This window comes from Paenibacillus sp. GQ49, from assembly GCF_059759055.1.
The window spans coordinates 1-115,343 of record NZ_JCAXEL010000008.1; the positions used below are offsets into that span (position 1 = coordinate 1).

A 115,343-nucleotide genomic window follows, 5' to 3' on the forward strand; every position below is an offset into this window, starting at 1 on the left:
TCTGCACTCGGATCAAGGATTTCAATATACCTCGAAGCCTTTTAACCGTAAACTGGAACAGCTCGGCATGCTAGGCAGTCACTCTAGGCGTGGAAATTGCCTAGACAATGCCTGTATCGAGTCTTTTTTCTCTCACTTAAAGACGGAGAAAATATACTTGAATAAAGCGGCAAATAAAGCAGAGGTTGAACTACAAGTGAGCGAATACATATTGTTTTACAACCAAAACCGATTTCAGAAAAAACTAAACGACCGTTCTCCGGTAGAATACCGGGAAACGGCCGCAGCTTAAATTTTGTCTTTTTTGTACTGTCTACTTGACAGGGTTATGACCACTTAAATGCTGGCTTTATTCTTTATATGTGATAATGGAAGTATCACGTCATGTTGATGTTTGCCTCAACCAATCCCATTTTGAAATAGAAAGCTTTTCAACATAATAATTTTTAATTGCACAATAATAGTTTAATACATGATGAATTAGTATAGAATGTAACAAAATTAGTAGTTTTGAATGAACTTTTAACGTTCAAGCAGGTGTGGACCACCTAATTTCAGGACTCATTTAACTTGATAAAATTAATGCTAGGTGAAAGGCAACAACAATTACATAGTTGAATTGAATTCTACAAGTTAAAATGAATATTTTGTACGATTAAAAAGCTTGGATTGGATGTTTTGCTCAATAATGGGGAGGATTATCAATCATTATGTTCGTCAGGGTTACACGATTGATCAAGCTCAGGAAAAAGTTCAAAAGAATAGGCAATAGATCATAGAATAGGATGGCATTTTGAAGAGTGTAAATCAGAATAATAAAGTGAATTTAGATGAAGAATATTTATGACCAAATTTTCGAGGAGGTAATCAATTTATGCTAGAACATAAGGAGTTAGATATTAATCCAACCTTTCAAAAGCTAATACAGGATCATACTCAAACCGAGTTACCGCCAGATCGATCTCCGATAAATGTTATGTTGGTGGAACCCTTTACCTTGGGATGGGTAGCAGTCAATTTAGCCGAAGGAATTATTGCTGCTATGGGAGCTATGATTTTCAACTCATTGTTTAACAACAATGCCGATCTTGGTTCGTTGCAACGGGAAACGCTGATTAAGATAGGTCAAATTGTTCGCGAGGCTATTCAAGAAGATGCGATTCGCTCGTGTGTTGCAAGAATTGATGCAATATCAAATATAATGAGACAATACCTTAATGCACCTGATACAAGCTTAGATCGACTTCAAAATGCAACAGATCAGGCTGTTAATTTAGTTGCAGAGTGTAGATCCCTTGGCTTCAAGGCGATTCTTCCTCAAGTTACAGCTGTATGTTTACTAACTACTATTCTTGAAGAAAGACGTTCTCGATTTAATGAGCAAGGTGAAAATAAGAATATTGCGGATATATTGAGTTCCACGTTCGTATATTTATGGGAAAGTGATCAAGGTTTCGCTGCATATTCAACATGGTTCAATTCGCGATTCAGTGAGCTTGTTTTCCATCCGGAAATAGGATACTTCTTCTGGTTTGATAATGAGAAAGTAAATTGGAATCCAATTTTCGAGGAAGACAAAGCAATAAAATTAAGGAAGGAATATATTGATCGCGAATCGGCTGCTACCCACGAGAAATTATTCGGTCCTTCATGGGATATCGCTTTAAGCTTGATTCCTGTTCGAGATAAATATCAATCAGCATAAACTTTTTAAGTGTTAGCTATAACGGTGGATCTAGCTGCCGTATCCAGACGGTCTTGTAGAAAACATGATTTATGAAATCAACTCATTTAAATGGGTTGATTTTTTTGTCGAGAACTATGGCTTGAAAGATTTAAATGGTTCGGTAATGAGGGAGTTTTTTTGGTTTTTCTTTATTCCGAATGATGGAAATGATAAAATGTTAGGCAGAGGCGTTTTATGATGGTTTAGGGTAGACACATAGAGTATTCACATCGTTATGGAACAACTGCCTCGAAGAGAGTTCTCCTAATTCATAAAACAAACAAACGGTATAATTTGTTTACAGTAAGAGTAATAGTTTCTATATTGTTTATTTTATGGTTCCTTATTTAAAATTACCGATTTAATAAATATCTTCCGTATGTCCAAGAGTGTGCACGTAAGATCTGCTCACTTTTTTCTGGACTGAGCAGTTCAGATATGTTATATTTCTGAAACGGGAGGTGTTACTTATCGCCAGGACTAAAGAATTTGACAAAAATCAAGCGTTACACCAAGCAATGCTGTTGTTTTGGAAAAAAGGATACGAGGCTGCTAGCATACCGGATTTACTAGAAGTGATGGGCATTAGCCGATCCAGCCTTTATGATACGTTTTCCGACAAGCAAACCTTGTACAGAGATGCCCTGGAGCATTATAAAAAAGGGAGTTCCAATAAGCAGACCATTCTTGAACAAGCATCAAATGTTAGAGATGGAATTCTTCAATTTTTTGAGTATCATATTGCTTCAGCATACGATACCAGCCTACCGGGCGGATGTTTTGTAACGAACACAGCTACAACATTGGAGTCACCAGATGAACAGATAAATGTCTTGATACAGACTAGTTTTTCGGATTTGGAACAAGCATTTTGTGAGCTTTTGGAGAAGGGCCAACAATCGGGAGAGATAGATAAAACAACAGATATCAAAACATTGTCTTATTTATTGCTGAATTTACATCAAAGCATAAATATTATGGCCAAAACAGGTCAAAATCCAGAACGTGCAAAAGAGATGATTAGTTTTGTAATTGCAGGTATATAATTTTTTTTGACAATATCGGAATGATTGTTCCGTTATTATATTCCTCATATTTTGAAGGTTCCATTTGAAGAGTATCTGTAAGACCATATTTTTTTTGATAATTCTGGAACATTCATTCCGTTATTAAAACAATCTATCAACAATAAGGAGATGCAACCAATGAAGATATCGTTTATTGGACTTGGAAATATGGGGCTTCCAATGGCACAAAACCTGTTGAAAGAGGGGTATGAATTAGTCATCTTTAATCGGACCCCTGAAAAAGTTGAACCATTAATAAAACAGGGAGCACGCTATGTCCAAACACCACTAGAGGCAGCGAAAGAAAGTAATCTTGTAATTACCATGTTATCTGATGATGCTGCATTGAGAGAGATTGTTGAGGGAGCAAATGGTGTTCTGAACGGATTATCTGAAAATGGAATTCACGTATCTGCCAGTACGATCAGCGTAGATCTGGCTCGGAAATTATCCGCATTGCATGCGGAGAGACACCAACACTTTGTGTCTGCCACCGTAATGGGGCGCCCGGATGCCGCTAAAGCAGCTACATTGCGCATTATTTTAGCTGGTCCGGAACATGCAAGACAAAGAGTACTTCCCATGTTAACAGCACTAAGTCAAGAGATATTTGAGATTGGGGATCATGGCGAAGAAGGTAACATTGTCAAAATAGGCGTTAACTTTCTAATTGCTTCAATGCTGGAAGCTTTGTCGGAAGCGCAGCTCATGGTTGAAAAGCACGGCATTAAGCCGTCCCGATATATGGATGTTGTGAATGCTCTTTTTCAATCTCCGGTATATCAGAACTATGGAGCGATCATGACTGAACAGCGCTTTGAACCAGCCGGTTTTAAAATGAAGCTCGGGTTAAAGGATGTTGCATTAGCTATCGAGGCAGCCAAGTCAGTTCAAGCTCCACTACCTTTAGGTCAGCTTATTCATCAACACCTCTCTGAAGGAATTACCCATGGTTATGGTGAGTTGGATTGGACGGCTTTAATCCGTTGTCTTGAGCATTCCTCTTAAGGAAAGAAAATATAAGGAGAGATTAATTATGGAAATAGGTGTTACTTCATTCGTAGAAACAAAGCCTGATACTAAGACCAGAGTTGTGATGAGTCACGCTCAGCGATTGCGAGAAGTCGTTGAAGAAATCGTCCTTGCAGATCAGGTAGGACTTGATGTGTTTGGCATAGGTGAGCATCATCGTGATGATTATGCAGCATCTTCACCAGCAATGGTGTTGTCCGCTGCGGCGCCCCTCACAAAACGGATTCGATTGACAAGTGCTGTGACGGTCCTATCTTCAGCAGATCCTGTCCGTGTGTTTCAGGATTTTGCTACGCTTGACGGTCTCTCCAATGGACGTGCCGAGATTATAGCGGGTCGGGGTTCCTTCATTGAGTCCTTTCCACTGTTTGGTTATAACCTGCATGACTACGAGGATTTATTTAATGAAAACATTGAACTGCTTCTTAAATTACGGGAATCCGAGAAAGTAACATGGAGTGGAGGCCATCGACCAGCGATACATAATCTGGGGGTATACCCGCGTCCTGTTCAGAATTCTATACCTGTATGGATCGGTAGCGGAGGTACTCAGGAGTCTGCCATACGTGCTGGAATTCTAGGTCTGCCACTAGTTCTGGCAATTATCGGTGGAAATCCAACGAAATTTGCGCCACTTGTAGAACTGTATAAAAAGGCGGCAACTCATGCTGGTCATGATGTATCGCAGCTTCGGGTAGGTTCACATTCTATCGGATTTGTTGCAGAAGATACAGAAAAGGCCGCAGAACTCTTTTTCCCGTCCACTCAGTACGGCATGAATAAACTCGGCAAAGAGCGGGGGTGGGCATATTATGATCGTTCCAGCTATGATGCTGCCCGCAGCTCTAATGGTGCGTTGTATGTAGGGGATCCGGAAACAGTTGCTCAAAAAATTATTCATCTGCGCAAGCATGTAGGAATTACACGTTTCATGATGTATGTTCCCTTAAGCACGATGCCACATGAGTTGGTAATGCGGGCTATAGAATTGCTCGGTAAAGAGGTTGCACCGCGAGTACGAGAGGAAATTTCCAAGTGGGAAGCTGAAATGAGATAAGAATTAACTAATAAACATAAATGAACGAGTTCAATATTATATTTGGAGGAATTATCATGAGTATTGAGACACGTATATTACCAGAATTAAGAGAGGTATATTCACAATTTCCAGGGTTTGAATTGGAGAAAAATTTAGAGTGGAGCAGAAGCTTAGTATCGGCTGCATCGGTGAGGAAATCAGAGCATGTAAACACAACCAGCCGGAAAATTCCGAGGGATGGAGGCGAGATGCTGGTCAAAATATATGAGCCTGCCGGCCGAACGAATGATTTACTACCAGCCATGTTATGGATTCACGGGGGCGGATACGTGTTAGGACATCCAGATATGGACGACAAATTGTGCGAACTTTTTGTTCAGACAGCAGAATGTATTGTCGTATCAGTCGATTATAGGCTCGCTCCTGAGCATCCTTATCCTGCGGCGATTGAAGATTGTTATGCTGGATTGGTATGGATGACGGAAGAGTCAGCAATACTTGGCATTGATGTGAATCGGGTTGCAATTGCCGGTGCTAGCGGTGGTGGAGGGCTGACAGCAGCACTCGCGCTGATGGCTCGCGATAAAGGAGGTCCGTCTATTATTTTCCAAATGCCATTGTACCCGATGTTAGATAATCGTAACATCACGCCATCTAGTCATGAGATTACAGAAGAGGGTTCAATCTGGAACCGAACGGACAACGTGGCTGCTTGGAATATGTACCTTGGTGAGGAGAACGATGTCAGTGGAAGTTCTTCTTATGCAGTACCTTCGAGAGCAGAGAGCTTGGCCGGATTGCCGCCAGCCTATACTTGTGTAGGTCAGCTCGATCTATTCCGAGACGAAACGATGGAGTATGTGGCACGTCTTGCTCAAGCAGGTGTGGACGTAGAATTTCACCTATATCCGGGCTGCTTCCACCTTTTCGAAAGTCTTGCTCCAGAAACAGAAGTCAGTCAGCGCGCTGTTCAGGGTTATATGGATGCGATGGCACGAGCACTTCATCCCAACAGGGTTCTTTAAAGCTGCAGAGGGAAGCCGATCCGCAGTAAAATAAGGTCACGTTATAAATCAAACCAAATCGCCGCAGGTTTGCGGCGATTTGGTTTTCACCTAGATTTTAGCGTGCATTCTTGCTTCTTCAAGCCATTGTCGGAGAAAATATACGGTAAGCGTTATATGCAAAATTGTGGTATTGTGGTATTAGAAATAAGAGGAGAAACCATGCATGTTGTCGGGGGACAAGAACATATTCCCATTGAAGTCGCTATTTTAGCGGCTTTTTTATTTTATCGGTACAAGTTCGTGTCCCGAGCAAAGGACAAGAACTTGTACCGATTGCCGGAATGGACAAGAACATATTCCAATTTACGATTAGATATATATCTAAATATTATTATAAATGGAACTCATTTGGCGATATAAAGGCACATTAATATAAGACTTCGCCGTTTAAAAACTTTATTTGTATCAGGAAGCAGGTTTTTTCTACTTAAGGAAGAACTCGTTTCATGCTGAAAGATTAAGAACAAGGTACCGATGTCAATTGAAATATTTATCAGTTTCATCAAGCAAACGGGCTGAATAGCGTAAAAAAACAATGTCAGGATCGTATGAAATAACGGAGATCTTGACAAATTTACTTATTTAGATAAATGTAAATTTCGCTCGCATGTAGCTCTCTGGGGTCGGAAATAGGAGCGCCTTGATATCGCCACTGGGGATTGGTCGGGTTTGAATATTGAACATCTAGTCTCGGTCAGAAATAAAAACAGCGGGTAAGTGACATGTCGGAGCAAGGGAATGCGCCAGAGTTAAGGATTGAACTTTGGGATAAAGGGGATCTAGGTTTGCTTCGCCAATCAGGTTCACCAGAGATGACAGTGAACTTTGGAGGTCAAGACACTGAAGAAAGAAACCTAGCTTGTCATGAGCGCTACTATGAAATCCCCCAAAAAGGAACAGGGCGAGTGTTTAAGGTCCTCCTGCTCCCACATCTTGAAGTCGTTTGTAGTTTAGGCTATTGCAATCAGACTTGACTAGGAGAATCTGTTTATCAAGGTATGGTAGAATGTTTTGCTGGCATTGGGACTATCACACGATGTAATGACTGGAGGTTGACAGTCGGGGAGAATGTGTTCTTGACAAAAGTCAGTAACAAGAGCATCTGTTACAAGAACATGTATCCTTTCCTGTAATTGAGAGATCTTTTCACATTGGATCACGTATTCATTAAGCTAACGAAAACGAATTTATTATAATCAACCAAGAGGGTAGCCGATCAACATGATCGGCTGTGTTTCTCATTTATATTTTAAAGTTTATTAATCACAATCGATACTTTATAATTAACATGTTTGTTTAAATTTATCAAAAACTGGTCTAACATCTCATTAGACTGGAATCTACATTCCAAGAGGTAACAACCATCACCACTTATTTTGTAGTTGTTCAACACAAATTTTTCTTGTTCTTTTATAAGGGAAAGATAAGGCTGATGGGATGTGCTTTTTGTATAAATTGTAATCCAGGCATGTACCCAACAACCGAGTTCATTCTGATTTACTTGGATTGTATATCTTTCAATAACTCCTCTATCCTCTAGTTTTGCCACTCTAGCTGCTGCTGCTGGACCAGTCAAGTGAACCTTTCTGCCTAATTCCTTCATGGTAATTCGGCTGTTTATTGAAAGTTCATCTATGATAAGTTTATCAGTGGAATCTAACATCTATCGTATCCTTTCCAAAATGAAGTTTAATTGTTTGGAAAACTTAAGAGTCTCTGCTTTTAATGATTATTCATAATATAAACTAACTTCAAATTAAAGAAAAGAGTTCGAAACGTAACGTTACACGAATAATTATTGTCGAATGAGTAAATGGAAAATTCTACTAGAGAACAGGTGATCTAAAAGAGGTATGTGCTAACATTTCCGAAGTTTGATAATAACGAAATCATATACTTATATTTAGTTTGCCCACATCAATTGAAATTATCATTAATATGATTGTAGCCTTTACTACTTAATGAATGTATAAACCATTTTACCGGGGTAGCCGTTAGCATTGTTATATCTTCAATTAGAATTTTTGTCTGAATTTATCCAGCAAAATGAATTTCTTTAATAAATGAAGTGAACCGGCCAAAACGCTTTATTTAATCGGTGTATATGGACAGTGCGATTGGTATAAAATCAATCTTGTTAAAACAAAGACAAAGGAGAATCCATATATAATGAATGTTCAACAAATCCGAAATGCGACAATCACTGTACAATATGCAGGAAAAAAATTTCTTATTGATCCAATGCTCGCGGACAAGGGGGCGTATTCTCCCTTCCCAGCAGGGTTCAGAGAAGATGTAAGAAATCCTATAGTTGATTTGCCAATGTCAGTTGACGATATTATCTCGGATGTCGATGCAGTTATTTTAACTCACTTGCATCAAGATCATTATGATGATGTAGCAAAAAAAGTGCTTCCCAAGAGTATTAAAATTTTCGTTCAAGATGAAAAGGATGCAAAACAAGTTATCAATGATGGTTTCCAACAAGTAGAAGTAATCACTGAAAATACGATTTTTGAAGGGATCCAGCTAGTTAAAACACAAGGTGAACACGGAAGAGGAGAAGAATTACTAAAGGCTATGGGGGAGGTTTGTGGTATTGTCTTCATTCATCCCAACGAAAAGACATTATATGTTGCTGGAGACTCCGTTTGGTATGATGGTATCCAAAATGAAATTGATGCCCACACTCCTGACATTATTGTTGTAAACGCAGGAAACAATGTTTGGCAAAGTATGGGCTCGCTTATTATGGGTAAAGAAGATGTTTATGAGGTATTTAAGGCAGCTCCTAAGGCTAAAATTATAGCTGTCCACATGGAAGCAGTTAACCACTGGACTTTATCTAGAGAAGAACTAGAACGCTATGCAGATGAAAAGGGCTTTTCCTCTAGTTTATTAATTCCTGAAGATGGCGAGTCGTACACTTTTTAATAAAGAATATGATGTATAAGTCACTATCAAGATTTTAAACAAGTAATGAGACCCTTAAGGGTCTCATTTTATATATGATTACTCAAACAATTGCTTAGACCCGCAATATAGATTGTTACACCAAGAAGTTATAACCTAACTGAGTCAGGAGAACGGCTATGAACCAAACGAATCCTAAATTGTGGACGAAAAACTTTATTGCTCTTTCGTCAGTCAACTTTACTATGACATTAATTTTCTTCTTATTAAATGCAACAATCATCCTATATGCAATTAATGAATTTAATGCGTCTACCAGCCAAGCTGGGATCATTGCAGGTATTTTTATTATCGGTTCATTATTAGGGCGTTTATTTATAGGACGGCTTATACAAACCAAAAAGATTTTGATGACCTGGTTGCTTTTCTTTATTCTCACTACTTTACTTTATTTTACCCATTTAAATATTGGCTTTCTAATATTAAGTCGATTTCTGAACGGTATCACAGTAGGGGTAGTAACTACTGTAGTTAGTACAAGTGCAGTACTTAGTCTTCCTACTTCACGTAAAGGTGAAGGAATCAGTTATTTTGCAATTAGTACTGCTCTCGCTACGGGGATTGGCCCTTTAATTGGATTGAAAATGAGTCAAAACTCAAACTTTGATATGATTTTTTCTTTTTCTCTTTTGCTTGGGATTATTAATTTAATAATTGCAGTTTTAATAAAGTTTCCTACAAACAATATAACTGAGATAAAAAAAGAACAGAGAATGAAAATTTCTGCCTTTATTGAGCCTAAAGTGATACCAATAGCAACTTTAATGTTTATTATGGCTTTTTCTTTCTCTGGTATAGTTTCCTATTTGAATGTTTATGCTTCAGAAATTGGGTTATTAGACACAGCAAGTTTCTTCTTTATGGTCTATACAGTGTTTGTATTGATATCAAGACCTTTTACAGGACGAATAATGGACAAGAAAGGTGCAAACATTATCATCTATCCAGCTCTTCTTATATTCGGAGCAGGAATGCTTCTTTTAAGCTCAGTTACTACCGGTGTTTCACTCTTAATAGTTGGTGCATTAGTTGCTTTGGGATTTGGGAATATTTCATCAATATCTCAATCTATAGCAATCAGTTTAGCTGAACCGCACAGAGTTGGTTTAGCAACTGCGACTTTTTTTATATTTTATGATCTTGGAAACGGTTTTGGACCATCTATTATCGGGTTATTAATTCCACTTACAGGCTACAAAGGTCTATATGTAATATTAGGATTAATTATATTAGCATCAGTTCTTTTCTATCACCTTATGTATGGAAAGAATGAACGTAACAATAAAAAACAATTGATTAACTAAATACCTCCATTTACTTGCTTTAGCCGCGGATGTGGGGTGGCATCTGAACAAAATATAAATACGCAAAAGCAGTCAGATGGTACAACAAAAACCTTCGTTTCACCAGAACCTAACAGATACATTTTCAGATGCTATACAATCGAGAGCGATTATACATTCAATATAAAATATTATCTTTCTCTAATTTGATATAAAAATAGATCTTTTGAGGTGAAATCATGAAAAAATTTGATATATCTGTTCTATCAGTTGCTCCATTAAGACAAGGAGAAACAATGAAAGAAGGGATTGAATCCGCAGTATCTTTAGCTAAAGCTGTAGATAAAATGGGTTATAAACGGATTTGGTTTGCAGAACACCATAATCACGATGCTTACGCAAGTGCAGCCGTCGTTTCAATTGTACAACACATATTAGCAAATACTGAGGATATTCGTGTAGGTTCAGGTGGTATTATGTTGCCCAATCATTCCCCACTAGTCGTAGCTGAGCAATTTGGAACACTTGAAACATTGTACCCAAATCGAGTAGATCTAGCATTAGGGCGTGCACCAGGAACGGATCAAAAGACTGCTGAAGTAATTCGGCGTTCAAACCATAATGGTGTATTTTTCTTTGAACGAGAAGTAAAAGATATCTTGCAATATGTAGGAGATGAGAGCATCCAAGGGGAGGTTCGTGCTTATCCAGGTATGGGAACGAATGTACCAATTTTTGTGTTAGGCTCTTCAACAGGTTCAGCTAAAATCGCGGCTAGCCTTGGTTTACCTTATGCATTTGGTGCTCAATTTTCACCTCATGAGATGACCGAAGGGCTCGCTATTTATCGAGAAAACTTCCAACCGTCCGCTTATTTGCAGGAACCTTATGTGATGGCTTGTATAAATGTGATTGCAGCTGATTCAATGGAAGAGGCAACACTGATTTCTGCGAGTCATTTGCAAGTATATATCGATATTTATACAAATAATTTAAGTCAGCTTATTCCGCCGACTGAAAACTTCCTTCAATCTTTATCTCAAGCTGAATTGGAAATTCTCTATCATCGACTAGGGTATACACTCTTGGGTAATGCAGATACACTTCGTCGTGATTTAATTGAATTTCAGCAGACTTATCAGGTAGATGAAATCATTGTGATATCTAATATTTATCAATCCAAAAAGGAAATTCATTCTTATGAAATTTTAAAACGCGTTGTGGATGAGTTATTTGATCAGAAGCTACATGAAGAAAGTTAATTTAGTCATCTGTAAAATAACAATAATTCAAGAAAGAAGCAGGATTCATTAAGACCTGCTTCTTTCTTGAATCATCATGCATCGTAATATCTAATCACTGAAAGCTGTTCAAGTATTTAAACTGAAGGTTACTGTATAAATTAACTGATAACGCTTTAATCCCCAATATATTACTGTGTTATATATTATATAGTTCATTTGTGTCTTTATAAAAGAGAGATAAAATTGATGGTTTGTTTCTTTTGTGAATATTGTAATAAAAGCGTGTGTATAGCAGCTTAATTTAGCTTGATTCACGACGTCCGATAAGAGGTATTACTGCTCGTTAGAGGTATTGATCACTCAGGGCGCTGTGAAATATTAATGTGGGGGTATAGCACTATTCTGTTCAGTTCGATAATGTCCTCAGCAGGTAACATCTGCAAATTCATAGATAGGGTTGATTGGCGTCAAGCCATTCGACTTGCACGGTATACTCATTTCTCAATTAGAAAGTAAATAAAAGCTCATGTTTATTTAGGATTTATTAAGTCGGATCATTAGCATGTATAAAAAATAAAAAAAACTCTGTATTAACCGCTGAGCGGTGGGAGCAGAGTTTCGCATTTATTTAATGTTTGTTTACTTCTCCCAACTTTGTAGAATCTGGAGTGCGGCTCCAGTCACCACGCCTTCCTCTTTAAGAATCCCCGGGGTAAAAATCGGGTTGTATTTAGGATAATGGTATATATTTTTTCGGGCAACCTGTATTGCCGTATGATATACTATCGGGTCAGCATTAATAAGTGCTCCACCCATAATGACATATTCGGGATGAACAGTATTGATCAAATTGGCAAGCCCAACTCCCAGATAGGAAGCTGTTTCAATGAACAGCTCTCTTACCAGAGCATCTTCCTGTTTCAACGCATTAACAAGAGAAGGGAAATTAACACATTCAGGTGGGATGATCGAAAGCGAGCTTTCGCGTCCTATTTTAAGTTGAGACTGTACACGCTCTTCAAGTGAAGGAACAGATACATATGCCTCTAAAGATCCGTAATTCCCCTTATCACTGAGTCTACGTCCTCCTGTTTGAATGATCATTTGGCCGATCGCTCCTTCAGTGTCAGCAGCACCACGCAAAATCTGACCTCCAGACATAATCGACGATCGTATGTTCACTCCGGCATGGACATACAGCATATGCTCACAAGCTTCATTTCGGAGCGCCCAATGTTCTGCAAGCAAGGCGGTGTTTGCGCCGTTATCGAGCTTTGTAGGGATATTAAGTTCCTTTTCCAGCAACTTGCATATAGGAACATTACTCCAAGAATCGGAAGGGAAATATTCTGGCTCTAATATAATACCCTTTTTAGGATCCAAAGGGCCTACTGCACCGATCCCCATCCCCAGAATTTGTTCATGAGCTATATGGTGATGATGTAGCATTTTATTTGACTCGTTCACCACCAGTTCCACTAAGCGCTCTGGCGTGAGGCTATGGTCCATCTCCCAACGAACAACAGATAATTGGTTGAGATGTAGATCAAATAGGCCAAGTGAGGAACTGATGCGTGAGATTTCCAAACCCATAAGGTAGCGATAATGTGGGTTTGTTTGAAAGAGAATGGGTTTACGCCCTCCAGTTGATGTACCAAGTCCGGAGACAAGTATAAGCTTTTGAGCTAGCATGTCTTCGAGCATACGGGTCATGCTACTACTCGTGATAGAGAAATATTCTAGCAAATCTGCTTTGGAGACTGTTCCAAGAAAAGCGATTCGATCATAAATTTGCTTCTTAATTGAAAAATGGGAATGATTCAACATTATATTCTACTCCATTTCCAAGTGAATAAGTCGGGATATGTTTAGTATAGCTGATGGAAGACTGATTTTCCAGCTAATGTTATAGGAATAATAAAGTTTATACTATAATGAATTTAACTGAATTATTTAACTCGGATTTTTTTGGATTTTATAATATAAAGCGATCTGAATATTACAATTTACGGTTTTGAAGCATTTACTTTATTCCAAAATGAAATTAACATGTTATAATATTAGATATCAAATATGTAAGAATTTTATGAAACGGAGGTACCATATGAGTGTAAAACAAAAGGAATACATTAAAATGCTTACACAACTGTTTGTTGTTTTTTTTAAGTTGGGCCCCTCAACTTTCGGGGGAGGATATGCAATGATTACAGCAATTGAGCGGGAAATTGTGGATAAGAAAGCATGGCTAAAACCTAATGAGGTAGGGGATATGGTATCCGTTTCTGCATCCGCACCTGGGGGCGTAGTTGTAAACTCAGCTGCTTTCGTCGGATATAGGCTTGCAGGAATACTGGGTGCAATTATCTCCGTCATTGCTATAACACTACCGACCTTTTTAATTGTGCTAAGTCTCAGTATCTTAGGCATGATGTTTCAAGATGTTTCCAAGGTGAATGCAGCTCTAAAAGGAGTTCATGCTGCAGTTGTAGCATTAATCATTGTGGCCGCATTCAAAGTGGGCAAGACATCCATAATGGATTCATCCACATTGTTTATTGCGGGTCTAAGCACCCTTCTACTGCTTTTCACATCGCTTCACTCTTTATACCTGATTCTTGGAGGTCCAATTGTGGGCGTGACTATTATTTCAATTAAACGTGCTCTTGGTCTTTCGGCCCCAACAGAGAAGGAAGAAGAAAGTCATCCGCCAGAACTAAATTATCCTGAATATTACATCTGAAGGTGTTGATCGCATGTTGTGGGAATTGTTTCTCTTATTTTTGAAAATTGGATCTCTTTCATTTGGTGGTGGGTATGCAGTAATAACTCTCATTCAACGCGAAGTGACTGAAAAAGGATGGATTAAGCCAGAACAGTTTCAAGATATTGTTGCATTAGCTGGGATGGCCCCAGGTTCCATTGCTACGAATACTGCAACTCTAATCGGTTACTCTCAAATGGGCATCTTAGGTGGGATCATATCTACTATTGGGATAATTTTGCCCTCTCTCGTTATAGTCATCCTTTTTGCAGCTTTTTTTCTCCGCGTACAAAGCAATCATTGGGTCCGATCTTCGTTTTATGGACTGCGTCCAATCATTACAGGACTTATCATTTATGCTGCGATCCACTTTGGAATTGGAGGGCATAAGGAACCATTGTTTAGCTGGTCAACCTTCGGAATGCTTGTCATTTGTGTCAGCAGTCTCATCGCGGTAACTAAATACAAGATCCATCCATTCGCAGTAATCTTGTTATCAGCAGTAGGCGGTATTGTTATATATTGATAGATATTCCGGGCTGAACAGATATGTAATAAAGCACTCATGAAGAACAAACGGACCCTTTCTACGATGATAAAGATAAGGAGTATTAAGAACCGTATATTGGGTCAAAGATCGACTAGAAATATACGCTTAACGTATGCTCAATGAAACCGCTTGTATTTTGATTATCGCCCGGTTATAATACAATAAACAAAAGAATAACCGGACATGTCACTGGTAAAGCAGGCAGGATCCATAAAGATTAGATAACACTTTGAAGTGCTATCTAATTTTTAGAGGATACCTGTCTTTTTTGTTTTTGTTTATTGTATGGCCGAACAATAAACGCACATATCCACCGAGGGGGAACGAGAATGAATTATGAAAAAACGGCAAAAGATATTCTGAATTATGTAGGTGGGAAACAGAATGTAGCTCATTTAGGGCATTGTGCAACACGATTACGATTTACTCTGAAGGATGATCGTCAAGCGGATGTTGAAGCGATCAAGAAAGTGCCAGGCGTACTTGATGTCGTTAACAAAGGTCAATTTCAAGTTGTCGTAGGTAATACTGTCGTTGAAGTTTATGATGAACTGATGAAAGTTGGAGGTTTTGGAGGCCAGAAAGAAAACGAGGCTGAAACCAAGTCTAACGATTTCAAACAAGAGAAGAAAAAAATCGGATCAATGATTCTTGATTTTTTTGTTAGTGTATTCCAACCTTTGATTCCAGCCATGGCCGGAGCAGGGATTCTAAAATCGATGCTGTTATTGTTATCCGTCATTGGGTTGATCGATTCAAAAGGTTCAACGTATATCGTCCTAACTTCCATTAGCGGTGCTGTCTTTTATTTCTTGCCTATTTTGGTGGCGCTTACTACGGCTGCAAAACTAAAAGTGAATCACGTGGTTGCAGCAGCAGCAATGAGTGTTCTATTGTTCCCTGACATGATTGCAAATTTAGGGAGTGGAGCTAGTTTTCTCTCTATCCCGCTAACTAACGTGAATTATGCTTCGCAAGTTTTTCCATCGATCTTAGGTGTTATATTCTATGCATTTATGGAAATATTTTTCTTTAAAGTGTCACCTAAACCGATTCGTGTCTTTTTTGTGCCAATGATGTCCTTGCTTTTAACGGTACCTGTGACACTAGCTGTTTTAGGGCCAATCGGATTCCATTTGGGATCGTATTTGACAGCCGCAATACTCTTTTTATTTGCTAATTTCGGCTGGCTTGCCGTGGGTATTTTAGCTGCAATCCTCCCGTTTATGATCGCAACCGGTATGCATAAAGCACTAACGCCATACGGTATTTCCGCATTAGCTGCCTCAGGAAAGGAACTTCTCCTGCTGCCTGCATTATTCGCGCATAATATGGCTGAAAGCGCGGCGAGCTTTGCCGTGGCGATTCGCACCAAAGATACGAGACTCAGAGGGGTCGCTGTGTCAGCTGCTATTTCCGCTATGTTCGGTATTACTGAGCCAGCCCTTTACGGAGTTACGCTGCAACGAAAACGTGTACTCATAAGTATTGTTATCTCCAGTTTGATTGGCGGATTGAGTCTTGGATTTCTTGGAGTGGCAAGTAGTACGTTAGTAAGTCCTAGCTTAGCGAGCATCACAATGTTTATTGATCAAAACAATAAGATGAATTTTGTATATGCAATCTTGGGAATGGTTATTTCTTATGTCATCTCTTTTGTGCTCACGTTATTTTTGTGGAACGAGGATACTCAGCCATCAGCTGAATCGACTATAGCGGAGAACAAAGAAACAACGAAGAACACGGTAGTTAAAAGCAATGAAGTAGTTGCCATTAAACAGCCCGTTCAAGGAGAAATTATTCCTCTTACTGAAGTGAAGGATGATGTATTCTCAACCAAATCAATGGGAGAAGGCATAGCTGTCATTCCTTCGAAAGGCGAACTGTATGCCCCAACGGACGGGATCATTAAAATGGTATTCCGTACTCAACATGCTGTCGCGATGGAAACAGCCAATGGAAGCGAGTTGCTCTTCCACATTGGCATTGACACAGTGAAATTAAAAGGAAAGTTTTTTGATTCCCAGGTCAAAATCGGAGACCAGGTAAAAGCAGGAGATATACTCGTCAAGTTTGACATCGAAGGAATCATTGAAGCGGGGTATGATCCCGTATTGATAACTGTCGTTACAAGCAGAGAGGGCTACGATGTCCAATGTGCAGAGGGTAAACGTAAAGATAATGATCCTTTAATGTTTATAACTACTATATAAATGGAGGAGAAATTCATAATGAATCAAGGGTTTCCTAATAATTTCTTATGGGGCGGCGCAACAGCCGCCAACCAGTGTGAAGGAGCATTTTTAAAAGATGGTAAAGGGTTAAGTACGGCAGACGTAATGACTTCAGGGGATCTCGATTCTCCCAGAAAAATTACTGAAAGCATTATTGAAGGCGAATACTATCCGAGTCATGTAGGTATTGATCACTACAATCGGTTTAAGGAAGATCTTGCTTTGTTTGCAGAGATGGGATTTAAGTGTTATCGCCTGTCCATTAATTGGACACGTATTTTCCCTAATGGAGACGAAGAAATTCCAATTGAGGCAGGATTAGAATATTATGATCAAATATTCGACACATGCAGAGAATACGGGATTGAGCCATTGGTTACAATATCCCATTTTGAAACCCCCCTTGGATTGTTGGAATATGGTTCATGGGAAAACCGCAAGGTAGTTGACTTTTATTTAAACTACTGTCAAGTTATTTTTAATCGCTATAAAGGCAAGGTAAAGTACTGGATTACATTTAATGAGATTAATGTTATGTCAACTAAGGCCTGGATGGCTGGGGGGATTAATTCGGATAATGAGCAGACAAGAATGATTGCAGCCTATCATCAGTTTCTAGCTAGCGCTAAGGCTGTTCAGCTTGCGCATGCAATTGATCCGGAAAATAAAGTCGGAATGATGTATGCCGGACACTTTTCGTATCCCAACAGTTGCGATCCCGAAGATATGCAAGCTAATGCTGATTTCATGCAGAAAATGTTGTTTTATTGCGACGTACAATGTCGAGGTTATTATCCGGCATACAAGTTAAAGGAATTTGAACGTCAGGGGATTGTTTTACCTATTCGGGAAGATGATTTGGAACAATTATTGAAAGGGAAAGTTGATTTTCTGTCGTATAGTTATTACTTAACACATGTTGTCGGGAAGGAAACCAGCACAGAATTTAAAGGATTAAATGGCGTGAAAACAGGATACAAAAACCCTTATCTGCCAACAACAGAATGGGGATGGAGCATCAATCCGATGGGACTTCGATATTCGTTAAATCTACTATATGACCGCTATCAAATTCCGCTGATGATCGTGGAGAACGGAATGGGCGCGGTCGATAAGGTCGAGGAAGACCGGAGTATCCATGATTCGTATCGAATCGATTATTTGCGCCAACACATAGAGCAGATGAGAAAGGCCATTGAGATCGACGGTATTCCTGTAATGGGGTATACCATGTGGTCACCGATCGATATTATCTCGGCGAGCACGGGTGAAATGAAGAAAAGATACGGCCTAATCTACGTAGACGTGGATGATTATGGAAATGGGACATTTCAACGAATAAGGAAAGACTCGTTCTTTTGGTATCAGCAAGTAATTCAGTCGAATGGTAGCGATCTCGATTAATGATGTTGTTCGTAATCGCCTTGTTCTTTGTGTAGATTGCTATCTAAATCGTTTAAATTCCCTTTAGATTAGTGAAATGGAAGAGGTGATCAAATGAAGAAGATAAAAAAAGTATTGAATTCAAATGTGGTTTTAGCAGAGGATCAGCAAAAAAATGAATTTATCCTTCTAGGCAAAGGCATTGGATACGGAAGGAAAATGGGAACTGCGATTGAAGAGCATCAAGCCGATCAAATTTTCATTCCCGTCGAAAACATTAAAGTTAAAGAATTTCTTGGTCTTCTGGACACCATTTCTCCAGTGTTTGTGGAACTAACACAAAAGATCGTAACGTATGCGGAGAAAGAGCTTTCGGTTACCCTTAACGCGAGTGTTTATTTTATGCTGATGGACCATTTGAGTTTTGCGGTGGAAAGGCACAAGAAAAACATCAATATAACAAATCGGGTATATTGGGAAATCAAAACTTATTATCCCAAAGAATATAAAGTGGGCGTGTTTGCTCTTCAGCTGATGAATCAAACTCTACAAACGGATCTACCTGTTGAGGAAGCAGCTAATATTGCTTTTCATTTAATTAATGCTCAAGGGGAGCACAGTGACTCTTCCGACGGAATGAAATTTGCCAAGATGATCGGAAGCATCGTTAACCTGGCTAAGTATACGTTTAATATTGAGATGGACGATGATAATGTTCATTACAGTCGGTTTATCACCCATATCAAATTTTTTGTGGAACGATTTTATTCAGGTCAGATGTTGAATGATGAGAGCCACGTTCTATTCGAGCATATCGCTAGCTTGCATCCTGAGGCCATGTCAGGGGCATTTAAGATCCGAGAATATATTGAGCAAGTTTACGGAAAAGCTGTGCCAAACGAAGAGTTGGCATACCTCGCAGTACATCTGCATAGGTTAATTAACTACAATCAGCTCGGGTGACTGAATTTTCAAAATGAGTAACCACTAAATCGTACTGCCGATTTAGTGGTTTTTCGTATGTTTTTCTGGGAGAACCCAAAAACTCCATCGGATTCCATATGGCTTTCAGAATTGTGGCAAGCCAGTGCGAACCGGCAAAAGCAAGGCTACCTGTACTCACACCTTCTAGATAGAAACGACCAAGTGAGAGAAAAAGTCCAATTAAACTCCAGATCATTTCATAAAAAATGTGGGGTGATAATATTGTGATAGTCATGTTGATTGTCGTTCAACTAAAGTATATTTCAGAGGGATTAACTCTTTGGTAGTGGTATCAAGCATGTTTTGAATAATCGTGAAAGCATTCTCTGCTTGCTGATCAACTGGATAATGAATTGTCGTCAAATCGAATAAATGAGCCACCTCGGTATTATCAAATCCGATGATCCCAACGTCCCCTGGAACCGAAAATTTAGACCTCCGTAGTTCAGCAATAAATCCGGCTGCAACCTCATCATTAGCACAAAAAATAGCATCAGGTCTGTTTGTTTGTGCAATCCACCATTTTGCAAGTTCTTCTCCGTCTCGCACATAAATCATATCCTGAAAATTCGGGAAGTCCACCGTCAATTTATATTTGGTAATAAAGTCAGCGTATGCTCTCATGCGCTCTTTTGTGTTAAGTCCGTTAGATATGGGATATACACTAAGGATCTCTCTGTATCCTTTGAGGTATAAGTGTTCGAGTCCAATCCCATATGCTTCGTATTGATCCATAAACACAGAGGGGATATTAGTGTTTTCAAGCCGCTGCCATGTGACGATCGGGCCATATTTGGTATAGGATTCGATAACCTTCCACTCATTGCTTCGGAGCACGCATACTATAGCGTCCAGTTGTTTCCGTTTCAGCATTTCGAGTGCCACCAGTTCTTTCTCTACCTGACCATTCGTAATGAACAGAGTGATGTTGAATCCGTGTTTCTCGGCAGAATGGGTAAAGGCCTGTATGAATCTGATAAGTAGCGGATTGAAAGCGACTGCAACAATTCCAATCAAACAGGTAGCGCCCTTTTTTAGAGATATTGCATTACCGTTAGGTACATAATCCAGTTGTTCCATGATTTCAATTACTTTCTTTCTGGTAGATTCGCTTACGTACGGATGCCTATTAATAACACGTGAAATGGTTGCAGTGGATACACCCGCCAAACGGGCAATCTCGCTGATATTTGCCATGTAGTCCACCTCTTTGTTGTAATCTCGCCATCTCAATGAGCTTATAAATAAATCGTGGTATTGATGCTTGACATGTAATGCATTACACAATTTACAGTACAACTATGATTCAAAACCCTTACATCAGGAGGAAAAGATATGAAAAAAGGATTAAAGATTGTAACCATCGGCGGTGGTTCCAGCTATACACCGGAACTCATGGAAGGTTTTATCAAACGCCATCATGAACTTCCTGTCAAAGAATTATGGCTTGTGGACATCGAGGCGGGGAAGGAAAAACTCGAGGTCGTTGGTGCCATGGCTAAGCGTATGGTAAAAGCCGCAGGAATCGACTGTGAAGTTCATTTATCGCTAGATCGCCGGGAAGCATTAAAGGATGCTGACTTTGTAACTACACAGCTTAGAGTAGGGCAGATGGATGCCCGGATCAAGGACGAAACTATTCCCAATAAATATGGAATGATTGGACAAGAAACAAATGGGGCAGGAGGCATGTTTAAAGCTTTTCGAACCATTCCGGTCATTTTAGATATTGTCAATGAAATGAAAGAACTCTGTCCGGATGCATGGCTCATTAACTTCACCAATCCTGCAGGCATGGTGACGGAAGCGGTTCTCCGTTACGGAAAGTGGGACAAAGTGATCGGACTATGCAATGTTCCTATTATGTCCACCAAAATTGAATCAGCCGTATTGGAAAAACAGGAGGAAGAATTGTTCTTCAAATTTGCGGGCATTAACCATCTGCACTGGCACAAGATTTACGATAAGTCAGGAGAAGATCTTACCCTTGAAGCAATCGATAAAATGTACGGACCGGAAGCCAAAGCGGATAAAATGGTTGAGAATATCAAAAATATGCGATTTTTGCACGAACAGGTTCTCCAACTGGAAATGCTTCCTTGTCCATACCACCGTTACTACTACATGACGGATGCCATGATCCAGGAAGAGCTGGAAGAAGTAAACACAGTAGGTAGTCGCGGTCAAGTCGTTAAACAGTTGGAAGAAAGCCTTTTTGAACTTTACAGGAATCCGACGCTGGATTACAAACCGAAAGAGCTGGAAAAAAGAGGTGGTGCGCATTATAGTGATGCTGCATGTGAGATCATCAATTCCATTTATAACGATAAAGGGACTCGAATGGTTGTAAGCACTCGGAACAACGGGGCAATCAGTGATCTGCCAAGTGAGAGTGCGATTGAAATTACAAGCATGATTACTTCTCACGGTGCAGAACCTTTACATTTTGGCTCATTCCCTTCCGCACAACGAGGATTGTTACAAGTAATGAAAGCAATGGAAGAACTCACTATAGAAGCCGCTGTGACAGGCGATTATGCTACGGCATTACAAGCATTTACCATGAATCCGCTTGTTCAAAGTGGCGACACAGCAAAGGCCTTGCTGGATGAGTTGCTTGAAGCCCACCGAGCTTATTTACCACAGTTTCATCAATAAAGTAAGAATGGTTAACAAGATCACGAATATTCATCAGCATTAGTCACCTGATTACACAGAATATCCCTGAATTCAACGGGGTGGATTAATTCGTACCGAATTCAAGGATATTCTGAGTAATTGCTTACATAAAAAGTAAATCCAATCGTATACGTTTGCTCTTATTGCAATAGCATGTCGAATAACAGAGTCACATCTTGGGACGAGCTTACAGATATTATTTTTGTTTCTGAGGATCCAGCTTTCTTTTTTACAACTTCCGTCATTTCGTTCACGGTAACTACCACATCCGCTTTTTGTATAGCTTGAAAAAGCTCCTCGTCTGGTGATGAAATATCAATCGATTGAATGTCTGCCGATGAACGACGCTGGATTTCCTCCAGATAAAACAGGCAGGCCATTGTTTTGCATTCAATGAAAAGGTAATGCTTCTTCTTCTCGTGTTTGGCTCCAAATAATTGTGTATATGCAAATCCTGACAACATGACATTTTCTATATTGAAACCTTGTTCAAATGCGTCTTTTACGGTCTTCTCCACGAATGAAAAATAAGGATTTTGCTGCTTGAATTCCTTTATCCGGTCTTCATTAGCTATTTGAGTTCCTCGTCCTTTTTGCATGATCAGCAGTCCTTCTTCTTTGAGCTGTGAATATATCCACTGTATCGTGTTTCTATTAACAGAGAGCTGCTCCGCTAATTCATTCGTTGAAGGCAAAGCATCATCCGCTCTCAGAAAGTCTTTACTGATCAGCCATTTAATTTGTTCTTTAATTTGCACATTAATAGGCAGTGGAGATTGGGGATCTGTTTTGAAGGGCAAACGAGAATGTTCCATAATAACCATCCAACTTTCTGGGTTAACTAGTGTTCTAGATAAGCTCAATATTAAAACAATCGTTCACAAAAATCAATGAAGGGAATAAACAATAGGAATAATGGTTTTATATGAGAACAGATCATCTTGACAAATATAAATCATTCGAATAACATTATCCTAGTTAACCAATTAACTATGTAACTAGACATCAAGAAATGATTATTCTACTAAGGAGTGATTTTGTTGAACTGGAAAGAGATATCGACACTGGACCAATGGAAAGAAGTATTGGAACAGTCGGATCAACGCGGAAAGATAATACTTAAGCATAGCACTACATGCCCAGTGAGTGCGAATGCACTAGGGGAATACGAACAGTACATCAAAGAGAGCCACACTGAAGACATTGATTTTTATCTTGTTAAGGTCTTTGAATCGCGTCATGTGTCTAATCAAATTACTCACGATCTTGATGTTAAACATGAATCTCCTCAAATTATCTATGTTAATAACAAAGAGAAATTTTGGACTACCTCTCATTGGTCGATTACAAAAGAACACATAGCCGCTGTTTTGAACTAATAACTACTACTTTATAAACCTAAAATGAAGGATGGTATACAATGAATTATTCACACTTTGCCAAACAATTAGATATCACTCGCGGAAATTTATACAAAGTATTGGAATCGGTATCCGAAACTAGCGCCGACAAACAACCCGTCGGATTCAGTAACACTATACGTTGGAATGTTGGGCACATTCTTACAGTAGCTGAAATGTTTATTTTCAACAATCTCCAAACTTCTGGCCTACCTAAGGAATATACCAGCTTGTTCGCTCCCGGTACCAAACCCTCTGACTGGACAGGTGAGCTCATTCCGTTGTCAACATTACTTGCGCAGTTGCAGGATCAGGTTGTACGCATCAAACAACACGTAGAGATTTATTCTGATGAAACCCTGCCAGAACCATTGAAATTGGGACCTGTTCTCCAATTGAATAGCATGGGGGAAGTGTGTAACTTAGCCCTGTATCACGAAGCGATGCATACGGGATTCATCCATGCCTTAAAGCGCATCGTCTAAGGGAAACTGACTGGATAATAAAAGGAGCGGATCGACATGGCCGATATGAAATCTAATTTGAACACTGCATGGTATAAAGACACTAAAGGTAGCGGTAGGCTGAAGGCAGATTATCTTAAAACGAATATCGCGATTCCCGAGTCTTCGGGAGGGAGTGGGGAAGGAGCCAATCCTAAAGAATTATTGGTTTCCTCTGCCACTACTTGTTACATTATGACACTCGTGTATATGTTGGAACAGAAGCAACTGTCAGTTACTGGAATAGTGATGAACACAGAGGCTGTAAATTCCAAAGAAGAAGGATTTCGAATTGTCCATCTTCCTCAAGTTATTTTGTCCGCGAATTCCACTGAAGAGCAGATTCAGTCTGTGCGCAAAATCATGATTAGTGCGGAGCAGGCGTGTGAAGTAGGAAATCTGCTCAAAAAAGCAGGCGTTCAGATTGAAGTCGAAGGCAAAGTAGAGATTGAATCTGATACAGATGTAGTAAGTCAATACATTGAGGAAAACCAACTAAACTGGGATTGACGTTCATTCATAATGCAGGATCGTCAGTGAGGATACAGACATGAAAGAAATGATGGAATTAACTTCGCTGGATATGGTGGAACGGTTTGTTGATGAACATGAATTAAGTTTTTTATATGTATCTCAAACGAATTGCAGTGTTTGTCATGCATTGCTCCCTAAGATCAGAACACTATTAGAAGAATATCCTTTGATTCAATTGGGGCATATCAACATTCACGATGTAGAGAGCATAGCAGAGAAATATATGATTTTCACAGCTCCGATCATGTTGCTGATCATAGAACAGAAGGAATATGTTAGAGCAGATCGATTTGTTCGCTTTAACGAATTGAAGCATAAACTTGATCAGATATATGAACTGTACACCCAGTCCATGTAAACCCAATGAATCTGAACTCTTGGGAACGACAGCGGGCAAAAGTCACACTTAATCAAGCTGGCACCTATCAAATTTGGAGCCAGCTTGATTCATTTCCCTTGATTACTTGTGCCGGCTGTGCACTCGAATAGGAGATACGCCTTGGAGTCTATTACAATTGGTTCTTTCAATATTAGCCTGGAACTGTTGATCAGAAGTGCTTCCGTACTTGCAGGGTATTTAGTCTTAAAATGGCGTCTGCATGTACTGCGAAACATTGAAGGAACTTCGATCGATCATCTCATGAACAACATTTTGATTGCAGGTCTCTTGATTTGGAAATTCAGCCCGCTGATTTTGGACTTTCAGCTAGTCATTCACGATCCGTTGTCCCTGATCTACTTTAACGGAGGAACAAACGGCCTCTGGATTGCTACCTTGTATGGCTGCATCGTGTTGATGATTCATACGTGGAGAAAGAAACTTTCTTTCTTTATGTTCCCTGACCTCTTGCTGACGTTCTACCTGGCTTCATCAGCCTTGTATAGCCTGTTATATTTTATCCTTCTCCAAGGAGGAGTTCGATCTTTAGCGTTAGGCTTGCTCGGCCTGGTTATGGTCATCGCTCAATTCAAATCCAGCAACAAACGAATGTTTTCTTTTCTAGGATTGGTAGTAACCGTCTTATGGTACAGCATGGGCAGAACAGTGATCGCCTTTGTGAACGGAGACAATGAGATTGTTGTTTACGGGATTGCGGCTGAACAGCTGTTTTTTCTTAGTGCAGCAGGCATCTCTTTTTTGACTAAAATCATGCTGGAGAGGCGAACCGAACACGATTGATTTTTATTCTATGGGGGAATCAAATCCGTGAAGGAGTGACGATTTGGAACAAGTGACGCTTTTAGTAGCATTTACAGCAGGTGCGCTTTCGTTTTTCTCCCCTTGTGTCTTCCCGCTTGTACCTGCTTATGTTTCACATATCTCGGATACAATGGTTGAAGCAGGAAGGATTGCGGCGAATCGGAAACAATTATTCCTCCGATCGATCGGTTTTATCCTTGGTTTTGGCGTTATTTTCGTATTGATGGGAGCTTCCGCTAGTGCCATCGGAAGTTTCATTTCTATGCGCAGGGAATTAATCGAGAAGTTCGGCGGTATTTTAATTATCGTATTCGGATTGCAGATGATGGGTTTGCTGAAACTCAAGTTATTGATGAATTCCAAGCCATTGCAAAACGAAAAAAAATATGGTGGCTGGTTCGGTTCCTTTTTTCTCGGACTGGCCTTTGGTGCAGGTTGGACGCCGTGTGTAGGACTCGCATTATCCTCCATATTAATCTTGGCTGGTTCTTCTGAATCTCTATATCAAGGGATTGGTTTCTTAGCGGCTTATTCATTAGGCTTAGGTATTCCTTTTTTGCTTATTTCACTTTTAGTTACATTTTCGCTATCAATCGTTAAGCTCATTAATCGGGCCCTTCCTCTGTTGAGCATATTCAATGGAGCCATCATGGTGGCTTTGGGCGTTATGCTGTATACCGGGAGTTTCCAACGATTAAGTGCAATGCTTGCCAAGTACTCATTTTTCAGTTTCTAATGGAGGACTACTGCTCGTGAAAAATATTCGTAATATGCTCGTTGGCGTTTTTCTGACAGGCTTGGTTGTATGGGGAGTCTACGATCATCTGCGCGAACAAAATGAATTGAAGTTTCATGATAACGCGAACGGCATCAACGGCATAGAAACAGGCATCCAGGTGGGCAAAATTGCACCAAATTTTGAGCTGGCATCCCTGGATAACGAAGAAATGTCGCTGACTGAATTGAAGGGAAAACGGGTTTTGCTGAATTTCTGGGCCACTTGGTGCCCGCCGTGTCGTGCCGAAATGCCACATATCGAGAAATTTCATGAAGAGTATAAAGATCAGAACGTTGTCGTCATAGGGATCAATTTGAGTTATACGGAAGATTCGATAGAGGATGTGTCAACATTCCTTCGAAAATATAATGTAACCTTCCCTATTTTGAAAGATGAGAAGGCACGGGTAGCTGATTTATTTGCGATCCACTCGTACCCGACCACCTATATGATTGATTCCAGTGGGGTTATTCGCCAAAAATTTCAAGGTGCAATTACGTACGATACGATGAAAACAGCGATGGATTCCATGAATTGAAACGCTTTTGGTAAGAAGGATGTCTGGCCTTGTCACGTAGCTTGGGAGAAAGTTCAAGCAAGTTTCAGGTCTTGCAATTTTGTGGAGGAAGGGATAGTACGATGACATTGATTTATATCTTATTGGGGCTGACGGGTATATGGGGACTGACTCAACTATGGCCTCTGCGTTCCCTTACTTATATTAATATCGAGGACTTGGACCTCACTCAAGAACGTTGGGGAAAGGTGAAAATCCTGGATGTCAGAGACGCGAGCGAGTATTGGACTGGTCATATTCCGGGCACAATAAATATCTCGGTTGGCAGACTGCCTGTATTGTGGAGCAAACATATTGAGCCGCATGATGAAGTATTCATCTTTTCCCGCAGTTGGATTCAGCGAAAAAAAGCTGCCAGAATTCTGGCACGTCGGGGCTTTCGGCAGTTGTATGCTGTTAGAGGTTGTTTTCTTTCAACTAATAAGGGAAACGTGGCATCTCCGTGTCCATGTATGCAATGAAGCGTTTCATTAATGGCTGTGCAACAGATTTAAGGCAAAAACAAGCAGTTGAACAAATTAAAATGGTTATTGCTAAATCTTTCGGCCGCGGCTATAATGAGAATGCGAGTTAAGGATAGTGATTGTTTAATTACAAGCTAGACCTGCTTGCACATCGTGAATTTGCGCTATATTTAGCGTTTATTTCGAGATGTGCGGGTGGGTCTTTTTATTTGTATTAAGGGGGAAATGAGATGATTATTCTTAAGATCCTTAACAATAATGTGGCGGTTACACAAGATAAATTGGGCCAGGAAGTCATTGTGATGGGCAAAGGAATTGCTTACCAAAAGAGAATAGGCGATGCTCTTGACGAGCAAAGCATTGATAAAATTTACTCCCTTTCTACCAAGGAGGCATTTATCAAATTCCAGGAACTTCTGACGGAAATCCCTTTAGATTACTTCGATGTTGCGGATAGAATCATAAATTTCGCAAAAATGACGTTAGGCAAAAAACTGAATGATAGTATATATATATCGCTCAGCGACCATATTTTCTCAACCGTAAGCCGTTTTAGTGACGGAATCTCCCTCAAAAATGCTTTACTTTGGGATATTAAACGGTTTTACGCGGATGAGTATAAAGTTGGTTTGAAGGCGCTTCAATTCATCAAGGAGTCTTTTGATATTCAGTTTCCGGAAGATGAGGCTGGTTTCCTTGCTTTGCACATCGTCAATGCGGAGGATCGCCAAGAAAGTCAGGATATCTACAGAGTGACCAAAATCATTCAGGAAATTAGCGACATTGTCAGGTATTATTTTCAAATTGAATTCGATGAGCAATCCGTAGCATTCTATCGATTTATTACGCATCTGAAATTTTTTGCTCAAAGATTAATCAGTGGAAATTTACATGAGAATGAAAGCGATCAGGATCTTCTGGATGTGATAAAAGAGAAACATCCGAATGCGTTTCGTTGTGTCGGGAAAATCGAAACCTACATCAAAAACAACTACAATTACAGCCTTACGGGTGAAGAAAAGCTGTATTTGACGGTCCACATTCAACGTGTGGTGTATAAGACACGATCATAACGTAACTATGAAAGGAGGTGAGGGTTTAAAAGCAAGCCAGGATGGTGACATTAAGTTGGCCAAACCCTTCACTATGCTGTTTCAGCTAGAATATGGAGGAGAACATAATGGGAAAATATCAGCAGTTAGCGGAAGAGATTGTGAATCAATTAGGGGGATCAGATAACATCGGTGACCTCACTCATTGCGTTACAAGGTTAAGATTTCATCTGAAGGACGATTCCATACCCAATGATGAAGTTATGAAAAAGCTGGACGGGGTAGTAACTGTCTTACGTTCAGGTGGGCAATATCAAGTCGTTATTGGAAATCATGTTTCTGAAGTTTATTCGGAGGTTAGCTCACTGGTTAAACTGAATCCAGACAATACGAGTTCTTCAACCGAAAAAGATGTTAAAAAGAAAAAGCCGCTGGACGCTTTCATTGATGTAATATCAAACTTGTTTCAACCTATTCTCGGCATTCTATTAGCTGCAGGGATGCTGAAAGGCTTCAATACGTTGTTGAGCACACTAAATCTTTATACAACGGATAGCGGGGCATATATGATCATTAATACCATGGGGGATGCTATGTTCATGTTCCTCCCTGTATTTTTGGGATATACATCTGCTAACAAGTTTAAAGTACAACCCTTTATCGGCATACTCATTGGATTAGCTATGTGTTACCCCGCTATTCAGTTGGATGCCTTGGCAGGATCCAGAGAGCCACTTTACACGCTATTCAGCGGATCTGCCTTCAGTTCTCCAGTTTATCTGGATGTGTTCGGCGTTCCATTGATCAGTATGAACTACACATCCACTGTTCTCCCAATCATCATCGTAGTTTACTTTGCTTCTAAAGTTCAACGTACGCTGGATAAAATTGTTCCGAGTGCGGTTAAATTTTTCATGGTACCGATGGTCACGGTGCTGATTTCCTTATCCTTGGGCTTCTTATTGATCGGACCTGTTGCGAGTTATGCGTCTGAATTGATTGCTCAAGGCATACTGGTGGCACGAGACGCAAGTCCATTATTTGCAGGATTCCTTTTGGGGCTCTCCTGGCAAGTACTTGTCGTGTTCGGACTGCATTGGGGACTCATCCCTTTATATATTAACAACATTACGAGCATGGGTTACGACACCATCATGGCTTCCGTCTTTGCAACATCATTTGCCCAGTTGGCCATTGTGCTTGCAATTATCGTGAAAACCAAGGATAAAAAGCTTAAGGCTCTTGGCTTCCCTTCGGCCATTTCTGCATTGTTTGGCATCACTGAACCTGTCGTTTACGGTATTATCCTGCCGCGCAAGAAGCTGTTTATTATGAGCTGTATCGTTTCGGGTGTTGCCGGTGGATTTTATGGACTGTACAACCTTAGAGAGTTTACTTTTGGTGGATTTGGTATATTTGAGTTTTTGACGATGTTCGACCCTAATGAACCAGGCACGTCTAATATTATGATTGCCATCATTGGTGTAGTGTTTGCCATGGTTGTCTCGTTTGCATTAACACTCGTCATGTTTAAGGATGATAAGACGGAAGCTGACTCTGCTACATTGTCTGTAGATCCACCTCAATCGATGTCTAAGACTGGAAAAAAACATACGATGCTCAGTCCGATGAACGGGGAGATCATTCCGATTAAAGATGTGCAGGATGGGGCTTTCTCGCAAGAACTACTTGGCCGAGGGATTGGAATTCGTCCTTCTACAGGCGAGCTGTTTGCCCCCTTTGCCGGAAGGATCGTTACGCTATTCCCGACCAAACATGCCGTTGGAATAATTTCGGATGAAGGAATGGAAGTATTGATTCACATTGGTTTTAACACTGTTCGGTTGAAAGGAAAACACTTTGAAAGCTTCGTTCAAGAAGGGGACATTGTGCAACAGGGACAGAAACTGGTCGAATTTAACATTGCTGAGATCGAGAAAGAAGGATACTCCTTAGAAACGCCAATGATTGTTACAAACACGGAGAATTATCTGGAAATCGTCGAGACCAAAGAAAATAAAGTGAACGCAGGCGATGTGCTGCTTACAGGCTTGTTGTAAGAGAATAATTATATATTTTATAAATAGAGGGAGACGATAAATTTGGGATTTAAAGATGGGTTCTTATGGGGAGGAGCAACCTCGGCCAACCAATCAGAGGGAGCTTACAATGCGGACGGCAGAGGACTAGCAAACGTTGATTTGAGCCCGACTGGCGACGTGCGAGAAAGTGTGCTTATGGGAAAAACTAAAATGTTTGACTTTGACGAAAATTATTACTATCCTGCCAAAGAAGCAATCGATATGTATCACCATTTTAAAGAAGATATTGCCTTGTTTGCCGAAATGGGTTTCAAGGTATATCGCTTGTCGATTGCGTGGAGTCGTATTTTTCCCAAGGGGGATGAGACAGAGCCTAATGAGGCTGGGCTTCAATTCTACGAAGACTTGTTCAAAGAGTGCCAAAAGTATAATATTGAACCCCTCGTCACCATTACTCACTTTGATGTTCCAATGCATTTGGTCAAGGAGTATGGTTCATGGCGGAACAGAAAAATGGTTCATTTCTATGAAAGACTGTGTACCGTAATATTCAATCGTTACAAAGGTCTGGTTAAATATTGGATTACTTTCAATGAAATTAACATGGTTCTGGAAGCTCCATTTTTAGCAGCGGGGCTGTTCATTGAAGAACACGAAGATGCAGAAGCTGTAAAGTTCACAGCCAGTCACCATGAACTGGTAGCCAGTGCGTTGGCCGCCAAAATTGCCCATGAAGTTGATCCGGAAAATATGGTAGGTTGTATGCTTGCCGCCAATGCTCCGTATCCTAGAACATGCCACCCACAGGATATATGGAAAGCGAAGCAGGTTGAGAACCAAAGCTACTTCTTCATTGACGTTCAGGTGAGAGGTGAGTATCCTGCGTATACACTCAAAGATCTTGAGCGCAAAAATATAGTTCTCCCATTCGAAAAAGGGGATCAGGAATTACTTAAACAGCACACCGTTGATTTTATCGGATTCTCGTACTATTCTTCCAGTGTGGTTAGCGCGGATCCTACACAAACGGATACGATTGGAGGCAATTTGTTCCCCAGCTTGCCTAACCCCTACTTGAAAGCTAGTGACTGGGGCTGGCAAATTGATCCACTCGGTTTGCGGATTACGATGAACAACATTTATGATCGATATCAAAAACCTTTATTCATCGTAGAAAATGGGCTCGGTGCTGCAGATATAGCGAATGAGAACGGATATGTTGAAGATGACTATCGAATTGCTTATCTAAGCGAGCATATTCAGGCGATGAGAGATGCTGTCGACTACGACGGCGTTGATTTGCTTGGGTATACTGTCTGGGGACCGATTGATATTGTGAGTGCCAGTACCGGCGAAATGAAAAAAAGATATGGATTCATTTATGTTGACCGGGACGATGATGGTCAAGGAACATTAAAACGCTCCAAGAAAAAATCATTCGAATGGTACAAGAAGGTTATTGAGTCCAATGGTCAGAATCTGGATGCCTAATTCATAATAAGGTCAACATAAACAAAGGTCACTCCCACTTTGCTTGACAGAGTGGAAGTGACCTTATGTTTTCTAATTTTATTATTTTACAATAAAATAATTTTGCAACTGGTTGCGAAGTTTTTCACCTTCAACTTTGATCTGAACTATTGTGCTCTGTAATATCGTGTTTATTTCTTATTGCGATGTGAAATCTTCAGTCGATTTCACATCGCAATACATGCCATTAAGTGCGCCGACAAAGGCATAATGGACCTGTTCAGCTGGTACGACCTTATTTTGATAGGATAGCTCTCTCGTTGCACATGCATCTTCAATAAGTGTTGTTTCATAGCCGAGATCCACTGCAGCTCTAACGGTTGCATCAATACACATATGTGTCATCATCCCTACAACCACTACTTTGGTTATTTCTTTCTCTTTAAGTTTGCTTTGTAATTCGGTATTCAAAAAGCTGTTAGGGGAGTGCTTTATAATAATACTTTCATTTTCTAATGGTAGAACAGCCTCATGTATTTTTACACCTTCCGAATCTGGAAGAAAGAAACCAATCGCTGGGTCACTTGCGATATGTTGAACATGGAAAATATTATCCTTGTGGTTTTTTCTGAACCAATCAAGCACTTTTGCAGCATTAGAAGCTGCTTTTTCAGGATTGCTTAATTCCATCTTCCCATTCGGGAAATAGTCATTTTGAATATCTACAATAATTAGAGCTGTGCTCATTATTCTCCACCTCGTATAAAATATTTTGTTACACTATAATCATAAATCGAATTGTAATTTTATTCGATAAGTTAACGAAACACTTTTGTCCTAAAAAAATTCATGGTGAAAGGAATTTATTATGGAACTTGATCATATTGATTTTCAGATCCTTCGGATACTATCTGAAAATGCACGTATCCAATGGAAAGAATTAGGTGAACAGATTCATATGACAGGGCAAGCAGTAGGAAATCGTATAAAAAAACTTGAGGAAAGTGGTGTTATAAAAGGTTATTCTGCAATAGTTGATGAAACGAAAATGGGACTAACCTTTACAGCTTTTATCATTTTCTATATGAAAACAGCTAACCATCATTCGTTTATAAGATTAATGGACGATCGAAGGGAGGTATTAGAGGTTCACCGCGTATCGGGAGAAGGCTGTTACCATTTAAAAATTAAAACTAGCTCTCAAGAGCAATTGAATCGTTTTCTGGACGATATTCTTGAGTATGGGAATTATACTTTACATCTATCTATACAAGAAATAAAAAAACAGAATTCTATAACTACTACATGACTAAACGTATTTAATTTTCTATAAGTAACAACTAAAAAGGTATAATTCCTCGTTCAATGTGTTTTATACCTTTTCTCAGAATAAAGCGCTGCGTGATGAATGTGAATTTAAGAGAGCACATTGACATAAAAACCGTTATATCGTAATATTACGTTATAACGGTTTAGGAGGGATACTTTTGACCACACCCGCTTTTGATATGAATACTTTAAAACAGTTCGACGAACCCGCTAATCTGCTGAAAGCTTTATCTCACCCGATTCGTTTATGTATTGTGCGTGGACTGATGCAAAAAAAGAAATGTAATGTTTCATATATGCAGGAGTGTCTGGATCTTCCCCAATCAACCGTATCACAGCACTTGCAGAAGCTTCGCAGTGCCGGTATTGTCGCTACAGAACGGAATGGTCTTGAAGTGAATTATGTGCTTGCCGATCAACGGGTCGAACAGATTATAATTACTTTGTTTGGAAAGGAAGACTGTGAATCATGAGCAAAAAAATACTGATTGTTGGCGGTGTAGCTGGGGGTGCATCTGCGGCTGCACGGCTGCGCCGTCTGGATGAACATGCCGAAATTATTATCTTTGAGAAAGGCCCCTATATATCGTTTGCCAATTGTGGTTTACCTTATTATATTGGTGGCTCGATTGATGAGCGAGAGCGTCTGCTGGTACAAACACCAAAAGGGATGGCAGATCGCTTTCGTATTGATGTGCGTACAAAAAGCGAGGTCATGGCTATTGATCCGCAAAAACGTACGGTTCGAGTGCAGAGCCAAGAGCGTGGCCATTATGAAGAAAGCTATGATGAGTTAATTTTGTCACCAGGTGCAAAACCAATGGTTCCCGATATACCGGGTAAGGACAATCCACTGATTTACACCGTACGTAGCATTCCTGATATTGATCGTATCAAAGAACAAATAAATTCATCTAACAACCGATCATCAATCGTTATAGGTGGTGGATTTATTGGTGTTGAAATGGCAGAAAACTTAAAGGAAGCTGGATTGGAAGTAACGTTAATCGAGGGTAATGGACAGCTACTCACCCCATTTGATCCTGAATTAGCAGCAGCTTTGGCCCAGGAAATGGAGCTGAATGGTGTTAACATGCTGTTCTCCCAGCGTGTTCAGGGATTTCATTCCCTTGAGCAGGGCATTGGAGTAGAGCTTGCTGATGGTCATGTTCTGACAGCTGACCTGGTTATTCTTGCGATAGGGGTAACCCCGGATACATCTTTTCTGAAAAGTAGCGGCGTTTCTCTGGGCACACGTGGACATATCATTGTAAATGAAGCTCTAGAAAGCAGCGTGCCACATATTTATGCAGTTGGCGATGCCATCGAAGTAACTGAGACCATTCATGGTACGAAGACAGCTATTCCACTTGCCGGACCTGCCAATAAACAGGGAAGAATTGTTGCTGATCGAATTGCCGGACTTAGTTCCACATACAAAGGAACACAAGGTACGTCCATTATCAAAGTATTTGGAATGACAGGAGCAACTACGGGGAGCAATGAAAAAACACTAAAGCGTCTTGGTGTTGATTATAGAACCGTAATCGTGCATCCTGCCTCTCATGCATCGTATTATCCAGGTTCCAGCACGATTACTCTTAAGTTGCTTTTCACACCGGAAGGTAAGATTCTAGGTGCACAAGCAGTCGGTTATGACGGAGTGGATAAACGGATTGATGATATTGCTGTAGCCATACATTTTGGCGGTCATATCCGAGATTTAACCGAGCTTGAACTGAGTTACGCCCCACCTTATTCTTCTGCAAAAGATCCAGTGAATATGGCTGGGTACGCAGCAGAGAATATTACAGCTGGACGTGTTCAAACGTTCACCTATGATCAGCTGTCTGAGCGCAAGCCAGACCAGTCTATACTACTGGATGTTCGCAGTGCTCTGGAGCATCGTAATGGGAATATTCCGGGTTCAATAAATATTTCAGTGGATGAGCTTCGTCAGCGGTTAGATGAACTAGACTCATCCAAAGATATCTGGGTATACTGTCAGGTTGGTTTACGTGGATATACGGCTTCGCAAATCCTGCGTCAGCATGGATTTAGCGTGAAAAACTTGAGTGGAGGCTATAAAACATATCGCCAAGCCCAGTTTAAGCCGGCTCCATTTTCTCCTGCAAAACCAGATCATCATGAGCCTGGGCTAGGCGTGAAGGAATCAGGGCCAATTCCCACTGCTTCGACTGAGCCACAGCGTATCGATAATGAGTTGAATGTATGCGGTTTAAGTTGTCCGGGTCCGCTGATACAAGTGAAGCAGAAAATGGATCAACTATCGAATGGAGAGACCTTGCGGGTTAAAGCTTCCGATCCAGGATTCTATGAAGATGTGAAAGCATGGGCAACCATGTCTGGGTCCGCACTCTTACATCTGGAACGAATCAAAGGCGGAATTATTGAGGCTGTCATTGCCAAGAATTCAGTAAAACCCATTTCCGATTCGCCTAGCCACCATGATCCCGCTAGCACGATGGTTGTCTTTAGCGGCGATCTAGATAAAGCCATTGCCTCTCTTATTATTGCAAATGGAGCTGCAGCAAGTGGACGTAAAGTAACGATGTTTTTCACATTTTGGGGATTGAATGTTATTCGGAAGCATCAGACGCAGCCTGTATCCAAAACCATGATTGGCCGGATGTTTGATATGATGCTGCCACGTGGAAGCAAAAAGCTTGGCATGTCCAAAATGAATATGCTTGGTGTTGGTCCAAAAATTATCCGTGGCCTGATGAAAAATAATAACGTTCCGTCTTTAGAAGAGTTGATAGAGTCCGTCATTGCACAAGGGGCTGAGTTGGTAGCCTGCCAAATGTCCATGGATTTAATGGGCATTCAGCGTGAAGAATTAATAGATCAAGTTACAATTGGTGGGGTCGGTTACTATCTGGGAGAAGCATCCCAAGCTAATCATAACCTGTTTATTTAAGTCAATTCCTACTTTCAAAGAACACCAAATGACATTGTCTTAGAGAAGTTAGAGGGTAAGCGTAGAGACATGCTTTCCTTAATCGCATTATCTGTATTACCTGAAAAAAGGCCGAAAAGTGCTTTCTGTCATGCACAGAGAGCTGCTTTTCGGCCTTTTTGGCCAATAAGAACAAATACACAAGAGAAGAGCGATATATCGCGTACAGTTTTGTAGCAGATCCTACTTTATTCTTTCATTTATGTATCTAGGACTTGTTGTAAACCGGTTATCAGGTATGTTCATGATTTGTTTACATTTGAACGATATTACATGTTTCTGATAGCCCTACAGAGCCATTCAGTTAATGGACAGATGCAGTTATGATTTTCAGTAAACCTGTGACATCAAGTTCTGTGGTTCATGCAATGGAGGGGAAGCAAGTGGCCAATATTCACAAAAAAATTTTATTGATAGACCATGAAACTAGAATTCGAGTGCTGATGAGAAGGTATTTGGAAAAAGAGGGTTTCATTGTAGACGAAGCCTCCAGTGGAGGCCAAGCCATTCAGAAATGTTATTTAAACAATGGAAATTACGATCTGATGTTGCTTGATTTATCGTTGCCCGATATGAATGGGATTGAGATCTGCAAATATATGAAGCACAACTATCATGAGATTCCGATCATCATGTTGTCTGAGTATTCCGAAGAAAAGGATCGAATCGAAGGTTTCAAGGCAGGAGCCGACGATTATGTTTCCAAACCGTTCAGCCCCAGAGAAGTTGTCCTGCGTATTCAAAGTATTGTGGCTCGCACACAAGGAATCAGCTTGCATGATTTTAAAAGCACATCAAGCAACGAGGTCCTTATTGACGAGATTCTGATCCAACCTTCTGCTCGGCGTGTTTTGGTTCAAGATAATGAAGTACATCTGACGCCAAAAGAATACGAATTACTCTATTTTCTCGCTACACATCAGGAAAGAGCGTTTTCCCGAGAAGAATTGCTTATCCAAGTATGGAAGTCATCTCACAAAGAAATTTATGATCAACGTACTATCGATACTCACATCAAACGATTGCGCGAAAAGCTTTTTGCCCAATATTCAAAAGGAAATGAGTTCATTCAGACTTTATGGGGATACGGATATAGGTTCCGGAGTCCGGAGTGATCGCCATCTTAAATTGGATTACAGATTGTGAGGAGTAACCTATGTCTTATAAACAAATCAAATGGATGATTCTGTTCATTCCAACTTTCACTGTTGCCATCTGGGAATATGTCAGACATCAATTCCTTTTACCCTATATCTCAATGGACTTAGGCAATTGGTTAACTCCGGTTCTAGTGTATGTCGTCAGTATCACACTATTAACCCAACTATTTCGCATTTTAGAAAAAATACAGAAGGAATTGGAAACGGAACGCTCCGAAAAAGCTGCGCTTGAAGCACGCGAACAACTGGCACGAGAGCTTCATGATGGGATTGCTCAATCCCTTTTTTTGCTGTCAGTCAAGGCCGAAAAGTTAGAAAAGGGAAGTAACGAGAAACAGCAGGAACAGAACATTTTGTCCATCCGCAAAACGATTCATGAAGTGAACCGTTATGTAAGGCAAGCGATCACCAATCTTCGTCTCGATCGGGATGTAAGTCAATCCTCCACGCCAATATCATCAACACTTGTGGAACAAGTTCATGTCATGGCCAAGGACGTACGTACGCAAATCAATATTCATTGGGAATTAAAAGATCACCAGCTAGATGAAAAAGAAAAGGTTGAACTGCTAGCCTGTATTCGAGAAGCGCTCATCAACATGAACAAGTATGCTTCTGCCACAGCAGGATCAATTACAGCGATAGGAATGAGCCATAGCTGGAAGGTTACAGTTAAGGATAACGGAAAAGGGTTCGATGGCGATCCGTTTGCCAAAAAAGGAAAATTCGGTCTACGTATTATGAAAGAACGCTGCAATGAGATGGGATGGATCATGAACATGTATCGAGAGGACAGAGAGACGATCGTTGAGATTCACAAGGGGGCTCTAACATGACATTAACCACCACAACAAGAGTCTTGGTTGTTGATGATCATGCACATGCAAGGGAAGCTATCCGTGAGATTTTGGAAATGGATAACCACTTTAACGTTATCGGTATCGTCTCTAACGGTCAAGAAGCAATCGACTTCATGGAAAAGTGGCTTCCAGACCTTATTTTAATGGATATTCAAATGCCAGTCTTGGATGGACTGGAGGCAACTCGCAGAATCAAGCTTACGTTTCCTTATGTGAAAATTGTCATGATAACTGTGTCGGACGATATGCTTCATTTGCTGGAAGCTCTAAAACGCGGAGCCCAAGGTTATCTGCTTAAAAATCTGGAGCCCTCGACATGGCTAGAGTACTTACATTCAATTATTAACGAGGAAGCTCCCTTGTCAAGGGACGTGGCTTATCAAATTCTAAAGGAAGTCAACGTGATCGAACACAAGGAACCCATTGTTAAACTGACAACCAGGGAGCTGGAGATTTTATACGGAGTGGCAGCTGGATGGACGAATAAAGAGATTGCAGGTAGATGTGATATCTCTGAATACACGGTTAAGAATCATCTGAAAAACATATTACAAAAGTTGCAGTTACAAAATCGCGTTCAACTTACACGTTACGCATTGGAACAGGGGCTTGTATCGGAGGCCAAACGACATCCGGAATAAAACGGTAAGAATTTCATGTACGGCTAACGTACAGATAAGGAGAGGCAAAATTTATGCACAATATTGATAGCAGCTCCACGTCAGGGCAACCAACAAATGCAAACGATGCTGGACATCGCCAAACTACGCTTCAGATTACAGGTATGACTTGTGCAGCATGCTCAACCAGGATCGAGAAAGCACTAACCCGCTTGAACGGTGTTAGACAGGCGAATGTAAATTTAACTACAGAGGAAGCAACGGTAGCATATGACCCCGCTTTAGTAGATATTCAGTCCCTTCGCAATAAAATAGATAACTTAGGCTTCGGAACTGCTTCGACTTCCGTTGACCTAAATATTTCAGGTATGACTTGTGCAGCCTGCTCAGCACGCATCGAAAAAGGCCTCAGTCGTCTCCCGGGGGTGACGCGTGTGAATGTAAACTTGGCTCTGGAGTCAGGGCATGTAGAATTTGTAGCTGGAACACTGAAAGGTTCCGACCTCATTTATAAAATCAGGCAACTGGGTTTTGAAGCACGTATAAAAGCTACAGAGGCAGAAGCTCTATCCATGAGGGAACAGGAGATTCAACGCAAAAAATGGAAGTGGATCTTGTCAGCCGTCCTGTCTTTTCCCTTATTATGGGCCATGGTGTCACATTTCTCGTTCACATCTTGGATATGGGTTCCTGATGTATTTATGAATCCACTGTTCCAATGGCTGCTTGCAACGCCCATACAGTTCTATTTAGGATCACAATTTTATAAAGGTGCATATATAGCTTTGAAAAATCGAAGTGCCAATATGGATGTGCTCGTCGCACTTGGGACAAGTTCAGCTTACTTGTATAGTTTATATTTAACATCGCTAACTAGTACCGGTGGTACATCTGGTCATAATCATGGAGGAGGCGTCCCGGTGACAGAGGTTGTAAACACGGCCACTCAAGGACCTGTTAATTTGTATTTCGAAACCAGCGCCGTGTTGATTACATTGATATTGCTCGGTAAGTGGCTGGAGGCTCTGGCTAAAGGAAGATCTGCGCAATCTATTAAAAGCTTGATGCAACTGGCTCCGAGAAGTGCTCGGGTTCTCCGAAACGGTGAGGAGACAGAGCTTCTTCCCGAATATGTACTCGTTAATGATCTAGTCATCGTGAAGCCTGGCGAAAAGATTCCTGTGGATGGGATTGTTGAGGAGGGGGCTTCCTCCGTAGACGAGTCGATGTTAACCGGAGAAAGTCTGCCTGTGGATAAGAAGTTTGGCGATCGTGTAACCGGTGCGACCTTGAACAAAAATGGACGTCTTGTTATTCGCGCAACTCAGGTCGGTGCTGATAGTGCGTTATCCCGGATCATCCATATCGTGGAACAAGCACAAGGATCGAAAGCTCCGATCCAACGCGTAGCTGATTCAATTTCAGGGATTTTCGTACCTGTGGTCGTAGGCATAGCTGTGGTAACCTTTATATTGTCATTGATCTTCGAAAACTCAGAAGGATTCAGCGCTGCTCTAGAGAGAGCAATTGCAGTTTTGGTGATTGCCTGCCCATGCGCACTGGGCTTAGCTACACCAACATCCATAATGGCTGGTTCGGGGCGTGCTGCCGAATATGGTATTTTGTTCAAAGGTGGGGAGCATCTGGAGACTGCGCAACACATTCAGACGGTTATTCTCGATAAAACGGGCACTGTTACTCACGGAAAACCAGTTATGACCGATGTAATGTCTGCACCGGCTTGGTCAACCAACGAACTGTTGAAGCGGGTTGGGATTGCTGAGTCTAGCTCTGAACATCCTCTCGCCCAAGCGATTATAGAGGGGATCAGAGACAAAGATATAAAAATCATGTTCACGCCAGAACAGTTTGAGAATATTCCGGGATCTGGCGTACGTGCACGTGGTTACAACCAGGATATTCTCGTTGGAACACGCCGACTACTAGCCGATGCTATGGTGCAGATTCCTACAGAAGCATTGGCCTATATGTCTGAATTGGAGGGTCAGGGAAAAACAGTAATGCTCGTGGCAGTAAACAATGAATGGGCTGGAATGGTTGCTGTTGCGGATACCGTAAAGGAAACATCTGCACAAGCGGTTAGCCGGCTTCAAGCGATGGGAATCGAAGTGGTGTTAATGACTGGTGACAACGTACACACAGCTCGTGCTGTTGCAAGCCAAGTCGGGATCACCACAGTCATTGCAGGCATTCAACCGGAGGAAAAAGCTGCTGAAGTAGAGAGATTACAGCACATGGGGCAGATTGTAGCCATGGTAGGTGATGGGATTAACGATGCGCCCGCTTTAGCGGTGTCTAATATCGGCATGGCCATCGGAACAGGCACTGACGTTGCCGTAGAGGCTGCGGATGTTACACTCATGCGCGGAGATCTCAACAGTGTTGCAGATGCTATTGAATTAAGTAAAAGAACGATGCGAAATATTAAACAGAATCTTTTTTGGGCGCTCGCATACAACGTAGTAGGTATTCCTATTGCTGCCATTGGTCTTCTGGCTCCTTGGCTGGCTGGTGCAGCGATGGCATTCAGTAGTGTGTCAGTTGTACTTAATTCATTACGTCTTCAAAAAATGAAACTTTAATTACGTTAATAACCTGGTGAGTCATTCCGTTTTGTAGCTCCAAAGACTGATTCAGAGAGAGACAACATAAAGTGTAGGGTGGCTGATAAAATAATCTCTCAAGGAATGTACTATAGCACATTCCCTGAGAGATTAAAGTATTATTGCAACGAATTCTAGAGCGATGTTACTGGATCTATTCTTAAGAACCAAAAATTGTTTTTACATGCGGTTGTTGCAACCAATCCTTCAGCGAGGTCAGTTGGAGATCAGGGACAACCACGCGATCTTTCACGTCATAATAGTTCAGGGAATCAATATTAGCTCCAATCCAACGATAGAAGCCTCCAATACCAGCTGCTTGGTCCGCCCCCATTACTGGAGAGAGAGCTGTTTCAAAATCATCATAGTTCAGGAAATTGAAGGTTATATCTTGTCCCAACGCTTGCGTAAAGCGCTCGCCGAGTTCTGCACCAGTAAGTGCTTCCGGACCTGGAGCTAACAGCACTTGTCCTGCCAGCTCAGGATGGGTTAGCGCATAATAATGATATTGCGCTGCGTCTTCGGAGCTGATCCATGGGATCGGTTTATCTGCTGGTACAGGGTAGAAGAGCATTCCATTATTGATCAGACCCGGAATCAAGAAGTTTTCCATATAGAGTGTGGGTTTTACCAAAATAGTTGGAATACCGCTTTGTTGTACGTACTCGATCAATTCTCGTTTTACATCCAACGTTTTGGTGTCGGTTGGCTGTTCTGGTAAAAATCCATTCGAATTCACAACGATCAATTTAACGTGCGCTTGTCGCGCAGCTTCAACGGCATTTGTAATTTGCTGCTTCATTAATGCTGTGTCATACTCAATTGGCATATTCAAGAAGACTTTACTAACACCGCTGTTAACATCTTTCAACGTTTCTGGTGCAGACAGATCACCTACAAATGCCTCTATACCTTGCTCTTTTAAAGCCGTTACGTTTTTGTCATGACGTGTAATGGTGCGAACAGCTACCCCTTTGGAGGTTAACAATCTTGCTACGGCTCCACCTTGTACCCCTGACGCTCCATAGACTAATATCGTTTCCATATATACAACAGCTCCTTATAGTTACATTCATTTGTTCAGTATCGAACTAAATGTTATATTTATAATAACTAACTCACAAACTTTATGTAAGTACGCACATTCGGGATATCAGGTATCTCTTGTGATACTTTTGGAGGTAAACTTATGGAGATCGAACCACTGGAAAATTGCAGTACTTGTCCGGTTGAATTTGCAGTCAATGCAATCGGCGGCAAGTGGAAAATTCTGATTTTGTACCATTTATTGAATAAAGATATTATACGGTTTAACGAACTACAAAAATCGCTCTCCACGGTGACACATCGCACACTTACGCGTCAATTGCGTGAGCTTGAAGAAGGTGGGCTAGTGAACCGCGTTGCTTATGCTGAAATGCCTCCTCGTGTCGAATACTCACTAACAGATAAAGGACATAGTCTCACACCGATTTTGTTACAATTGCAAAACTGGGGTCTACAGCATATGTAAGCACCTTGAACACAAGATAACACCATTAAATTCGCTGTAATAGCGACTTTTCCTATTATAAGGAGCCGGTATTATTTATACTCATATCTGAATTAAACTGATATCTAAAAGATGCCCCCCAATGATCAAATACATCATTGGGGGGCATCTTTTATTCAAATCATGTATAAAGAGAGCTTTTTTCAGGTATAAGAACCAGGTTCACAAATTGTTTGAAATTATACCATTTTGTCTCCCTCGAATAGCTCAACTGAGCCATTCATCTATTATAAATCTAAGGATAAGCTTATTTAAATGTGAGAAAGAAGGCTTCCTCGTAGATGAAGCGGCTAGTAGCAGACAAGCCATCATAATTAAAGTGTGAACTAGGGATAAATACGGCTTTAAGAAAAAAGATCTAAAAAGGGGAGAAAACTGATGAAGGATCGATTTAAATTTACAGTCTTTATTTTAATCATGCTGGTAATTGTAAGTGGTTGTCAAAATACTTCACAACAACAAGAGAGCAACAGAGAGGAAGTTACTATTAATCAACCATCTGAACCTTATCTAACTTTTAAAGACTTTGACGGGGAAACCGTTACACTCCAGGATAAACCTCAAAATATTGTGATCTTGAATGAGCAAGTTCTTTACTCCTTCTATCAAGTTGGAGGGAAAGCAGTCGGTGTTCCGACTCCCTTTAACATTGAACCGCCTAAAGAAGCGATAAAAGTACCGAAAGTAGGTTTTATGCACGAAGTTAATATGGAAAAGGTATTAGAGTTAAAGCCTGATTTGGTGATTGGCCAGCGCTTTGACCATGGTAAATTCAGAGAAACTTTCAAAGAAGCTAATATCCCTTTAGCAAATCTTAACACCCAATCTATTGAAGACATAAAACAGAATACGATTTTGATGGGGAAAATTACAGGTAATGAACCAAAAGCGGAAGAGCTTGTAAATAAGATGAACTCAGAGATCAATCAAGTTATCGAGCAGATTCCAGATGAACAAGAAATGCATACTTATGCCATACTAACCGTTATGGGAGACACTGCATATGTTGAACAGAGTTCAACAATAGCAATAGATATTGCAGATCAGTTGAAACTGCGTAATGCAACAGTATCCATAGATGGCGAAGCTTTTGCCGGATATATCCCGTTTAGTATGGAAGAGATGGTGATGATCAATCCGGATTATCTCTTTATTCTTTCCCACACAACGAATGATGAAGCTAAAGAAATGATCGAAAACAACTTCAAATCAAATCCAGCCTGGAGCTCACTTTCAGCCATTTCAAATGACCAAATGTATTTTCTTCCAAAAGATAAATTTGTAATGGCTCCTGGTGTTGATGTTGCCGAATCCTATAAATATATGGCAGACTTGATCACTCCAAGTCAAACGAATTAGATATTTATGATTGAGAATAATCAGTTAAAAAACAGGATGAGCTGGAAACTCTTCATTATTGGACTTTTTATGATCTTCGCTATACTTAGCGTCATAATCAGTTTAGCTTTTGGAGCTGTTTCTGTAGATGTACGGTCCATTTTAAGTGTTTTACTTGGCAACACAGATTCGGACTACTACACGATTATATGGAATATTAGACTGCCACGTACACTTGTAGCCGTTTTTGTAGGCATTAATTTAGCTCTTTCCGGTGCATTATTACAAGGGGTTATGCGTAACCCTATGGCTGATCCCCATATTATCGGTGTTTCCTCCGGTGCAGGTTTATTTGGGACAACCATGCTACTGGTCTTCCCTGCCTTCTCACATTTGTTAGTACCTGTTGCATTTGTAGGAGCATTGACATCAGCCTTATTGATCTATTTGCTCGCTTGGGACAAGGGCGTATCTCCTATGAGGATTATTCTTGCTGGAGTTGCAGCTTCTGCTTTTTTAAATTCTGGAGTCTCAGCACTGTATACATTTTATAGTGACCGCATACAAGGAGCGGTTTCCTTTATGGTAGGAAGTCTATCCGCAAAAAGCTGGGGGCATGTGGAGACGATCATTCCTTACAGCATTATTGGATTAATATTGGCATTGTTAAGCGCCCAACGTATGAATGTACTGTTACTCGGCGATCCAGAATCAAGATCACTGGGACTAAACACGGAGGGTTATCGTTTATGGTTTATTGCTATAAGCGCGCTCCTTGCTGCCAGTGCTATAAGTATTGTGGGTCTACTCGGGTTTGTTGGCTTAATTGTTCCTCATGCTGCAAGGATTCTTGTGGGGAATGATTATCGGATATTGCTGCCTGCTTCAGCGCTGCTGGGAGTGACCGTTCTGTGTTTATCGGATACCATTGGCCGTGTTGCCTTCGCACCAATTGAGCTGCCAGTGGGTATTATTATGGGTGTGATAGGCGCTCCATTTTTCTTATATTTGTTACGAAAGAAGAGAACGATATGACACTAGAGACAAAGAATGTTCATATTGGATATCATGAAAACGAGGTAATTTCGGCTCTAAACCTTCGGTTTGAAGCAGGAAAGATCCACAGTATTCTTGGACCCAATGGCTGTGGTAAAAGTACACTTTTAAAGGCGCTGGGAAAGCAAATTCTGACTACGGATGGAAAGATTTTATTTAAGAATAGTGATATCAATACATGGAGCAGAAAAGCTTTTGCCAGAGAATTAGCTTTTTTAATGCAAGTACATGAGAGTAATCCCGAAGTTACTGTTAGACAGCTCATTGAGTATGGCCGTTTCCCTCACAAAAGGAAATTTGAACGATTAAATCAAGAAGATCAAGTCATTGTTGATCAAGCCATCTCACTTACACATTTAGTGGATTTATCAGAAAGAACAGTAGATACCTTATCTGGAGGAGAGCGCCAGAGAGCATGGATCGCAATGGCACTAGCTCAACAGCCTGCTATTTTGTTATTAGATGAACCTACCTCTTACCTGGATATTCATCACCAGCTTGAGATTATTGAACTAATTAAACGCTTAAATATCGAACAGGGCATCACAATCATCTTGGTGCTACATGATATTAATCAGGCAGCCATGATCTCTGATCAAATCATTGTGCTTCAAGCTGGAGAACTTTATGACCATGGTGCTCCTCAAAATGTTATTACACCAAAAATGTTACGTGATGTTTTTAAAGTTGATGCTGAAATAGATATTTCTTCTGATAATGAATCGATCTCTGTCTATAACTTTCAACTATTCAACGAATAAATAAACACAAAACAATCTCTGAATAAAAATCAGAGATTGTTTTGTGTTTATCATTGTATTTTAATTCGCGATAGGTTTTAAAGTGCATATACGTCTGGAGCAACGGCAACCATCACAGGATGTTCACGTTTTGGGCAGCTATATAGCTCGAATGAGCCTTTGCTCAGGAATATGTTTTATATACGATAAGATAGGATTTATGCCTCATATCTGGAATATAAAAAGATGGGGATTTACATAGAAAAAATCGATTGTTATCATCTGGATTGCGGCCTTACTTAGCTTGACTGCTGCTTGTGGCACAGACGCGCAGCAGGAGCAGGTTTCATCCAGCCCGGCTGCGGGGGACAAGCAGCAGAATGAGACAAATACAGGGGATTCGGAACAAGCTGCCAGCCCCTATCTCACTTTTCAAGATCTGAATGGTTCCACAGTCACCTTGGAGAAAAAACCTGAACGCATCGTTATTCTGAACAACGAACTAACTGAATTGTTCTATCAGGTTGGCGGCGAAGCCATTGGAATAGCAACATCAGCTGGTGTTGCTATTCCTGCTGAAGCAGCAGATGTGAAGCAACTTGGCCTGATTAACAGCATCAATCTGGAGGAAGTCCTCCAATTAAAACCTGATCTGGTCATCGGTCAACCGCTCTTTCACAAGGATCTGTCCGATACTTTCGCTGATGCTGGCATCCCATTCGCCATTTTGACGGTGAAGTCCATTGAGGACATTCGCAGTAATGCCAAGTTGTTCGGACAGATCATCGGCAAAGAACAGGAGGCTGAAATTGCGATTACAGACATGGATGCGAAACTTGACGCTCTCACAACAGATTTATCAGCGAACAAGCCGTCTTATGCAATCATAACCCTGATGATGAACACTGCGTCTATGCAAAAATCGACCAGTATCGCGCTGGATATTGCGGAGACGCTACACATGAAGAACATTGCTGAAAATCTTCCTTCTGGCAAAATGCCAAGTTCAGTACCCTTCAGTATGGAAAAGCTGGTTGAACTGAACCCAGACTACCTCTTCTTCGTGGTTCATGGGACGGATGAGGATGGGCAACGCATGATCGAAACCCAATTGGAGAGCAATCCAGCCTGGAGTTCGTTGCAAGCGGTGAAATCGGACCGCCTCCATGTTTTGCCGCCTTCCATGTTTGTTACAAATCCCGGCTTGAAAGTGTCAGAATCAGTAAAGTAAATGAAGCAACTGGTGTATTCGCCAGATCCAGCGAAAAAATAAAAATATGTACTGATGAGAGTCCGTAACCGCTATATTAGCGCTGCGGACTTTTTAACTTGTGTAATATCACAATGTATCTCTATTTGAGAAGATGTATTGACACAGAGCAGCATGCTGGATATTTATGTATTAATATGTTAGAAAGCATTGCAATCTGCTTTGATCTCACAAATTAGACACAAAACGACTATCACTATAGCTAGATTGAGCTATATGGAAAAAATATCTTTTTATGTACACTATGAATAGCATAATGATAGCGCTTTATTTGCAACTCTGTTTATACTCCAATGAATAGGGATTGATGATGTTTCTAATCCAGAACGGAGGAAATACATTGAAAAGTAAATATGCCTTCTTACTTTCCTTGAGATCACTTGAATACGAGATTAAGCAATTAAATGCCTATGCCAAGGAACATGAAGAGTGTTTCGATCTTTTACAACTGAAGCTGGATTCGCTTTGTCAATTTATGACGTTGGAGGAGAACGACAGACAGTGGCTTGCGTGGGGAAGTCAGGAGGAAATCCAGTTATATGGCACGCAACTTCGCGAAACATCTGTGCAAGCGTTATGTGAAATGGAAAAGTATCAATCTGCTCTTGCGATTGAGAATCGTTTGAATGTGAGTGAGTATATCGAAATACTCTCCACATCCGTCCGAAGCGAGCTTCGGGATTTCCAGCTTGATCAACGCTCCAAAGTTCTTTTTATTGGTTCAGGTGCATTTCCTCTCTCCGCATTGACCATTGCTCATGAAACGGGTGCAGAAATTGTATGTCTGGATATCGATCCAGAGGCTGTTGAAAAGGGGAGAAAAGTAGCCGATACCTGGGGACTTGCCGACAGAATTGTTTTCTCTGGAAAACCGATCGAGGAGTTGTCTTTTGTGAGTGAAGCAACACATATCGTCATTGCCTCTCTAGTTCGCAACAAACTGGATATCTTGAATGATCTCAAAGGAAGAATTCAACCCGACACCCGAATCTTGATGCGCTATGGTAATGGACTGAAATCACTTTTTAATTACCCGGTTGAAGAGGAATTGTCTGACGATTGGCAAAAAACTTCGATTTCTGCAGGGAAAGGCTTCTATGAAACAATGATTATTGAACCGAAGCACAGTGTCATACAGGGAAGGTGAGGAGATTGGACAAGATGCAAGAAACATCGGCTCTAGGCAATGTATTGATTGTTGGTGGAGGCCCGGCGGGTATTCATGTTGCCGTGGATCTGTCCAAAGGTTGGTCTCATCGGATCGGTGTGGCGAACCGGAAGGGAATACACGCAGAGCGACTTCTAACGGAGCTTGAAGAGCACGAATTCCACGTATCCACAGAGGTTCTGGTCGGACGTGCCAGACATCTTTCGGCAACTGCCCGCCTGGACAGGTTTTATGCAGGATTCGACACGATAGAAGATGATTGGCAAACCATTGTTTTGTGTGTTCCCTGTCACAGCTACGTTGATGTCATCCGTGAATTAAAGCTGGATTACAGGCTTGAGGTTAAACGAATCATTCTCATCTCTCCGGGCATAGGCTCGAACATGCTTGTTCAAGAAAGTCTCGATGCAGTTAGAGATCGCATAGAAGTGATCAGCTTCTCGACATACTATGCAGCTACTAAATTTGACCCGGCTGCTGCTACTCTCCTGAAATCTATCGTCAAAGGCTTGAAGAGAAAAATTCACATGGGTTCCAGTCGAGCAAATAGTCGTACGCTGTTCCACCTTCAAGACTTTTTCGCCAGTTTAGGCATTGAAGCTGAACAGACCCCGCATCCAATTGGAGCCGAAAGCAGAAGCATTACGACCTATGTGCATCCACCGTTTTTTATGGATTCATTTTCGTTAAATGAAATCTTCAGCCATACTCGTTCCACCAAATATATGTATAAACTATACCCGGAAGGACCCGTTACACCTGGCACCATCCACAGTATGGTCCGGCTGTGGAAGGAAATTTCCTGCGTGCTTGTGAAGTTTGGAGCGGAACCGATGAACCTGCTGAAATTTATGAATGATGACAACTATCCTGTCCAGGAGCAGTCACTCTCCAGATCAGATATCGAGGGATTCGTTCAGTTTGATGAACTTCATCAGGAGTACTTACTGTATATCAGGTACGCCGCGCTCCTCATTGATCCCTTCTCCAGCCCGGGCAAACAGGGTCAATATCGTTCATTTGCAGCTGTACCTTACCAGCAGGTAAGCCTGGATCATGAAGGGAAATGGGTTATTCCGCGTATTCCTTATGAAGATTACAGAAAATTAAAACTGTTATACCATATTGGACAAACTTTGCAAATTCCAATGCCTCAAGCCAGAACGCTCATGCAGAACTTTGAGCATCAATTAGGGGCATTTATGAAACAACAAGGAGCAGATGCATTTCGTTCTGAACTCGTCCAGGACAACACCTTGGAGGAAGCGAAAATTATTATCCGTAAAATGCACACGCAGTATTTAAAGGGTAGAGAGGATGTTTTCAAATCATGAGTTTAGGAATTCGATCACAGCGTAGTAAAATCTTCTTTGGATTTATCTTGATATTATGTGCGGTCACCTTTCTGTCTGGATGTAGTCAGGCTAGTCGTTCCTCCGGTTCATCTAGCGAGGAAAATACGCCTGCTACATCCGTCTCTAAAGACATTACAATCATACATAGTCTTCCCAATGATACGCTGGATCCGCACAATACGTGGATTACGTTGCGTGCTGGTGTAACGGAAACATTATTGCGACTGGATGAAAATATGAAGATTTCTCCGTGGCTCGCAAGTGACTGGGAAACCAAGGATGATCGCACATGGGTCTTCTCGATTCGGGAAGGCATACAATTTCAGGATGGAACACCACTGGATGCTCAAGCGGTAAAAGCATCGTTTGAGCGTGGCATTGCCGACAGTAAAGCACTTGCCGCCGCTCTTAAAATCGCTTCAATGGAGGCGAACGGACAGCAACTTCAAATTACGACAACCGAGCCTTACCCGGCATTTCCTACAGAACTGGTGCATCCGACCACCAGTATTATCAGTGTAGCTGCCGAGAATCAAATGGGCAAAGAGGCATTCAACAATGCCCCGGTAGGAACCGGTCCGTTCAAGGTTACCAGCTTCACACCGGGCAGCGAAATTCATCTGGTGCGTAACGACGATTACTGGGATGGCAAGGCCAAGTTAAATGAGGTTACATTCAAATTTAATGCTGATGCCAATGTCAGAACGCTCGCTTTTCAGTCCAAACAAGCGGACATTGTATTTCATTTGTCTCCAGAGATGCTGACATCTATCGAAGCTGACAACGAGCTCAGCGTTAGCTCGGTTACGAGCTTGAGAACACATTATTTTACCTACAATCCTGCAAGTTCAAGCGTCAGCGATCACCGTGTTCGAGAAGCCCTGGACAAACTGATTGACCGGGATTCGATTGTACAGGATATTATGCTTGGTCATGCTTCACCAGCCAATGGTCCATTTAATGCTTCACTTCCTTTTGGCAATAGAGAAGGGTATCAGAAACTGGACGAAGCAGGTGCACTCCGGCTATTGGAAAGCGCAGGGTACACCAAAGGCTCAGATGGGAAATTTCAAAAAGATGGAAAACCGTTGACATTAAAACTGATTGCTTTTACCGGCGTGAATCCCGAGCTGCCGCTGATACCGCAGGTAGTTCAGTCAGAAGCAGCCAAAGCGGGTATTACGATTGAAATTGTTTCTGTAGAATATCCTGAAGTATACATCGCAGATCATACCGATTGGGATATGTCTACATCGAGTTATTTGACTTCCCCAAGAGGAGACGGAGGCTCATTTCTGAATTCCGCATATGTTCCGGGTGGCTCTTACAACCCTGCCAATATTCAAGTCGATGGATTGGAGCCCATTCTGAAGGAACTGAATGAGACAGGTGATACAGAGAAACGAAACGAGATTACTCAGCAGGCAGTGACAGTGATCAACAAGGCTTTGCCTCATTCCTATATTATCAATCCCAACATTCTGGTGGGGATCAATCAGCGGGTAACCGATTGGAAACCTGGAGCAGAGGAGTTCTATATCGTAACGCATACACTGGATGTGAAGTGACATGGTTCGGCAATCCTTTTCACGAATCATTCAGCTGATCCTTGTACTTTTAATGCTGAGCCTGGCAACCTTCCTGCTGATGAAGCTGGCTCCAGGTGATCCCGTACTTACGATATTGAAGGCCAACGAGGGAGCTGTCTCCCAATCGGATCAGGACCAGGTGCAAGAACAGCTTGGATTGAATTTACCACTTGTGCAGCAGTATGGTCTCTGGCTTCAGGGCGTGATTCAGCTCGACCTGGGAAAGTCATTTGTTAATAACCGGGCTGTGTGGGACCTGATGATGGATCGACTTCCCGCCACAGTATCGCTGACTTCAGGTGCGATTGTCGTGTTATTGCTTATATCCGTCCCGCTGGCTATATTGGGTGCAAAATATAAAGGGAAATGGCCGGATCATCTCAGTCGACTATTCGCATTGATCGGAGCTTCCATCCCCAGCTTCTGGCTAGGCTTATTGTTAATCTACGCCTTTGCCTTCAAGCTAAACTGGCTACCTACGATGGGCAGTGGCAACGTCAGGCATCTCATTCTTCCATCGATTACACTGGGGTTTGTCATGGCCCCCGAGTACATCCGCTTGCTTCGGTCGGGACTGCTGGATGCGTTATCGCAGGAATATGTGCGCGCCGCTCGTGCAAGAGGCATAGCGGAGTGGAGGGTCATCGCCAGACATGCACTTCGTGCCGCTCTTCTGCCAGTCATTACGATTTTCGGAATGAGTCTGGGTGCACTGCTGGCAGGTTCAGTCGTGACTGAAACTCTTTTTGCCTGGCCGGGTCTGGGAAGTATGGTCATGGAAGCGATCACTCAACGGAACTATCCGGTTATTCAGGGATATGTTCTGCTGACAGGCGTATTCATTGTGACAGCCAATGTGCTTGTGGATCTTAGTTATAGTCTGCTCGATCCCCGAATTCGCTCGGGAAGGGGGAGAAACGTGTGAAATGGACATCACTTGAGAATCTTGTGGAATTTCATAGAGGCCAAAGTCTTCGATTGAGTCCGCTACTGTGGCTCGGTGCGGGCATCATTCTGTTTTTCCTCCTTATCGCTCTCATTGGACCCTGGATATTGCCTAACGATCCTCTGCTGGTTCGTATGTCCGATCGTTTACTTCCACCCAGTGCCGAATTTCCGCTAGGTACTGACCATCTGGGCAGATGCATTTTGTCCCGCATTATAGATGGGACCCGAACAACGATGAGCACATCCTTTCTAGTGTTGACTACAGTCATCCTTATAGGTGTTCCCATAGGCATGTTATCCGGATTTTGGGGTGGTAAGCTGGATACGTTACTTATGAGAACCGTCGATGGCATTGGTGCAGTTCCTGAATTTCTATTGGCTGTTGCTGTTGCCGGTTTTCTTGGTCCAGGTCTGCTTCATGTCATGCTGGCTGTGGCGTGTGTGAAATGGATTACGTATGCAAGATTGGTGCGGAGTATTGTGCTGCTGGAAAAGGAAAAAGATTATGTCAAAGCTGCTGTTGTGGCTGGTAGCGGGATGTGGATCATTCTTTATCGTCATTTGGCAAGACAGGTTGCGTCGCCGCTCGCGGTCATGGCTGCACTCGATGTAGGCCGTTTCATTCTGCTGATATCGACGCTTTCATTTCTCGGTCTGGGTGTGCAGGCTCCTGCTCCGGAGTGGGGGGCGATGCTGAATGAAGGACGCTCGTACTTCCAGGCGGCCCCACAACTGATGATTTACCCTGGGTTATGCATTCTGATGGTTGTATTCAGCTCTAATCTGATCAGCGACGGCATTCGGGACCATCTGGACATACGTAATCGTTAAAGTGTTTTAATGTGGATGGGAGGGAAAAGCATTGAGGAAATTAACGGAAAGGCAACCCATCCTGGATGTAAATCATTTGTCGATCAGTGCCGTCCATCAGGGTCACAGCCACAGAATTACGGAAGATATTTCATTTAATATTCATATCGGGGAAACACTGGCGATTGTCGGAGAAAGTGGAAGTGGAAAAAGTGTTACAGCCAGTGCGATCGCCGGCCTTCTGACCAAACCACTCGCCATTACCCATGGGCAGATTGTTTTCCAAGGGATAAACTTGTTAGAGTCACGGGCAGGGTACGTGAAATCGCTGCGGGGTAAAGAAATTGGTTACGTGTTTCAGGACTATCGCGGTAGCTTCACACCGTTCATGAAGGTCGGCCATCAGTTGATGGAAGTCATCCGTACACATACCCGGGCTACACGAGCGGAAGCGAAAGAAATGGCGCTAGACTGGCTACACCGTGTAAAGCTTCCTGCCGAACGATCCTTTCGGAGCTATCCGTTTCAGTTGAGCGGAGGACAATTGCAGCGGATTGCACTTGCAGCCGCTTTGATGCTGAAGCCAGCTCTGCTGGTTGCAGATGAACCGATTACAGCGCTTGATGTCGTCACTGGACAAGCCATTATGGACTTGATGCAGGAGCTTCAGCATGAAGTCGGTTGCGCAATTTTGCTGATCTCCCATGATTTGAGACAGGTCGTTAAGCGTTCACACCGAATCGCGGTCATGCAAAGAGGCCATATTGTGGAAATAGGAAGCCGGGAACAGATTAAGCATGCCCCACACCATCCCTATACGCAAGCGCTGCTCAAGGCTTGTCCGATAATCTCTCGCAAGCAGCATACGAGTCCACAAGAAACACAAGTTTGGGGGTAACAGAAGATGGAGCCTTTACTGCTGGTTAAAAATCTGGTTAGAACCTATGGACGAGGTAGGGATGCGGTCCGAGCAGTTCATCAGGTTTCGTTCACCATACAAAAAGGGGAGTGTCTGGGGCTAGTTGGCGAGAGCGGCAGTGGCAAAAGCTCGCTGGCGCGACTGCTGCTGGCCTTGGAAAAACCTGATCATGGAGAAATACGACTGCTGGGAGCCTCACTTGTAGAGGCGAAAAAGAATACGCTCCGAAAGATGAGGCAACACATTCAGGTTGTATTTCAGGATAGTAATGCCTCCCTGAATGATCGGTTGCCTGTCTGGCGTTCTGTACTGGAGCCTTTGGACAATTTTCCAGAGGTTAAACCTCCCTTTCTGGTGGATGTCAGGGAGAACAGACGTGCAACATCGGCAAGGCTGCTGGAGATGGTGGGACTGGGACCGGAACATCTGGATCGTTACCCCCATGAACTGAGTGGAGGACAACGCCAGCGGGTAGCCATTGCAAGAGGCATCAGCCTCAAGCCAGAGCTGCTCATCTGTGATGAGCCCACTTCCAGCCTGGATGTTACCGTGCAAGCGAATATTCTCAAGCTGTTAAAACAATTACAGACCAATCTGGAGATGTCATTCTTGTTCATCTCCCATGATATTGCAGCCGTTCATCAGATGAGCAATCGAATCCTCGTCATGAAGGATGGGGCAATCGTTGATGAGTTTGCAAGCGAGCAAATCAGCGAGCCAGAGAGACATGATTATACAAAATGTCTGCTTTCAGCGGTATATGACCTGGAGCAATAGTTTTTTCTTTACACAAGTTATGATGAAAGAGGTTCTAATGAAAAACGGTGTATGGTTAGCGTTGTTCTCCTCATTGGTATTCAGTGTGATGAACGTTCTTGTGAAAGAGATCAGTGCGACGATTCCACCGGCAGAGATCGCTTTCTTTCGCGGACTGATTGGAACTATTCTGATCCTCGTATTGATGCGTTACGGACAGATTTCTTTTTCCCAAACAGGAATTCCAATGCTGGCATTAAGAGGTGTACTCGGCGGGTTGTACATGCTTGCCTATTTTTTTACCTTGTCCAAGATTCCATTAACTGACGCGAGCATACTTGCACAGATGTCACCCGTCTTTGTCATTGTGCTCTCAGTTATTTTCCTGAAAGAGCGACTTTCCCGCAGAACTATAGCGATACTGCCCTTGATTTTCCTGGGTGCAATACTTCTGATCAAGCCCCATGAGTATGCCAGTTATTCTGCCTATGCTCTGGTTGGGATATTAAGCGCTGTCTTTTCGGCAGCAGCCGGGATCTCCATTCGCTACTTGAGCAAGACTCATCCATCCTATGAAATTGTATTTTATTTTGTGGCTACCTCAGCGCTGGTCGCATTGCCCTTTATGTCACAGCAATTTGTCGTACCAGACCCGATGCAATCGGTGTACCTTCTAGCCATTGGTGTGGTTTCACTGCTTGGACAAGTGTTCCTGACCCGGGCATTCACACATGAAAGTGCTATCGTGGTTCAGGTCGTCAGCTATTTCGGTCTGGTATTGAACGGAATATTCGGCTTTATATTCTGGCAGGAAATTCCGGATATGCTTACCGTGCTTGGCGGTGTGATCATTGTTACGGGGTGTATCGCCCTATCAAGTCGAAGAGGGGCGAACAAGACACGATAGATGTTTGGCCTACGTATTTCAAATGAAGGAGGTTATGATCTTGAACAAACAAACGCTGTATGATGTATGGTGGCACCACCCTGGAGAAGGAGATCAGGGGATGGAAGATGATCATATCCCACACTGGGAGAGAATACTTGGTTTTATACCGGAAGAGCGTCTGGAGCAATGCAGTGTTCTTGATTTCGGCTGCAACCAGGGAGGATTCCTGAGGCTTCTACACTCTCACCGGCCTTTCAAGGAAGGTGTTGGAACAGATCTGGCACGTCAATCCATTGAAATTGCCAATCAGCGCATGGGAGATCTGCCGCTGGAGTTCTATGCTACTGGGCAGCCTGAGCAGTTTGTGCATCGGTTTGATTTAGCTTTTAGTCTGGCCGTGTTGTATTTGATTCCCGATCTGAATAAACATGCGTTGCAGATCAGAACCTGTCTCAAGCCAGGTGGCATTTATTATGCTACCTTTGCCGACTACGGTAGCAACCCCAGTTTGCCCGAGATCAGGGATCGCATTAACGGCAATGCAGCCATTCCTATGCAGGATCACACACTGGATACCATATCCGAAGCGTTCATGCTGGCAGGATTTCAGGTGAGCGTGCGTCGCATGCTGCCAACAGGATTCGTCGATCTGTCTCATGGTAAGAAGTGGTATAAACGAGTGGCAGATCAATTGCAGTTTGCCTATGAACAATCCTATATATTCCGGTTTGTTGCTCCAAAGGCTAGCATAAATGGTCTCTAGGGGTAGATTATAGAAAGGGTATGACTATTGTTGTATCCTCCTGGCTCAAGTGATTGATTTCAATGGCTTGAGCTTTTTTTGTCACAAATTTTAGCTTTAATAGCTCATTGGGGCTATTACGAATATTAATACCCATCAAGTACGATATAATACGTATTGTTTTTTCAATCAGATGCTTTTATCGATGGAGGTTAGACAACGTTGCAGACACAGAGAAAAATAACGATGATTTTGGTTTTATGCACAGTGCTTTTCGTTTCGGCCTGTTCCAGTACGCCGAAGGATGCAACAACGCAACCTGCAGCGACGAAAGACAAGGAAGTTACGTTTTTGTTCAACTTTGCAAGCCAGACGATTGATCCACATCAAGATTATACCCCTTTGAGAGCTGGAGTGACTGAAACCTTGGTTAAGTTGGGTGAGGATCTGCAGATCGAGCCCTGGCTGGCTGAGAAGTGGGACACGACAGACGGACAGCATTGGACATTTGAGATTAAGAAGAATGTAACCTTCCAGGATGGACGGGCCCTGGATGCCGAAGCTGTAAAACAATCTCTTGAACGGGCGATCAAGGTGAATCCGGGTGTAGAACAGGTTTTGAACATTAAGGAAATGAGTGCATCCGGTCAAACACTGAATATTACGACTGAGCAACCCTTCCCGCAGTTTCCATCCGAGCTTGTTCACCCGAACGCATCCATTCTGGATGTCAATGCGGCTGACCCGGACAAAACACCTGTTGGAACTGGACCTTTCAAAGTTACGTCCTTCACAGCGGGAAGCTCACTCAAGGTGGAGCGCTACGATGAGTATTGGGGCGGAGCTGCCAAGCTGAGTCGTGCCTCATTCAACTTTAATGAGGATGCGAGTGCGCGCCTTTCGGCTCTGATGTCGGGAGATGCGGATATTGTATATCGCCCGCCAACTGAAAGTCTGGAAACGATGAAAAGTGACTCCACTCTTCATTTGGAATCGGTCACAAGCTTGCGCACACACGAGCTTATTTTTAATACAAACCAACCCGAATTCAAGGACAAATATATGAGAAAAGCCTTTGATGCTCTTGTCAATCGTGAAGAATTGAAGGACGTGATTATGGGTGGACAGGCTACGCTCGCAACAGGACCATTCATGCCTGGTTTCTCCTTTATTCCTTCCTATGAAGTCAAAACGACAGGTACCGAAGCAGCACTGGCATGGTTTGAAAAGGCTGGTTATCAGGTGGAACAGGGTAAAGTAAGCAAGAACGGCAAGCCGCTTAGCCTGAAGCTTGTAACGTATACATCACGGGCGGAATTCCCGCTGTTTGCTCAGGTACTGCAAGCACAAGCGAAGGAAATCGGTATCCAGATTACAATTGAGTTTGTGGATAATTATGAAGACTATCTGCTCACCAAAGATGACTGGGACCTGGGCACATACAGTCCATTAATTGCACCACGCGGAGATGCCAGTTACTTCCTCAATGTAGCTTTCAAACCCGACGGGACGCTGAATTTCGGCAAAATTAATGATTTGCAGCTGAACAAATGGATTGACCAGTTGGATCAGATGGTGGATACCGATAAACGAAATGAATTAATTGAAAAAATCCTGATGCATATTGATGAAGAAACTTATTACTCCTACCTGGTTCATCCCAATACGCTCGTTGTGTATAAAGATCGGGTGAAAAATTGGGTAACCAGCAAAAGTGAGTATTACATGCTGACCAATCAACTGGATGTGGAATAGACATGAACAAGCTCCTGAAACGAAGTATAGAGTTCATTCTCTTTATTTTGCTTCTGTCCTTCATTAGCTTTGTGTTCGTAAAATTAGCTCCCGGTGATGCGGTAAGGGAAATACTGCGCTCGGATGATGTGGCCGTGACCTCTTCCCAAATGGAGAAACAGCGTGAGGCTTTGGGGTTAAATGATCCTGTGCTCGTGCAATACGGGCAGTGGCTCGGACGTCTTGTCCGACTCGATTTGGGAACTTCATATATGACCAATCGTCCGGTAACGGAGGAATTACTGGACAAATTGCCGGCAACCTTGCTGTTGACGTGCACTTCACTGCTTGTGCTGATCGTCATCGCCATTCCGCTCGGCACACTGTCCGCCTTATATCCCCATCGCGTCATCGACCGGTTCAGTCGTCTTCTGGCTGTACTGGGCACCTCAGTCCCTAGCTTCTGGCTGGGGCTTCTTTTAATAGAAGGCTTCTCAGTGAGAACACATCTGTTTCCCTCTATGGGGACGGGGAGCATTGCGCATCTGGTGCTTCCATCCCTTACACTGGGATTAACCATGGCCGCCGTATACGTGCGTCTCATTCGTTCAAGTTTGCTGGAAAGTCTGGGTCAGGATTTTGTTCGGGGTGCACGATCCAGAGGAATAGGTGGCTCGAGTGTGCTCCTTAGACATGCCTTCAGGCATGCACTCACTCCCGTTGTCACCATGTTTGGTGTAAGCATCGGAAGCTTGCTTGGGGGAACGGTCGTGATTGAAGTGCTGTTCGCCTATCCCGGTATGGGCAAATTCATTGTTGATGCCATTCAGAGTCGTGATTATCCGGTTATTCAGGGCTATATGGTACTGATGGGCCTGATCGTTACAATCATCCACATGCTCGTCGACCTTCTGAATGACGTTCTGAACCCCGAGATCCGGTTGAAGGGGGAACGATAATCATGCTTAAAACCAAGTTTAGACTTACCCCTCCGGTGCAAAAACCAAAAATGAGCGTTCACATCATCATTTTGGTACTCGTTGTTTTGACCTTGATCTGTGCTCCTTATGTGGTTCCACATGATCCCTATGCGGTCAACTTGGCGATACGACTTCTGCCCCCAGGTATAGATCATCTGCTGGGGACCGATGATCTTGGTCGAGATCTATTATCCCGTATGCTGCTCGGGGGAAGGAATACGGTAGGAACCAGTTTAAGTGTTCTCTTCGGTTCACTCGCCATCGGTATTCCCGCAGGATTAATGGCCGGGTATGCAGGCGGGTGGCTGGATCGAATCTATAAACGAATATCGGATGCTTTTCTTGCATTTCCGGATTTTATTATTGCCATTGTGCTTAGTGGGCTGATGGGACCAGGTATCTTCAATCTGATGATTGCCATCGTTTCGGTCAAATGGATTACGTATTCCCGCATCGTTCGAAATAGCGTGATCGCGAAGAAACATCAGGAGTATATTACCATCGCCCGCCTGAGTGGATTACGTCCTCATCAGATTTTGTGGAAGCATTTACTACCCCATGCGTTGTCTCATGTGATTGTGATCGCTTCGCTGGATATGGGTAAAGTCATTCTCATGATTGCCTCGCTCTCCTATATCGGATTGGGGGCACAGCCTCCTGCACCAGAATGGGGGGCCATGCTGAACGAGGGACGGGCATATTTTCATAGCTCACCTTACCTTATGATTGTCCCTGGACTCGCGATTATGCTCGTCGTGCTCTGGTCCAACATGCTGGGAGATCGGGTGCGCGATAGGCTGGATATCAAACGAAGCAGGGAGTGAGAAGCTGATGAGTTTACTCGAATTAAAAGGACTCCGACTTATCGCCGGAGAGAAGATCCTTATTCACGATATGCATTTGTCCGTAAAGGCTGGCGACTGGCTGACTGTCATTGGGGAAAGTGGCAGCGGAAAAACACTTACAGGTTTGTCTATCGGTCGTTTACTTCCAAACGGGGTGCGCCATGCGGCTGGACAAATCACATTTAACGACCAGTCTTTATCGGAGTTATCCGAGAAACAGATGAATGGGCTGCGTGGCAAAGAAATCGCGTATGTATTTCAAGACTATACAGGTGTATTTAGCCCGTTTCTTACGATAGGCAAACAACTGGATGAGACGCTTAGGGTTCATTATACATGGGGGCCCAAGGAACGAAAAGAACGGATCGAGCAAGCTCTGAATGACGTTTCCTTACCTGCCAAACGGGTTGTTGTCAGCTATCCGTTCCAGCTAAGTGGTGGACAATTGCAGCGGGTATCCATCGCGATGGCGATGTTGCTTGAACCGAAACTGTTGATTGCGGATGAACCCACGTCTGCGCTGGACTGGGTTACGGGGGCAGAAATACTCGATCTGCTCATTCGATTTCGAGAGAAGACAGACTGTTCCATTTTGTTCATCACACATGACCTGAAGCTGGCTAGACGCTGCGCGGATCAGATTGTCATTATGCGGGAAGGTCGAATCTTGGAATCCGGCAAGGCTGAGGACGTGCTAACACAAACCACACATCCGTACACCCAAAAGCTTTTGGCAGCTGAATCCATACTGTCTTATGCTGAACCTGGCGTCGTTCCGGAACGAGGTGAATTATCATGAGTGAAGAAGCTGTGTTTACCGTTCAAAACCTGATCAAGACCTATGCTGGACAGACAAGGACGATCGACGGAATTTCTTTCAGTCTCCACCCGGGAGAATGTGTGGGGCTGATCGGAGAAAGCGGGAGCGGAAAGAGTACACTGGCACGTTGTATTTTATTGATGGAGAAGATGGATTCCGGGCAAATGTGGTTTCAGGGAAGAGAGATGTTAAAACCTCGAACTACTCTCGCCTATCGAACCCTTGAGGGTCAAGTTCAGGCCGTTTTTCAAAATCCTGCATCGAGTCTCAATCCAAGACTACGGATCATTGATTCCGTGATGGAACCGCTGGACACCTTAAAGAATCGAACACCTGTAATCGTCCAGGATTGCAGACAGGACAGGCTGAAGTGTGCCGAACGGCTACTGGATCTGGTGGAGCTGCCAGCGCATCTCTTGCATCAGTATCCCCATGAGCTCAGTGGAGGTCAGAAGCAGCGCGTCGCTATTGCCAGAGCGATAAGCAGTGACCCATCCCTGATCATCATGGATGAACCCACATCAAGTCTGGATATGATTACACAAGCTCAGATCATCGAGATGCTTATGATACTGCAAAAAAACATCGGATTTGCCTGTTTATTTATTTCACATGATCTGGCTACAATCCAGCGTATATCCGATCGAATTATGGTGATACAAAAGGGACGAATGATAGACCATTTTGCCAAGGAGGATTTATTTTCATCCGAGAGGCATGCATATACACAGCAATTGGTTCACAAATATTCGAAGCGAGGGAGAAAATTATAAAATCCGGCTAATGATAGCCGGATTTATTTTTGACCATATCAGGTAAGGAAATACATTTACCACTTCAACAATTTGTTAGCTTTTTTCTCCATTCAAGATCATGCCTTTTTTTGCTAACCGTACGGCAACCCTACAACAGTTATGAATTACTTCAAGACTCTACCGACATATTACTCTGAATGCAGGAGCGATGTTTACTATAAAGTTATGTAACACGTACTTCTAAAATAAAACACGTTTCTAGAGTTATTCAATCATCATATATTAGACGAAAAGTTGAATCTAAGAGAAGAATAAAATTAGTTAAAAAACCTTCACATACATCTATGAATTAAAGTTCAGAATGACAGTGACGGAAAAATTACTTTTTAAAAATACGGAAACTGACGATTTTGAACGAACAATTATACTACGCATAACTCAAGTTCTGTGTAATTTCACTGATGAAGCAACAATAGGGAGTTTATAAGTATTGATGAAAGATGTTGAGAAATCAAATCATTATCTCATTATTTTTTTATTCGAAAACAATTCTGAACTCATTTATAGTTCGACAAAAGAAGTGTTTTCTAGACAAAGGAATACAGTATACGAGGTTGAATATAAAATATTGTGGTTAAAATACAAATTTCGGAGGATTAAGCACTTGTATTCACCAGTCAATAAGATAAAAAACGAAATGGGCAGGAATAGATTTTTTGTATTTAGTAGGAGGCTTCATAGAGAGGTTAGACTATACAATTCACTTCAATATGATCATTGGGTTCTCACGGAATCCGATGTTACAGTAATGAGTTACTGTGAAAGACCGTTGAAAATAAAAGTATCTATTGCAGGTAAAGTTGTCGAAACAGTTTTTGATATGTGGGTTAAATCAGAAAGTGAAGAAAAGTTTGTGTTTATACGTTATTCCTATGAAATAGATCCGGATAGCAAACGTTCTAGCGAACAAGCGATTTATGAAATGTATGCACAAAAAATATGGTGCGCAGAGAATAATAAGACACATTGTGTCCTGACGGAAGAAAATATACGACACAATCCCACTATTATTGCAAATAAAAAAACGTTGATTCCTTTTTTCACTCCACTTTCTGAAATAAAACCAGAAGTGTATGAGCTGATTTATAGATCAGCTTTAAACGGCCCTATGACAATTCGTGATTTAGAAAAATCTGTTCAATCTAAATATCATCCTGTCATAATTAGGAATTCTATATTTGCATTAATCCTCCATGAGATACTTACTTTTAATCAAGAACAGGACTTACTTTGTGGATTGACGGAGGTGCAGTTGAATGTCGAGAAGACGTATCTTAGATAGTATAAATATTGATCCGAAACATAAAGACATCTCAAATTGGCCAATTGTTAATATCATGCAACTTCAACCTGAAGATAGAGAGATATTCAAAAAACGAGAAGCTGCAGTGAACCTATATATGCTTCACGAAGAAGTAACTTTAGAAAAAATCACAGAACAAACAGGCGTAAGTAAAAAAGAATTAATTATTTTCATAAAGAAGTGTTTAGAATTTGATCCAATAACTGAAGCTATCTGGGGATTTAGAGCATTAATCCCTCATAAGAGAACCAAAAAGTATGATAGAAGTGCAACCACAACTTTTTTCCCACAACAGGAACAGCCCAAATTAAGTGGGGCATTCAATCAACTCCTTGAACAATATCCAGAAATTAGAGAGAAGATCACTTCAGCATATTTAAGACGAAAAGGAAAAAATTCTACAATGCCCACAATCTCGACTGATGGGATCCATAGATTATTCCTAAGTTTGTGCAAAAAGAATGGTATAGGAATACATGACTATCCGTTTAATACAAATGATAAAGGATATCGATCATTATACCGTTTCTTTAAAAAAATTGAGAATAATCATTTTTCAGAAGGTGCAAAGCGTTACGGAAAAGAAGCAGCCAGGCAATCACGGATGGGAACATTGCCAAAACATGAATTGATATTACAAAAGCCTTTTCAACGCGTTCAGTTTGATGGGCATAAGATTGATGCGATGTTTACTATCACATTTAAAACCCCTGAAGGAGACTTATTTACAGAAGTTGTGGAGCGGGTATGGCTTCTTGTAATAGTTGATGTAGCAACTCGAGCAATATTAGGTCATCACCTCTGTGTAAATAAAGAATATAACAAAGACGATGTTTTGCATTGTATTCGCAATACAGTAACCCCTTATGAAAAAAGAAAATTTTCGATACCTGGTATCGATTATGATCCTAAAGGTGGTATACCTTCGGCTGAAATTCCAGAAACGGCATGGGCTCTTTGGGATGAATTCAGCTATGACAACGGTAAAGCAAATTTATCAAATATCGTAACCGATCGTCTTTATGAAGTAGTTCGTTGTACTCTAAATCCTGGGCCGGTCGAGGCTCCAGAAGTAAGAGGCATTATTGAACGATTATTCCGTTCCCTTGAAGTGCTTGGATACCATAAATTAGTGAGTACCACTGGAAGCAATCCTTCTGATCCTCTTCGTAAAAATCCAGAACAACAAGCAAAAAAGTTTGATATTTCTTTATCAGAACTAGAGGAGCTAACTCATATTCTAGTATCTGATTATAATGGTATTCCCCATAGTGGAATTAGAAACTTTTCTCCTCTTCAATTGATGAAACAACGAATTGAAAGAGGGATGGAACCAAGAGTACTTGAACCAGAAAAAAGAAAAGACGCCATTTTTTTTATGATCCAAACTAAAAGAAGAGTGAGTGGGAACATAGAAAAAGGAAAACGACCATTCATAAATTATGAAGGGGTTCGATATCAAAGCGATATTCTTAGTAATAGTCCTCACCTGATCGGCACGGAATTAACAATTGTGGTAAACGTTGATGATATACGAACAGTAAAAGTATTTTTGAGTGATGGTAGTGAGTTTGGATACCTTACTGCATATGGCATTTGGGGGATAACACCTCATTCATTACGAACAAGGAAGGCTATAAATAAATTAAAGAATGAAAGGAAAATATTCTTTACTACTTATCAAGATCCATTTCAAATCTACTATGAGTATAAAGCATCTAAAGCTAAGACTGGAAAGAGAGAACGAAATCATATCGCACAATTACAAAGGGAACTAAACAAAGCCGAAGCAGCATCTACAAATAACCATGAAAAAGAAGAAGAGCAATTCTTTGCTCCAGATGTCCAGTCAACAGGGGATGTAAACAGTTTATTTATTGAAGAAGACGATGACGATGATAGAATTTTTCGAACTTACAACTTTTGAAAGGAAGATTTCTGATGAATATCGATGTTTCAGATATAAACAGGCCATATGTACCCCCAAAGACTCATCCCATCGAAACTGGAATTTACTTCATAGGCACTAAAGAAGTGAGAAGAATGTACAAAAATATTAAGCAATGGATTGAAAACCGAGCACCAGGCGGAATAGCCTATGGCAGACCTAGATTAGGAAAGACTTGGGCCATCGACTACTTAACAAAGGAACTACCAATAGATTTTGGTGAGAAGCTTCCTATTCTAAAATTTAAATGTGAGCAAAATTCAAGAATTAATGAAACCACTTTCTATGAAGAATTATTGGTACAGTTTGGACACGGAATCCCTTTCTCAGGAAGAAAAACTATGAAAGCTGAAAGATTAAAAAAATATCTTCAAGAGATAGTCGAGAGTTCAGGAAGTAAAAGGTTAATTCTATTTATTGATGATGCCCAGCGTCTTGTTCCAGTTCAATACAATATTTTAATGGATATTTATAATTATTTGAAAGAATTCGGAATTAGCATGACAGTTATCTTAGTTGGCCAAGAAGAATTAAAGCATGTTAGATCAGGTTTTATTGCTTCAAAAATGGGACAAATTGTTGGTCGCTTTATGGTTCATGAATACAAATTCTCAGGCGTAAGAACAAAAGATGAGCTGCAAACCTGTTTAGTCGGTTATGACTCTTTATCTGAATACCCTACAAATAGTGGTTGGTCCTACACAAGATTCTTCTTTCCAGATGCATATGAGCAAGGATTTCGTTTAGAATCATCCACAGAGGAGCTATTTTCTACTATATCCAATATTAGAAAAGAAAAAGGAATTACTAAACCTTTAGAGATACCGATGCAATATTTAACACTTACTATAGAATATGCTTTTAAAAAATACGGTGTCTTAGGTAAAAATGTTGACCATTTGACGTCTAGCCATTGGTTAGACTCATTAGGTAAGTCGGGTTATATCGAAAATGAGCTGTACAACGACTTAATTTAGATATATCAGTTCGATTTGAAAAGGTGGTTAAAGATGATTCCTGAACTAAAGGTTTACTTATCAAAGCCAGATGGTTCAATTACTTGGAATACAGATTGGATATCTGAGTTTGAATCTCCCTGGTCTATTTTTCAAAAAATTCAATTCACTAATTTACTTAATAAACGAGACTATTTTCATTTGTTTGGGACTTCAGAGACAATCAAAAAAAAGACTATTGTTGGTGCAAGAAATCATAATTTGTATTCAATGCCCAGTTTTGATGATAATAGATTTATAAACATTTTAGGATTCTCATTAAAAAAATATAATTCTGATGTAATTAAAAACATATCTGGATTTTTGAATGATGGCGGAATGAGAGAAATGCGGGAAATTTCCTCAGGAAATTGGTATTGGAGAAAGTCTTTAACTTTTTGTTGTGAATGCCTAATTGACGGTTACCATAGTATATTGCATCAATTTGGTCTTTTTCAACAATGTCCTTTTCACCAGAAACCATTGTATGATCAATGTCCCAATTGTTCAGCCAAATATCCTTATGAACTATTTAAAGATCAAACTTATTTTGAATCAACATTAACGTGTATGTGTAGTCATCAATACAAAAAATTCAACAGGGGCGTACCCCTTAATACACATTGGAAGGCGTACAGAAATAACGATTTGTCAGATAAACTTGCTATACAATGGCTAAGTCTAAATCAGCTGCAGAAAAGTAACCTGAGCTCAGTATATCTATACCCTCACACCTCAATTAATGAGACACCTCAATTATTAAAGTTTTATTTAAATTATATTGAGAGGGATACAACTCCCGATCAATATTGCGTGGAGACCTCAGATCATCTTAAAAGCATAAATAACATTCCGTACTTAAAAGGGAAATACATTAGAAAAAGAAACAGAGAATTCGAAAACATTAACACAGCAAAAAATCATATCACTTTTTTTTCAAATCATCAAAACATTGTTATGAGCGAATTTCAAATTATAAGAAATTCAATGTTTAGTTCAATTGCGAAACATTTAAGAAGAACTATTTTAAAAAAGCATAAAAGTTGTATTAAACGTTATACCTCCGTTATAAAAACAAAGGAAGGAATGGATATTCCTATCTGCCCTTATGCATCTGCATATGTTAAGTGGAAACAAAAGATAATGAAGATTGTACATTTTTATGATGTAGACGCAATCCCTTATAGCCGGACCAGTTTTTGTTCAGAGAATGTTTCATTTTTAGGTTATTTAGACGAAGACCCAATATTCGACATTATGAATTCTTATTTAGCTAAATTTCCTACAAAAAAAAGCAATTACTCATATATCAGTTGGTTAATTTCACACACCTATAGTTATTTATTTTTACATCTTTTCAAATTGTATCTCACCGATTCAGTTGATAAGATAATTGAGAATAAAGATTTAACTCTGAAGGAAACAATATTGGCCTTTTCTTTTCCAGGTAAGCTCTCCGATAAAGTCCAGAAGTTCTGGGACCAAAACAACCTTAATCATTTTTTTTCTGAAAATGAATTGATATGTCCTTATCCTACAATAAGATCAAAGAGAAGAACATCCAACGAAGAATCATTTCATCCTATGCAACTTGCGTTAAATAGAGATAGAAGCCACATTTAGGATTAGTTCTCTAATTCCATAATTTCAATTAACTCCGAAGCTAATGTTTTTGAACTAGAGATACCTTTTAAATATTTGAAAGGCCCACTAACAGACCAGTCAATCTTTTTCAGGCGCTTTGCTGACTTGATAAACTTTTGATGGTCTATTTGTGTTGAGTTTTCTTTCTTACAGTTAGACAACGCCTTGGATGCAGCCATTGCTAACGCATCCAAACATACAATATGAGTAAGTTTATATTCTTTATAGTTCATCCATTCATGAGGATATTCTTGACGCATTATATTGAAAAATCCAAGTACAAGATCCACCTTTTCATGTTTTGATAAATTTGTAGTCTCAGTATCTCTGAAAAAGTACTTTAACATGCGATAAAGATTCTGCAGAGTAATATGTCTTCCCTTATTACGTTTACCCGTGATGCTACCAATGTGATAGAAAGGACTATCTTTTAATATTAATAATTCAGTAGCTTGCCAACTTAATTCATCTGATTCTCTTTTCAGAAATTTGCTTAAAGAGGTTCCAATCCCTTTGGCTTTTGTATTAATAATATCAAAGAGTTGAATTTCTTCATCGTCATCTAAAAAATGAAATGCCATGAAAGGAATATTAAGTTCTGATTGAGTTTCTTCGATATAACGTTTAATCCCTCCTAGTCGATGCTGTCCATCCATTAATGATGCTTTACTCTTGCAAAATAACCTACCGAACATTGGTCTAGTAGAATCATAAGCTGTAAACTCCCACATACCAGCTGCATTCAATAAAATTGGTGTGAATAATGCGTTTTCGCCTCTGGAAAGATATAATGCAAATTCATCAACACGCTTTGGATCTACTGGCCGTTGATATCCTTTTCCGGAGGGGTCGTTAAATGGCTTAACATAAGTTAGATTCATAGCAATGGAGGTCGGAAACGAGCTTTGATAAGTAATTTTCCCTCTCATTTTTGTTTGTACTACATTTTCTATAACTATTTGATGAGGTAATTGTCTCATGAAGTACACTCCTATAAAAATTTTATTTTTTCTATGTAAAATATATATCTTAAATTATATAATTACTAATGGTAATATATAGTTTAAGTATATTTATTTCATACATAAGTACACCTACTCTTAAGTGAGAGGTGATTGTACTTATGATAAATATTAATGTATATGTAGGCGCACGAATAAAATCTTTAAGGAAATCAAAAGGATTAACCCAAGCTAATTTAGGAGAACAAGTAGATCTCCCACAGCCTTATATTGGTGGGATTGAGAAAGGGGAGAGGAACATATCATTAGATACCTTGCAAAAACTACTCGAAGCTTTAAATATTACACCAGCAGAGTTATTCAACTCGTATGAAAATAAGCTACAAAATAAAGAGACCTTAGAAATTCTTGATAGAATAAATGAATCCCTATCTAATAGAAGTACTGAAGAAATTAAAATAGTGGAAAGCTTTGTTCAAGATATTCTTAAAACAATCGATAATTTGAGAAATTTAAGATAATTCAATCTATTTTATTGAAAATTGGTGCTATTCTTCTAATTAATTTAAAATTAGTGATGGTGAGTGAAAGATGAAGAATAAATTACTTATATTTTATACGGAAAAAGTAAGAGCACGTAAATTAATCTACAGTAAAATGAACTTCTTATTCTGGTCTTATTTGATTTCGTACACTTTAGCTCTTCCGTTGATTATTATTGCGTTATGTATTTGGGTTTGGACAGAAAAGTCAGCCTATGGACCTGTACTGTCAGCAATAGCCCTTGTTGTCTTTCTAATTTTTATACATAGGCGTTTCAATAGTAAGGCTCGTATCATTCTAAATAGAGAATTTTCAATAAAAACTGAAAAAGGTAAGTGGTTAGATGGCTTTCATGAAGTTCAAATTCATATGATAACAGAATATCTGATTGAGCATGATCTATATTCAAAATGGAAAATTGAGAACCTCATGGAAGCGTATAAAGCTGATAATACTAAAGAAAAGATGCCACCACTAGTTGCGCCCAGCATATTGATAGCAGTTCTTGCGCCAAACTTAAATTATTTTCTGAAACATTTTTACGAAGCGACCAACTTTCAGACGAATGAAGGGCAATTTCTTATATTTTCTACAGTGCTACTATTTTCAATTTTTTTTGTTGTAGTTATAACGTTTTGGAAATACATATTTGAAGAATTTTCTGAAATTCTATTGTATAAAAGAATAAATTATCGTAATAATCTTAATTCTATTTTGTACGATATTTTAATTGGAATAGAGAGTTGAAAAATTAAGAAATAAGTTAGTTTTATTAATATGAGTATTACTTAAGAGGTTCTTAATAGTAGTTCTGTAAATCTCCTATTAACTTAGGCATGGCCAGCTTGAAGAATATGATTTTGTATGTATTGATTATAGAAAGGATGATTTTATGGATGATTTGTCTATGGCTTTTTACGATATGAAGTATAAAGAAATTATACGTGAAAAAACTGAAAATGAATTTGAAGATTTCTTTTCTAAGGTGATGCAGATGAAATATAAGGATAATTTTATGCCTTGTCGTCCCTGGGGACAGGATGGAGACAAGAAAAATGATGGCTACTTAATTAGTGAACGACATTTATTTGCTGTTAATGGTCCACAAAGTCTTAACCAAAATAGAATGTTAACTAAGATAAATAATGATTTTACCGGGGCTCTTGATTACTGGGAAAAATATTTTGATAAGTGGTCTTTTGTACATAATCAAAATTCATTACCTCCTAAAATCAACAAAGAGTTGTTGAAATTATCTACTCAGTATACTTCTGTTACACTTACGTTTTGGGGACCAAGTGAAATAAGAGGAATTATTTTTTCATTAGAAGAACCCATTATTAGAGATATTCTAGGTCCAGTTCCATCCAAAAAAAATTATACTACTTTAAAATTTGAAGATATACAACCTGTTATTAAGTCTATTTCAAGAAGATCAAACCCCGGAAATGAGGATTTGAAACCTGTCCCAGAGAATAAACTTTTAATTAATGGGCTAAGTGATCCAATTATTGGGCTTATCAAGGCCGGTTTGTTAAGAGCCCCTTTAGTAAGAGACTATTTAAATCTTCAGACAGATTTAAATTTAGGAGATCAAATTTCTGAAACTTTGCGAAAATACTATGAGGATTTAAGAGATAACTCGGAGTTAGAACCTGATGATATATATAGTGCATTAGCTAAGTTTATAACCGATCCTCATAAGACTGATAATCAAGTATATATGGCTGCTGTTCATACGATTCTTGCGTATTTTTTCGAACAATGTACAATTTTTGAAAGTGTGAGTGCATAAAATGTACAATGAATGTTACATCCATCTGGAAGAATTTATAATACAAAAAAACTTATCTATAAAAGATTTGACATTAGTAAAAAAGGAGGGAAGTAGAATAGTGTTAACACCAACTAAAAATTTGCATGAGGATAAATCAATTATAAAAATTGGTGCAAGAATACTTTCTATATTAAATTCTCCTCATACAGTTAGCTCAGCCTGGAGATCTTATGTTCAGATCCAAGAGCATGAAACAAACGGTAAGATTAGAATTCAGTTTGATAACTTCATTTTAGCGATAGATTTTTTATACATTATTGGTGCAATCGAATATGGGGATGACTTAATGTGGAGGTCAAAGAATGATAAAAAAGATATATAGCACATTAAGCACGTTTAATACAATAGAACTTCATGAAGGTTTAAATATTTTATTAGCTGATATTACTCAAAAATCTACTGTAAAAGATACTCGAAATGGGCTGGGTAAAACTACTTTTATAGAAATTATTCATTTCTTGTATGGAAGTAGTTGCACTAATAAAAGTGTTTTTAAGATGGAACAGTTTAAAGATGAATTTTTCATCATGGATCTAGAATTGAATAACAATTTATATATTGTAAAGAGAAGAGGTTCTGAGTCTAATTTCGTATATGTAGAGTGTGAAGAAGTTAGTGATCTCAAGAAAAAATATGGGATGTCAGGCATTTCGAATATTAAAATAAAAGTAACTGAATGGAATGAATTTTTAGGAGAATTTTTATTCAATTTAAATTCCAGAGATGAGTTAATAAAATCAAATTTAAAATTCAGATCTTTGTTTCCATACTTCTCTAGACTTAGTAAAGATGGTGGATATTTAGACTCAACAAAATATTTTAAAACACAAAACGTACATCTGACTCAAATTGCACTATCATTTCTATTAGGTTTAGACACAAAATTAGCAATAAGCTATAAGCATCTTGAGGAAAAGAAAAAAGAAATTACAGACCTCAAGAAAGCAATTGAAACAGACTCTTATAACAAAATCATGAATGATGGTATAAATTTAGACACCGAAATTACAATTTTAACTGCTAAAATATCCAAGTCTAAGAATGATCTTGAGAATTTCTTGGTGCATCCTCAGTACAGAGAAATTGAAATTGAAGCTAATAACTACGCTCAAAAAATATCAGAACTTAGCAATCAAAATTTCATGGATAGACAAATTATATCAGAATTAATGATTGCTTCTAAAAGTGAAAGGAATATCGAAGATTTTAATTTGTTTGAATTATACAATGAGGTTGAAATTAAATTGCCTGATATTGTTATAAAAACTTATGATGAATCCAAATTGTTTCATGAGCAATTAGTTAAGAATCGGAAAAAATATTTACAGGAGGAATTAGAGCAGTATAATGAAATTGTGATAAAAAGAAGTCAATTGATAAACGAGCTCTCTCTGGAACAGTCTAAGAAAATGACAATTTTAAATACTCATGGTGCTCTAGATCAATACTCCTTGTTACAATCTGAAATGAATGAGCTTGTAAGTAAATTAGACATGTACCAAAAGCAACAGCATTTTTTAAATATGATGCGTGAGGAAGCTGCAAAACTAAAAATAGAAGAGCAGAGATTAATCATTGAAATTAATAAATCATTAGAAGGGCATTCACGTACAAAACAGCACGCTATCTTGCTTGTTGAGGAAGTCTCTAACTGTTTATATAACTCTGTAGCTCAGTTACATATAGGACAGACAAAAAATGGCCGATATGATATTGAGATGGTATCGAGAAATCAAAATAGTACTGGAATTAATAGTATGTTAATTTTCTGTTTTGACATGATGTTAATTCAAATGTCAAAATTTTTAGACAGAAAAATGGATATGTTGATTCATGACAGCTCGCTTTTTGATCCCGTTGATGAAAGACAAATAGCGGAAGCTTTGAGATTTGGAAAAGATAAGTCAATTGTAGCAGGTTTCCAGTATATTGTAACTTTGAATTCTGATGATTTACCTGATAGCGTGAGAAAAGAAGTAGCAAGCTCCATTTTACCTGTGCTTTTAACTGATGCAGACGAATCAGGATGTTTATTTGGAGTTTACTATTAAGCTTGCTATCAGTTAGGTATAGTAGTGAAGTCTGTATCTAATTTTATGATGTCCCATAATCATATGCGAAGCGAGCTCTATTAAAAGACAAGATCATAAATCCATTGAAAGTCGCTAAATTAGCGGCTTTTTCGTATTCTCAGATTAGCCAGTAACTATAATAGGTTCTGTGTCTTCGCAAATGTTTCTTAATAATCAAGTTATTGATCAACTTATGCATATTCTAAAGGTAAACCAGTCACCTGAATTAAGTAAGAAGGAGGTTCAATGATATGAACTCATATATTCTCGATAACTCCTTACTTGAGGAGTTTAAGCAAGCCTTAAGCGATCATGATGATTTTCTGATTAATACATACAGCAACTACAATGGAAAGAATCTTTGGAGCTTAATTTGCTCTGCGAAGGACTGGCTCTCCGTAAGCGTGAACGGCTTGCCGTACATCGATTTGACACATGCTCATGATGATTTTCGTTCATTGAACGTTTTACAGCTGATTATGACATATGATATTGTTCTTCAATCCATCGAGCAACTCCTTCGTGTTTTCGAAATGGAATACACTCTAAAGAATGACAGTTCGGTATTTAATGCGGCTATTCCTGACGATGCGTATTTTGCGCAGATCCGGGCATGTTTTGGAGCACATCCAGTAGATTTAAGAATCGCTGATGGAACGAAGACTACGAATAAGTACTTCGCTTCTTGGTCTAGCGATATTAGCAATTCTGGGGATAACGGAGACTATTCGGTTTTTCTCTACAGCAACAATCCTAATGTGGTTCAACCTATTAGCTTTTCAATGAGCTTTGCCAATATTCATGAGTTTATAGTTAAACGATACTCCCTCTTGACGAGCATGATAAGCGTAATTAAGAAAAAAAATGGTATCTTTATCGAGGATCAGCGTCTGCAGGAAATAGGGCACAGTTCCGATGTTGTCGAGCAGCTCCAAATTCTTATAAGGGAGAACAGTATTCGAATTGGTGAGGGTGAAGGGTATCATTATGACATCCAGACGTTGATCGAGCTTTTCACTGCTCCGCAGGAGTTCCCCGAGCGGGAACGGCAAGAAGCAGACCAATATCTGAATTCGCTGCATTTATTGGTCAACGAGCTTTACGATGCGCTACAGAGCATGACATTCAGTGAAAATGCTGTGACTCAAGGACACCTAATACATTCAAGGTCCCCTAAGTTCAAAGGGCTAAATTACGATCTGGAGAAAGTTTTCGAGTATTTGAACAACCCGTATTTCAGGGCTGATCGGGTCGACTATCACTTGAGACGACTTATTAGTGAGGGGCTTCTACCGTCTTATGTTAGTCGACAGACGGACAAGCTTGACTTGCATCTTCTGCTTTTAGCTAGGCTCACTGTCAATGAAAAAAAACATTAGCATTTTTTTGCTTCCCTGATTCTAGTTTTGTCATTTTCGTCTGAAAATTTGCCGCTTACAAGAGGAATACGAAGGGCAGGGATAGAACTACTTTGATAGGGAACAGAGCCATAAGAGCTACATATGGATTTATATTTGTTCGACTGACTGGATGAGAGGTGACATGATGACCGTTGAAATTGCAGGAGTTCGAGGTTATGAGTACCAGTATCTCGTTTCTGCTTATGTGGCGCTGAAGCTACTGGATCAAGAAAACGTTGACATCTATATCGAATGTGCGGATGGTGAAGATTCGCGGGTTACTTTTCAGGCTGCGGGCGAGCCTTATATTTTGGACGTGCAAGTGAAGAATCGCTCCGCTCAAATTGATTTAGCGGAGTTTTCGAGTTGGATTAGCCATTTTGACAAGCATAGCGGGGAAATGAACTTGCTGGAGAAATTAAATCAAGATGCCAATCGTTTTGTATTATTTATAACGAATGCCCGCTGCCAGGACGACGTGAGCCTCTTTGTAGATTTCAATGAGGTTTATTTGCCGTTAACGGCTGGGATAGGCAACGACTTATTGGATCGGGTCAAAACAAATGTGTTGGCTCACTACACTGATACAACTTCTACTGGGCAGGGACGTCGGCGTTTTTTGCAGCAGTTTTTTAGAGATAACTCAAAAAATCAGCTTAGGACGATTTTGAAAAAAAACCACGTCTGGGAGTCTATGGACTGGGATACTGTTTATGAACGGCTAGCGCGGTTGCTCAATAGAAAATACGCCGTTCCGCAAAGCGAAACAGATGACGTCATTAGCAAGCTGGATGAGCTAGTTCGGCAAGGACGCGATTCCGGGCAATCCATCACGGAGGATGTTGTTAGACTGCTTACTGCTCACAACGGCAATCGAATATTCCCCTATGATGAGAAACTCGTGTCGCGGGCTGAAATGCCCCTCTGCAGCGAAGCTTTGGAAGCTTCCCATGTGCTGCTATTGACAGGGGTATCCTTCTGTGGCAAAACGTATTTGGCGAAGGAGATTGCCCAACGTTATCAAGAATCTGGCTTTAGAGTGAAAATAACAAGTGAGCTAGATGGGGACAGCGGTGCGCTCGCTTTTTTGCGGCATGTGAGCCATGAGGAGAGGCTGCTTGTACTGGAAGACCCGTTTGGCTCGATGACGGCTCATCCACAAAGGGCCGAGCTTATTGCAAAAGTGGAACGGCTGCTGGATGCCTGCGGCCCACATCGCAAACTGATCGTGACAACCCGCAGCGATATTTTGCTTCATGCTTTGCGTCGCGACACGATTGCGGAATGCCGCATGAAGGCACATGTATGGCATGATTTGACGGCTAATGAAGCTGCAACCGGAGAGAAAATTTGGAGTCGCTATTATGGTGAGTCGGATCCATCTAAGACATTGTTTAAGCGGCTGCAGGACTGGCTGGAGCGTAATGAACGTACGAGCGTCTTGCAACCGGGACAAATCGTGCACCTCTATTATGCGCAGCCTGATCTGAGTGTGCTGGAGCAATGGGAGGAGTCGGCAATCGTTAATGAAGCACGGATCGACTCTAATCGCTTGGCACGGCAAATTGACGAGCAGGGACAGTACAGCAAGCGTGTGTTTATGGCGCTTGGTTTAAGCTGCAGCACCTATCGAGCGGCCAAGCTCGACGATTTGGCGTTTCTGTTAAGTGAATCGACGGAGGAGCCAGCGCTTAAATCCCAGTATGACGAGCCGGTTGCTTATCATATCGGTGGCAAAGTAGCGGAGACCCCGCCATATCCAGCCTACCAGGCAGCGTATGAGATTACGAACGACGATAGGGCAGCGCTTCGAGATTTACGCGACCGCGGCTATATCAAAGTTGATTCGTTTTATAAAACGATTGTGTTTACCCATCCGATTTACTACCACGCAAGCAAAATCTTATTCCAAACGAATCTGGAAGACGTTTTTGCCGACAAGGATAGCAACTTCCGCTTGTTAGGTCGAAGTTTGGCTTCACCATCTAAAGACGGGAACCTATGCGCGCTTATGATAGCAGAGTGGCAGTATGCCGAGACACAAGATGCCACGCTTAAACAGCGAATCAAGGTATTACTGCTAAGAAGTCTACATTCGTTGTTTCCGTCTGTGAAGGATCGGGTCATTATGTATTTCAATAGTCGGCTGAATGAGCTGGACGATCAGGAGCAGAAGGCGTTTGTACGTGCTGTAAAAGTTCAAAACTCGATGAACGACGATGATATTTTATGGCATAAGGGCGAGCCGTATTTTAATACAGCAACGGAGCGTCGGTCCAGTTTCGACTGGCTGGACTGGGATGAGGACAGACATGCAGCAAGTCTGCAAAAATTGGCGGCAAGCGAGCCAATTACTGCTGAAGAAATACGGGATATGCTAGCAGTTCGCGTTGCAGACAAAATGGAGCCCGCGGATCTGCTGCACGTTATTCGGCTGGCACTAGCTTATGATGAAAGCTTTATTCGAGCGAAAGCGGTGAAACTGCTGTTCCAACAGTTCGCTTATACGTTCGAGGATATTGCAGGCTACTTGGAGCCGCAAGAGCATCCGGACTATATTTATAAGCTGTTTCGCGGCGCTTTGTCCAGTTGGAGCAGCTATACACCACAAGCGAAGTCTGCGATTTTAGATTATGTTCGGAAATCGCTGTCGATTATGTCCGTTGCGCTGCGCTCTAAACGTTTTTTGGAATATTTCGAGGATCAGTATGCGCGGGATGGCCTAGATTGGGATAAACTCACAAACGAGGAGGCTCGAGAGCTATGGCTTGTTTGGTACGATGTGTTTATTGCGCTACTAAACCATTTTCCGTCCCAATATATGCGGATGAATGAAGCTCATATGGTGAAAGTAGCGAGAGAATCGCTCGCTCATGTTGATGATTTGGAGCGGATTGTCCAATTGGCAAGCTCTTGGCATCGTTGGCTGCATCATTATAGCGAGCATCATTTACCGGAGGATTATGGAATGAATGTTGCGGATTATTTACTGAAAGGAACAGGACAGGCTGCTGACGTTAGAGCAGAACTGTTTCAAGAACTGCTGTCGGTCCGGCAAACTAGTCTGCTCACGGTTACGATCGGCACATTGGTAGACCATTGGCCCTCGCTGTCAATTGGCGAACGGGCTGAGCTAATAGCGGTATTGCAAGCCAAGCGAGAGGATGTCCGGTGGCTGCGTGGAGTTGCGCTGAACCGCCGCATTGTTCCTGATGAAGTGCAAATTGCGATTGTGGGCGAGGTCTTATTTGGACAAGAGATTGGTGCTGTAGTGGATCGGCTGATGGAGGAAGGACTGCTAGAATGCTGCCTCAACGTCCATTGCGGTTACCCGCAGCCGTTATGGTGGAATGGCTATCATCATAACGAAAAGGTATGGAATCGTGTTATTGTGGAGGTTTTGGGGCGACCAACGGAGGGGCGATGCTTCGATATTGCATTGCGGGAGTTTATAGATGCGCTTTACTATCATGATACGGAACGATTTCCAGACGGTATGGCCGTGTATACGAGACTGGTCGCTAATCCCGCTCAACGAAAGGAGTTGTTTCGTCAGTTGCTGACCGTTACAGCAACAAACAACCAAAGTAATAAACAAATGTGGGATTTGCTGCTTGCCCATAGCTCTGAGGAGGAACGGCAGCAATTTTTTACGATCATCGCAGAAAATATTGAAGCTGTGCAATACTATTGTAATGATGAAGACGGTTTGTTGGAGCTATTTGAGTGGGAGGATGTAAGAGGCCAGTTGTATCCAAGACTGGGCATCGACCATAAGGTTGTAACTTTTTGCTTCCGGAATATGGTTTATACTGAGCAGCAAGTAACTGCTTCACTTACCAGTGAGAAGCATGGGGAATTTAAAGCATTTATTAGCTCAATATATGAGCATACTCCGCCAAGAATGACGTTAACAAACTGGATTGTTAGTAACACACTGCGCAAATTGCGTATTTCCGATGCCAAAATTGATCGACTGATTGAAGCTAGTCGATGTCAGCTTATCGATTTAGGCTCCGAGCAATCGCAATCGTTTGACGATCATTACGAGTTGGAGCATTGGGTGCAGTGATTCGTTAAGACAAGAAAAATAGAGATACGCCTGCATTTTACGAACTGCATAAATCTAGTGAAAAAGATCGATCTATGAAGTTTAACAGCGAGGATGCAGCTACTCATGAAGGAAATGCTATAAATCATTATTTAGCATACGTATGATAGTTTACTTGTTACTACAAATATAAGCACCCATTTCGGTGCTTTTTCATTTGCTCTCTTACGTAAAGAAGAGAGCAAATTTAGCCCGTTTCAGTAAGTGAAGTAGACTTAGCCTTACATGTCGAGGGACAAAAACATAGCCCTATTGCCGATTAGGTGTGTGCCTGTTCCCATAGGCTCAGCAAAGTCAAAATTTTATACATGAAAATCTTCACAATTTTAATCTATATAATATACTTAAATTAAATTCACAATAAAAACTTTGTTTTGAGGAGGGTGTATAATTCATAGTTCATTTTCTTTATCTTCTTGCCATTAGCATCAGTTTAAATATTTGTTGATTTTTTGCATTAGTTTTTCTTAATCCACTTCTTTATAAATTTTTTCCAGACAATTTGGCCAGTTTCCGTGTTGTAAATATAAATAAACATTATCATCAGGAAGGGATTTGGATTCTTCTCTAAGTATGGGAGTCAAGATTGCTGAGCATTATCACATGCTGAAATAAGTTTTTGTTATGACTGGTGAAGAGTTATTAGGATTTTCATAGTTTACCAATATCGGTCACTAAGTTTGGGGCCATTTCATATCAATTAAGTTAGGGTATTTAAGTATGTTTTTTTGGAATAATGGTGGTGAAGAGAAAGGTGATAAGATGGTGGCTAAAGGATCGATACAAGAAATGAAAGATTTGGCTATAAAGAGAGAAGGGTTATGTTTATCCATTGAATATACCAATAGTAATACGAAACTTAAGTGGAGATGTAATTGTGGTTATGTATGGGAAGCGACCCCGAATAATATTAAAAGAGGAAAATGGTGTCCATCGTGTGCTCATACCAAGAATGCCAACTCTAAAAGGAAAACAATTCAAGACATGCAAGTTATGGCAGAACGAAATCATGGTAGATGTATATCCAGCGAATACTCAAATATGAATTCAAAGCTAGTATGGGAATGTTCTAAAGGGCATCAGTGGGAAGCATATCCCAGTAATATATACTCGGGAAAATGGTGCCCCACATGTGCGGGTAGAAATAAGAGTTTAGTCGATATGCAGGCTTTTGCAAAGGAGCGTAACGGTAAATGCCTATCTACTCAATTTTTTACAATGACTAGAAAGCTAAAATGGCAATGCAAAGAAGGTCATGTATGGGAAGCAACTCCAAATAGTGTTTTAAACATAAAATCTTGGTGTCCCGTTTGTGCTGGAAACAATAAAAAATCAATTAAAGATATGAAACAATTAGCAGGTAGGAGAGGAGGAAAACTTCTTTCTAAAAAGTACATTAATGTTGATTATCCACTTTTATGGAAATGCACTAAAGGGCACGATTTTATATCTACACCTTATTCAATTGAAAAGGGCAGTTGGTGTCCAAAATGCAATAATAATTCAGTATTCTTTAATGAAGAGAAGTGCAGATTTATTTTGGAGTCACTGACACAAAAAAAGTTTCTTAAAACGAGGAGAGAATTTGGAAACGGTTATGAACTTGATGGATACAATGAGGAGCTTAGATTGGCTTTTGAGTACCACGGAATACAACACTATTCATATACCCCTTATTTTCACAATCAAAGCGAGGAACTTTTTCTTGAACAACAGTTAAGAGATCTAAAAAAGGAAAAGCTTTGTAAGGAGAAGGCTATACATCTTATAGTGATTCCATATAATGTTGAAAGTGATACGGATAAAGTAGAGTTTCTTCAGAAGAAATTATGGGAATTAGGATATGATGCTTTGGATACTGACTTAGATTGGAGCAGTTTTTATAAAGGGTTTAACCCATTAGATGAGTTACATACTCTAGCTGGTTTGAAAAATGGGATTTGTCTTTCGAATGAGTACAATGGGAGTGATGAGAAATTAAGTTGGGAATGTTCAGAAGGACATGTGTGGGAGGCCTCTCCATATTACATAAGAAAAGGCTCATGGTGTCCCCAGTGCTTAGGTCGAGGGAGAACTATCGAAGATATGAAAATATGCGCACAAAAAAAGGGAGGGGAATGCTTATCAGACTCATATACAAATAACAGTACAAAGTTAACATGGAAGTGTGAAAGTGGTCATGTATGGGATGCAACACCTTTAAGTATTTCAAATGGAGCATGGTGTCCTAGATGTTCTGGTAGATTGATTACCATTAAAGATATGCATTTATTGGCCGAAAGTAAGAATGGTAAGTGCCTGTCCACCCAATATAGTAATAATACAACACCATTATTATGGGAATGTCATATGGGACACCAGTGGGTAGCAGCTACTAGAAGTATTCAGCAAGGTTCGTGGTGTCCATCATGTAATTCAAAAACAATAAATGACATGAAACAAATTGCAGCAAAATATGGTGGGGAATGTCTTTCTGAAATATATAGTGGGATTGACATGAAATTACTTTGGAAATGTGATCATGGACATCAATGGGAGTCGTCTCCTAATTATGTCCAAAGAGGAAGATGGTGTCCTCAGTGTAAGAAAGACCAAAAACAACGTAAAACCATTAACAAACTAGAAGTGTTAAAAGAATTAGCTCAACAAAGAGAAGGTAGATGCCTATCTCGAATTTATTATAATGTTGACACTAAACTTAGGTGGGAATGTAAGGTGGGCCACCAATGGGAGTCTACACCCTATAGTGTGAAAAACGGAAGTTGGTGCCCTACATGCGCTTCGAAAAATTCTGGTATGTATAGAAAAAATAATATTAGAGATATGAAGAGGCTAGCGGAGAAAAATGATGGAATATGTATATCCGATACCTACGTAAACAGTCAAACAAAATTACGTTGGAAATGTAAAGAAGGTCATGAATGGTTCGCCAATCCTAATAACATTCAGCAAGGATCTTGGTGCCCGACATGTAGAAGAAACGAAATTTCAATTAGGCAGAGAAAGTCCATAGAGGATATGATTGAACTCGCTAGAAAAAGAAATGGAGAATGTTTATCTACGGAATATATTAATGCACACACCAAGCTAATGTGGAAATGTGTTCATGGGCACGAGTGGGAAGCTAAGCCAAATAATATACAACAAGGCAAATGGTGTCCTAGGTGTGTTAATTTATACCCAATATCTTATGAAGATGACTATCTCAATATTAAAGGTGAGGATTATGATTAAGCATTTTTCGTTTGCGTATTTCGAGTCATACTGGTTGGCAGGAGCCACAATCGCGGAATTCTATGAAAATAGTAATTTGCTTTTACCCGAATTTTGGAGAGATTCAAGACATCAAATAGAACCTAGGATATTTAAGCCACATAAATGGACTATTATGCATGAATGGATATTTTATGTATTCAACTTTCATCACTGGTATGCGGATAGACACTTTGATCAAAGAGATATTTTTAGTTTAGAGTCAACGATCGTGGAGGATGCGGGGGTTCTATTATCAGAACATCCAGACTTTGAATTGTTGAATGAATGTAATTTCTGTGGTGAATGTGCAGAATGCTCTAAATATCTAGAAATTAATGAAGAGATTAGATATGCTTGGGATGATTCTGTGCTCGCTCTTGTACACACAGTCTTTCATCTGTTTATGAATAACAAAAAATTCTTAAGGGATTTCAATGAACACATATCAGAATGTATCGAATCAGACAGTGATATATTGATAGAAAATCCTGAACATTTTGTTAATGGGAAAATTCGTAGAGTTTCTTGGCCTAAATGGCTCGAGAGAGCTATAATTTATCGTGATAAGGGTGTGTGCTCCATTTGTAGAAAAGACGTTTCAGGGACACTTAATCTAGAAAATAAGTACGCAATAGATCACATTGTACCAATTTCAAATTATGGAAATAATGATCCTACAAATTTACAATTACTGTGCTGGATTTGCAACGGAATAAAAAGTAATAAAACTACTGAAACAAATAATATAGATATTCCCTTATGGTATGTTGAATCTGATATGTTAATTTAGCACACACATTAATTGGAACGGCAATTTCAGCATTGTGATGCAAGTGGCGAGGGTAAGGATTTCGTATTAATCTGGGGTCAGTATTGTGTTAAAAGGGTCGTGCGATCTATTATATCTGCAAAAATCCTAATCATCTAACTTTTCCCTCGCTCAAGATTTCTAATTCGTGCATCATGTTCTGTATCGATCCTGAGCTTATCCGTATTATCGAACAGGTATCCAATAGAGGATGTCATATACATCCGATCATGAAGAAGACGAGATGAATATAGGAAAATAAGGAATATAGGAGGGGATTGGTTTGAGTACATTTGGAGCTAGTGATAGAGTAACTTTCATAAGATGCTTTGCGCTTACGAATTGGTATGAAGAGAATTCAAACAAACCGAAACAAAAAGACATTGAAGAAGCAGAAGAGGCTATGAAATTTATCGGTAGTAAAATTGGAAAAACTTATCAGCTTCATGAGGAATTAGACATAGCAAGACTTGGAGGAGATACGCCTAAGAAACCTGAAGCAAGATTTAAGTTGGATAACAGAAAGAAGAAAAAGAAAGCTGTCATAGAAATTAAACAATTCCCGTTCGAATCAAATAAGGATGAAGCTTCTTTATTATTTACACGTCCTAAGCTATTTAAGTGGTTTCTGGATTTCCACCACATACATGCTGATGAAGATCACCGTATCATCTTCCATCTAAAGATAAAACAAATCTCCTTCGATCCAACCAAAGCACTTCGAGACTTAGAGTTCGCTAATCCATTCGAGGGTATCTTTACTGAATACCTAGAACTTAAGACTGTTAAATGGCATCGTTCTGAGGAGTATCACTTAACTGCAGACAGGGTGTTATATTTCGATGATCTAAAAGATCAATTTATTGTTCTAGAGGAATCAAATAATCCTGTTGATATCAATGCAGCTATCAAAGATAGTTTTGATTACGATAAGTATGTCGACCTACTCTATAATACGTGGATCAAAAAAAAATGGGACAAGAAATTTAATCAATATAAAAAGGATTCAAAATTCCTTTATTTAAAGATTATGATGAGCCCAATAATCGAAGCATCCTTCTATCATGAAGCGTTTTTGCTCAAGAAGTTTATCAAAGTGCTTTTGAACAAATACAGAAATTCCACAAGTATAAGCCAACTAGAAGGAATTTTGTTCTACGCTGCAGGGACTTATCAGTTCCTCGAATTCACAAAGAAAGGAACAACTTTGCACATTTAATTTGGTCTTTCCATCTAAATTCTAAGAAGACCACGTGACTATTATGATTTGGTATGGGAAATAAAGAATATACGTCATTTTTGCATAAGTGGGTTCAATTACTGATACGCGAATATAGCAATGAAGCTTCCCGTTCATACATGGCCAACATCTTTTGGTGCTATTCACAACTTTTTTGAGGAGTATTTGGTGGTAGTGAATGTTCATTCGTATATATCATCAGTAACTCTTACAACTTCTTGATAGACAAATCTCCTAGTTTTCTCACTGTTCAGTATACCTGAGATCTGTTTGAAATAAAGAATATTTAGAGTTAATCAAAACGGAACCATTCTGGATCGGCTAAACTTCGTGCGCATAACATGCAAAACAGACCTCATTTTAAGGGGGCTGTTTGCATTTCTATTGATCAAGAGTGGCTAAGCGGGAAAATACTTAAAAAGTAGTCTTTAGTGCGCAAAATATAATAGTATTACATATCCCTCAATAGAGTATTAGCTGGGATAGTGGAACACTTGAAAGACGATTTCTTCGCTTTCCGCTACTCTTTCAAACATTTCCATGAAGTAGGCTAATGGGATCCCATTTCTAATTAATTTGGATCTCCTGAATCAATGAGACTGAACATTGTACCCTCTATGGTGTCGTCACTTTGAATTCCACAAATAAATAATAACAGCATGCATTAACCAGGGGTGCGATTCATCAGGCGCAAGTCTTACCCATTAGAGACCATAATCCTTCAGAAGCTGGATCCAACCTGCTAAGGAGTAGTTCTGTGCTGGAGGTTCTGAGACGATTGAGAAAGATTTCGCTAGCTACGGAATGTCATTCGGATGGATGAGTTCGTCCCTGTCAAATTTAGTTCGATATACCCGCTTGATAATATAGTACTACAAGGGACTAGCGAGGTTTACCGCCAACGATTGCTACGAGAGCTGTCCAATGCTTATAATACAGGCGTGGTACTGCAATTCGACAGCGTAACGGATGGCTACGACGCCGAGGAAACTCCTTGCGAGCTGTACGGACCGATCAGTCGATCGCGAGCTCCCCGCCGGCATTGCTTTGTCGAACGCCAGGGTGTCGATAGGGATGCATCAGAAGAGGAATGATATCCAATATCCGGGCGTGATGAGCAAGGCCAAGGAACCGACCCAGCGAACAGCGCTTATCAAAGGTTCATGAAGCTGAATGCCGGTTATTTGCCGACCTATTTTGTATTTTTTCAAAGCTATGTCATGATGGCTTCCTTGCTAGCTGAACGCTGGATGAATTCGGCTGCTATAAAAGTCGAGATGGAGGAGAACAGCTATCGATTTCGCTTTGCCGAATCGAGGTGAGAAGCGGGAATTGAACAAGCCTGTACTCGTCATCCGATGGATGGAGCTTACACCCGCATCTTGCGGATCAAATCAGCCCATGATTGAAATTGAGAATTGTGATACGGAAGTGGTAAAAGACACGTCTGAATATGAATTTCGTTTTCGTAAAAAAGGAAGCTCCGATACCTTACAATAGATGAAGCGAGGAATAACGGGACTAGAATGTTAACGCTGCGGGGATTAAACATCGTCAAGTTTCAGAGCGCCTGTTCCTACGCCTATGTGACCCGTAATGAAGAATTGGATGGCCCATGGCCGAGCTGTTCATCTATCGTACGGGGGGGAGAGGATGGCATCTCAAAATGTTCCATTTGATTCGTCATCAGTTCATCGACCTGTTCGAGATCAACCGGAACAAATGGGAGCTGCAAAGACATTAGAGCTTGTTCCTATCCAGCCTATTTTTATAAATGGGTGGTTATCAGCCAGTACTCCATAGCAGAATATCTTCAAACAGTTGGCATATTAAACCATATAAAATGAGAGTAAACACGAGGAATATAGATGAAAATAGAGACATTTATCCATATATTGCGACCAACTTCCTGGTTCCATACTTTGAACGAAAAACATAATTTAAAAAAAGAATTTCATCTAATTCTATAAAATAAAAGTATTCAAATACTCTATCTTGCAAATTAGAGATAAGATTTTTTATTTGATCTAAAAGGGATGTAGAGAATTCCGCGGTATAATATAATTACGTAAAATAATAATTTGACGAATAATTACTTAAAAGTTATATTCATTTGGGGGTGGTTGTTTTGGATAAACAAGCTAAATTACACCTTATGGGTCGAATTGACGATAAATTGAGTGAATTACCTTGGTATGTTACTGAATTTATTGACAGTAAGAAGCGTAAGCTCTCTGCCTCAACACTTCTTAATTACTGCCACGATTATATAATCTTTTTTGATTGGCTGATTACAGAGAACTTTACCACAGTTCAAAAAAGAACAGAAATTGAATTATCCACGTTAGAAACATTAACGATACGTGAAACAGAAAGCTTTTTGTCTTTTTTGGAGTATCAACTTGGGAATAATAAGCTAACAATAAACCGTAAGCTTTCTTCTCTTAAGTCCTTATTTGATTACTTACAGAATAAAGCCGAAACAATTGATTTAAAGCCTTATATACAACGAAATGTTATGGCTAAAATGGACTTAAATGCAGTAAAAGAAAGTCAGGAAACGATCGCGAATCGTATGGAAGGAAAAATACTGAGAGAAAATGATTTTGAAGCTTTCAGAGTGTTTGTAGCATACGATTTTGGCGAATTAAACAAAACAAACAAACGTATCATTCATTTCCATCAGTTTAATCGTGAACGAGATACGGCAATAATTTCATTAATCTTAGGATCAGGACTTAGATTATCAGAAGTTTCCGGAATCAATCTTGAGGATTTAGATCTGACGAAATCATCAGTAAGAGTAGTCCGAAAAGGGGGAAAAGAGCAATATGTTTACTTTAGCAGCCAAGCATCCCTAGATATTGAGAATTACCTGCAGATAAGGGAAACAAGATATACCCCAGAAAAAAATGAAAGATTTTTGTTTATTGCAGCACCTGTAGGACGCAAAGGTAAAAATAGACGTTTAACACAACGTTCTATAGAAAAACTTGTTGAGAAATATGCAACAGCCTTTGGAAAGCCGGCTTTGACGGTTCATTCTTTGAGGCATTCATTTGCCACACGTTATCATATTGAGAATAATGATGTCCCAAAATTAAAGAATCAACTAGGACATTCTTCAATACAAACTACAATGATTTATACTCACTTAACAGATGATCAAATGAGAAACGCTGTAAATAACATGGATAAATAATCCGGAGGGAGTGACATAAAGTTGCCTACCAGACTGGAAAATTGACACAAAGTTACCCACCAGACTGGAGAATGACACATAAAGTTGCCTACTAGGCTGGAGAATGACATAAAGTTGCCTACCAGACTGGAGAATGACATCATAAAGTTGCCTACCAGGTGCCAAATTTGCTCCGTTAATTAAAGACAAAGGACATAAATGCATGAAAGTAGGGTACTTTGTGTCAATTTGGTAGGGAACTTTGTGTCAATGTACAAACGAGAAATGTGTTCGAGGGACAAGAATCAATGAACAATCCATACATATGTACAAAATACGAGTTTTGTGAAACAGTACTAATGATTTTAAAAGCTGCACAGTGATTTTACCCCTGTACAGCTACGAATTAATCCCAGACTACTTCTGTTCCTGCTACAAAGTCATGAATTGCACGTCGATCCTCACGCATACCGACCATAAAAGCACTCACAATAACTCCGATACCCAAAGTTAATACGTACACAAGTCCAGCTACAACAACTCGCATCAGCATCGTACCAATTTTTGGCGGTTCGTGTGTATCGTATTGGCGGATTCGAATTCCACATATGCGTTTTCCGATGGTTCGACCATACCAGTAAACTGGTAATAAAATTGAGTATAACGCACTAAGCAGTTTGGCAATCGGCTCATCCGCATCAAAGTTACCCGTAAGCACACCTGCAATAATTACTAATGGAATTGAAATAATAAGACTATCCAACACACTTGCTGCTAATCTAATCCAAAAACCTGCTTTATACAAAATGCTTTCCTCCAAGCTACAATTTTAAACTAAATGGCTAATTTCTTTCATGAACTCCCTTCATTAAAATATCTAACTTTATGTACACAACTCAAATAGTATAACAGAAAATTTTACCTTTTTACGATAAAACTCCTATTTCATTTTACTTGCACCCTTTGTGAATTTCATAACAAACTATCGAATTAACTTAATCTCTGTTCATGTTCACTACTTACTCTTACAGCTTCGGAGTCTCCAATGAAAACACCATAATAATTATGTAAACCAAGAAAGCTACTCAACATTTGTTAAGTAGCCTTCTGTTCGTTCTGCATCTGCCCTCTTCGCCAAATCTTATTCTCCACAATGGCGTAGACTAAACCGGCGATGGCAAATATCCATATCGATGTCATTTGGTTCAGATAGTATCCTTTCACGAAATATGGACTGTACATGAGATCAAAAACCCACAGCCCGCCCCATCCAAACCCAATCATATAGATGAAAGTTCTCACCATAGGAAAGTATACATATTTCCGCAGCAGCCATGAGATCGGACTTAAAATAACAACATAAAAAGCGACTAAATAGTGACCGAATCCCAGTATAAGCGAAAGAATATATATTACTCCCCCTGCATTGCGTAAGCCGTAATACTCTGTCGTTGTAATATGGTACCCTTCAACCCTTTCAAGAACGAGATATGCAGTCAAGCTTATCCCTATAAATATAACTCCTAATACCATGTACCGTTGAACCGCGTTCACCAACATCAGATTACCCCAATGTCTAAACGCAGCCAGAACCGCTCAAGTTATATGATTTCGAACAAATTACACAATTACACATAAGCGTTATTAGGTTCTGTTAAAAGTTAAAGTTAATCTATCATGAATTGCTCTAATCCAACGACTACTTCTGACCTTCCAGAATCATCGTACCCAAACGGTCCATAAGATCCATTCTCCCCATCGCTGTGTATGAATAATTGTAATTATCGACATTAGAGATTTTGTAAATCTTTTCATTCTTCACTGCGTTCATGTTATTCCACACCTTGCTATCGACCATCTTGTTCTCACTATTTTCCATCAATAGCAGACGATCCGGATTAACGGTAACTAGTGCCTCTAAAGCGATCTCTTTGCCTCCCCAGCCCTCTGGATCAGGGATACCCTCTGTGCGCTTCAGGCCCCATTCACTGTATAACATCTCAGCTGCCCCTTTATTGGAATAGATGACCAGGTTGTTTGGATATGTCTCAATTACGGCAAAGGATTCACCATGTACAGTCGCCTCCAGCTTTTGTTTCCACTCTGCAGATTTCGCATCATACTTGGCCAGATATTCATCTTTCTTGCTTTCCTCTCCAAACGTATCTGCCAGGAATGTCAGGCGTTCTCTCCAATCATAGTAGGAGTATGGCAATGCAATTGTTGGTGCAATTTTAGATAAAGTTTCATATTGATCCGTGTTAAAATCCTTTCCCAGAATAATCAGGTCCGGATTAGCACTCGCTATTGCTTCAATACTGAACGGTGAACCATACCAGCCCAGATTAACAGTATCTGCACTCAGCTGATCCTTAATGGTTGGTGTGATTTCCTCCGGGTTACCGTAATCCGCACTCATCGTGGCCACAGGTGTTTTCCCAATGATCAACAGTTCTTCTGTAGAGCCGGAGAGATCAACAATGCGCTCTGGATTCAAAGGGATCATAATCTCTTCTCCATTTGGGTTGGTAATCAATTTGGTCGTTGCTTGTGCAGTCCCCTCTGAGGAGCTGGCCACTTCACTGGTGGTCTGGGTCGTTCCACAGGCCGCCAAGGTGAGCATACAGCATAGTGCAATCCATACAGGAATTCGTTTAAACATCGTTGTCATTCTCCTTTTATGTCAGTTCATTAGCCACATTAGGCTTATTTGCTTCAGTTACTTTATCTATCTCATTGAGCTCATTATCCGTTTACTTTTACCTGCCAGCCTTCTGCATCCTGTTGTAATTGCCACAACCGAGCGTAGATACCTGAGTGATCTAACAAATGCGCATGAGTTCCTTGCTCTACGAGCTGACCTTGGTCCAATACAAGGATCTGATCGGCATTCTGAATGGTCTTTAATCGGTGTGCAATCAAAATAACCGTTTTATCCGCGACCAATTCATTAATCGCTTGCTGCACCGCGGCTTCGTTCTCCGGATCAAGTGAAGCGGTGGCTTCGTCGAGCAAGACGATCGATGCATTTTTCAACAAAGCACGTGCAATGGAGATCCGTTGCTTCTCCCCACCAGATAACGTCGATCCACCCTCGCCAACGAGCGTATCGTACCCTTGAGGCAGACCGGAGATAAATTCATGACAACAAGCTCTGCGTGCTGCCTTTTCAATCTCGTACTGCATAGCGTCTTTCTTCCCTACACGAATGTTGTTGCCGATTGTATCCTGGAACAGATACACGTCCTGGAAGACCACAGAGATATCCTGCAACAGCTTCTCGGGGTCCATCTGATCAACGGGTCTGCCACCAATGCGAATGGTTCCTTGCTGTACATCCCAGAAGCGGGCAATGAGACGTGTGACTGTACTCTTACCACTACCCGATGGGCCAACCAGCGCAGTAATGGTATGCGGTTCAACCGTAAAGGACAAGTCTTTCAAGACCGGCTGCCGCTCATCATATCCAAAGGTCACCTGGTCGAACGAAATGGCCTGATTAGGCTGTATATCTCCCTTTCCTGCCATCGGTGCTTCCTGCTGCACATCCATAATGCGCCTTGCACTATATGCGGAGTACCGCATCTCCCCATAACTCATCAGTACAACCGTCAAAGGTTCAAATATCTTCGTACCTACCAGCAAAAATAACAGAAATACCGGTAACGATAACTCACCGCCTGCAAGCAAATAACTGCCCACCAGAATCATCCACGTCATCCCCGATCGTGCAAGCAACATCGCGCCCATGATCATCGGTCCCATAATGCCTTCCAACCGAATGGAAGCTAATTTCAATTCGTCAAAAGAACGACGCAGCCGTTCAAAACGTTTGCCCCCCATATTGTGAGCCTTAATCTCACGAATACCGCTCAGATACTCCTGTAGCCGACTGGCGGCTTCGTTTTTGGCTCGAACATGGTTCTCACTCAGTCGTGCCTGAATGGAATCCGTAAGCCATAACAGAGCCACACCTAAGGGAACCGCAACAAACATGGCTACGGCCATTCTCCAATCCACCAATAGAAGTCCGCCAAAAGCGAGCACCGGAAGCACAATCGCGCTGATCAGCTGTGACAGATTGTGAGAGATCGTATGCTCGACCTGACCATAATCACTCAGGATTAGATTTGTCAGATCCCCAGGATCACGTTTTCCGAAAAATCCTAACGACAGATGGCGAATATGTTCCGCCAACTTCAACCTTCCTGAGGCCGCGAGGCTGTATGCTGCCCGATAGGTCTTATCATAGAGCGAAGCATACGCCGCATACTCCACCAGAAGCCAGGCAAACAGGATGCAGCATACAATCCACATTCGGTTGATATCCAGTCCTTTGTCCGGTTCAGCGAAAGACTTATAGATCGTATTGAATATATCCACAAGCAGCGCCGCAGGAACAATCTTTGCAATCCCGTCCAGAATCGCTGCAATTACCGAAGGAAGCAGACTACGCGGGTTACCGCCAGATATATTGTATAAATAATTCTTCATCGTCCTGTACCTCCAAGCTTCCAGGAAGCCGCACTGATATGGGCCTGCCACATGTGCTCATATACTCCGCCTAATGCACGCAATTGATCATGTGTCCCACGCTCGGCAATCGTTCCCTTGCGGATCACGAGTATTTGTTCGGCTGCACGAATCGTTGTTAGACGATGAGCAATAATCAGTACCGTTTTGCCTTGAACCAATTGGGCCAGACCTTGCTGGATCTTGTGTTCATTCTCTGCATCCGCGTAGGCCGTCGCTTCATCCAGGACCAGAATAGGAGCATTTTTGAGCAATGCTCGTGCAATCGCAATTCGCTGTGCTTCACCGCCGGATAGATACGTACCGCCTTCTCCGATTTTGGTGTCATATCCGGCATCCAGTTTCTCAATGAATTCATGACAGCAAGCAGTTTGAGCCGCAGCTATAACGTCCTGTTGTGAAGCTGATGTATTGCCCATCCGAATATTTTCTTCAATCGTATCGTAGAACAGATGTACATCCTGGAATACAAAGGACACGGTATCCATCAGTTTCTCCGTTCCCATCTCCTGAATCGGAATCCCGCCAATCGTAATCTCACCTTCCTGCACATCCCAAAAACGAAGTAATAGATTCGCAATGGTTGACTTCCCCCCACCAGAAGGTCCTACAAGTGCGGTCATCTCTCCTGCGTTGGCTACAAAATCAACCTGATCAAGTACAGGTTTATATGCTTCGCTCTCCTTACGTTCATAAGCAAAAGATACCTGACGAAAGGCAACCTCATATGTATCCGGAACTTTGGGCAACTCAGGTTCTTGTACAACCGGCTCGGCAAACACCGATTCTATCCGTTTCTGTCCTTCCACAATCTCTCGCATCCCACTACCCAGATACAATAACTTCAATAACGGAGCAGATAGACTCGGGGTAATGATCAGAAACAGAATAAACGTGATCGCAAACGACTGATTGCCCGCATTCCCACTCGACAGCAGAATACCCACCGGAACGATGAAGGTAAATAACGAGATCATGATTACAAAAAACAGCCCGTAGGATGTTTTACACAAATCTGTTATTTTCAATGAAATATCCCGATACCGCGTCACCGCCTGTTTAAACGTCAGAAACGAATCGGCTGTAATCCCAAATACTTTCACTGCCGGCATACCTCTCACGTATTCAACACCCGTCGCATTCATCTCTTCGATGGCAAGTTGAAAATCACGATAAGCCTGGCGGCCTTTTTCGCTGCGGAAGAGGCGACCTTGGAGCCAGAACCCGATTCCGATGGGAACCAAAAGCGTCAGCGCCATGCGATAATCAAGCCAGAACAGATATCCCAAGAGCATTAGTGGAATAACGATCGCACTTACCAGGTCCGGCAACTGATGGGCGATAAACTTCTCAATTTTCTCCACACTGACTTCGATGATCTTCTTGAGCTCACCGGTTGCCGTCCGGGTGTGATACCCCATGGGTACTTTGGCAACATGCTCAGCAAGTCTCACTCTGAGCTGGTACAAAATGTTGAACGCAGCGATGTGTGAGCACATCCCCCCGATATAGAGCGCAATAAGCCCTGCAATGAGGGCTACGAATGCGACGATCCCCCAATAGATCAACAGATCTTTGTCCATGGCAGAGGGTTGCCCCGCATGCGTTAGCAGTTCCTCAACGATCTTATACACTCCGACAAAAGGAACAATCTGCAACAGACTCGACAGGGTCGAGAAGATACTTGCTGTAATCAGCAGACCTTTACGCTCCTTTGTTACTTGCATTAGTCCGGACACTTCAGATGTGTTGTTCATCTCACCCCTCCTGATATTAATAATCATTCTCAATATAGCTCAGTGCTATATACGCACATTAATATCTCATAGAGCCCTGAATGATCACTACCTCTTCACGGAGTAATAATACCTCATCACGGATTATTGTTGTCTCACAGCTTCTTATAAGCCCTATTGGACATATGACCTCGTCGCTTAACTTGAGAATGACTGGTGAAGTATTTACATTCTTGCCAAGCAAAAAAATTGTTGTTGGAAAAAGTTTTCGTTTTTGCTTGTATAGATAAATGTGACTCATTTGAGCTGTAACCCTCGTAATATTTTCCATTTAGTATGGATAAATATGTGAAGGAGTTACTTACATCATTAAACTTCCGCCTATTGAATTCAACTGTTAGTATGTTATATTATATTTTAAAATGTTATAACATACAAAAGGAGTGATGCAATGCAATCGCCAGTATTAACTATTGGAGAACGGTTAAAAGAAATACGAGCAACTAGAAATCTTACACTTGAAGATGTTTCTAAACTTACTGATGTAAGTAAGCCTATGCTTGGACAAATTGAAAGAGGACAGTCTTCACCAACGATTACAACTCTTTGGAAAATCGCATTGGGCTTAAAAGTTCCTTTATCTTTATTATTGGAAGAGCTAGAAGATGAGTGCAGTGTGGTTGATACACGGTCCAAAGACGCTATCATTGAAAACGATGGAAAAATGAGAGCATTTCCTGTTTTTCCTTTTGACCCTACCCGTAACGTTGAAATATTTTATATCGAATTTGATCCTGGATGCCACCATCCATCTGAAAGGCACCTTGATGGTGTGGAAGAATATGTTTTTGTGGTACAAGGTATGTTAGAGCTCGTAGTCAACACAAAAAAAATTGTTCTAAAAGAAAATCAAGCACTCCGCTTTCGTGCTAATGTTTTTCATTCCTATAATAATCCCTATCAAGAACCATGTGTCATTTACAACATGATTTTTTACCCAAGAACATAGGCAAGTTTCATCTATGATCTTCTAGAAAATATTTTAAAATGAGGTGTGATGATTATGGCAATTGAAAAAGTAAAAGATTTTTTTAAACAATATGGTATGGATTCTCAAATTATCGAATTTGAAGTATCTAGTGCAACCGTGGAGCTGGCTGCAACTGCATTAGGTTGTGAGCCAGAGAGAATCGCAAAAACACTTTCTTTTATGGTGAATGGACAAGCTGTTTTAGTAGTTGCCGCCGGGGATGCAAAAGTGGATAACAAAAAATTCAAAGAGTATTTCAAAACAAAAGCAAAAATGCTTTCTCCTGAGGAAGCCATTGATATGGTTGGTCATGCCATTGGAGGTGTTTGTCCATTTGCTATCAAAAATGATGTTTCTGTTTATCTAGACATATCTCTAAAACGTTTTGAGACAATCTATCCAGCTTGCGGGAGTAGCAATAGTGCTATTGAACTTACAATAGAACAATTAGAAAAATACTCTAGTTATTCAGAGTGGATTGATGTATGTAAAGGATGGAATGATTGAGTTATAGTAGTTCTATATGGGGTAGCGCCAACATTTTGACTGTTTTATACGCTAAGTATTAGCGAACATTTGCTTAAAGCAGGAAAAATTCGCTGTCTTTGCGCCTTAACGTCCTTAACGTATATTTTCGTTAAAATGTTGGCTGTACCCTCAATCACTCATGGAATGCTTTCCAGAACGAGCCTTCTGTATTAATGATATCCTTGATCTGGACAAAAGGAATCGTAAACGTTGGAAACCCTGCCGCATAGGGCGCGATATCATATGGGTTGAAGTAGAGATGCAGAGCATCCGCTGTGACAAAAAACGGCTGATCCGCACTAATCCCCGTATAGGTGTCCGGAAACACATACGAGTATTGAGGATCGTTTTTGATCTGATCCCCCACAATCTGGCTTAACACTTTTACGTAATCACTATCCGGTTTAAATAAATCCTTCAGCTCATACAACTGACCATCCGTCAGATTAATGATCGCATAGATCATCGTAGGCATACCATGCGCTGCACCTGCCGGGTAGTTATAACCTGTGAGTTGCAGTTGCAGCAATTGCTGCTGATAAAACGTAATATCAAAATCCCCTGTATACGTGTAATCCAGCTGCTGATCGGCAGGGATCGGTTTAACCTGGGAGAGTTGCTTCAATTTGGCATTCAGCGCAAGCTGCTCCGCTTGGTTCGTTAATCCCTCCACCTGCGGATAATATACGAGGTAATCCCTGTTTGGTTTGTACTTCTCTTCGCGTACACGGTACGGCGGATGAAGCGGAACGAGGGTATTTTGACGCCAGATGATCTGTCCAGCCCGATTTACATACGATAAACGCTGGTCTACATAGGCCTTAATCAGATCTGGTGCCACGACCTCCAGCGTACCCGAACCTTTTACATGCGGATACCCAGCGGCAGGTCTTCCACTCAGATCCAACAGATAGGTCTGTCTTCCATCCGATGCGGAAGCAAGGCCGTTTTTGTAATTGCCTACTTCCCGATATAGGAACTCCGTAAGTCTTCTGCCATGGGTATCTGCAATCGCGTATACAGAGCCAATATACGGCTGTTCGGGATTTATTGCTTGCCCCAGCGCATAACGATGCTCGCCTAGTTCGCGGATGTCATTATATGCGGGTTGAATGATAAACGATCCTTGCGTATTAATAACACCATAGATCGATTTGTAATCCTCCGCTGTATTAACAATCGCTTGCCCGCCGCTAAAAGGAAATGCCGATGAAAACTTGGGCTGAATGCGAATATTACCCCGTTCGTCGATGTATCCATATTTGCCCGAGGTTTCTTTTTGAAAAGCAAGCAGTCCATCCCCCAGTGGTCCCACATAGGCATATGGATACGTTGCGAGCCGATGTCCATTGCGATTAATGAGCGCATATTCATTGTCCTTAATCTGCACAACCGCTTTGCCATCTTGAAAATCATTCGCCGAAGCGAACTGTGCAGGTATCACCTCATTGCCCGACGCATCCAAATAACCATACCGACTCACCGATCCATCTGCCTGACCAGGGTTTGAATCGTAAAATAACGCTCGACCGTCTTTCATATTTGAGATATACGGGTATGCCCGTTTGGTCAGGACCGTGCCTTGTTCATTAATCATCTTAAATCCTTGAGAATCAATCACCATCGCCCGTTCTTCAGAAAAGGAATTGATGGAATCGTATACAGGCTGAACGACATACTGCCCCTGAAGATTAATAACGCCGGCACGACCATCCTTCACAACCACAGCCAATCCATTGGGCTGAAACTCTTGCGCGTCATCCAGTACTGGCTCAAGCCGAATGTGGCCTTGAGCATCCATATACCCCCAACGCGTCCCACTCGTGGTTCGAACGGAGATTGGATATAGCCATGTTGCTACCCGGGCATGGCCTATAGGGACCATCGCCTGCTCAATTTTCTTTTCCAGCTCTTGTAGTACTTCTCTGGAAGGATACGCTTCCGGAAAACTGAGTGCCTTCTGAACGGAAGCGAGTGCTGCCGGATACTGGCCGGCATGGTACTGAGCATCCGCAAGGTAATACCAGTAAAAGATATAATCAGGATATTGCTTGGTTAGTTGCTCGTAATATTGCACCACTTTTGGATAATAGGTTGCATATACGTCCGGTGCAGGAACCCATTTCCCATTCTGCCAACGGATAATCTCCACACGATAAGCTTCACCTGTGTCATGTATCCAGAGTGCAATCTCCACTTTCCCATCTCGACCATGCGGACCAGGCATATCTATAATCTCTGCATAGCTATAATATAGATCGTCAGGCGCCAAATCTTTGAGCCCTGATTCCGTCCACTCATATACGGCAAGCTTAGACCAAATAGAACCAATCCGCCAACCGATAATGAGATTGTTCCTTGCCGTTGAAGTTACAGGGGCTGCAGTCATTAAAGTCACCCCATACCCCAATCCCTTAATTAGTGCCATCTTGATCCACTGTCCTTGAACAAATTTCAGAATGAGCAAATACAGCTCACCATTCAACTGATAGACTGCAGCAATCTCCGGCATACCGTCACCGGTAAGATCTGCCGCATAGATCGCTGGATGTTGAACAGGTTTATCAATAGTGACGACCGTTGCACCAGCCGGAATATGTTGATTCACAATTTGCGTTAACAGCGGTTCGCTCATGGACATCTCAGTTTCCTCCCTTATGACCGCATTCGCCTAATGGTATGCGTCATAAATCGGGATATGACATGTAATTCATTTTATATAAGTTGAACTAAAGAATATTCTCACTTACCACTCCGATAACAGAACAGCCTTCTGATTGCACTTATTCCCCGATTCTTTGATTCACTTTTTATATTATCTATCTTGCAAAGTTACTTTCTCTCCATTGATTAGCAGGTAGCTCACATCATTCACCGGAATGGTCTTAGGGGAAATCCACTTAATGAGATCCTGATCCAGCTGGAGGAAACCAGATGAGCCAGTCAACTTTGTACCATCCTTCAGGTGAACTTCAATACTCAAGTCCTCCACCCGAAACTTGCTCAGTGCCTCCCCTGTAAGCGTGACGCCAACTACGGAAAGGGTTACATTTGCCTGTGAGGCTCCATTTGCATCAAGCTGAACGTTGCCTGTTTTACTCAAACCATTTTGACTCAAGTTAAAAGTAGTTTTCCAATTTCCTCGCACAACTTCACTAATACTCGTAAAGCTGCCTTGAAGTCTCAGCTTATCTAATTCGTCAACAGCAGACAGATCATACACATACTCCTCATAATCTCCTCCATACCTGACCCGACCTTTCATATAGTGTCCATAACTAACGGAATATTCAGGTATATCGAGCTTTTGACCTTGCTCATCCGTGAAGTAGAAATATCCATGATTATACTCGCCAATCTCATTATCCGGATTAATCTGAATGTGCAACTTGCCATCCACAAAACCCATATTGGAAATATGCATCCAATCAATACCGGAAACGGGGATACTCGTTACATCCTGATGCAGTACCGGAATAGGATCAGTTTCCAATTGAATATCGGTTTGACCTCCCAAGCCACTTATACGATCTTGATCCAGGATATCAGAGTTATTGTTTTGCTTTTCTTGTAGCAACTGCTCCCAGTTCACTTGTACGTTGTAACCATCTTGTCGAGATGTACCCGACATCAACGTATTGATCTGAACGGTAATTCGATTTTTGCTGACTTTTCCTTGAATGAGGAATCGAACAATAGCCGTTTTTTTAGCTTCATCATAATGAATAATCTGAGCGTTGTTTGCATTACCTCCGGTTACCCTGTAATCATATACATCCAGTGTATCGTCAATGCGATGACCCGTCAGATCCGATAATGAAACATAGATTTCCGTTGTATCTCCGTCCCTGACAGCACCTATAACCTCCATTCGAATCCCTTGATCTTCACTCACCTGGTGGACAGGCTGAAGAATGCCAATCCGATCTGCACCTAGAAAATGAAGAATAGAAGGCAGGTCAATGATGCCCATGGATGCAGCTGCCCCTGTAACAAGACATAACGATAACGCAGCGGTTACAGGAATATAGATGGCTTTGCGATACCTTTTTCTTTTATTCATGGACTTCTTTGTCTGTGCAGATGGAGCGGATGGATATAATACAGGTGGATAAAATGATGTGTCTGATCTCGTAACGGTTGGTGGTTCATTCATCGCCAATTTATCATAGAACAACTTTTTAATATTAAAGAGGTTCTGCTCAGTGAATTCTTTCTCGGATTTTCGCATTTGATCGCCTCCTTTATTTCCTGTTCATCCACCATGTCCTCAATCGTTGCCTGGAGCGATAAAGCTTGTTATGGACTTGCCTAACGTGTAGGGACAATGCTTCCGATATCTCATGGGGTCTCTGTCCTTCGTAAAACCGACGTTTCATAATCTCCCGTTCCGGTTCTGGAAAAGATTCAATCATTTGATTAAGTTCCGTATATGTCTCTTTACTGATCATCTGAACCAACAAATCATCCGTTTGCACCGAATGAATCTCCTCTTCATATGTAAGCTCAGTTCTTCGATTAAGTTTCCGGTAGCGATCAATCGCTTTATGTTTTGTGATCGTTGCAAGGTAATTTTTCAGGCTACTTCGCCCAGATTGGAACGCATCCGGATTCTGCCAAAAAGCAAAAAATGTATCTGCTACGCATTCTTCAATCTCTTCTGTCGATGCATGATGTAGGATAGAATGAGCAATCTTCCATAACAAACCTGCATAGTGGTTCATCACCCATTCCATGGCCTCAGGATCACGATTCGCTACTGCCTTACGTATTTGTTCTTCTTCCACGATTATGTATCCCTCCCTTCCATGCTCATATCACGAATGCTCGTGTTGATCCGTGCTACCTACCCTATATTCGTTTAACAAATGACTTTTACTTACTCCACGATAAAAAAGATTTGCAGTGACCTAGAGGCCTTCTGCAAATCTTCTTATATTCTATAATACATCTTATTTATTACATCATATCGCTCTCATGGGCCTTCGCTTGGAATACTAACCATATTACGCCTCTTCTTGCACACTGAGCTGTACATATTGGGTGAGACGACAATACTGAAATAACAGCAGCTCTTCATTGCCTTGTCCAAGAGCCACGCTACGCCCTTCCTTGATAACGTGATTCAACAACTCATGCAGGAAACTCATCTGCAACTGTAAGGATTCCACTACGAGCTGCTCAAGCACCTCGATATCTCGGATTGCAAACTGAGATAACCCGCGCAGAAGTAACTCTTCTGACCAGCCGCTAATTTTCTGCATGAACTGATTATATTCTTCCAAGTCTCCCCATCCTTCCATTGCCGATATCCAGTTTCAGACTGAGCACCGTTTGACCCTTCAGGAAACTGATCGGGCTTATCCGTTTTGGCTCCACACGCACAAAGGCATAGAAGTGTTCAAGCGATTGGGAACCATATCCTGACTCCAGTCTTTGGATCATCGCCTGCCAGTCAGATGAATACGGGAGAGTGAGTGCCAGTCTTTCCCCTTCGGTATTCTCAACCGTCAGGACAAGCTCCTGCGTTTGTTTGACAAAGCTATGGTCCACAATTCGAGCAACTTTGATCACAGCCAATCGTTCTCTAGGAGCAGCAAACAAGTCGAACGATCGCGATTCCTCTTGAAGTACAGACGTTACATCTTGCATGGTTTTGCCCATATTCAACGTTTCCACACCCGTTCGTGGCAAAATCGCAAGTTTGGCACCTTCGCCGGAAGAGATCCGGCGTTCTTCATTCACTTTAACGGAATGGAATTGAACTTCTTCACCCACGAACTGGCGAAAGGTCAGATTAGGTAGCCATGGTGTGAATGCACCATAATGCTCTGTATATGAGAACTGCTGATCATCATAATATACAGCACGTACATCGCTATAGGTGTAGATTTCCTCATCATCGAAACAATAGAAGTAATAGGTGATTCCACGGAAACCGGATCGTGTCTCCCACGCATCAGCTCCCAGTCCATACAGGTGAAGTGAAGGAACCGTATAGTATTTACTTCGAAAACTGCCAATGAGCTGACTTTGCTGAATGACAGACACCTTTTTCTCTTCAAGAACCTGGAGTGCAAGATACAGCTTGCTTACCCGATCCAGCATGGATTGCATGGAGAAACGTATATGTCTGTTAAAAAACAACTGTAGTTCCCCTTGAATCCCTCGTAAACTGCGTTCTATGTCAGGCAGATTACCACTATGAGCTGCGATGGCCAAAGTCTCCAGTTGTGCCATATAGGACTGAGGAATACGGGCCAATCCCGTCTTCAACAATCCTGCCAGCATAGTGCGACATTCCTGCACCGTCTGCAAAGAGAACTTGGCTTCGTACACCCGTCCACTTAATGCATCCGTATCATCCAGGCCTTTTAGGTTCCGGTACCGTAGCAAAGCTTCAAGCTTGGCCATTTTCCCAGCTGTCTGCTGCACCTTACATAGTGCTTTTGCAAGGTTCGGTTCCTCAGTAAAAGACACCTCGATATTCTGGGTGGTCAGATGAACCGTAAGAAGTGAATCTTCAATGATCTTAATTTCCTCTGGGTATCTCAGTCGGAAAACAACTTCCTCAATCATGGAAGAACTATACGATTTAATTAACACGGTAAGGTCAGACTCTGTCATCCAGCGGAAGCGAGACTCGATCTCATTTGATACCGTATGCGGAATTTCGCTTGGATCGTCCACGTTTGATAATAAGTTTAAGTTTGTTACTGATTGTGTTACGGATACGTCTTTTGGTACGTCCAACGGATCATTATCCGGTATCCCTGAGTCCTTATTCAGCGCATGCTTCTCGTCCGCACACATCGCATCCTCTGACGAATGTTCCCGTTGATCATACAAAATTGCAATCAGCACATGTTTGCAGATATGATCGGCCGGGCAGGAGCATTCCCAATGATCCAGCGTATTTTCAAGCGTACATTGTGTCCCGTCACTGAGCTGACAACTCACAGATGATTCATTCCATGTGTACGTTACACTTACCCCATTGTCCAACTCTTTCAAAGACCTTTTGTACAACCCCTTATTGGCATACCGAATCAAATAATCCTCCGTACACAGCTTCGAAAAACTTCGGAATTTTTCCTTGAATCCACTCACGTCATCAACGCCCCGTTGCTCTCAGAATGTCGTAGATCGTTTCACTAAATACTCGACCTGGAACGTTGCCCAGAGCAATGGGTTTGTTGTCACCGTAGTAATAATATTGCTTGTTATTCGGTTTGAAGAAATGTAGGGATTCCAGTGTAATGTCATCCAGTCCTTCGTAATACGTAATGCTCGTACCGCTGAATTGCAATTCTGCAACAAGATCTCCGTACTCTTTATAAAATTCATGATACCAGCCGCCGTCCTGTGCCGGCCCTTTAATCCAGCCATATTTCTCCAGTGCTTTTGGGAAAGCCGTTGGTGAGAAATCAGACTCAGGCAGACGATCGTATTCACTCTTTGTCTTGTCCTCATCTTCAGGCTGATGGATTTCACGATTCAGTTGTTCAAACGGCTGTTTGATCTCGTAATCCTCCAACTGTGTTGTCCACCCTTCAAGGGTGGACTGATCCAGTTCCAACGGGTGTATAAGTCCCACCTGCGCACTTGAAGGCAGATCCACCTCATCCTCATCCACAGAATTGAAGGTGCCATCCTCCATATAACGGAACGTGCTGATCAGTGCGCCATCCTCATACGTTCCCCAGATCAGACCAACAGCAAATTTCTGCATAATTACATTTTGTACAAACAATGCTTTCCACTCATCGGCAGACCACAGACGTTGCTTGGACAATGACTCTTCCAGACGCTGCGCCTGAATGTTAACCATGGATTTGAGATCTTTTTTCAGCTGTGTGAAACGTGCCTTGGACTGCGCTGCCAATTCAGGATCGTCTTTCTGTGCAGGAGCAGGCAGACTCTTCACGGATTTGCCCGTTTCTTCATTGAGTACAACGACTTGCAAGTCTCCATTTACCTTAACAAGGAAGGAACGTTCTCCGTAACTCAGCTGTATAGTCCCTTTTTCATCAAAACCAAGCGTGGTAACAAGTCGATCTTCCAGTTGTTCCGGGGTAAGTCCCATATTATCCGCTGCAAGCTGCAACGCTTCTTCTGCTGCACCTTTCACCTGACGGTTCTTCACGCCACGTTTGATTTTATCGATCGCCATAAGAGCAGATGGATCTTTCAGATAAGCGAGCACTTTTACAGCATCTGCTGCAATCGCGCCACGGCTGTTTTCTGTCCATTCCTTAATTTGCGGAGCCAGAATATTCACAATCTGAATATCGCCAAAGAGTGCTGATACATACATCACCCATTTCTCTTTTGCAGGAGCACCTTCCTGAATCCAGACCTGAAGCAGTTCACTTGCAAAACGAGCGAGCGATGCCTCACTTACGTAATCTCGTAATTCATTCAACCGTTCATTAGGACCGGATGTATGATCCAATGATTGGACCAAAGCATACTGTTTAATCCGGTCATCTAAAGGCTGATTGTCTTCAATACGTATCAGTGAAGGGAGATCTTTCAAGGACAACCAGCTCAGTCTCGACAACTTTTTGGCATCCGCCTGATCAGCGAGTGCAGCATGGGCATACTCTGGACTTAGATCTGCGGTATCCAGCAGAATTTGGATCAAGCTCTTCCAATCGTCGGACTTCTCTTTCTTCAAAAGCTCACCGTACAGTTCCTTGCTGTTTTCCAGACTGCGGATTGCGGTCAGAGCCATTTCTTTGATCGCCACTTTTTTCTCTGAGAGGTATACGAGCGTATACAAGTCCTGATCCGGAATTCGGTTGAATTCCGCTAACGCCACGCCGTTGGCCTTTTTGGAAGAATCCTGCAATCCGGCACGAATCGCTTCGGCCAATATTTTCTTTGATAACTCATCACGCTGTTCAAAGGTAATCTCCAGAATTAAAATGCGTGTATCTGTTGGCAGTTTCTTGTACTGTGTCAGTGCATAGTCCAGATTCTGCTGAATGATTCGGCGGTATTCGTCATGCGGCATGGATTTATATCTGTAGTCGGTCATGCCATTGAGTGAGATCAGGCTGGTTAGCAATTTATCACGTTGCACCTCAGGATCTTGCCCATAACGTTGAAGTAGCTGCTCTCCACTAAACGCGTATGAATTGTACATGTCCGAGATAATATCCAGTGTCCAATCGGGATGAGTGGTCAGGATTGCGAACCTGCGCATCGCCTCCGAGTCCAAGGGCAGAAAACTAATACTAATGAGGTTGTGAACACGCTTCTTATCCCGATTCAGTTGATTAAACAACCCGCGACTATTCGGGTCCTCCCAATATTCCTCCAGGGTGTTTTCCCCACTTAAGTATCTTGCAATCGCAAGTCCTTGACGTCCCCCGTCCAAAGGATGCCGAAGAGCGTTAAATACCGCTTGCTCCAGTGAGCCCTCCGCATTAGGCAATGTCAATCCTTGATCCTCCATGAATTTCTGAATGCAGAGTTTCAGGAATGGCGGTTTGATAATCTCGTATGCTCGAATCGCTTGTTCAGGACGATTCGCGATCGCGGATTGTAGCATGTTCCAAGATACCGTGTACGAATTAAGCTCGTCCCGCAACATTTCAACCAACTGATAAGGTTCATCCAGAGGCACAAGTTCAGCAAGCAGATCATTTGGACTCTTGGCTCTAGGGTCCATACTCAGCAAGTAACGGCGAACTTCAAGTGGATAAATCTCATGTAATTGATGTATTGTGTGAAGCAAAACATGTCCGATCTCACTGTTCGTATCAAGGAATCGTTGTTTACCTCCGCTAATGTTAATCAGGTACAACAAGGCACCACTCACCAGTACCATAGTTTGATGGAATACTGTGTTTGAACATTGCTCTTTTGAAGAGAAAGACGTATTGGGATACAGCTCAGCTATGAGCTGACTGCGCTTTTCTTTGAGGAATTCATCCTTCAATTCTTGGGATGATCCGTTATGTTTTCCTTGAATATTACTGACCACTACAGGTTCAATCAACGTATGTAGCTCGTCCCGCAACTTATCTGCATCATTAGCCATCACATGTTGAAACAACACGGGTAACGATTGAGCAGAAGATTGAACCTCTGCAAGATGAGAAGCCGTGTCACTGAGTCTTGAATATAGTTGCAGCAGCATTAATGCATTAATTACATCCCGGTAATCCCCTTGACTGTCCGCTTTTTTGGAATCAAAAAGCCACTGGGCACGCTTTAATTTACTCTTTAATTCAGTCAAAATTTCGTTCTCGCCTGCAAACTGTTTGATCTTCTCCAACCGAGACAACAATCCATCCATGCGATCAGCGCTTTTGCTCTTCCCGCTTAATCCGTAAGCTTCGGAATCATTTCCCATACAGACAGTAAAGGCATCCGTTCTCCATGAATTTCTTTTGGAATAATTGGATTCCAGATATATCACAATAGCCCCGGCACGGTAAAAGATATCTCCGTCGTCTTTTTTGGCAAGCTTCATGAGCAGATCAATTGTTTGATACACATAATGACTCGAATTTCCCAACATATCCGGGAACTTGTCTGTCGTTCCCAAGACATAATCAATAATTTCGGAGCTTCGATCTGTTTTTAATGAATACTCGTTTGAACAAGTTACTGCGAATTTCTCCACCAAAGTTTCAACTGCGCGGTCTGCGGTAAGCATTACACATTCCTCCTTGAATTTAAGTGATGATCTCGCCAATCCAATCCGCGAGTTCGTTAGGCGTAATTGCTGCTACATGTGCCCCCATATTGGTTAATGTCTGTGCGGCATGTTTGTTATAGACTGAATCCCCGTTAAAATCGAGCGCGGTGAGAACCAGTAGCTTGCATCCTGCATCGATAATATCTTTACAGGCTTTATACATTTGCGCGATCGGGTACCCTTCCTCCAGATCACTGACCAGAATAAAGATGGTTTTGCCTGGATTATCGATTAACGTCTCGCCATATCGCAACGCTTTGGTAATATGTGTCCCCCCACCGAGCTGTACATTCATGAGCACGTCTACGGGGTCTTCCAGTCTATCGCTCAGATCAACAACCTGCGTATCAAATATGAATAATTTCGTGCGAAGCGCATTCAAGCGGTAGAAGATGCTGGCCATCACCGAACTGTAGATGACTGAATCCAGCATACTGCCACTCTCGTCCACACCAATGATGATGTTCCACTTGTTATGGGGCTGGATATTCCCGTCGAAATACAGACGATCAATCACAAACCTGCGCTTGTTTTTATCGTAATTCTTCAAATTCTTGGTGATAGTTCGCTTGAAATTCAGATTGCGCAAGGATCGTACTGAACTCGAGGTATAGCGACTGCGCTTGCCCATGATACTCGCTCGGGTCTGAGATTCCAGCTTGCTGCGGAGCTCTTCAACCACGGTTCGTACGATCTCCTTGGCGCTTTTTAACACCTCACCTTTCATCCGTCCTTTGAACTGCATAATGTTCTTGAGCAGATTCATGTTCGGTTCAAGGGATTCAAGCAGCTTTTTGTCCGTTAACAATTCTGTCAGCCCATAACGATCAAGCGCCTGTTTCTCCAATATTTCGACCGTTGGTTTGGGGAATAGGTCCCTGACTTTGTGCAGCCATTTCGGTACAGTCAGGTTAGACGCACCACGTCCTCCCTCTTTTCGATAACCTTGTTCTTCACCGTATTCACGGTTATAGAGATACCCCAGAATCTCATCGATTTCCGTATATTGAAATTCAGCAGAAGTGTATTGGTCTGTATTACACAACCCTTCTTCCGCCGATTCACCGAGAATCAGACGCCATCGATTTAAGGTTTCAGCAGAATGTTGATCCCCTCGGTTGCTTCCATCCGGATTGGAACTTTCATTGATATCTCTGGTTTCGCCCGTTCTCCGATTCGCTTCATTCATATTAGCTTCCATGTGGCAAACTCCTTTCGAAGCGCTTCGTCCCACGTCTTGGACTGGATCAGCATCTGCTCATCCACCGCAGGCCTTAACATCTCCTCTGGTTCAACCTGATGCAGACTCGCCACCCGTTCAGCAATCAAACCCGTCTCCATTGGTGTAAAGTAGGTGAATGCCAGCCGTAATTCCGGTACCATACTGATGAAATCGTCGTATGATAGCTGTTCAATCAAATAATTCAACTCAGACAAGAGCTGATCTTCATATAAAAAAGCGTCACGTGCTACAGTGAATACTCCCTGTAAAAAAAGTGCCGTTTGACGGGTCTGATCCGGTGTACCATGGATATACCCGCGAGCACGATCAACAATCTCATCCCTGGGCCTGTCACCGAGCCCTGAGGAAATAGCCACACACACACCCTCCAGCTGAGCCGGAAGCTGGTGATCAGACAGAAGCTCATTCAGGTGAATTCGGAATGTCTCATCCTGAAAATTCTCCTCTGATGACTCTGCGAGCATGGCTAGCAGCTTCAATCCCTGTATAATGGCTTCATGTTCATCGGGATTGGCTCTGGAGAGCTGTAACAACTTGTCCACGGCGTTCCTATAGGCTTCGGATACCAGATCAGGGAGATGTTGCTCGTCAGATAATCCCAGCAACCTGCGGTGTTGATGAATTCGGTTCAAGATATGCAGACTGTTACATAAGGATATAAAATTCCCGTCGGTTCTCAGCGCCGAGCGAACCTGTTCATAAAGTTTCATCGCTGTGTCCTGAAGTCCCATGAGCAGCGCTTGAAGCATGAGTCGGGCAAGTTCACCGCTATGATGATCCGGTACTTCCTGCATCTGTTCTTCCATTTTGCGTGTAGCCGCCCCGGCAAGTGTTCCGCCATAGAGAGAGTTCTCTATCAATCTGGCTTCAATGCGAGATGAGTACATATAAACCCAGGTTTCGCGAACAAGATTCATATCACGCTCTGCGATCCAGTCCGGGCCCGATTGCCGTTTCGCGAATTCCGGAACCAGATAGGTGATGCATTGAATCAATTGGCTTATCTGACGATGCTCCGGTTTCGCATACAGATCAAGCACTTTCTTGTGTTGACCTGTTGTGCGAATCTGCAGTTTGTACTCTGTACAACGCGCCTTGAAGTCCTCCACGATGGGAATACTGAATGAATTGGGAGCCACGCTTCCAATGACGTCTCCTGTCAATAACTGCTGCAGCTCTTGCAGCGGTTTATCGGTAGCCAAGGTAAGCTCCCCCTTCACAAAGGAAGAGAGTGCGGCATCCATTAACTCATAGACGCCGCCTTCCCTCTTACCACGAAGCCCGGCAAGCCCCTGAATCATACTGTATGCCTCAATTGCATCACTGGTTGATACATGCTCGTGTCCGTCCCGTAATTGGCGCATCAGCCGGGATAACAAGTCCAGAGCCGTTAGATTATACGGTGTACTCTTTTTGCGAAGCAGCTGGTTCCAGATCTGATCGTAATAATTTACATAAGGCATGCCGCTCGCATATCCATTGAGCCGATCCGCTTCAGCAAAGGTATAGACCATCGGGTACATTTGTTGGTGAACCGTATCTGGATTAACCGCACTTTGTTGAGACGTACCTGGTTTACCTTGTCCATCCAAACGTTGGTCTGCATGCTGTTTATCCATTTCTGGCTGTTCCAATTGGGATTCATGTTGCTCTGACATCAACAGTCCATACGTATGAAATCCACCGGTAATGACAAGCACACGGTCATGCTCCTGCACCGCTTGATTAATACGTTGTCTCATATGTGCTTCTCTTGCCAGATCACCTGTAGATTGTAATCGTTCCGTGGAATAACACATTCGGGATAAAGTACAATACGTGAATACATCCTGCACGAATTCCTCAGTAGATTTCTCCAGGCCACCGATCTCAAACACCTTTTCCCACAATTCATCAAAACTGCGACAGTTTGTTTTTTGACACAACCGGTTAATGAAGTCAGACCCCGCAAGCAAGGTTTCGTCCTGAATGGAGATCTCCTTTTGTTCTGTCTGGCCGGATTTGGGTGCACGACTGGAGAAGTGTTGATAGTCCAGATCAATAAACTTCGCCGGAATGTCCAGCCGTTTTGCTTCTTTCAAAGCTACATATTCAGGCGAATAACGAAGCATCGGATAATAGCAGGCTTCTCTCTCCAATTCACTCTCATAGGTATAGTACAGACTGACAGGAGGTATCGTTGCCTCATCACTCAGTACCGAAATTAATGGATTACCGCTCTCTGGTCCTTCGATCAGAATGATATCCGGCTTGTACTCCCCGATTAATCGTAACAAGTGATATGAACATGCAGGGCTATGGTGTCGTATTGGATAATAAACCGTATGATTACTCAGGTTATATACCTGGGACTCGAACAAGAATTGTAACTGCTCAACATCAGGGTCCAGAACTGCTGTTAACCGATCCATTTTCTCTCCTCATAATAGTCCTTCCACATTCCCTCTTCTCTAGAACGCTCTTTTACGACCTTGGAGAAATAGGTTTTGAGAATGGACAGATCCTTGTCGTTTTCCTTTGCAATGGTACCCAGCATGTTCTGCACCAACCGATCCAGTGCAATAGCCTTATCTTCGTAATAATAAGAAGTCATCGCACTCTGGACATAGACAGACACCGCTTCCGCTGTACTCATGGATGCTTGAGGGGTATCGAGCTTGTATCCTTCCCGTGTCATGCCGGTGCGCAGTTCCATAAATGTTGTAGCCAGTAATTCAACCACATCAGGGTTAATGTCAATATCAATTCCACTATGTAATAACAGGCTTCGTGCCTGGGACTCAATGATTTTGGCTTCCATCTTCACGTTATGAATGGGCTTGATCGTTTCAAAATTGAACCGACGTTTCAATGCACCACTCATTTCGTTAACACCTTTATCCCGAATATTAGCTGTAGCAATGACGTTAAATCCTGGTTGGGCAAACAGTACACCACCATCGAGTTCAGGAATGCTCATGACCTTGTCACTGAGAATACTGATCAGACTATCCTGTGCTTCGGCGGGACAACGTGTAATCTCTTCAAAACGGGTAAGAATACCTTTCTTCATGCCGTTATATAACGGTGATGGCACAAGTGCCGCTTCCGAAGGGCCTTTATCAAGCAACATGGCGTAATTCCAGGAATACTTAATCATATCTTCTGTTGTGCCTGCTGTACCTTGAATCGTGTTTAGACTGGTACCGGAGATTGCTGCGGTCAGCAGTTCGCTCAGCATAGTTTTGGCTGTCCCGGGTTCCCCCACGAGCATTAATCCTCGATTGCCTGCCAGAGTAACCACTGCACGTTCAATTAACACGTCATTGCCATAGAATTTGCGGGTAATCGGAATCTCTTCTCCATTCAATAACGCAGGCTTATCCCTGCCAATAATAAAATCGCGCACATAGGCGGGAGATAACAGCCAGTTCGGGGGACGTTTCCCCTGATCTTCCTCTCGAAGCGCACGTAATTCAACCTCGTATAATGTCTCGGCGGGTGGTTTGAGCATCTCCATCGTCAAGGTGTCTCCTCTCAATTAAACAGATCGTATGTTCTTATTCCTATCATTTTATCACAGCCCTCGAACAACTACCCGGTAAAACGATAAAAATGGTTGAAACGTCCTTCTTATCAGCACTCTTCCTAAGTCCATGGACATAGCCTCTAGCGCAAGTATGAAGATAAAACATCCTTACAGCCGTGCCAACACACTGGTTTCGGATCCGAATCAGCATGCTTATTACCCATGTAAACGCATTGTAGGCCATATGACCTCAGGATTCATTAAACTTTCGATCATGTGTTTCAACCAAATGAAGCTGAATATCACAAAGAAAACACAGGCCATTAGCAGCCTGTGTTTTCTTATATGTTCAAATTTCACCCAACATCTATGAATTTTAATCGAAACTGACCAATCTCTCAGAATTCCCTACTTACATTCTACGCCCGCATGAAGCGGAATACAGCTCGTACCACTCATAACGGGTAAGCTCAATATTCGTTGCATCACGGCAGGCCAGAATACGTTCTGGTCGAATTGAACCAATGACAGGTTGTATCCCTGCTGGATGCCTCATTAACCAAGCCAGTACAATAGACTCCGGTGTAACTCCACGCTCCTTAGCCATTCGATCAACCAATTGAGCCGTATGCTCAATCTCAGCGCGCTGTCCCTCAACTACCCTGCCAGTAAATCGCCCTTGAGCAAGTGGACCCCAAGCTTGCAGTTGAATATGCTCTGCCTGACAATATTCCATCGTGCCATAGGGAAACACGTTGTCTCTGGCTTGCGGCCGATTTACCGTCACACCAGCTTCTACGAATCCGATTTTGTCCAGACTCATCTCCAGCTGGTTCACAATCAGAGGTACTTTACTATGAAGCTGAAGAAGACGAATCTGTTCAGAACCCATGTTAGACACACCAAAATGGCGCACTTTACCGGAATGATGCAGCTCAGCCAGTGCTTCTCCAATCTCTTGCGGATGGGCAAGTGGATCAGGACGATGTAACAGCAAAATATCCAGATAATCGATTCCGAGCCGTTCCAGGATACCGTCCACACTCGCCAGAATATGTGCACCTGAGGTGTCATAACGCTGCGGTCCTTCATCATCACCCACAAGACGTATACCACATTTCGACTGTATAATGATCTGTTCACGCAAGCCGGGAGTTTCGGATAAAACTCGCCCCAAGACATGCTCTGCCTTACCACGTGTGTAAATATCCGCCAGATCAAAGTGATTAATGCCTATTTCGAGAGCTGCTTCTACCGCTCGATGACCTTCCACAACAAGATCTGAAGTAATGGGAAGACCATCCCATTCACCACCAAACCGCATACAGCCAAGAACCATTCGACTTGCCGGAATCTGGTGATGATGCAAAGGAAGTTTTGCGTAAGACATGTCAGCGTTCACCTCATTTTCATTTTTACCAAGCATAATAATCGATTCTCTCTACCATGTCTTCTTTCATCTTCCTCTATTTTCCTGCTCTATCATCCATATGGAGAAAAAACAAGGTTTCAAAAGCTTATGTATTGAATATATAGAGGGTGCAGGTATTATGCAGGAATATGAGAGGAGATTTTGCATTTGAATCCGAATGAATCCAACGAGTCCTCAAAGCCAGCGTTTTTCACGAAAGAATTCACGCATAACCCTTACCCGGTATATGAAATGTTAAGAAAAGAGGAGCCTGTTTTCAGAGTCATGTTTCCTCACGGGGAGTTCGGCTGGATTATTACGCGATACGAGGATGCAGTTCAGATCCTGAAAGATCCTCGCTTCACTAAAGATATCGCCAAACGTTATGGACCTGAAAATCAAAGTATCTTTGTCAATAACATGCTGTTCTCCGATCCACCAGATCATCGCCGTCTGCGCGGACTTGTACAGAAAGCGTTCACCCCCAAGTTGATTGCAGACATGAGAAGCCATATTCAAGAGATTGCGGATGAGCTGTTGGACAACCTTGCGTCACAGGAAAAAATGAATCTGATCGATGACTTTGCTTTCCCGCTGCCCATCATTGTCATCAGTGAGATTCTGGGCGTCCCTATTGAGGATCGTGACAAATTCCGCATGTGGTCCAATACGGTAATCGATGCTTCCACAGCCGAGAGCGCCGAGCTGTTTGAGCAGCATGCCAGGGAGTTTACGGATTACCTGACGGCCTGGTTCGCGAAAGTACGCCAAGATCCCGGCACTGATCTGATCAGCCAGCTTGTCATTGCTGAAGAATCCGGGCAACAACTATCTGAAAATGAATTGCTTGGCGTAGTCTCCTTGTTAATCATAGCGGGCCATGAAACGACGGTTAATCTCATCGGCAACGGAATTCTTGCCCTGCTGGAGCATCCGGAGCAACGCGAACTGCTCATTAAGCAGCCCGAACTTATTCACAACGCCATTGAGGAGATGCTGCGATACAACGGACCAGTGGAGTTTAGTACATCCCGCTGGGCTCTGGAAGATATTGAATTCCGTGGACAGCATATCGCTCAAGGTGAACTTGTTATCGTTGCGCTTGATTCCGCTAACCGGGATGAGGAGCAGTTCAAAGATGCTGATGTCTTTGACATTACCCGCGAGAAGAGTTCGCATCTGGCGTTTGGCAAAGGCATTCATCTCTGCCTCGGAGCACCGCTTGCTCGTCTGGAAGGTGAGATTGCAGTCAGCACACTTCTGAATCGTTTTCCTAATATGCAGCTACAGGCTGATGTGGATGAACTCGAATGGAGACCCGGCATGATTGTTCGTGGTGTCAAGGAAATCCCGGTCCAACTTAAATAATTGCTATGAATAATTGAAAGTGAGGCACCTTACATCATGGAAATGAACACCTTGGTATGGATCGTTTTGCTGCTTCTGATCTTTGTGTTACTGGTCAGAGTCACCAGCCTGCAACGTCAATTGAATGAATTGAAAAGAGATGTGGAGCGTCTGGAGAACGGTTCAACCGCAGGCGCACGCTCCGACTTCAATTACACCTTGTCGCCGAAGGAAGCATCTCCTTCCCACACAAGCCAACCAGCCCGAACTGATCTGGATCAGGAACTGCTTGCACTTATACAACAAGGGAAAAAAATTATGGCGATCAAACGACTGCGTGAAGCCCGAGGTCTTTCGTTGAAGGAAGCCAAGGACTATGTTGATTCTCTAGATTCTTGAAGTTAAACAAACCAAAAAGAGAGGCTCTGTACGCATACAGTGACCTCTCTTTAAACATTTTAACAGCTATTTTATTGCCATAGGCTGAACTCTTATTGGGCCGTAACTGCACCATCGATCGGATATACTGCACCATTAATATACGGCGCTTCATCTCCAAGCAGGAAGGAAACCAAATTTGCGATCTCTTCCGGTCTGCCTAGACGTCCAGATGGAATGCTATCAACGGTTGCCTTGAACACTTCAGGGTTGTCTTTACCAAACTGAACAACCATCGGTGTCTCAATAGTACCTGGCGCAATCGCATTTACACGAATGTTGTCCTTGCCATATTCAATCGCAGCTGTGCGAGTCAAGCCCACCACGCCATGTTTTGTTGCTGCGTAAGGTGCAACCGCAGGTACACCAACAATACCAGCTGTGGAGGCTGTATTCACAATGGAACCTCCACCTGTTTTGAGCATTTCCTTAATTACATACTTCAACCCGTAGAATACACTTCTCAGGTTAATATCAATAATCTGGTCAAACTGCTCAATTGTATGTTCGATCAGCTTGATACCAGGACCTGCAATACCTGCATTATTAAAGAACATGTCGATTCGTCCGAACTCTTCGACTGTTTTTTTCACATAATTCTCAACTTCAGGTGCTTTACTTACATCTGCTTGTACAAAAATAGCTTTACTTCCCAGCTTCTCAATCTGCTTAACCGTTTCAAGACCTGTCTCTTCGACAAGATCCACAACGACAATGGATGCACCCTTCTCAGCCAGCTTCAATGCTGCTGCTTGGCCCAATCCACTTCCTGCTCCAGTAATAATGGCTACTTTTCCTGCGTGACTCATGTTGATCTCCTACATGTATGTGTGTCATCTTGTGATTGGATCGATGAATACGATATGAAACGTACTTACATGTAATGATGCAATATGTAGGTCAAAAATGGCATAAAACCTTCCTGACTTTACCTATTCTAATAGACTTTCGACATAAAAACAAATCATATAATATGTATCCATACTATATCACCTGTCACATTTTCAGCATTTCAATTGAAGGAGCACACAACTGTAACGTCTTGTTGCATGCTCCTCTTTTACATAAACAATACTTTGAAAGTCGGTATCTCTACAACTTCACACGGTGCATTTCCGCTTTATCGAAACGGCTATCTTAGCAAATTCGTTTTTGCCAATTCAATAATTTCGTCACCGCGTCCGTTCAGCACGGCTTTCATCATCCATAAGGTGAATCCTTCCGCCTGTTTGATATCAATCTTCGGAGGTAAAGACAATTCCTGACGGTTCACCACCACATCAATCAGTACAGGACCATCATGCTGAAGCGCACGCTGCACAGCTCCTTCAAGTTCACCCGGATCTTCAACCCGAATACCTTCCATGCCCATGGCTTGAGCAACCATCGCAAAGTTGGGACTGACAAGCTCTGTTCCCGATTCCAGAAATCCGGCAGCTTTCATCTCCAGCTCAACAAAACCGAGTGCTCCATTATTAAACACCACAACTTTGATCGGCAGATTATGCTGTTTCAATGTCAACAGATCACCCATCAACATCGTAATACCACCATCACCCGACAACGAGATGACTTGTCTGCCCGGATCAGCGACCTGAGCACCAATTGCTTGTG

Annotated in this window: 96 protein-coding genes (1 of these 96 running past the window's edge); 71 read left to right on the forward strand and 25 right to left on the reverse strand. The window is 41.6% G+C overall.

The window, feature by feature from the left end:
• The 6 genes from AC6CIF_RS15410 to AC6CIF_RS15435 all read left to right on the forward strand — a co-directional run.
• A partial coding sequence (locus AC6CIF_RS15410) for a transposase (RefSeq protein ID WP_498200340.1) occupies nt 1-292 on the forward strand: 292 nt, incomplete at its 5' end.
• 582 nt (nt 293-874) lie between these two features.
• Nucleotides 875-1,705 carry a hypothetical protein gene (locus tag AC6CIF_RS15415; protein ID WP_076334304.1) on the forward strand — a complete coding sequence of 277 codons (831 nt, stop codon included), beginning with the start codon at nt 875-877 and terminating at the stop codon, nt 1,703-1,705.
• 482 nt (nt 1,706-2,187) lie between these two features.
• Nucleotides 2,188-2,772: a TetR/AcrR family transcriptional regulator gene (locus tag AC6CIF_RS15420; RefSeq protein WP_235193829.1), complete on the forward strand. Its 585-nt coding sequence runs from the start codon at nt 2,188-2,190 to the stop codon at nt 2,770-2,772.
• 159 nt (nt 2,773-2,931) lie between these two features.
• Nucleotides 2,932-3,801 carry an NAD(P)-dependent oxidoreductase gene (locus tag AC6CIF_RS15425; protein WP_498200341.1) on the forward strand — a complete coding sequence of 290 codons (870 nt, stop codon included), beginning with the start codon at nt 2,932-2,934 and terminating at the stop codon, nt 3,799-3,801.
• 28 nt (nt 3,802-3,829) lie between these two features.
• Entirely contained in the window at nt 3,830-4,882 is a 1,053-nt protein-coding gene (locus AC6CIF_RS15430) for an LLM class flavin-dependent oxidoreductase (RefSeq protein ID WP_498200342.1), read from the forward strand.
• Between the two features lie 56 nt (nt 4,883-4,938).
• The gene (locus AC6CIF_RS15435; RefSeq protein ID WP_076331748.1) at nt 4,939-5,889 is read left to right on the forward strand and encodes an alpha/beta hydrolase; all 951 of its coding nucleotides are present in this window, start codon (nt 4,939-4,941) and stop codon (nt 5,887-5,889) included.
• Nucleotides 5,890-7,180: 1,291 nt separating this feature from the next.
• On the opposite strand, the gene AC6CIF_RS15440 is transcribed toward AC6CIF_RS15435, so the two are convergent.
• On the reverse strand, nt 7,181-7,594 hold the full coding sequence (locus AC6CIF_RS15440) for an Lrp/AsnC family transcriptional regulator (protein ID WP_076331745.1): 414 nt from the start codon (nt 7,592-7,594) through the stop codon (nt 7,181-7,183).
• A gap of 506 nt (nt 7,595-8,100) precedes the next feature.
• On the opposite strand from AC6CIF_RS15440, the gene AC6CIF_RS15445 reads away from it, so the two are divergent.
• The 3 genes from AC6CIF_RS15445 to AC6CIF_RS15455 all read left to right on the forward strand — a co-directional run bounded on the left by AC6CIF_RS15445 (nt 8,101) and on the right by AC6CIF_RS15455 (nt 11,449).
• On the forward strand, nt 8,101-8,865 hold the full coding sequence (locus AC6CIF_RS15445) for an MBL fold metallo-hydrolase (protein ID WP_076331744.1): 765 nt from the start codon (nt 8,101-8,103) through the stop codon (nt 8,863-8,865).
• A gap of 158 nt (nt 8,866-9,023) precedes the next feature.
• Nucleotides 9,024-10,208 carry an MFS transporter gene (locus tag AC6CIF_RS15450; RefSeq protein WP_076331743.1) on the forward strand — a complete coding sequence of 395 codons (1,185 nt, stop codon included), beginning with the start codon at nt 9,024-9,026 and terminating at the stop codon, nt 10,206-10,208.
• 218 nt (nt 10,209-10,426) lie between these two features.
• Nucleotides 10,427-11,449, forward strand: a complete 1,023-nt coding sequence (locus AC6CIF_RS15455) for an LLM class flavin-dependent oxidoreductase (protein ID WP_076331742.1) — start codon at nt 10,427-10,429, stop codon at nt 11,447-11,449.
• A gap of 621 nt (nt 11,450-12,070) precedes the next feature.
• On the opposite strand, the gene AC6CIF_RS15460 is transcribed toward AC6CIF_RS15455, so the two are convergent.
• Complete coding sequence (locus AC6CIF_RS15460) at nt 12,071-13,258, reverse strand: ROK family protein (protein ID WP_076331741.1); 1,188 nt, start codon at nt 13,256-13,258, stop codon at nt 12,071-12,073.
• Between the two features lie 277 nt (nt 13,259-13,535).
• Between AC6CIF_RS15460 and AC6CIF_RS15465 the strand changes: the two genes are divergently transcribed.
• The 5 genes from AC6CIF_RS15465 (at nt 13,536) to AC6CIF_RS15485 (ending at nt 19,322) form a co-directional block, all read left to right on the forward strand.
• The gene (locus AC6CIF_RS15465; RefSeq protein ID WP_076331740.1) at nt 13,536-14,171 is read left to right on the forward strand and encodes a chromate transporter; all 636 of its coding nucleotides are present in this window, start codon (nt 13,536-13,538) and stop codon (nt 14,169-14,171) included.
• A 13-nt stretch (nt 14,172-14,184) separates the two neighbouring features.
• Nucleotides 14,185-14,718, forward strand: a complete 534-nt coding sequence (locus tag AC6CIF_RS15470) for a chromate transporter (RefSeq protein WP_498200344.1) — start codon at nt 14,185-14,187, stop codon at nt 14,716-14,718.
• A gap of 353 nt (nt 14,719-15,071) precedes the next feature.
• Nucleotides 15,072-16,955: a beta-glucoside-specific PTS transporter subunit IIABC gene (locus tag AC6CIF_RS15475; protein ID WP_498200345.1), complete on the forward strand. Its 1,884-nt coding sequence runs from the start codon at nt 15,072-15,074 to the stop codon at nt 16,953-16,955.
• An 18-nt stretch (nt 16,956-16,973) separates the two neighbouring features.
• A complete protein-coding gene (locus tag AC6CIF_RS15480) occupies nt 16,974-18,380 on the forward strand; it encodes a glycoside hydrolase family 1 protein (RefSeq protein ID WP_498200346.1) in 1,407 nt (468 codons plus the stop codon).
• 93 nt (nt 18,381-18,473) lie between these two features.
• Entirely contained in the window at nt 18,474-19,322 is an 849-nt protein-coding gene (locus AC6CIF_RS15485) for a BglG family transcription antiterminator (protein WP_076331736.1), read from the forward strand.
• A gap of 252 nt (nt 19,323-19,574) precedes the next feature.
• Here the strand turns inward: AC6CIF_RS15485 and AC6CIF_RS15490 are convergent, their stop codons facing one another.
• The gene (locus AC6CIF_RS15490; RefSeq protein ID WP_076331735.1) at nt 19,575-20,540 is read right to left on the reverse strand and encodes a LacI family DNA-binding transcriptional regulator; all 966 of its coding nucleotides are present in this window, start codon (nt 20,538-20,540) and stop codon (nt 19,575-19,577) included.
• Nucleotides 20,541-20,678: 138 nt separating this feature from the next.
• Between AC6CIF_RS15490 and AC6CIF_RS15495 the strand changes: the two genes are divergently transcribed.
• Complete coding sequence (locus AC6CIF_RS15495; RefSeq protein WP_076331734.1) at nt 20,679-22,001, forward strand: 6-phospho-beta-glucosidase; 1,323 nt, start codon at nt 20,679-20,681, stop codon at nt 21,999-22,001.
• Nucleotides 22,002-22,162: 161 nt separating this feature from the next.
• Here the strand turns inward: AC6CIF_RS15495 and AC6CIF_RS15500 are convergent, their stop codons facing one another.
• Nucleotides 22,163-22,837 (reverse strand): GntR family transcriptional regulator, encoded by a 675-nt coding sequence (locus AC6CIF_RS15500; RefSeq protein ID WP_076331733.1) that lies wholly within the window; start codon nt 22,835-22,837, stop codon nt 22,163-22,165.
• Between the two features lie 225 nt (nt 22,838-23,062).
• On the opposite strand from AC6CIF_RS15500, the gene ytxJ reads away from it, so the two are divergent.
• The 11 genes from ytxJ (at nt 23,063) to AC6CIF_RS15555 (ending at nt 32,064) form a co-directional block, all read left to right on the forward strand.
• Nucleotides 23,063-23,401 carry a bacillithiol system redox-active protein YtxJ gene (gene ytxJ, locus AC6CIF_RS15505; RefSeq protein ID WP_076331732.1) on the forward strand — a complete coding sequence of 113 codons (339 nt, stop codon included), beginning with the start codon at nt 23,063-23,065 and terminating at the stop codon, nt 23,399-23,401.
• Nucleotides 23,402-23,442: 41 nt separating this feature from the next.
• Nucleotides 23,443-23,907: a DinB family protein gene (locus AC6CIF_RS15510; RefSeq protein ID WP_076331731.1), complete on the forward strand. Its 465-nt coding sequence runs from the start codon at nt 23,443-23,445 to the stop codon at nt 23,905-23,907.
• A 36-nt stretch (nt 23,908-23,943) separates the two neighbouring features.
• Nucleotides 23,944-24,435 (forward strand): OsmC family protein, encoded by a 492-nt coding sequence (locus AC6CIF_RS15515; RefSeq protein WP_076331730.1) that lies wholly within the window; start codon nt 23,944-23,946, stop codon nt 24,433-24,435.
• A gap of 40 nt (nt 24,436-24,475) precedes the next feature.
• Nucleotides 24,476-24,817, forward strand: a complete 342-nt coding sequence (locus tag AC6CIF_RS15520; protein ID WP_076331729.1) for a thioredoxin family protein — start codon at nt 24,476-24,478, stop codon at nt 24,815-24,817.
• Nucleotides 24,818-24,958: 141 nt separating this feature from the next.
• Entirely contained in the window at nt 24,959-25,639 is a 681-nt protein-coding gene (locus AC6CIF_RS15525; protein ID WP_076331728.1) for a hypothetical protein, read from the forward strand.
• A 52-nt stretch (nt 25,640-25,691) separates the two neighbouring features.
• Nucleotides 25,692-26,396 (forward strand): cytochrome c biogenesis CcdA family protein, encoded by a 705-nt coding sequence (locus tag AC6CIF_RS15530; protein ID WP_076331797.1) that lies wholly within the window; start codon nt 25,692-25,694, stop codon nt 26,394-26,396.
• Between the two features lie 16 nt (nt 26,397-26,412).
• A complete protein-coding gene (locus tag AC6CIF_RS15535) occupies nt 26,413-26,976 on the forward strand; it encodes a TlpA family protein disulfide reductase (protein WP_083679525.1) in 564 nt (187 codons plus the stop codon).
• Nucleotides 26,977-27,077: 101 nt separating this feature from the next.
• Entirely contained in the window at nt 27,078-27,476 is a 399-nt protein-coding gene (locus AC6CIF_RS15540) for a rhodanese-like domain-containing protein (RefSeq protein WP_076331727.1), read from the forward strand.
• 233 nt (nt 27,477-27,709) lie between these two features.
• On the forward strand, nt 27,710-28,552 hold the full coding sequence (gene licT / locus AC6CIF_RS15545) for a BglG family transcription antiterminator LicT (RefSeq protein ID WP_498200347.1): 843 nt from the start codon (nt 27,710-27,712) through the stop codon (nt 28,550-28,552).
• A gap of 107 nt (nt 28,553-28,659) precedes the next feature.
• Nucleotides 28,660-30,591, forward strand: coding sequence for a beta-glucoside-specific PTS transporter subunit IIABC (locus tag AC6CIF_RS15550; RefSeq protein ID WP_076331725.1), 1,932 nt, complete (start codon nt 28,660-28,662; stop codon nt 30,589-30,591).
• 42 nt (nt 30,592-30,633) lie between these two features.
• Entirely contained in the window at nt 30,634-32,064 is a 1,431-nt protein-coding gene (locus AC6CIF_RS15555; RefSeq protein WP_076331724.1) for a 6-phospho-beta-glucosidase, read from the forward strand.
• A 177-nt stretch (nt 32,065-32,241) separates the two neighbouring features.
• Here AC6CIF_RS15555 and AC6CIF_RS15560 read toward each other — a convergent pair whose 3' ends face one another.
• Nucleotides 32,242-32,790: a cysteine hydrolase family protein gene (locus AC6CIF_RS15560; RefSeq protein ID WP_076331723.1), complete on the reverse strand. Its 549-nt coding sequence runs from the start codon at nt 32,788-32,790 to the stop codon at nt 32,242-32,244.
• A gap of 121 nt (nt 32,791-32,911) precedes the next feature.
• Between AC6CIF_RS15560 and AC6CIF_RS15565 the strand changes: the two genes are divergently transcribed.
• The 7 genes from AC6CIF_RS15565 (at nt 32,912) to AC6CIF_RS15595 (ending at nt 41,595) form a co-directional block, all read left to right on the forward strand.
• Nucleotides 32,912-33,352 (forward strand): Lrp/AsnC family transcriptional regulator, encoded by a 441-nt coding sequence (locus AC6CIF_RS15565; protein WP_076331722.1) that lies wholly within the window; start codon nt 32,912-32,914, stop codon nt 33,350-33,352.
• A 199-nt stretch (nt 33,353-33,551) separates the two neighbouring features.
• On the forward strand, nt 33,552-33,845 hold the full coding sequence (locus AC6CIF_RS15570) for an ArsR/SmtB family transcription factor (protein WP_076331795.1): 294 nt from the start codon (nt 33,552-33,554) through the stop codon (nt 33,843-33,845).
• Nucleotides 33,842-36,313, forward strand: coding sequence for an FAD-dependent oxidoreductase (locus AC6CIF_RS15575; protein ID WP_076331721.1), 2,472 nt, complete (start codon nt 33,842-33,844; stop codon nt 36,311-36,313). Before AC6CIF_RS15570 ends, AC6CIF_RS15575 begins: the two co-directional genes overlap by 4 nt.
• A 407-nt stretch (nt 36,314-36,720) precedes the next feature.
• Nucleotides 36,721-37,467: a response regulator transcription factor gene (locus AC6CIF_RS15580; RefSeq protein ID WP_258171861.1), complete on the forward strand. Its 747-nt coding sequence runs from the start codon at nt 36,721-36,723 to the stop codon at nt 37,465-37,467.
• Nucleotides 37,468-37,508: 41 nt separating this feature from the next.
• Nucleotides 37,509-38,348, forward strand: a complete 840-nt coding sequence (locus tag AC6CIF_RS15585) for a sensor histidine kinase (RefSeq protein ID WP_062328998.1) — start codon at nt 37,509-37,511, stop codon at nt 38,346-38,348.
• Nucleotides 38,345-39,013 carry a response regulator gene (locus AC6CIF_RS15590; protein ID WP_105598999.1) on the forward strand — a complete coding sequence of 223 codons (669 nt, stop codon included), beginning with the start codon at nt 38,345-38,347 and terminating at the stop codon, nt 39,011-39,013. Before AC6CIF_RS15585 ends, AC6CIF_RS15590 begins: the two co-directional genes overlap by 4 nt.
• Nucleotides 39,014-39,066: 53 nt before the next feature.
• A complete protein-coding gene (locus tag AC6CIF_RS15595) occupies nt 39,067-41,595 on the forward strand; it encodes a heavy metal translocating P-type ATPase (RefSeq protein WP_498200348.1) in 2,529 nt (842 codons plus the stop codon).
• Between the two features lie 181 nt (nt 41,596-41,776).
• On the opposite strand, the gene AC6CIF_RS15600 is transcribed toward AC6CIF_RS15595, so the two are convergent.
• Nucleotides 41,777-42,661: an SDR family oxidoreductase gene (locus AC6CIF_RS15600; RefSeq protein ID WP_105599001.1), complete on the reverse strand. Its 885-nt coding sequence runs from the start codon at nt 42,659-42,661 to the stop codon at nt 41,777-41,779.
• 144 nt (nt 42,662-42,805) lie between these two features.
• Here AC6CIF_RS15600 and AC6CIF_RS15605 point away from each other — a divergent pair, with 144 nt between their 5' ends.
• From AC6CIF_RS15605 to AC6CIF_RS15715, 23 genes are all read left to right on the forward strand, one after another.
• Complete coding sequence (locus AC6CIF_RS15605; protein ID WP_105599002.1) at nt 42,806-43,129, forward strand: winged helix-turn-helix transcriptional regulator; 324 nt, start codon at nt 42,806-42,808, stop codon at nt 43,127-43,129.
• A 417-nt stretch (nt 43,130-43,546) separates the two neighbouring features.
• On the forward strand, nt 43,547-44,527 hold the full coding sequence (locus AC6CIF_RS15610) for an ABC transporter substrate-binding protein (protein ID WP_105599004.1): 981 nt from the start codon (nt 43,547-43,549) through the stop codon (nt 44,525-44,527).
• A 6-nt stretch (nt 44,528-44,533) separates the two neighbouring features.
• Nucleotides 44,534-45,541 carry a FecCD family ABC transporter permease gene (locus tag AC6CIF_RS15615; protein WP_258171860.1) on the forward strand — a complete coding sequence of 336 codons (1,008 nt, stop codon included), beginning with the start codon at nt 44,534-44,536 and terminating at the stop codon, nt 45,539-45,541.
• Nucleotides 45,538-46,323, forward strand: a complete 786-nt coding sequence (locus AC6CIF_RS15620) for an ABC transporter ATP-binding protein (protein ID WP_105599005.1) — start codon at nt 45,538-45,540, stop codon at nt 46,321-46,323. The genes AC6CIF_RS15615 and AC6CIF_RS15620 overlap by 4 nt, the downstream gene beginning before the upstream one ends.
• A 283-nt stretch (nt 46,324-46,606) precedes the next feature.
• Nucleotides 46,607-47,533, forward strand: coding sequence for an ABC transporter substrate-binding protein (locus tag AC6CIF_RS15625; RefSeq protein WP_498200349.1), 927 nt, complete (start codon nt 46,607-46,609; stop codon nt 47,531-47,533).
• A 379-nt stretch (nt 47,534-47,912) separates the two neighbouring features.
• A complete protein-coding gene (locus tag AC6CIF_RS15630; RefSeq protein ID WP_105599164.1) occupies nt 47,913-48,719 on the forward strand; it encodes a nicotianamine synthase family protein in 807 nt (268 codons plus the stop codon).
• A 14-nt stretch (nt 48,720-48,733) separates the two neighbouring features.
• Nucleotides 48,734-50,074, forward strand: a complete 1,341-nt coding sequence (locus AC6CIF_RS15635) for an opine metallophore biosynthesis dehydrogenase (protein WP_498200350.1) — start codon at nt 48,734-48,736, stop codon at nt 50,072-50,074.
• Nucleotides 50,071-51,663 (forward strand): nickel ABC transporter substrate-binding protein, encoded by a 1,593-nt coding sequence (nikA, locus tag AC6CIF_RS15640; RefSeq protein WP_105599008.1) that lies wholly within the window; start codon nt 50,071-50,073, stop codon nt 51,661-51,663. Before AC6CIF_RS15635 ends, nikA (AC6CIF_RS15640) begins: the two co-directional genes overlap by 4 nt.
• A gap of 1 nt (nt 51,664) precedes the next feature.
• On the forward strand, nt 51,665-52,609 hold the full coding sequence (nikB, locus tag AC6CIF_RS15645) for a nickel ABC transporter permease (RefSeq protein ID WP_149847154.1): 945 nt from the start codon (nt 51,665-51,667) through the stop codon (nt 52,607-52,609).
• Nucleotides 52,606-53,463 (forward strand): nickel transporter permease, encoded by an 858-nt coding sequence (gene nikC / locus AC6CIF_RS15650; protein ID WP_105599010.1) that lies wholly within the window; start codon nt 52,606-52,608, stop codon nt 53,461-53,463. The genes nikB (AC6CIF_RS15645) and nikC (AC6CIF_RS15650) overlap by 4 nt, the downstream gene beginning before the upstream one ends.
• Before the next feature lie 31 nt (nt 53,464-53,494).
• A complete protein-coding gene (locus tag AC6CIF_RS15655) occupies nt 53,495-54,340 on the forward strand; it encodes an ABC transporter ATP-binding protein (protein WP_223200037.1) in 846 nt (281 codons plus the stop codon).
• Between the two features lie 6 nt (nt 54,341-54,346).
• Nucleotides 54,347-55,138, forward strand: a complete 792-nt coding sequence (locus AC6CIF_RS15660) for an ABC transporter ATP-binding protein (protein ID WP_076331704.1) — start codon at nt 54,347-54,349, stop codon at nt 55,136-55,138.
• 37 nt (nt 55,139-55,175) lie between these two features.
• Nucleotides 55,176-56,024: a DMT family transporter gene (locus AC6CIF_RS15665; protein ID WP_105599011.1), complete on the forward strand. Its 849-nt coding sequence runs from the start codon at nt 55,176-55,178 to the stop codon at nt 56,022-56,024.
• Nucleotides 56,025-56,064: 40 nt separating this feature from the next.
• Nucleotides 56,065-56,769 (forward strand): class I SAM-dependent methyltransferase, encoded by a 705-nt coding sequence (locus AC6CIF_RS15670; RefSeq protein ID WP_076331703.1) that lies wholly within the window; start codon nt 56,065-56,067, stop codon nt 56,767-56,769.
• Nucleotides 56,770-56,994: 225 nt separating this feature from the next.
• Nucleotides 56,995-58,503: a nickel ABC transporter substrate-binding protein gene (nikA, locus tag AC6CIF_RS15675; RefSeq protein ID WP_076331791.1), complete on the forward strand. Its 1,509-nt coding sequence runs from the start codon at nt 56,995-56,997 to the stop codon at nt 58,501-58,503.
• A 2-nt stretch (nt 58,504-58,505) separates the two neighbouring features.
• The gene (nikB, locus tag AC6CIF_RS15680; protein ID WP_076331702.1) at nt 58,506-59,441 is read left to right on the forward strand and encodes a nickel ABC transporter permease; all 936 of its coding nucleotides are present in this window, start codon (nt 58,506-58,508) and stop codon (nt 59,439-59,441) included.
• A gap of 2 nt (nt 59,442-59,443) precedes the next feature.
• Nucleotides 59,444-60,286 carry a nickel transporter permease gene (gene nikC, locus AC6CIF_RS15685; protein ID WP_076331701.1) on the forward strand — a complete coding sequence of 281 codons (843 nt, stop codon included), beginning with the start codon at nt 59,444-59,446 and terminating at the stop codon, nt 60,284-60,286.
• 7 nt (nt 60,287-60,293) lie between these two features.
• Nucleotides 60,294-61,106, forward strand: a complete 813-nt coding sequence (locus AC6CIF_RS15690; RefSeq protein ID WP_498200351.1) for an ABC transporter ATP-binding protein — start codon at nt 60,294-60,296, stop codon at nt 61,104-61,106.
• Nucleotides 61,103-61,900 carry an ABC transporter ATP-binding protein gene (locus AC6CIF_RS15695; protein ID WP_076331699.1) on the forward strand — a complete coding sequence of 266 codons (798 nt, stop codon included), beginning with the start codon at nt 61,103-61,105 and terminating at the stop codon, nt 61,898-61,900. The genes AC6CIF_RS15690 and AC6CIF_RS15695 overlap by 4 nt, the downstream gene beginning before the upstream one ends.
• A gap of 475 nt (nt 61,901-62,375) precedes the next feature.
• Nucleotides 62,376-63,224, forward strand: a complete 849-nt coding sequence (locus tag AC6CIF_RS15700) for a hypothetical protein (protein ID WP_498200353.1) — start codon at nt 62,376-62,378, stop codon at nt 63,222-63,224.
• Nucleotides 63,199-65,172, forward strand: a complete 1,974-nt coding sequence (locus AC6CIF_RS15705) for a TnsB C-terminal domain-containing protein (protein ID WP_076331697.1) — start codon at nt 63,199-63,201, stop codon at nt 65,170-65,172. The genes AC6CIF_RS15700 and AC6CIF_RS15705 overlap by 26 nt, the downstream gene beginning before the upstream one ends.
• Nucleotides 65,173-65,186: 14 nt before the next feature.
• Nucleotides 65,187-66,170 (forward strand): ATP-binding protein, encoded by a 984-nt coding sequence (locus AC6CIF_RS15710; protein ID WP_076331696.1) that lies wholly within the window; start codon nt 65,187-65,189, stop codon nt 66,168-66,170.
• 33 nt (nt 66,171-66,203) lie between these two features.
• Nucleotides 66,204-67,811, forward strand: a complete 1,608-nt coding sequence (locus AC6CIF_RS15715; RefSeq protein ID WP_076331695.1) for a hypothetical protein — start codon at nt 66,204-66,206, stop codon at nt 67,809-67,811.
• Between the two features lie 2 nt (nt 67,812-67,813).
• On the opposite strand, the gene AC6CIF_RS15720 is transcribed toward AC6CIF_RS15715, so the two are convergent.
• The gene (locus tag AC6CIF_RS15720; RefSeq protein WP_076331694.1) at nt 67,814-68,812 is read right to left on the reverse strand and encodes a DGQHR domain-containing protein; all 999 of its coding nucleotides are present in this window, start codon (nt 68,810-68,812) and stop codon (nt 67,814-67,816) included.
• Nucleotides 68,813-68,955: 143 nt separating this feature from the next.
• On the opposite strand from AC6CIF_RS15720, the gene AC6CIF_RS15725 reads away from it, so the two are divergent.
• From AC6CIF_RS15725 to AC6CIF_RS15770, 10 genes are all read left to right on the forward strand, one after another.
• Nucleotides 68,956-69,315: a helix-turn-helix domain-containing protein gene (locus AC6CIF_RS15725; RefSeq protein WP_076331693.1), complete on the forward strand. Its 360-nt coding sequence runs from the start codon at nt 68,956-68,958 to the stop codon at nt 69,313-69,315.
• Nucleotides 69,316-69,385: 70 nt separating this feature from the next.
• Nucleotides 69,386-70,084, forward strand: a complete 699-nt coding sequence (locus AC6CIF_RS15730; RefSeq protein ID WP_498200354.1) for a hypothetical protein — start codon at nt 69,386-69,388, stop codon at nt 70,082-70,084.
• A 145-nt stretch (nt 70,085-70,229) separates the two neighbouring features.
• The gene (locus AC6CIF_RS15735) at nt 70,230-71,132 is read left to right on the forward strand and encodes an ABC-three component system protein (protein ID WP_076331691.1); all 903 of its coding nucleotides are present in this window, start codon (nt 70,230-70,232) and stop codon (nt 71,130-71,132) included.
• Nucleotides 71,133-71,232: 100 nt separating this feature from the next.
• Complete coding sequence (locus tag AC6CIF_RS15740) at nt 71,233-71,496, forward strand: ABC-three component system middle component 6 (protein ID WP_076331790.1); 264 nt, start codon at nt 71,233-71,235, stop codon at nt 71,494-71,496.
• Nucleotides 71,477-73,225 (forward strand): DUF2326 domain-containing protein, encoded by a 1,749-nt coding sequence (locus tag AC6CIF_RS15745; RefSeq protein WP_105599013.1) that lies wholly within the window; start codon nt 71,477-71,479, stop codon nt 73,223-73,225. The genes AC6CIF_RS15740 and AC6CIF_RS15745 overlap by 20 nt, the downstream gene beginning before the upstream one ends.
• A gap of 272 nt (nt 73,226-73,497) precedes the next feature.
• Nucleotides 73,498-74,625: a hypothetical protein gene (locus AC6CIF_RS15750; RefSeq protein WP_076331689.1), complete on the forward strand. Its 1,128-nt coding sequence runs from the start codon at nt 73,498-73,500 to the stop codon at nt 74,623-74,625.
• A gap of 163 nt (nt 74,626-74,788) precedes the next feature.
• Nucleotides 74,789-78,718 carry an nSTAND3 domain-containing NTPase gene (locus AC6CIF_RS15755; RefSeq protein WP_139331881.1) on the forward strand — a complete coding sequence of 1,310 codons (3,930 nt, stop codon included), beginning with the start codon at nt 74,789-74,791 and terminating at the stop codon, nt 78,716-78,718.
• A gap of 759 nt (nt 78,719-79,477) precedes the next feature.
• Nucleotides 79,478-81,991 carry a zinc-ribbon domain-containing protein gene (locus AC6CIF_RS15760; protein ID WP_146117079.1) on the forward strand — a complete coding sequence of 838 codons (2,514 nt, stop codon included), beginning with the start codon at nt 79,478-79,480 and terminating at the stop codon, nt 81,989-81,991.
• A complete protein-coding gene (locus tag AC6CIF_RS15765; RefSeq protein ID WP_076331685.1) occupies nt 81,984-82,802 on the forward strand; it encodes an HNH endonuclease in 819 nt (272 codons plus the stop codon). Before AC6CIF_RS15760 ends, AC6CIF_RS15765 begins: the two co-directional genes overlap by 8 nt.
• 301 nt (nt 82,803-83,103) lie before the next feature.
• Nucleotides 83,104-84,039: a hypothetical protein gene (locus tag AC6CIF_RS15770; protein ID WP_498200355.1), complete on the forward strand. Its 936-nt coding sequence runs from the start codon at nt 83,104-83,106 to the stop codon at nt 84,037-84,039.
• A 1,603-nt stretch (nt 84,040-85,642) separates the two neighbouring features.
• Here the strand turns inward: AC6CIF_RS15770 and AC6CIF_RS15775 are convergent.
• Complete coding sequence (locus tag AC6CIF_RS15775; protein ID WP_175623709.1) at nt 85,643-85,801, reverse strand: hypothetical protein; 159 nt, start codon at nt 85,799-85,801, stop codon at nt 85,643-85,645.
• A 387-nt stretch (nt 85,802-86,188) separates the two neighbouring features.
• Here AC6CIF_RS15775 and xerS point away from each other — a divergent pair, with 387 nt between their 5' ends.
• On the forward strand, nt 86,189-87,262 hold the full coding sequence (gene xerS, locus AC6CIF_RS15780) for a tyrosine recombinase XerS (protein WP_498200356.1): 1,074 nt from the start codon (nt 86,189-86,191) through the stop codon (nt 87,260-87,262).
• A gap of 385 nt (nt 87,263-87,647) precedes the next feature.
• On the opposite strand, the gene AC6CIF_RS15785 is transcribed toward xerS, so the two are convergent.
• The 5 genes from AC6CIF_RS15785 to AC6CIF_RS15805 all read right to left on the reverse strand — a co-directional run bounded on the left by AC6CIF_RS15785 (nt 87,648) and on the right by AC6CIF_RS15805 (nt 93,531).
• Nucleotides 87,648-88,046, reverse strand: a complete 399-nt coding sequence (locus AC6CIF_RS15785; protein ID WP_339176930.1) for an RDD family protein — start codon at nt 88,044-88,046, stop codon at nt 87,648-87,650.
• 290 nt (nt 88,047-88,336) lie between these two features.
• Nucleotides 88,337-88,801 (reverse strand): hypothetical protein, encoded by a 465-nt coding sequence (locus AC6CIF_RS15790; RefSeq protein WP_498200358.1) that lies wholly within the window; start codon nt 88,799-88,801, stop codon nt 88,337-88,339.
• Nucleotides 88,802-88,940: 139 nt separating this feature from the next.
• Nucleotides 88,941-89,903, reverse strand: a complete 963-nt coding sequence (locus tag AC6CIF_RS15795; RefSeq protein WP_498200360.1) for an ABC transporter substrate-binding protein — start codon at nt 89,901-89,903, stop codon at nt 88,941-88,943.
• An 83-nt stretch (nt 89,904-89,986) separates the two neighbouring features.
• Nucleotides 89,987-91,735, reverse strand: coding sequence for an ABC transporter ATP-binding protein (locus AC6CIF_RS15800; RefSeq protein WP_498200361.1), 1,749 nt, complete (start codon nt 91,733-91,735; stop codon nt 89,987-89,989).
• Nucleotides 91,732-93,531 (reverse strand): ABC transporter ATP-binding protein, encoded by a 1,800-nt coding sequence (locus AC6CIF_RS15805; protein WP_498200363.1) that lies wholly within the window; start codon nt 93,529-93,531, stop codon nt 91,732-91,734. The genes AC6CIF_RS15800 and AC6CIF_RS15805 overlap by 4 nt, the downstream gene beginning before the upstream one ends.
• Nucleotides 93,532-93,961: 430 nt before the next feature.
• Between AC6CIF_RS15805 and AC6CIF_RS15810 the strand changes: the two genes are divergently transcribed.
• On the forward strand, nt 93,962-94,519 hold the full coding sequence (locus AC6CIF_RS15810) for a helix-turn-helix domain-containing protein (RefSeq protein WP_498200365.1): 558 nt from the start codon (nt 93,962-93,964) through the stop codon (nt 94,517-94,519).
• 54 nt (nt 94,520-94,573) lie between these two features.
• Entirely contained in the window at nt 94,574-95,047 is a 474-nt protein-coding gene (locus AC6CIF_RS15815) for a YbaK/EbsC family protein (RefSeq protein ID WP_498200367.1), read from the forward strand.
• Nucleotides 95,048-95,201: 154 nt separating this feature from the next.
• Here the strand turns inward: AC6CIF_RS15815 and AC6CIF_RS15820 are convergent, their stop codons facing one another.
• The 10 genes from AC6CIF_RS15820 to AC6CIF_RS15865 form a co-directional block, all read right to left on the reverse strand.
• Complete coding sequence (locus AC6CIF_RS15820; RefSeq protein WP_498200369.1) at nt 95,202-97,709, reverse strand: WG repeat-containing protein; 2,508 nt, start codon at nt 97,707-97,709, stop codon at nt 95,202-95,204.
• Between the two features lie 174 nt (nt 97,710-97,883).
• Nucleotides 97,884-99,299: a hypothetical protein gene (locus tag AC6CIF_RS15825; protein WP_498200370.1), complete on the reverse strand. Its 1,416-nt coding sequence runs from the start codon at nt 99,297-99,299 to the stop codon at nt 97,884-97,886.
• Between the two features lie 13 nt (nt 99,300-99,312).
• Nucleotides 99,313-99,855: a sigma-70 family RNA polymerase sigma factor gene (locus AC6CIF_RS15830; RefSeq protein ID WP_211083611.1), complete on the reverse strand. Its 543-nt coding sequence runs from the start codon at nt 99,853-99,855 to the stop codon at nt 99,313-99,315.
• 219 nt (nt 99,856-100,074) lie between these two features.
• On the reverse strand, nt 100,075-100,353 hold the full coding sequence (locus tag AC6CIF_RS15835; protein WP_498200371.1) for a hypothetical protein: 279 nt from the start codon (nt 100,351-100,353) through the stop codon (nt 100,075-100,077).
• Nucleotides 100,340-102,178 (reverse strand): hypothetical protein, encoded by a 1,839-nt coding sequence (locus AC6CIF_RS15840; RefSeq protein ID WP_498200372.1) that lies wholly within the window; start codon nt 102,176-102,178, stop codon nt 100,340-100,342. Before AC6CIF_RS15840 ends, AC6CIF_RS15835 begins: the two co-directional genes overlap by 14 nt.
• A 4-nt stretch (nt 102,179-102,182) precedes the next feature.
• The gene (locus tag AC6CIF_RS15845; RefSeq protein WP_498200373.1) at nt 102,183-105,740 is read right to left on the reverse strand and encodes a DUF4132 domain-containing protein; all 3,558 of its coding nucleotides are present in this window, start codon (nt 105,738-105,740) and stop codon (nt 102,183-102,185) included.
• 19 nt (nt 105,741-105,759) lie between these two features.
• Nucleotides 105,760-106,983, reverse strand: coding sequence for a VWA domain-containing protein (locus AC6CIF_RS15850; protein ID WP_498200374.1), 1,224 nt, complete (start codon nt 106,981-106,983; stop codon nt 105,760-105,762).
• Entirely contained in the window at nt 106,968-109,436 is a 2,469-nt protein-coding gene (locus tag AC6CIF_RS15855; protein ID WP_498200376.1) for a DUF5682 family protein, read from the reverse strand. Before AC6CIF_RS15855 ends, AC6CIF_RS15850 begins: the two co-directional genes overlap by 16 nt.
• A complete protein-coding gene (locus AC6CIF_RS15860) occupies nt 109,424-110,524 on the reverse strand; it encodes an ATP-binding protein (RefSeq protein WP_124115120.1) in 1,101 nt (366 codons plus the stop codon). The genes AC6CIF_RS15855 and AC6CIF_RS15860 overlap by 13 nt, the downstream gene beginning before the upstream one ends.
• 421 nt (nt 110,525-110,945) lie before the next feature.
• Nucleotides 110,946-111,923, reverse strand: a complete 978-nt coding sequence (locus AC6CIF_RS15865; RefSeq protein WP_498200377.1) for an aldo/keto reductase — start codon at nt 111,921-111,923, stop codon at nt 110,946-110,948.
• 189 nt (nt 111,924-112,112) lie between these two features.
• Here AC6CIF_RS15865 and AC6CIF_RS15870 point away from each other — a divergent pair, with 189 nt between their 5' ends.
• Both AC6CIF_RS15870 and AC6CIF_RS15875 read left to right on the forward strand, forming a co-directional pair.
• Complete coding sequence (locus AC6CIF_RS15870) at nt 112,113-113,312, forward strand: cytochrome P450 family protein (protein ID WP_498200379.1); 1,200 nt, start codon at nt 112,113-112,115, stop codon at nt 113,310-113,312.
• A gap of 36 nt (nt 113,313-113,348) precedes the next feature.
• On the forward strand, nt 113,349-113,690 hold the full coding sequence (locus AC6CIF_RS15875; RefSeq protein WP_498200381.1) for a ribosomal protein L7/L12: 342 nt from the start codon (nt 113,349-113,351) through the stop codon (nt 113,688-113,690).
• Nucleotides 113,691-113,782: 92 nt separating this feature from the next.
• On the opposite strand, the gene AC6CIF_RS15880 is transcribed toward AC6CIF_RS15875, so the two are convergent.
• Together AC6CIF_RS15880 and poxB are read right to left on the reverse strand one after the other, a co-directional pair.
• Nucleotides 113,783-114,538 (reverse strand): SDR family NAD(P)-dependent oxidoreductase, encoded by a 756-nt coding sequence (locus AC6CIF_RS15880; protein WP_498200383.1) that lies wholly within the window; start codon nt 114,536-114,538, stop codon nt 113,783-113,785.
• Nucleotides 114,539-114,861: 323 nt separating this feature from the next.
• Nucleotides 114,862-115,343, reverse strand: partial view of a ubiquinone-dependent pyruvate dehydrogenase gene (gene poxB, locus AC6CIF_RS15885; protein ID WP_498200384.1) — the 3' end only. The gene runs 1,246 nt beyond the window's last position; the window shows 482 of its 1,728 coding nt (coding positions 1,247-1,728); its start codon lies beyond the right edge, outside the window; its stop codon occupies nt 114,862-114,864.

What these genes read in the sequence shown, in the direction of transcription:
- AC6CIF_RS15415 (WP_076334304.1), top strand. Translation starts at nt 875, where the DNA reads ATGCTAGAACATAAGGAGTTAGATATTAATCCAACCTTTCAAAAGCTA.
- AC6CIF_RS15425 (WP_498200341.1), top strand. Translation starts at nt 2,932, where the DNA reads ATGAAGATATCGTTTATTGGACTTGGAAATATGGGGCTTCCAATGGCA.
- AC6CIF_RS15430 (WP_498200342.1), top strand. Translation starts at nt 3,830, where the DNA reads ATGGAAATAGGTGTTACTTCATTCGTAGAAACAAAGCCTGATACTAAG.
- AC6CIF_RS15435 (WP_076331748.1), top strand. Translation starts at nt 4,939, where the DNA reads ATGAGTATTGAGACACGTATATTACCAGAATTAAGAGAGGTATATTCA.
- AC6CIF_RS15440 (WP_076331745.1), bottom strand. Translation starts at nt 7,594, where the DNA reads ATGTTAGATTCCACTGATAAACTTATCATAGATGAACTTTCAATAAAC.
- AC6CIF_RS15445 (WP_076331744.1), top strand. Translation starts at nt 8,101, where the DNA reads ATGAATGTTCAACAAATCCGAAATGCGACAATCACTGTACAATATGCA.
- AC6CIF_RS15450 (WP_076331743.1), top strand. Translation starts at nt 9,024, where the DNA reads ATGAACCAAACGAATCCTAAATTGTGGACGAAAAACTTTATTGCTCTT.
- AC6CIF_RS15455 (WP_076331742.1), top strand. Translation starts at nt 10,427, where the DNA reads ATGAAAAAATTTGATATATCTGTTCTATCAGTTGCTCCATTAAGACAA.
- AC6CIF_RS15460 (WP_076331741.1), bottom strand. Translation starts at nt 13,258, where the DNA reads ATGTTGAATCATTCCCATTTTTCAATTAAGAAGCAAATTTATGATCGA.
- AC6CIF_RS15465 (WP_076331740.1), top strand. Translation starts at nt 13,536, where the DNA reads ATGAGTGTAAAACAAAAGGAATACATTAAAATGCTTACACAACTGTTT.
- AC6CIF_RS15470 (WP_498200344.1), top strand. Translation starts at nt 14,185, where the DNA reads ATGTTGTGGGAATTGTTTCTCTTATTTTTGAAAATTGGATCTCTTTCA.
- AC6CIF_RS15475 (WP_498200345.1), top strand. Translation starts at nt 15,072, where the DNA reads ATGAATTATGAAAAAACGGCAAAAGATATTCTGAATTATGTAGGTGGG.
- AC6CIF_RS15480 (WP_498200346.1), top strand. Translation starts at nt 16,974, where the DNA reads ATGAATCAAGGGTTTCCTAATAATTTCTTATGGGGCGGCGCAACAGCC.
- AC6CIF_RS15485 (WP_076331736.1), top strand. Translation starts at nt 18,474, where the DNA reads ATGAAGAAGATAAAAAAAGTATTGAATTCAAATGTGGTTTTAGCAGAG.
- AC6CIF_RS15490 (WP_076331735.1), bottom strand. Translation starts at nt 20,540, where the DNA reads ATGGCAAATATCAGCGAGATTGCCCGTTTGGCGGGTGTATCCACTGCA.
- AC6CIF_RS15495 (WP_076331734.1), top strand. Translation starts at nt 20,679, where the DNA reads ATGAAAAAAGGATTAAAGATTGTAACCATCGGCGGTGGTTCCAGCTAT.
- AC6CIF_RS15500 (WP_076331733.1), bottom strand. Translation starts at nt 22,837, where the DNA reads ATGGAACATTCTCGTTTGCCCTTCAAAACAGATCCCCAATCTCCACTG.
- AC6CIF_RS15510 (WP_076331731.1), top strand. Translation starts at nt 23,443, where the DNA reads ATGAATTATTCACACTTTGCCAAACAATTAGATATCACTCGCGGAAAT.
- AC6CIF_RS15515 (WP_076331730.1), top strand. Translation starts at nt 23,944, where the DNA reads ATGGCCGATATGAAATCTAATTTGAACACTGCATGGTATAAAGACACT.
- AC6CIF_RS15520 (WP_076331729.1), top strand. Translation starts at nt 24,476, where the DNA reads ATGAAAGAAATGATGGAATTAACTTCGCTGGATATGGTGGAACGGTTT.
- AC6CIF_RS15540 (WP_076331727.1), top strand. Translation starts at nt 27,078, where the DNA reads ATGACATTGATTTATATCTTATTGGGGCTGACGGGTATATGGGGACTG.
- licT (WP_498200347.1), top strand. Translation starts at nt 27,710, where the DNA reads ATGATTATTCTTAAGATCCTTAACAATAATGTGGCGGTTACACAAGAT.
- AC6CIF_RS15550 (WP_076331725.1), top strand. Translation starts at nt 28,660, where the DNA reads ATGGGAAAATATCAGCAGTTAGCGGAAGAGATTGTGAATCAATTAGGG.
- AC6CIF_RS15560 (WP_076331723.1), bottom strand. Translation starts at nt 32,790, where the DNA reads ATGAGCACAGCTCTAATTATTGTAGATATTCAAAATGACTATTTCCCG.
- AC6CIF_RS15565 (WP_076331722.1), top strand. Translation starts at nt 32,912, where the DNA reads ATGGAACTTGATCATATTGATTTTCAGATCCTTCGGATACTATCTGAA.
- AC6CIF_RS15570 (WP_076331795.1), top strand. Translation starts at nt 33,552, where the DNA reads ATGAATACTTTAAAACAGTTCGACGAACCCGCTAATCTGCTGAAAGCT.
- AC6CIF_RS15575 (WP_076331721.1), top strand. Translation starts at nt 33,842, where the DNA reads ATGAGCAAAAAAATACTGATTGTTGGCGGTGTAGCTGGGGGTGCATCT.
- AC6CIF_RS15580 (WP_258171861.1), top strand. Translation starts at nt 36,721, where the DNA reads ATGGAGGGGAAGCAAGTGGCCAATATTCACAAAAAAATTTTATTGATA.
- AC6CIF_RS15585 (WP_062328998.1), top strand. Translation starts at nt 37,509, where the DNA reads ATGTCTTATAAACAAATCAAATGGATGATTCTGTTCATTCCAACTTTC.
- AC6CIF_RS15590 (WP_105598999.1), top strand. Translation starts at nt 38,345, where the DNA reads ATGACATTAACCACCACAACAAGAGTCTTGGTTGTTGATGATCATGCA.
- AC6CIF_RS15595 (WP_498200348.1), top strand. Translation starts at nt 39,067, where the DNA reads ATGCACAATATTGATAGCAGCTCCACGTCAGGGCAACCAACAAATGCA.
- AC6CIF_RS15600 (WP_105599001.1), bottom strand. Translation starts at nt 42,661, where the DNA reads ATGGAAACGATATTAGTCTATGGAGCGTCAGGGGTACAAGGTGGAGCC.
- AC6CIF_RS15605 (WP_105599002.1), top strand. Translation starts at nt 42,806, where the DNA reads ATGGAGATCGAACCACTGGAAAATTGCAGTACTTGTCCGGTTGAATTT.
- AC6CIF_RS15610 (WP_105599004.1), top strand. Translation starts at nt 43,547, where the DNA reads ATGAAGGATCGATTTAAATTTACAGTCTTTATTTTAATCATGCTGGTA.
- AC6CIF_RS15615 (WP_258171860.1), top strand. Translation starts at nt 44,534, where the DNA reads ATGATTGAGAATAATCAGTTAAAAAACAGGATGAGCTGGAAACTCTTC.
- AC6CIF_RS15620 (WP_105599005.1), top strand. Translation starts at nt 45,538, where the DNA reads ATGACACTAGAGACAAAGAATGTTCATATTGGATATCATGAAAACGAG.
- AC6CIF_RS15635 (WP_498200350.1), top strand. Translation starts at nt 48,734, where the DNA reads ATGCAAGAAACATCGGCTCTAGGCAATGTATTGATTGTTGGTGGAGGC.
- nikA (WP_105599008.1), top strand. Translation starts at nt 50,071, where the DNA reads ATGAGTTTAGGAATTCGATCACAGCGTAGTAAAATCTTCTTTGGATTT.
- nikB (WP_149847154.1), top strand. Translation starts at nt 51,665, where the DNA reads ATGGTTCGGCAATCCTTTTCACGAATCATTCAGCTGATCCTTGTACTT.
- AC6CIF_RS15660 (WP_076331704.1), top strand. Translation starts at nt 54,347, where the DNA reads ATGGAGCCTTTACTGCTGGTTAAAAATCTGGTTAGAACCTATGGACGA.
- AC6CIF_RS15665 (WP_105599011.1), top strand. Translation starts at nt 55,176, where the DNA reads ATGAAAAACGGTGTATGGTTAGCGTTGTTCTCCTCATTGGTATTCAGT.
- nikA (WP_076331791.1), top strand. Translation starts at nt 56,995, where the DNA reads ATGATTTTGGTTTTATGCACAGTGCTTTTCGTTTCGGCCTGTTCCAGT.
- nikB (WP_076331702.1), top strand. Translation starts at nt 58,506, where the DNA reads ATGAACAAGCTCCTGAAACGAAGTATAGAGTTCATTCTCTTTATTTTG.
- nikC (WP_076331701.1), top strand. Translation starts at nt 59,444, where the DNA reads ATGCTTAAAACCAAGTTTAGACTTACCCCTCCGGTGCAAAAACCAAAA.
- AC6CIF_RS15690 (WP_498200351.1), top strand. Translation starts at nt 60,294, where the DNA reads ATGAGTTTACTCGAATTAAAAGGACTCCGACTTATCGCCGGAGAGAAG.
- AC6CIF_RS15695 (WP_076331699.1), top strand. Translation starts at nt 61,103, where the DNA reads ATGAGTGAAGAAGCTGTGTTTACCGTTCAAAACCTGATCAAGACCTAT.
- AC6CIF_RS15700 (WP_498200353.1), top strand. Translation starts at nt 62,376, where the DNA reads ATGAAAGATGTTGAGAAATCAAATCATTATCTCATTATTTTTTTATTC.
- AC6CIF_RS15705 (WP_076331697.1), top strand. Translation starts at nt 63,199, where the DNA reads ATGTCGAGAAGACGTATCTTAGATAGTATAAATATTGATCCGAAACAT.
- AC6CIF_RS15710 (WP_076331696.1), top strand. Translation starts at nt 65,187, where the DNA reads ATGAATATCGATGTTTCAGATATAAACAGGCCATATGTACCCCCAAAG.
- AC6CIF_RS15715 (WP_076331695.1), top strand. Translation starts at nt 66,204, where the DNA reads ATGATTCCTGAACTAAAGGTTTACTTATCAAAGCCAGATGGTTCAATT.
- AC6CIF_RS15720 (WP_076331694.1), bottom strand. Translation starts at nt 68,812, where the DNA reads ATGAGACAATTACCTCATCAAATAGTTATAGAAAATGTAGTACAAACA.
- AC6CIF_RS15725 (WP_076331693.1), top strand. Translation starts at nt 68,956, where the DNA reads ATGATAAATATTAATGTATATGTAGGCGCACGAATAAAATCTTTAAGG.
- AC6CIF_RS15730 (WP_498200354.1), top strand. Translation starts at nt 69,386, where the DNA reads ATGAAGAATAAATTACTTATATTTTATACGGAAAAAGTAAGAGCACGT.
- AC6CIF_RS15735 (WP_076331691.1), top strand. Translation starts at nt 70,230, where the DNA reads ATGGATGATTTGTCTATGGCTTTTTACGATATGAAGTATAAAGAAATT.
- AC6CIF_RS15745 (WP_105599013.1), top strand. Translation starts at nt 71,477, where the DNA reads ATGATAAAAAAGATATATAGCACATTAAGCACGTTTAATACAATAGAA.
- AC6CIF_RS15750 (WP_076331689.1), top strand. Translation starts at nt 73,498, where the DNA reads ATGAACTCATATATTCTCGATAACTCCTTACTTGAGGAGTTTAAGCAA.
- AC6CIF_RS15755 (WP_139331881.1), top strand. Translation starts at nt 74,789, where the DNA reads ATGATGACCGTTGAAATTGCAGGAGTTCGAGGTTATGAGTACCAGTAT.
- AC6CIF_RS15760 (WP_146117079.1), top strand. Translation starts at nt 79,478, where the DNA reads ATGTTTTTTTGGAATAATGGTGGTGAAGAGAAAGGTGATAAGATGGTG.
- AC6CIF_RS15765 (WP_076331685.1), top strand. Translation starts at nt 81,984, where the DNA reads ATGATTAAGCATTTTTCGTTTGCGTATTTCGAGTCATACTGGTTGGCA.
- AC6CIF_RS15775 (WP_175623709.1), bottom strand. Translation starts at nt 85,801, where the DNA reads ATGTCTTTGCAGCTCCCATTTGTTCCGGTTGATCTCGAACAGGTCGAT.
- AC6CIF_RS15790 (WP_498200358.1), bottom strand. Translation starts at nt 88,801, where the DNA reads ATGTTGGTGAACGCGGTTCAACGGTACATGGTATTAGGAGTTATATTT.
- AC6CIF_RS15795 (WP_498200360.1), bottom strand. Translation starts at nt 89,903, where the DNA reads ATGTTTAAACGAATTCCTGTATGGATTGCACTATGCTGTATGCTCACC.
- AC6CIF_RS15800 (WP_498200361.1), bottom strand. Translation starts at nt 91,735, where the DNA reads ATGAAGAATTATTTATACAATATATCTGGCGGTAACCCGCGTAGTCTG.
- AC6CIF_RS15805 (WP_498200363.1), bottom strand. Translation starts at nt 93,531, where the DNA reads ATGAACAACACATCTGAAGTGTCCGGACTAATGCAAGTAACAAAGGAG.
- AC6CIF_RS15810 (WP_498200365.1), top strand. Translation starts at nt 93,962, where the DNA reads ATGCAATCGCCAGTATTAACTATTGGAGAACGGTTAAAAGAAATACGA.
- AC6CIF_RS15815 (WP_498200367.1), top strand. Translation starts at nt 94,574, where the DNA reads ATGGCAATTGAAAAAGTAAAAGATTTTTTTAAACAATATGGTATGGAT.
- AC6CIF_RS15820 (WP_498200369.1), bottom strand. Translation starts at nt 97,709, where the DNA reads ATGTCCATGAGCGAACCGCTGTTAACGCAAATTGTGAATCAACATATT.
- AC6CIF_RS15825 (WP_498200370.1), bottom strand. Translation starts at nt 99,299, where the DNA reads ATGCGAAAATCCGAGAAAGAATTCACTGAGCAGAACCTCTTTAATATT.
- AC6CIF_RS15845 (WP_498200373.1), bottom strand. Translation starts at nt 105,740, where the DNA reads ATGCTTACCGCAGACCGCGCAGTTGAAACTTTGGTGGAGAAATTCGCA.
- AC6CIF_RS15850 (WP_498200374.1), bottom strand. Translation starts at nt 106,983, where the DNA reads ATGGAAGCTAATATGAATGAAGCGAATCGGAGAACGGGCGAAACCAGA.
- AC6CIF_RS15855 (WP_498200376.1), bottom strand. Translation starts at nt 109,436, where the DNA reads ATGGATCGGTTAACAGCAGTTCTGGACCCTGATGTTGAGCAGTTACAA.
- AC6CIF_RS15860 (WP_124115120.1), bottom strand. Translation starts at nt 110,524, where the DNA reads ATGGAGATGCTCAAACCACCCGCCGAGACATTATACGAGGTTGAATTA.
- AC6CIF_RS15865 (WP_498200377.1), bottom strand. Translation starts at nt 111,923, where the DNA reads ATGTCTTACGCAAAACTTCCTTTGCATCATCACCAGATTCCGGCAAGT.
- AC6CIF_RS15875 (WP_498200381.1), top strand. Translation starts at nt 113,349, where the DNA reads ATGGAAATGAACACCTTGGTATGGATCGTTTTGCTGCTTCTGATCTTT.
- AC6CIF_RS15880 (WP_498200383.1), bottom strand. Translation starts at nt 114,538, where the DNA reads ATGAGTCACGCAGGAAAAGTAGCCATTATTACTGGAGCAGGAAGTGGA.